111 protein-coding genes, 5 pseudogenes and 1 riboswitch (1 of these 117 cut by a window edge) are annotated in these 111,939 nt (G+C 62.0%); of the genes and pseudogenes, 58 read left to right on the top strand and 58 right to left on the bottom strand.

Features of this window, described 5'->3' with window-relative positions:
• The first annotated feature begins 11 nt into the window (after positions 1 to 11).
• Positions 12 to 431, top strand: coding sequence for an Rrf2 family transcriptional regulator (locus ASD52_RS02790; protein WP_057222800.1), 420 nt, complete (start codon positions 12 to 14; stop codon positions 429 to 431).
• Between the two features lie 161 nt (positions 432 to 592).
• Here ASD52_RS02790 and ASD52_RS02785 read toward each other — a convergent pair whose 3' ends face one another.
• Positions 593 to 2,992 carry a transketolase gene (locus tag ASD52_RS02785; RefSeq protein WP_057222799.1) on the bottom strand — a complete coding sequence of 800 codons (2,400 nt, stop codon included), beginning with the start codon at positions 2,990 to 2,992 and terminating at the stop codon, positions 593 to 595.
• A gap of 123 nt (positions 2,993 to 3,115) precedes the next feature.
• On the opposite strand from ASD52_RS02785, the gene ASD52_RS02780 reads away from it, so the two are divergent.
• Complete coding sequence (locus ASD52_RS02780; protein ID WP_025429380.1) at positions 3,116 to 3,607, top strand: Lrp/AsnC family transcriptional regulator; 492 nt, start codon at positions 3,116 to 3,118, stop codon at positions 3,605 to 3,607.
• A 15-nt stretch (positions 3,608 to 3,622) separates the two neighbouring features.
• Here ASD52_RS02780 and ASD52_RS02775 read toward each other — a convergent pair whose 3' ends face one another.
• Positions 3,623 to 4,267 carry a TetR/AcrR family transcriptional regulator gene (locus ASD52_RS02775; RefSeq protein ID WP_057222798.1) on the bottom strand — a complete coding sequence of 215 codons (645 nt, stop codon included), beginning with the start codon at positions 4,265 to 4,267 and terminating at the stop codon, positions 3,623 to 3,625.
• A gap of 278 nt (positions 4,268 to 4,545) precedes the next feature.
• Here ASD52_RS02775 and ASD52_RS02770 point away from each other — a divergent pair, with 278 nt between their 5' ends.
• The 9 genes from ASD52_RS02770 to chrA all read left to right on the top strand — a co-directional run bounded on the left by ASD52_RS02770 (position 4,546) and on the right by chrA (position 17,502).
• Complete coding sequence (locus tag ASD52_RS02770; RefSeq protein WP_025429382.1) at positions 4,546 to 5,109, top strand: TRAP transporter small permease; 564 nt, start codon at positions 4,546 to 4,548, stop codon at positions 5,107 to 5,109.
• A 10-nt stretch (positions 5,110 to 5,119) separates the two neighbouring features.
• A complete protein-coding gene (locus tag ASD52_RS02765) occupies positions 5,120 to 6,400 on the top strand; it encodes a TRAP transporter large permease subunit (protein ID WP_057222797.1) in 1,281 nt (426 codons plus the stop codon).
• 67 nt (positions 6,401 to 6,467) lie between these two features.
• The gene (locus ASD52_RS02760) at positions 6,468 to 7,484 is read left to right on the top strand and encodes a TRAP transporter substrate-binding protein (protein WP_057222796.1); all 1,017 of its coding nucleotides are present in this window, start codon (positions 6,468 to 6,470) and stop codon (positions 7,482 to 7,484) included.
• 61 nt (positions 7,485 to 7,545) lie between these two features.
• The gene (locus ASD52_RS02755) at positions 7,546 to 8,406 is read left to right on the top strand and encodes a shikimate dehydrogenase (RefSeq protein ID WP_057223367.1); all 861 of its coding nucleotides are present in this window, start codon (positions 7,546 to 7,548) and stop codon (positions 8,404 to 8,406) included.
• A 25-nt stretch (positions 8,407 to 8,431) separates the two neighbouring features.
• Positions 8,432 to 10,318, top strand: a complete 1,887-nt coding sequence (locus ASD52_RS02750; protein ID WP_057222795.1) for a sugar phosphate isomerase/epimerase and 4-hydroxyphenylpyruvate domain-containing protein — start codon at positions 8,432 to 8,434, stop codon at positions 10,316 to 10,318.
• 300 nt (positions 10,319 to 10,618) lie between these two features.
• On the top strand, positions 10,619 to 11,725 hold the full coding sequence (locus ASD52_RS02745) for an efflux RND transporter periplasmic adaptor subunit (RefSeq protein WP_025429388.1): 1,107 nt from the start codon (positions 10,619 to 10,621) through the stop codon (positions 11,723 to 11,725).
• A 2-nt stretch (positions 11,726 to 11,727) separates the two neighbouring features.
• Entirely contained in the window at positions 11,728 to 14,961 is a 3,234-nt protein-coding gene (locus tag ASD52_RS02740) for a multidrug efflux RND transporter permease subunit (protein WP_025429389.1), read from the top strand.
• A 311-nt stretch (positions 14,962 to 15,272) separates the two neighbouring features.
• Complete coding sequence (locus tag ASD52_RS02735) at positions 15,273 to 16,094, top strand: sulfurtransferase/chromate resistance protein (RefSeq protein ID WP_025429390.1); 822 nt, start codon at positions 15,273 to 15,275, stop codon at positions 16,092 to 16,094.
• Position 16,095: 1 nt separating this feature from the next.
• The gene (gene chrA / locus ASD52_RS02730) at positions 16,096 to 17,502 is read left to right on the top strand and encodes a chromate efflux transporter (protein WP_025429391.1); all 1,407 of its coding nucleotides are present in this window, start codon (positions 16,096 to 16,098) and stop codon (positions 17,500 to 17,502) included.
• A 56-nt stretch (positions 17,503 to 17,558) separates the two neighbouring features.
• On the opposite strand, the gene ASD52_RS02725 is transcribed toward chrA, so the two are convergent.
• Positions 17,559 to 17,912: a winged helix-turn-helix transcriptional regulator gene (locus ASD52_RS02725; protein WP_025429392.1), complete on the bottom strand. Its 354-nt coding sequence runs from the start codon at positions 17,910 to 17,912 to the stop codon at positions 17,559 to 17,561.
• Positions 17,913 to 18,012: 100 nt separating this feature from the next.
• On the opposite strand from ASD52_RS02725, the gene ASD52_RS02720 reads away from it, so the two are divergent.
• From ASD52_RS02720 to ASD52_RS02710, 3 genes are all read left to right on the top strand, one after another.
• A complete protein-coding gene (locus ASD52_RS02720; protein WP_025429393.1) occupies positions 18,013 to 19,026 on the top strand; it encodes a zinc-binding alcohol dehydrogenase family protein in 1,014 nt (337 codons plus the stop codon).
• Between the two features lie 228 nt (positions 19,027 to 19,254).
• Positions 19,255 to 19,563, top strand: coding sequence for a putative quinol monooxygenase (locus ASD52_RS02715; protein ID WP_025429394.1), 309 nt, complete (start codon positions 19,255 to 19,257; stop codon positions 19,561 to 19,563).
• 238 nt (positions 19,564 to 19,801) lie between these two features.
• Positions 19,802 to 20,098, top strand: coding sequence for a hypothetical protein (locus ASD52_RS02710; protein WP_156612860.1), 297 nt, complete (start codon positions 19,802 to 19,804; stop codon positions 20,096 to 20,098).
• Between the two features lie 205 nt (positions 20,099 to 20,303).
• On the opposite strand, the gene ASD52_RS02705 is transcribed toward ASD52_RS02710, so the two are convergent.
• From ASD52_RS02705 to ASD52_RS02685, 5 genes are all read right to left on the bottom strand, one after another.
• On the bottom strand, positions 20,304 to 22,547 hold the full coding sequence (locus ASD52_RS02705; RefSeq protein WP_081789011.1) for a TonB-dependent receptor: 2,244 nt from the start codon (positions 22,545 to 22,547) through the stop codon (positions 20,304 to 20,306).
• 184 nt (positions 22,548 to 22,731) lie between these two features.
• A complete protein-coding gene (locus ASD52_RS02700; protein ID WP_057209970.1) occupies positions 22,732 to 23,670 on the bottom strand; it encodes a FecR family protein in 939 nt (312 codons plus the stop codon).
• A gap of 150 nt (positions 23,671 to 23,820) precedes the next feature.
• Complete coding sequence (locus ASD52_RS02695; RefSeq protein WP_025429398.1) at positions 23,821 to 24,342, bottom strand: sigma-70 family RNA polymerase sigma factor; 522 nt, start codon at positions 24,340 to 24,342, stop codon at positions 23,821 to 23,823.
• A gap of 637 nt (positions 24,343 to 24,979) precedes the next feature.
• Positions 24,980 to 25,291, bottom strand: a complete 312-nt coding sequence (locus tag ASD52_RS02690) for a hypothetical protein (protein WP_025429399.1) — start codon at positions 25,289 to 25,291, stop codon at positions 24,980 to 24,982.
• A gap of 225 nt (positions 25,292 to 25,516) precedes the next feature.
• Positions 25,517 to 26,482 (bottom strand): GGDEF domain-containing protein, encoded by a 966-nt coding sequence (locus ASD52_RS02685; protein WP_244497406.1) that lies wholly within the window; start codon positions 26,480 to 26,482, stop codon positions 25,517 to 25,519.
• A 373-nt stretch (positions 26,483 to 26,855) separates the two neighbouring features.
• On the opposite strand from ASD52_RS02685, the gene ASD52_RS02680 reads away from it, so the two are divergent.
• The 4 genes from ASD52_RS02680 (at position 26,856) to ASD52_RS02665 (ending at position 30,571) form a co-directional block, all read left to right on the top strand.
• Positions 26,856 to 27,794 (top strand): LysR substrate-binding domain-containing protein, encoded by a 939-nt coding sequence (locus tag ASD52_RS02680; protein WP_244497405.1) that lies wholly within the window; start codon positions 26,856 to 26,858, stop codon positions 27,792 to 27,794.
• A 72-nt stretch (positions 27,795 to 27,866) separates the two neighbouring features.
• Positions 27,867 to 29,030, top strand: a complete 1,164-nt coding sequence (locus tag ASD52_RS02675; RefSeq protein ID WP_057222794.1) for an adenosylhomocysteinase — start codon at positions 27,867 to 27,869, stop codon at positions 29,028 to 29,030.
• Positions 29,031 to 29,042: 12 nt separating this feature from the next.
• Entirely contained in the window at positions 29,043 to 30,047 is a 1,005-nt protein-coding gene (locus tag ASD52_RS02670; protein ID WP_057222793.1) for a Gfo/Idh/MocA family oxidoreductase, read from the top strand.
• A gap of 161 nt (positions 30,048 to 30,208) precedes the next feature.
• Entirely contained in the window at positions 30,209 to 30,571 is a 363-nt protein-coding gene (locus ASD52_RS02665; protein ID WP_057222792.1) for a hypothetical protein, read from the top strand.
• A gap of 87 nt (positions 30,572 to 30,658) precedes the next feature.
• Here the strand turns inward: ASD52_RS02665 and ASD52_RS02660 are convergent, their stop codons facing one another.
• The 3 genes from ASD52_RS02660 to ASD52_RS02650 all read right to left on the bottom strand — a co-directional run bounded on the left by ASD52_RS02660 (position 30,659) and on the right by ASD52_RS02650 (position 32,239).
• Positions 30,659 to 31,144, bottom strand: coding sequence for a pyridoxamine 5'-phosphate oxidase family protein (locus ASD52_RS02660; RefSeq protein WP_057223359.1), 486 nt, complete (start codon positions 31,142 to 31,144; stop codon positions 30,659 to 30,661).
• A gap of 131 nt (positions 31,145 to 31,275) precedes the next feature.
• Positions 31,276 to 31,878, bottom strand: coding sequence for a hypothetical protein (locus ASD52_RS02655; RefSeq protein WP_057222791.1), 603 nt, complete (start codon positions 31,876 to 31,878; stop codon positions 31,276 to 31,278).
• Between the two features lie 46 nt (positions 31,879 to 31,924).
• Positions 31,925 to 32,239 carry a PepSY domain-containing protein gene (locus ASD52_RS02650; RefSeq protein WP_057222790.1) on the bottom strand — a complete coding sequence of 105 codons (315 nt, stop codon included), beginning with the start codon at positions 32,237 to 32,239 and terminating at the stop codon, positions 31,925 to 31,927.
• A 389-nt stretch (positions 32,240 to 32,628) separates the two neighbouring features.
• Here ASD52_RS02650 and ASD52_RS02645 point away from each other — a divergent pair, with 389 nt between their 5' ends.
• The 4 genes and pseudogenes from ASD52_RS02645 to ASD52_RS39670 all read left to right on the top strand — a co-directional run.
• Positions 32,629 to 33,810, top strand: coding sequence for a low temperature requirement protein A (locus ASD52_RS02645; RefSeq protein WP_057222789.1), 1,182 nt, complete (start codon positions 32,629 to 32,631; stop codon positions 33,808 to 33,810).
• 104 nt (positions 33,811 to 33,914) lie between these two features.
• Positions 33,915 to 35,135 (top strand): FAD-dependent oxidoreductase, encoded by a 1,221-nt coding sequence (locus ASD52_RS02640; protein ID WP_057209991.1) that lies wholly within the window; start codon positions 33,915 to 33,917, stop codon positions 35,133 to 35,135.
• 78 nt (positions 35,136 to 35,213) lie between these two features.
• Entirely contained in the window at positions 35,214 to 37,148 is a 1,935-nt protein-coding gene (locus tag ASD52_RS02635) for an AI-2E family transporter (protein ID WP_082571695.1), read from the top strand.
• Between the two features lie 108 nt (positions 37,149 to 37,256).
• Positions 37,257 to 37,461 (top strand): annotated as a pseudogene (locus tag ASD52_RS39670) (hypothetical protein); the annotation flags it as partial.
• Between the two features lie 100 nt (positions 37,462 to 37,561).
• On the opposite strand, the gene ASD52_RS36760 reads toward ASD52_RS39670, so the two are convergent.
• From ASD52_RS36760 to ASD52_RS02625, 3 genes and pseudogenes are all read right to left on the bottom strand, one after another.
• Complete coding sequence (locus tag ASD52_RS36760) at positions 37,562 to 37,708, bottom strand: DUF1127 domain-containing protein (protein WP_082571694.1); 147 nt, start codon at positions 37,706 to 37,708, stop codon at positions 37,562 to 37,564.
• Between the two features lie 16 nt (positions 37,709 to 37,724).
• A pseudogene (locus tag ASD52_RS36755) lies at positions 37,725 to 37,808 on the bottom strand (DUF1127 domain-containing protein); the annotation flags it as partial.
• Between the two features lie 370 nt (positions 37,809 to 38,178).
• Positions 38,179 to 39,114: a LysR family transcriptional regulator gene (locus ASD52_RS02625; RefSeq protein WP_057209994.1), complete on the bottom strand. Its 936-nt coding sequence runs from the start codon at positions 39,112 to 39,114 to the stop codon at positions 38,179 to 38,181.
• Positions 39,115 to 39,313: 199 nt separating this feature from the next.
• Here ASD52_RS02625 and ASD52_RS02615 point away from each other — a divergent pair, with 199 nt between their 5' ends.
• Complete coding sequence (locus ASD52_RS02615; protein WP_025429413.1) at positions 39,314 to 41,008, top strand: GMC family oxidoreductase N-terminal domain-containing protein; 1,695 nt, start codon at positions 39,314 to 39,316, stop codon at positions 41,006 to 41,008.
• A 94-nt stretch (positions 41,009 to 41,102) separates the two neighbouring features.
• Here the strand turns inward: ASD52_RS02615 and ASD52_RS02610 are convergent, their stop codons facing one another.
• From ASD52_RS02610 to ASD52_RS02600, 3 genes are all read right to left on the bottom strand, one after another.
• Positions 41,103 to 41,966, bottom strand: coding sequence for an alpha/beta hydrolase (locus ASD52_RS02610; protein WP_057223353.1), 864 nt, complete (start codon positions 41,964 to 41,966; stop codon positions 41,103 to 41,105).
• Positions 41,967 to 42,195: 229 nt separating this feature from the next.
• Positions 42,196 to 43,035, bottom strand: a complete 840-nt coding sequence (locus tag ASD52_RS02605; protein WP_057223350.1) for a type 1 glutamine amidotransferase domain-containing protein — start codon at positions 43,033 to 43,035, stop codon at positions 42,196 to 42,198.
• A gap of 41 nt (positions 43,036 to 43,076) precedes the next feature.
• The gene (locus ASD52_RS02600; protein WP_025429416.1) at positions 43,077 to 43,784 is read right to left on the bottom strand and encodes a type 1 glutamine amidotransferase domain-containing protein; all 708 of its coding nucleotides are present in this window, start codon (positions 43,782 to 43,784) and stop codon (positions 43,077 to 43,079) included.
• Between the two features lie 101 nt (positions 43,785 to 43,885).
• On the opposite strand from ASD52_RS02600, the gene ASD52_RS02595 reads away from it, so the two are divergent.
• Positions 43,886 to 44,791: a LysR family transcriptional regulator gene (locus ASD52_RS02595; RefSeq protein ID WP_025429417.1), complete on the top strand. Its 906-nt coding sequence runs from the start codon at positions 43,886 to 43,888 to the stop codon at positions 44,789 to 44,791.
• A gap of 153 nt (positions 44,792 to 44,944) precedes the next feature.
• Positions 44,945 to 45,625: a hypothetical protein gene (locus ASD52_RS02590; protein WP_025429418.1), complete on the top strand. Its 681-nt coding sequence runs from the start codon at positions 44,945 to 44,947 to the stop codon at positions 45,623 to 45,625.
• Between the two features lie 24 nt (positions 45,626 to 45,649).
• Here the strand turns inward: ASD52_RS02590 and ASD52_RS02585 are convergent, their stop codons facing one another.
• A complete protein-coding gene (locus ASD52_RS02585) occupies positions 45,650 to 47,719 on the bottom strand; it encodes a prolyl oligopeptidase family serine peptidase (RefSeq protein WP_057222786.1) in 2,070 nt (689 codons plus the stop codon).
• Positions 47,720 to 47,890: 171 nt separating this feature from the next.
• A complete protein-coding gene (locus tag ASD52_RS02580; RefSeq protein ID WP_057222785.1) occupies positions 47,891 to 48,796 on the bottom strand; it encodes a LysR family transcriptional regulator in 906 nt (301 codons plus the stop codon).
• A gap of 130 nt (positions 48,797 to 48,926) precedes the next feature.
• Between ASD52_RS02580 and ASD52_RS02575 the strand changes: the two genes are divergently transcribed.
• Positions 48,927 to 50,402, top strand: coding sequence for an MFS transporter (locus ASD52_RS02575; RefSeq protein WP_025429421.1), 1,476 nt, complete (start codon positions 48,927 to 48,929; stop codon positions 50,400 to 50,402).
• A 31-nt stretch (positions 50,403 to 50,433) separates the two neighbouring features.
• Here ASD52_RS02575 and ASD52_RS36750 read toward each other — a convergent pair whose 3' ends face one another.
• Together ASD52_RS36750 and ASD52_RS36740 are read right to left on the bottom strand one after the other, a co-directional pair.
• Entirely contained in the window at positions 50,434 to 51,219 is a 786-nt protein-coding gene (locus ASD52_RS36750; RefSeq protein ID WP_162254145.1) for a hypothetical protein, read from the bottom strand.
• 27 nt (positions 51,220 to 51,246) lie between these two features.
• The gene (locus ASD52_RS36740) at positions 51,247 to 52,041 is read right to left on the bottom strand and encodes a hypothetical protein (protein ID WP_156612859.1); all 795 of its coding nucleotides are present in this window, start codon (positions 52,039 to 52,041) and stop codon (positions 51,247 to 51,249) included.
• Positions 52,042 to 52,661: 620 nt separating this feature from the next.
• On the opposite strand from ASD52_RS36740, the gene ASD52_RS02555 reads away from it, so the two are divergent.
• Positions 52,662 to 53,105: a hypothetical protein gene (locus ASD52_RS02555; protein ID WP_057210010.1), complete on the top strand. Its 444-nt coding sequence runs from the start codon at positions 52,662 to 52,664 to the stop codon at positions 53,103 to 53,105.
• 28 nt (positions 53,106 to 53,133) lie between these two features.
• Here the strand turns inward: ASD52_RS02555 and ASD52_RS02550 are convergent, their stop codons facing one another.
• Positions 53,134 to 53,379 (bottom strand): hypothetical protein, encoded by a 246-nt coding sequence (locus ASD52_RS02550; RefSeq protein WP_025429423.1) that lies wholly within the window; start codon positions 53,377 to 53,379, stop codon positions 53,134 to 53,136.
• A 207-nt stretch (positions 53,380 to 53,586) separates the two neighbouring features.
• On the opposite strand from ASD52_RS02550, the gene ASD52_RS02545 reads away from it, so the two are divergent.
• The 5 genes and pseudogenes from ASD52_RS02545 to ASD52_RS02525 all read left to right on the top strand — a co-directional run bounded on the left by ASD52_RS02545 (position 53,587) and on the right by ASD52_RS02525 (position 60,183).
• Positions 53,587 to 53,835: a DUF1127 domain-containing protein gene (locus ASD52_RS02545; protein ID WP_025429424.1), complete on the top strand. Its 249-nt coding sequence runs from the start codon at positions 53,587 to 53,589 to the stop codon at positions 53,833 to 53,835.
• Positions 53,836 to 53,842: 7 nt separating this feature from the next.
• A complete protein-coding gene (locus tag ASD52_RS02540; RefSeq protein WP_025429425.1) occupies positions 53,843 to 54,673 on the top strand; it encodes a helix-turn-helix domain-containing protein in 831 nt (276 codons plus the stop codon).
• Positions 54,674 to 55,279: 606 nt separating this feature from the next.
• Positions 55,280 to 57,064 carry an IucA/IucC family protein gene (locus ASD52_RS02535; RefSeq protein ID WP_057222783.1) on the top strand — a complete coding sequence of 595 codons (1,785 nt, stop codon included), beginning with the start codon at positions 55,280 to 55,282 and terminating at the stop codon, positions 57,062 to 57,064.
• Complete coding sequence (locus ASD52_RS02530; protein WP_057222782.1) at positions 57,048 to 58,835, top strand: IucA/IucC family protein; 1,788 nt, start codon at positions 57,048 to 57,050, stop codon at positions 58,833 to 58,835. Before ASD52_RS02535 ends, ASD52_RS02530 begins: the two co-directional genes overlap by 17 nt.
• Before the next feature lie 180 nt (positions 58,836 to 59,015).
• Positions 59,016 to 60,183, top strand: a pseudogene (locus ASD52_RS02525) (IS110 family transposase).
• A gap of 123 nt (positions 60,184 to 60,306) precedes the next feature.
• Here ASD52_RS02525 and ASD52_RS02520 read toward each other — a convergent pair.
• On the bottom strand, positions 60,307 to 60,540 hold the full coding sequence (locus ASD52_RS02520) for a hypothetical protein (RefSeq protein WP_057222781.1): 234 nt from the start codon (positions 60,538 to 60,540) through the stop codon (positions 60,307 to 60,309).
• An 11-nt stretch (positions 60,541 to 60,551) separates the two neighbouring features.
• On the opposite strand from ASD52_RS02520, the gene ASD52_RS02515 reads away from it, so the two are divergent.
• Complete coding sequence (locus ASD52_RS02515) at positions 60,552 to 61,250, top strand: thioredoxin family protein (protein ID WP_025427433.1); 699 nt, start codon at positions 60,552 to 60,554, stop codon at positions 61,248 to 61,250.
• 148 nt (positions 61,251 to 61,398) lie between these two features.
• Here ASD52_RS02515 and ASD52_RS02510 read toward each other — a convergent pair whose 3' ends face one another.
• Both ASD52_RS02510 and ASD52_RS02505 read right to left on the bottom strand, forming a co-directional pair.
• Positions 61,399 to 62,802: a DUF1254 domain-containing protein gene (locus ASD52_RS02510; RefSeq protein WP_025427434.1), complete on the bottom strand. Its 1,404-nt coding sequence runs from the start codon at positions 62,800 to 62,802 to the stop codon at positions 61,399 to 61,401.
• A 180-nt stretch (positions 62,803 to 62,982) separates the two neighbouring features.
• Entirely contained in the window at positions 62,983 to 63,744 is a 762-nt protein-coding gene (locus ASD52_RS02505) for an MBL fold metallo-hydrolase (RefSeq protein ID WP_025427435.1), read from the bottom strand.
• Positions 63,745 to 64,029: 285 nt separating this feature from the next.
• Here ASD52_RS02505 and ASD52_RS02500 point away from each other — a divergent pair, with 285 nt between their 5' ends.
• Positions 64,030 to 64,782: a hypothetical protein gene (locus tag ASD52_RS02500; RefSeq protein WP_057206249.1), complete on the top strand. Its 753-nt coding sequence runs from the start codon at positions 64,030 to 64,032 to the stop codon at positions 64,780 to 64,782.
• A 48-nt stretch (positions 64,783 to 64,830) separates the two neighbouring features.
• On the opposite strand, the gene ASD52_RS02495 is transcribed toward ASD52_RS02500, so the two are convergent.
• The 9 genes from ASD52_RS02495 to ASD52_RS02455 form a co-directional block, all read right to left on the bottom strand.
• A complete protein-coding gene (locus tag ASD52_RS02495; RefSeq protein WP_025427437.1) occupies positions 64,831 to 65,535 on the bottom strand; it encodes a peroxiredoxin-like family protein in 705 nt (234 codons plus the stop codon).
• Between the two features lie 85 nt (positions 65,536 to 65,620).
• Positions 65,621 to 67,240: a caspase domain-containing protein gene (locus ASD52_RS02490; protein WP_057206247.1), complete on the bottom strand. Its 1,620-nt coding sequence runs from the start codon at positions 67,238 to 67,240 to the stop codon at positions 65,621 to 65,623.
• 467 nt (positions 67,241 to 67,707) lie between these two features.
• The gene (locus tag ASD52_RS02485) at positions 67,708 to 67,971 is read right to left on the bottom strand and encodes a hypothetical protein (protein WP_025427439.1); all 264 of its coding nucleotides are present in this window, start codon (positions 67,969 to 67,971) and stop codon (positions 67,708 to 67,710) included.
• Between the two features lie 168 nt (positions 67,972 to 68,139).
• The gene (locus ASD52_RS02480; RefSeq protein ID WP_063963245.1) at positions 68,140 to 70,896 is read right to left on the bottom strand and encodes a mechanosensitive ion channel domain-containing protein; all 2,757 of its coding nucleotides are present in this window, start codon (positions 70,894 to 70,896) and stop codon (positions 68,140 to 68,142) included.
• A gap of 131 nt (positions 70,897 to 71,027) precedes the next feature.
• Positions 71,028 to 71,588, bottom strand: a complete 561-nt coding sequence (locus ASD52_RS02475) for a DUF924 family protein (protein ID WP_025427441.1) — start codon at positions 71,586 to 71,588, stop codon at positions 71,028 to 71,030.
• Between the two features lie 76 nt (positions 71,589 to 71,664).
• Positions 71,665 to 72,669: an iron ABC transporter permease gene (locus ASD52_RS02470; protein WP_239637572.1), complete on the bottom strand. Its 1,005-nt coding sequence runs from the start codon at positions 72,667 to 72,669 to the stop codon at positions 71,665 to 71,667.
• 75 nt (positions 72,670 to 72,744) lie between these two features.
• Complete coding sequence (locus tag ASD52_RS02465) at positions 72,745 to 73,698, bottom strand: ABC transporter substrate-binding protein (RefSeq protein WP_025427443.1); 954 nt, start codon at positions 73,696 to 73,698, stop codon at positions 72,745 to 72,747.
• The gene (locus tag ASD52_RS02460; RefSeq protein WP_025427444.1) at positions 73,695 to 74,501 is read right to left on the bottom strand and encodes an ABC transporter ATP-binding protein; all 807 of its coding nucleotides are present in this window, start codon (positions 74,499 to 74,501) and stop codon (positions 73,695 to 73,697) included. Before ASD52_RS02460 ends, ASD52_RS02465 begins: the two co-directional genes overlap by 4 nt.
• Before the next feature lie 22 nt (positions 74,502 to 74,523).
• Entirely contained in the window at positions 74,524 to 74,937 is a 414-nt protein-coding gene (locus ASD52_RS02455; RefSeq protein WP_025427445.1) for a DUF1636 domain-containing protein, read from the bottom strand.
• A 107-nt stretch (positions 74,938 to 75,044) separates the two neighbouring features.
• Positions 75,045 to 75,261, bottom strand: a riboswitch (cobalamin riboswitch).
• Positions 75,262 to 75,448: 187 nt separating this feature from the next.
• On the opposite strand from ASD52_RS02455, the gene ASD52_RS02450 reads away from it, so the two are divergent.
• Positions 75,449 to 75,742 (top strand): DUF1330 domain-containing protein, encoded by a 294-nt coding sequence (locus ASD52_RS02450; RefSeq protein ID WP_025427446.1) that lies wholly within the window; start codon positions 75,449 to 75,451, stop codon positions 75,740 to 75,742.
• Positions 75,743 to 76,074: 332 nt separating this feature from the next.
• On the opposite strand, the gene ASD52_RS02445 is transcribed toward ASD52_RS02450, so the two are convergent.
• A complete protein-coding gene (locus ASD52_RS02445) occupies positions 76,075 to 76,506 on the bottom strand; it encodes a helix-turn-helix domain-containing protein (protein ID WP_025427447.1) in 432 nt (143 codons plus the stop codon).
• An 89-nt stretch (positions 76,507 to 76,595) separates the two neighbouring features.
• Here ASD52_RS02445 and ASD52_RS02440 point away from each other — a divergent pair, with 89 nt between their 5' ends.
• Together ASD52_RS02440 and ASD52_RS02435 are read left to right on the top strand one after the other, a co-directional pair.
• Entirely contained in the window at positions 76,596 to 77,411 is an 816-nt protein-coding gene (locus ASD52_RS02440) for an oxidoreductase (RefSeq protein ID WP_025427448.1), read from the top strand.
• Between the two features lie 58 nt (positions 77,412 to 77,469).
• Complete coding sequence (locus tag ASD52_RS02435) at positions 77,470 to 78,471, top strand: NADP-dependent oxidoreductase (protein ID WP_025427449.1); 1,002 nt, start codon at positions 77,470 to 77,472, stop codon at positions 78,469 to 78,471.
• Positions 78,472 to 78,527: 56 nt separating this feature from the next.
• Here the strand turns inward: ASD52_RS02435 and ASD52_RS02430 are convergent, their stop codons facing one another.
• Positions 78,528 to 80,303, bottom strand: a complete 1,776-nt coding sequence (locus ASD52_RS02430) for an SLC13 family permease (RefSeq protein WP_025427450.1) — start codon at positions 80,301 to 80,303, stop codon at positions 78,528 to 78,530.
• A gap of 104 nt (positions 80,304 to 80,407) precedes the next feature.
• Between ASD52_RS02430 and ASD52_RS02425 the strand changes: the two genes are divergently transcribed.
• Positions 80,408 to 80,680 (top strand): hypothetical protein, encoded by a 273-nt coding sequence (locus ASD52_RS02425; protein WP_025427451.1) that lies wholly within the window; start codon positions 80,408 to 80,410, stop codon positions 80,678 to 80,680.
• A gap of 379 nt (positions 80,681 to 81,059) precedes the next feature.
• On the opposite strand, the gene ASD52_RS02420 is transcribed toward ASD52_RS02425, so the two are convergent.
• Positions 81,060 to 81,824, bottom strand: coding sequence for an alpha/beta hydrolase (locus ASD52_RS02420; protein WP_025427452.1), 765 nt, complete (start codon positions 81,822 to 81,824; stop codon positions 81,060 to 81,062).
• 154 nt (positions 81,825 to 81,978) lie between these two features.
• On the opposite strand from ASD52_RS02420, the gene ASD52_RS02415 reads away from it, so the two are divergent.
• Together ASD52_RS02415 and ASD52_RS02410 are read left to right on the top strand one after the other, a co-directional pair.
• Positions 81,979 to 82,422 (top strand): MarR family transcriptional regulator, encoded by a 444-nt coding sequence (locus ASD52_RS02415; RefSeq protein ID WP_025427453.1) that lies wholly within the window; start codon positions 81,979 to 81,981, stop codon positions 82,420 to 82,422.
• A gap of 249 nt (positions 82,423 to 82,671) precedes the next feature.
• The gene (locus ASD52_RS02410; RefSeq protein ID WP_025427454.1) at positions 82,672 to 82,965 is read left to right on the top strand and encodes a hypothetical protein; all 294 of its coding nucleotides are present in this window, start codon (positions 82,672 to 82,674) and stop codon (positions 82,963 to 82,965) included.
• 57 nt (positions 82,966 to 83,022) lie between these two features.
• Here the strand turns inward: ASD52_RS02410 and ASD52_RS02405 are convergent, their stop codons facing one another.
• Positions 83,023 to 83,919 (bottom strand): LysR substrate-binding domain-containing protein, encoded by an 897-nt coding sequence (locus ASD52_RS02405; RefSeq protein ID WP_025427455.1) that lies wholly within the window; start codon positions 83,917 to 83,919, stop codon positions 83,023 to 83,025.
• Between the two features lie 139 nt (positions 83,920 to 84,058).
• Between ASD52_RS02405 and ASD52_RS02400 the strand changes: the two genes are divergently transcribed.
• Positions 84,059 to 84,451 (top strand): RidA family protein, encoded by a 393-nt coding sequence (locus tag ASD52_RS02400; RefSeq protein ID WP_025427456.1) that lies wholly within the window; start codon positions 84,059 to 84,061, stop codon positions 84,449 to 84,451.
• 1 nt (position 84,452) lies between these two features.
• Positions 84,453 to 85,565 carry an NADH:flavin oxidoreductase gene (locus ASD52_RS02395; RefSeq protein WP_057222780.1) on the top strand — a complete coding sequence of 371 codons (1,113 nt, stop codon included), beginning with the start codon at positions 84,453 to 84,455 and terminating at the stop codon, positions 85,563 to 85,565.
• Between the two features lie 300 nt (positions 85,566 to 85,865).
• On the opposite strand, the gene ASD52_RS02390 is transcribed toward ASD52_RS02395, so the two are convergent.
• Together ASD52_RS02390 and ASD52_RS02385 are read right to left on the bottom strand one after the other, a co-directional pair.
• Positions 85,866 to 86,810, bottom strand: coding sequence for an MBL fold metallo-hydrolase (locus ASD52_RS02390; RefSeq protein ID WP_025427458.1), 945 nt, complete (start codon positions 86,808 to 86,810; stop codon positions 85,866 to 85,868).
• A 76-nt stretch (positions 86,811 to 86,886) separates the two neighbouring features.
• Positions 86,887 to 87,894, bottom strand: a complete 1,008-nt coding sequence (locus ASD52_RS02385) for an alpha/beta hydrolase (protein WP_057206241.1) — start codon at positions 87,892 to 87,894, stop codon at positions 86,887 to 86,889.
• 118 nt (positions 87,895 to 88,012) lie between these two features.
• Between ASD52_RS02385 and ASD52_RS02380 the strand changes: the two genes are divergently transcribed.
• Positions 88,013 to 89,044, top strand: coding sequence for a helix-turn-helix domain-containing protein (locus ASD52_RS02380; protein ID WP_239637573.1), 1,032 nt, complete (start codon positions 88,013 to 88,015; stop codon positions 89,042 to 89,044).
• Between the two features lie 52 nt (positions 89,045 to 89,096).
• On the opposite strand, the gene ASD52_RS02375 is transcribed toward ASD52_RS02380, so the two are convergent.
• From ASD52_RS02375 to ASD52_RS02365, 3 genes are all read right to left on the bottom strand, one after another.
• Positions 89,097 to 90,026 (bottom strand): sterol desaturase family protein, encoded by a 930-nt coding sequence (locus ASD52_RS02375; protein ID WP_038576195.1) that lies wholly within the window; start codon positions 90,024 to 90,026, stop codon positions 89,097 to 89,099.
• Positions 90,027 to 90,094: 68 nt separating this feature from the next.
• Positions 90,095 to 90,394, bottom strand: a complete 300-nt coding sequence (locus ASD52_RS38115; RefSeq protein ID WP_156407972.1) for a hypothetical protein — start codon at positions 90,392 to 90,394, stop codon at positions 90,095 to 90,097.
• A 390-nt stretch (positions 90,395 to 90,784) separates the two neighbouring features.
• The gene (locus ASD52_RS02365; RefSeq protein WP_038576197.1) at positions 90,785 to 91,171 is read right to left on the bottom strand and encodes a cupin domain-containing protein; all 387 of its coding nucleotides are present in this window, start codon (positions 91,169 to 91,171) and stop codon (positions 90,785 to 90,787) included.
• Positions 91,172 to 91,422: 251 nt separating this feature from the next.
• On the opposite strand from ASD52_RS02365, the gene ASD52_RS02360 reads away from it, so the two are divergent.
• The 4 genes from ASD52_RS02360 (at position 91,423) to ASD52_RS02345 (ending at position 93,311) form a co-directional block, all read left to right on the top strand.
• Positions 91,423 to 91,719 carry a hypothetical protein gene (locus ASD52_RS02360; protein ID WP_025427464.1) on the top strand — a complete coding sequence of 99 codons (297 nt, stop codon included), beginning with the start codon at positions 91,423 to 91,425 and terminating at the stop codon, positions 91,717 to 91,719.
• A 302-nt stretch (positions 91,720 to 92,021) separates the two neighbouring features.
• A complete protein-coding gene (locus ASD52_RS02355) occupies positions 92,022 to 92,225 on the top strand; it encodes a hypothetical protein (RefSeq protein ID WP_057206239.1) in 204 nt (67 codons plus the stop codon).
• Positions 92,226 to 92,361: 136 nt separating this feature from the next.
• Positions 92,362 to 92,607 (top strand): hypothetical protein, encoded by a 246-nt coding sequence (locus ASD52_RS02350; protein ID WP_025427466.1) that lies wholly within the window; start codon positions 92,362 to 92,364, stop codon positions 92,605 to 92,607.
• 440 nt (positions 92,608 to 93,047) lie between these two features.
• Positions 93,048 to 93,311, top strand: a complete 264-nt coding sequence (locus ASD52_RS02345) for a hypothetical protein (protein ID WP_025427467.1) — start codon at positions 93,048 to 93,050, stop codon at positions 93,309 to 93,311.
• 159 nt (positions 93,312 to 93,470) lie between these two features.
• On the opposite strand, the gene ASD52_RS02340 is transcribed toward ASD52_RS02345, so the two are convergent.
• The 5 genes from ASD52_RS02340 to ASD52_RS02325 form a co-directional block, all read right to left on the bottom strand.
• Positions 93,471 to 93,845, bottom strand: coding sequence for a DUF1515 family protein (locus tag ASD52_RS02340; RefSeq protein ID WP_038576200.1), 375 nt, complete (start codon positions 93,843 to 93,845; stop codon positions 93,471 to 93,473).
• Positions 93,832 to 94,089, bottom strand: a complete 258-nt coding sequence (locus tag ASD52_RS02335) for a hypothetical protein (RefSeq protein WP_025427469.1) — start codon at positions 94,087 to 94,089, stop codon at positions 93,832 to 93,834. Before ASD52_RS02335 ends, ASD52_RS02340 begins: the two co-directional genes overlap by 14 nt.
• A gap of 117 nt (positions 94,090 to 94,206) precedes the next feature.
• Positions 94,207 to 94,311, bottom strand: coding sequence for an LPXTG cell wall anchor domain-containing protein (locus tag ASD52_RS39665; protein WP_225906311.1), 105 nt, complete (start codon positions 94,309 to 94,311; stop codon positions 94,207 to 94,209).
• Positions 94,308 to 94,865, bottom strand: a complete 558-nt coding sequence (locus ASD52_RS02330; RefSeq protein WP_225906312.1) for a lysozyme — start codon at positions 94,863 to 94,865, stop codon at positions 94,308 to 94,310. The genes ASD52_RS39665 and ASD52_RS02330 overlap by 4 nt, the downstream gene beginning before the upstream one ends.
• 448 nt (positions 94,866 to 95,313) lie before the next feature.
• Positions 95,314 to 95,886, bottom strand: coding sequence for a hypothetical protein (locus tag ASD52_RS02325; protein ID WP_025427471.1), 573 nt, complete (start codon positions 95,884 to 95,886; stop codon positions 95,314 to 95,316).
• A gap of 415 nt (positions 95,887 to 96,301) precedes the next feature.
• On the opposite strand from ASD52_RS02325, the pseudogene ASD52_RS39660 reads away from it, so the two are divergent.
• The 3 genes and pseudogenes from ASD52_RS39660 to ASD52_RS40535 form a co-directional block, all read left to right on the top strand.
• Positions 96,302 to 96,454 (top strand): annotated as a pseudogene (locus ASD52_RS39660) (IS5/IS1182 family transposase); the annotation flags it as partial.
• 657 nt (positions 96,455 to 97,111) lie between these two features.
• A complete protein-coding gene (locus ASD52_RS02315; RefSeq protein WP_162254144.1) occupies positions 97,112 to 97,603 on the top strand; it encodes a tetratricopeptide repeat protein in 492 nt (163 codons plus the stop codon).
• A 468-nt stretch (positions 97,604 to 98,071) separates the two neighbouring features.
• The gene (locus tag ASD52_RS40535; protein ID WP_255569852.1) at positions 98,072 to 98,206 is read left to right on the top strand and encodes a hypothetical protein; all 135 of its coding nucleotides are present in this window, start codon (positions 98,072 to 98,074) and stop codon (positions 98,204 to 98,206) included.
• A 120-nt stretch (positions 98,207 to 98,326) separates the two neighbouring features.
• Here ASD52_RS40535 and ASD52_RS02310 read toward each other — a convergent pair whose 3' ends face one another.
• Entirely contained in the window at positions 98,327 to 98,647 is a 321-nt protein-coding gene (locus tag ASD52_RS02310; protein ID WP_025427474.1) for a DUF4440 domain-containing protein, read from the bottom strand.
• 307 nt (positions 98,648 to 98,954) lie between these two features.
• Complete coding sequence (locus ASD52_RS02305) at positions 98,955 to 99,503, bottom strand: BA14K family protein (RefSeq protein ID WP_025427475.1); 549 nt, start codon at positions 99,501 to 99,503, stop codon at positions 98,955 to 98,957.
• A gap of 410 nt (positions 99,504 to 99,913) precedes the next feature.
• On the opposite strand from ASD52_RS02305, the gene ASD52_RS02300 reads away from it, so the two are divergent.
• Positions 99,914 to 100,336 (top strand): YciI family protein, encoded by a 423-nt coding sequence (locus ASD52_RS02300; RefSeq protein WP_025427476.1) that lies wholly within the window; start codon positions 99,914 to 99,916, stop codon positions 100,334 to 100,336.
• Between the two features lie 220 nt (positions 100,337 to 100,556).
• Here ASD52_RS02300 and ASD52_RS02295 read toward each other — a convergent pair whose 3' ends face one another.
• From ASD52_RS02295 to ASD52_RS02265, 7 genes and pseudogenes are all read right to left on the bottom strand, one after another.
• The gene (locus ASD52_RS02295; protein WP_057223348.1) at positions 100,557 to 101,888 is read right to left on the bottom strand and encodes an amidohydrolase family protein; all 1,332 of its coding nucleotides are present in this window, start codon (positions 101,886 to 101,888) and stop codon (positions 100,557 to 100,559) included.
• A 525-nt stretch (positions 101,889 to 102,413) separates the two neighbouring features.
• Entirely contained in the window at positions 102,414 to 103,019 is a 606-nt protein-coding gene (locus tag ASD52_RS02290; protein WP_057206235.1) for a hypothetical protein, read from the bottom strand.
• Positions 103,020 to 103,242: 223 nt separating this feature from the next.
• Entirely contained in the window at positions 103,243 to 103,827 is a 585-nt protein-coding gene (locus tag ASD52_RS02285; RefSeq protein ID WP_025427479.1) for a helix-turn-helix domain-containing protein, read from the bottom strand.
• A complete protein-coding gene (locus ASD52_RS02280; protein WP_225906313.1) occupies positions 103,817 to 104,485 on the bottom strand; it encodes a hypothetical protein in 669 nt (222 codons plus the stop codon). The genes ASD52_RS02285 and ASD52_RS02280 overlap by 11 nt, the downstream gene beginning before the upstream one ends.
• The gene (locus tag ASD52_RS02275; RefSeq protein ID WP_057222778.1) at positions 104,424 to 105,077 is read right to left on the bottom strand and encodes a hypothetical protein; all 654 of its coding nucleotides are present in this window, start codon (positions 105,075 to 105,077) and stop codon (positions 104,424 to 104,426) included. Before ASD52_RS02275 ends, ASD52_RS02280 begins: the two co-directional genes overlap by 62 nt.
• 1,193 nt (positions 105,078 to 106,270) lie before the next feature.
• The gene (locus ASD52_RS02270) at positions 106,271 to 106,648 is read right to left on the bottom strand and encodes a hypothetical protein (RefSeq protein WP_025427482.1); all 378 of its coding nucleotides are present in this window, start codon (positions 106,646 to 106,648) and stop codon (positions 106,271 to 106,273) included.
• Between the two features lie 4 nt (positions 106,649 to 106,652).
• Positions 106,653 to 106,919: pseudogene (locus tag ASD52_RS02265) on the bottom strand (repressor LexA); the annotation flags it as partial.
• Between the two features lie 243 nt (positions 106,920 to 107,162).
• Here ASD52_RS02265 and ASD52_RS02255 point away from each other — a divergent pair.
• The gene (locus tag ASD52_RS02255) at positions 107,163 to 107,852 is read left to right on the top strand and encodes a S24 family peptidase (RefSeq protein WP_025427485.1); all 690 of its coding nucleotides are present in this window, start codon (positions 107,163 to 107,165) and stop codon (positions 107,850 to 107,852) included.
• Between the two features lie 455 nt (positions 107,853 to 108,307).
• Here the strand turns inward: ASD52_RS02255 and ASD52_RS02250 are convergent, their stop codons facing one another.
• Positions 108,308 to 108,556: a hypothetical protein gene (locus ASD52_RS02250; RefSeq protein WP_025427486.1), complete on the bottom strand. Its 249-nt coding sequence runs from the start codon at positions 108,554 to 108,556 to the stop codon at positions 108,308 to 108,310.
• 248 nt (positions 108,557 to 108,804) lie between these two features.
• On the opposite strand from ASD52_RS02250, the gene ASD52_RS02245 reads away from it, so the two are divergent.
• From ASD52_RS02245 to ASD52_RS02220, 6 genes are all read left to right on the top strand, one after another.
• On the top strand, positions 108,805 to 109,242 hold the full coding sequence (locus ASD52_RS02245) for a hypothetical protein (protein WP_025427487.1): 438 nt from the start codon (positions 108,805 to 108,807) through the stop codon (positions 109,240 to 109,242).
• A complete protein-coding gene (locus ASD52_RS02240) occupies positions 109,242 to 109,448 on the top strand; it encodes a hypothetical protein (protein WP_025427488.1) in 207 nt (68 codons plus the stop codon). Before ASD52_RS02245 ends, ASD52_RS02240 begins: the two co-directional genes overlap by 1 nt.
• A gap of 256 nt (positions 109,449 to 109,704) precedes the next feature.
• Positions 109,705 to 110,124, top strand: a complete 420-nt coding sequence (locus ASD52_RS02235) for a GNAT family N-acetyltransferase (protein WP_025427489.1) — start codon at positions 109,705 to 109,707, stop codon at positions 110,122 to 110,124.
• A gap of 115 nt (positions 110,125 to 110,239) precedes the next feature.
• Entirely contained in the window at positions 110,240 to 110,878 is a 639-nt protein-coding gene (locus ASD52_RS02230) for a putative immunity protein (RefSeq protein WP_200951447.1), read from the top strand.
• Between the two features lie 34 nt (positions 110,879 to 110,912).
• Positions 110,913 to 111,533 (top strand): C39 family peptidase, encoded by a 621-nt coding sequence (locus tag ASD52_RS02225; RefSeq protein ID WP_057206230.1) that lies wholly within the window; start codon positions 110,913 to 110,915, stop codon positions 111,531 to 111,533.
• A gap of 100 nt (positions 111,534 to 111,633) precedes the next feature.
• Positions 111,634 to 111,939, top strand: the 5' portion of a protein-coding gene (locus ASD52_RS02220) for a hypothetical protein (protein ID WP_025427492.1). Its footprint extends 99 nt past the window's final position; only the first 306 of its 405 coding nucleotides appear in the window; its start codon is at positions 111,634 to 111,636; its stop codon lies off the right edge, out of view.

Genomic DNA, 111,939 nt, shown 5'->3' with positions numbered 1-111,939 from the left:
AGGAGTGGTCGATGCCACAGGACAACCGCCTTTCAAGAATGCTGCATGTGCTCGTTCACATGCATCTGCTCGGCGGCACCGAAACGTCGCAGACGATCGGCTTGATGCTCTCCACCAACCCGGTGGTGGTCCGTCGCACGATGGCGGCACTCAAACGGCATGGTATCGTCGGCTCGGAAGGCGGGCCTGGTGGCGGCTGGCTGCTGACCCGCGGCGCGGAAGAAATATCCGTTCTCGATGTCCACAAGGCGCTCAACTACAAATCCGTCTTTTCGCTGGGGCTGGCCGCCGATCATGCAGGATGCCCCGTTGAGCGGGCCGTCAACGCGCATCTGTCAAAAGCGTTCTTGGCGGCGGAAACGGTGCTCAACGACGAGTTTGGCAAGCTGACTTTGGCGCAGATTACCCGGGAATTTACGGCAGCGCACTAAGCGCGCCCGACGAACCTTGGGGCCTAGAGCGTTTCCGATTTAGACGGAACCGCACAAACGCCGCGCCCCCCCAACCCGGATATGAATATTAGGCCCAGTTAAACAACGCGACAACGTGGCAAAAAGGGGCATGTCGCACGTCCACTCAGCGCGTCACGAGCCTATCCCGCCTGCCTGAACTTGCGTCGATTGCGACCGAGAGCGATCGACTCCGCCGCCTCGATGATCGAGTCCGTATCGATGCCGAAATGCGCATAGAGGTCGGCGATCGTGCCCGTCTGCCCGAAATGCTCGACGCCGAGTGAGACGGACCGGTGGCCATGCACCGATCCAAACCAGCCGAGCGTGGCGGGATGACCATCCGTCACGGTAATGATTTCGCAGGTATCGGATAGCGGCGCCAGCAGCGCCTCGATGTGGCTTTCGGCGCTGTGGTGGCCATGACGACGGGCACGCTGTGCCGCAGTCCAGCCGGCGTTGAGCCGGTCGGCGGACGTCACCGCCAGCACCGCGACATCGCGGTGACGTTCCGCAAGTCGCCCCGCCGCCATCAGCACCTCGGGGGCGACGCAACCTTGATAGGCCAGCACCAGCTGGGTGTTCGGTCGCGGTTCGCGCAGCCAGTAGGCACCGTCGATCACGCCCTGGCGGAAGGCCGCATCCTCGCGGCGCTGCATCTGTTCGAGCGGACGGGTCGTCAACCGAAGATAGACGGAACCACCAGTCGTATCGCGCAGCCAGGTCCGTTCGTCGTGCACGGCATCGCCATCGCGCTGCATATAGTCGAAGGACCAATCCATGATCACAGAGAGTTCGTCGAGATAGGCAGGCTCAAAACTGGCAAGCCCATCCTGGCTCATGCCGATCAGCTGCGAGCCGATCGATTGGTGAGCGCCGCCTTCCGGCGCCAGTGTGACGCCTGACGGCGTGCCGACGATCATGAACCGTGCATCCTGGTAGCAGGCGTAGTTCAACGCATCGAGCCCGCGCGCCACGAACGGATCGTAGACGGTGCCGATCGGAAGCAGGCGTTCACCGAACACCGAATGGGAAAGGCCGGCCGCCCCCAGAAGCAGGAAGAGGTTCATCTCGGCAATCCCGAGCTCGATATGCTGACCGCCGGGACCGAAGGCCCATTTCTGCGCCGAGGGAACCTTCTCGTCGCGGAACGTGTCGGCCTGCATGTCGCGGGCGAAAAGGCCACGCCGGTTGACCCAGGGGCCGAGATTTGTCGAGACGGTCACGTCAGGCGCCATCGTCACGATGCGGGCGGCAAGCGCATCGTCACGCTGCGCCAAAGCATCGAGGATCTTGCCGAACCCCGCCTGGGTGGAAAGTTCGCGGTCATCGAGCAAAACCGGCCCGGCCGATGGCACGGGTTCAGACGTGAACCGCCTTGTGCCCTGGGCAAAGAACGGCACGCTCTTCAAAAAGGTCTTCGCGGCCCCGGCATCGGCGACTGCCGCAAACTCCTCCCATTCCTCGCCGACCCTGACGCCGATCTTCTGCTGGAAGTCCTGCATCTGTGCCTTGGTCATCAGGCCGGCATGGTTGTCCTTGTGCCCCGCCAGCGGCGTTCCCCAGCCCTTGATCGTATAGGCGAGAAAGACCGTCGGGCGATCATGGTCGATACTGGCAAAGGTCTCGGCAAGCGTCTGGATGCAATGGCCGCCGAGATTGCTCATCAACTCTGAAAGCTCGTCATCGCTGCGCGAAGCCAAAAGCTTGCTGACATTCCCCTGATCGCCGATCTCGTCCTGCAGCCGCTTGCGCCAGGCGCCGCCGCCCTGGAAGGTCAAGGCCGAATAGAGCTGGTTGGGGCAACGGTCGATCCAGGCGCGCAGCGTCTCGCCACCGGGTTCCTTGAACGCCGATTGCTGCAAGGCGCCATATTTGACGACCTTCACGTCCCAGCCGAAAGCGGTGAAGATGGCTTCTATTCGCTGCCACAGACCCTCGCGAACGACACCATCGAGGCTCTGACGGTTGTAATCGATCACCCACCAGGTGTTGCGCAGATCGTGCTTCCAGCCCTCCTGCAGGCACTCATAGATATTGCCTTCGTCAAGCTCGGCATCGCCGACGAGCGCGATCATGCGACCGTCGCTGCGCTTTTGCGCCCAGGGCTTCGAGGCGATGTAGTCCTGGATGATCGAGGCGAAGGCCGTGATGCCGACACCGAGGCCGACGGAGCCGGTCGAAAAATCGACATCGTCGACATCCTTGGTGCGGCTGGGGTAGGATTGCGCGCCGCCGAAGCCGCGGAAATTCTGCAGCTTCTCGCGCGTCTGGTTGCCCATCAGGTACTGAATGGCGTGGAAGACAGGCGCGGCATGCGGCTTGACGGCAACGCGATCCTCCGGCCGAAGGATGTGGAAGTACAGCGCCGTCAGGATCGAGGTGATCGAAGCGGAGGACGCCTGGTGCCCGCCGACTTTCACCTCGCCTTTTTCCCGAATGTGATTGGCGTTGTGGATCATCCAGCATGCGTGCCAGAGAACCTGCCGCTCCAGATCCTTCAGGCATTTCAGCGTGGCGGTCGAAAGAATCTGCTCTTCCATGTCGGCTCCTCCCAGAACCCGGAAACGCTACACCCAGCGACGCGAAATATCCGATCTATCTTTGTTGGAATTTTTGCCGATTCCGGCAATACTGACCGCCGAAACGCCATTTTTGGAAATTTCATGCCGAAGAAGACGCCAAGCTTTGACGCCGCGACCATCCGTATTCTCGATCTCTTGCAGCAGAACGCCGAGATCAGCACGGCCGAGCTCGCCGATGCAACCGGACTGTCCGCCTCTCCCTGTTGGCGGCGGGTCAACGAACTCAAGGAGAGTGGGGTCATCAAGGGTTCGGTCGCGCTCGTCGACGCCTTCGCCCTTGGCCTTGCGGTCAACGTGTTCGTGCACGTCTCGCTCAAGCAGCAGGACCGCGCCTCGCTCGATGTCTTCAGCACTGCCATCAAGACCAAGCCGGAGATCGTCGAATGTTACCTGATGACGGGCGAGTCGGATTACATGCTGCGCGTCGTCGTCGAGGATCTGATGAAATATCAGGCGCTCGTCGTCGATTTCCTGACGACAATCCCTGGCGTCTCCAGCATCCGTTCGAGCTTCGCGCTCAGCCAGATCAAATATACGACCGCGTTGCCGACAGAGCACCTGCGCAACGCCTGAACATGCTTTGTCGGGCTATTCCTGAGTTTTGAGGTAGCTCAACACGGCATCGGCGATCAGCCCCTTGTGCCGTTGCATCGTCTCCGGCTCGCAAAGGTCACGGCGGAAGATCGTGCCGAACGTGTAGCGGTTCGAGACACGGAAGAAGCAGAACGCGCTGATCAACATGTGCACGTCGATCGGATCTGCCTTGCGCTGGAACACACCTTCGGCAACACCGCGTTCCAGAATGCCGGCAATGGTTTCAATAACCGAGACGTTGAGATCGCGGATCGCTTCCGAGCGCATCATATGGGCGGCGCGATGGATGTTTTCGATGCTGACCAGCCGCACGAATTCCGGGTTGGCCTGATCGTGGTCGAAGGTGGTTGAAATCAGGGTGCGCAACGCAGCCTCGGGCGCGAGGCTCGACAGTTGCAGATCGGCCTCCAGCGTCCGGATCTTGCGGTAGGACCGCTCGAGTACGGAGAGATAGAGCCCCTCCTTGCTTTCGAAATAGTAGTAGATCATCCGCTTGGAGGTTCGGGTCTTTTCGGCGATCGCGTCGACTCGGGCGCCTGCGAGACCATGGGTCGCGAACTCGTCCGTCGCGACGATGAGGATGTCCTCCTTCGTGCGCTGTGGATCGTTCTTGCGTCCGTTCTCTGCTCGCGCCGCCATGCCCAGTTGCTTCCTCACCCTTGATTTTCAACGAGAAACGGCCGTGGCCGTCACGCATTGGCCGCAGCTCCACTCCGCGTCCTGCCCAAAGTCTTATTGGGCTTGCCGGTTTCTTTCAAGACATGCCGCTTGACATTCGAACTAGTTCGTACATTTTGAAACGGCATCCTGGTCGCTTGGAGGAGAGATCGGCATGCCAGCCTTGCGCACGTGGATGTCCTGATCGATGACGCATGTCACAGACCGCAAGTCGCGGTTGATCGCCTGGGAGGAGCGAAATGGTGAGGATAATCGAATTCTGCTTCCTGATGCTGAAGGTCGCCATCGCGCTTCTACTTGCGGGCATGGTCGTGCTGGTCTTCGGAAATGTCGTGCTGCGTTACGCCTTCAACACGGGCATCACCTATTCCGAAGAACTGTCGCGCATCTTCTTCATCTGGCTGACCTTTCTCGGCGCCGTCATTGCCATGCGGGAACATGCCCATCTCGGCGTCGACTCGCTGCTGCGCCGATTGCCGCCGCTCGGCGCGAAGGTCGCCATTCTCTGCGGTCAGGCACTGATGCTGGGCGCAACATGGCTGATGATCAGCGGAAGTTGGACGCAGACGCTGATCAATCTGCATGTCGCAGCACCGGCGACCGGCATTTCCATGGGCTTCTTCTACGGCGCCGGCCTCGCCTTCGGCATTCCCGCCTTTCTGATCATCCTCTGGGACGCGTTCTGCGTGCTCACGGGTCGCATCGATGTGGCGACGGCCGAGTTCGTGCGTGACAGCGAGGATCAGGCCGTCCTCGACGACCACCCGACTCCTTCGCTCGCCCAACCCATCGCAAAGCCCTGAGGAGACGACGATGACCGTTACGATTTTCCTCGGCGCTCTGCTTGGTCCGATGGCCCTTGGTGTGCCGATTGCCTTCGCGCTGATCGTCAGCGGCGTCGCGCTGATGATGTATCTCGGCCTCTACGACGCCCAGATCGTTGCCCAAAACGTACTGAACGGCGCCGACAGCTTCCCGCTGATGGCTGTGCCCTTCTTCATGCTCGCCGGCGAAGTAATGAACACCGGCGGCCTGTCGCGGCGCATCGTCGATCTTGCCATGGCCTTGGTCGGCCATATCCGCGGCGGGCTCGGCTTCGTCGCCATCTTCGCCGCCTGCATCATGGCGAGCCTCTCCGGCTCGGCCGTCGCCGATGCCGCAGCGCTCGGCGCGCTTCTTTTGCCGATGATGCTGAAATCCGGCCACGACCCGGCCCGTGCCGGGGGTCTGCTCGCCTCGGCCTCGATCATCGGCCCGATCATTCCGCCGTCGATCGGCTTCATCCTCTACGGCGTCGTCGGTGGCGTCTCGATCACAAAGCTGTTCCTTGCCGGCATTTTCCCCGGCCTGATGATTGCAGCTGCCCTCTGCGTGACCTGGCTGATCGTGTCGCGCAAGGAGCAGCATCAGCTGCCGCCACGCCAAAGCGGCGCCATCAGGATGAAGACCTTCATCGACAGTCTCTGGGCGCTCTTCCTACCTGTTATCATCATCGTCGGGTTGAAGTTCGGCGTGTTCACGCCGACGGAAGCCGGCGTCGTCGCCGCCGTCTACTCACTGTTCGTGTCGATGGTGATCTATCGCGAGCTGCCGCCGGCCAAGCTGTTCCACGTTTTCGTGGCAGCGGCGAAGATAACGTCCATCGTGATGTTTCTGGTTGCCTGCTCGGCCGTCTCTGCCTGGCTGATCACGGTTGCCGACGTCCCCGGCGACCTCGCCGCCCTGGTCGAGCCGCTGATGGACAACCAGACGCTCCTGCTTTTGGCGATCATGGTGCTCGTCGTCGTGGTCGGCACCGCCATGGACATGACCCCGACCATCCTGATCATGACGCCCGTGCTGATGCCGATCATCAAGCAGGCGGGCATCGATCCGGTCTATTTCGGCGTGCTGTTCATCATCAACAACTCGATCGGCCTGATCACGCCGCCGGTGGGCACGGTGCTCAACGTCATCTGCGGCGTTTCCAAGCTGAAGATGGAAGACCTCATGAGGGGGGTCATGCCGTTCCTGATCGCCGAGCTGATCGTCCTGTTCCTGCTCGTCTTGTTCCCGCAACTGGTGACCGCGCCGGTCTCCTGGTTTGCGCGATAGGCCCAAAAAAACACATGCAGAGTTCAACCGGCCGGTGGGAGAACCCGGCCAAATCTGGGAGGAAAACATGTTCAACCGACTGATGAAAATGGCGCTCGGGCTCGCCGTGCCGGTAGCGCTGATCGCAGCGAGCCCGGCGCTGGCCGAGATCCGCGAGCACCAGCTCAAGTTCGCCGCCGCCAACAACAAGGGCCATCCCCAGGTGATGGGCATGGAGAAGTTCGCCGAACTGGTGAAGGACAAGAGCGGCGGCAAGATCGAGGTCAAGCTGTTTCCGGGCGGCGTGCTCGGCGGCGACGTGCAGACCGTATCGGCGCTGCAGGGCGGCGTGATCGAAATGACAGTTCTGAACGCCGGCATCCTGGCAAGCAACGTCAAGCAGTTCGGCGCCGTCGATCTCCCCTTCCTGTTCAACAATGGCGAAGAGGCCGACAAGGTGATGGACGGACCCTTCGGCACCGGCCTAGCCGATCTCTTGCCGGATACCGGTCTCGTTGGGCTGGGCTATTGGGAGCTCGGTTTCCGCAATCTCACCAACAATCGCCATGCGGTCACCAAGCTCGAGGACATCAAGGGCCTGAAGATCCGCACGATCCAGTCGCCGATCCCGATCGAGCTCTTCAACAATCTCGGCGCCAATGCCGTGCCGCTGCCCTATACCGAGCTCTATACCGCGCTCGAGACCGGGACGGTCGACGGCCAGGAAAATCCGGCCGCAAACATTCTCAACGCCAAGTTCTATGAGGTGCAGAAGTACATGACGGTGACCCGTCACCAGTACAATCCGCAGATCGTGCTCATCAGCAAGAAATTCTGGGACGGTCTCAACGACGAGGAGAAGGCAGTGTTGCAGACCTCGGCCACCGAGGCCCGCGACTATCAGCGCCAGGTCTCGCGCGAGTTCGACGCCAAAGCGATCGCCGACATCAAGGCGACCGGCATGGAAGTCAGTGAGCTTTCGCCGGAGGAAACCCAGAAGCTGCGCGACGCCGTCAAGCCGATGATCGAGAAGTTCAGCGCCGAAATCGGTCCCGACACTGTCGCAGCCCTGTTCAAGGAGCTTCAGACGCTTCGCGGCCAGTAAGCCTGCCGCCGGCCCGCTTTTATGCGGGTCGGCAACCAACCGATTGATGAAAGCCGTCGAGATGACTGAGACCCTTCTGAAACCGTTGAAAGCCGGATTGATCGGCGCCGGCATTCAAGCCTCGCTCACACCGGCCATGCACATGCGCGAAGGTGCGGCACAGGGCCTTACCTATGAGTACGAGCTGATCGACCTGACGCAGCGCGGCGCGAGCCCGGGCGACCTGCCGCAGTTGCTGCGGGAGGCCGAACAGCGGGGCCTTTGCGGATTGAACATCACGCACCCGTGCAAGCAACTGGTCATTCCCTTTCTCGACGAGCTGTCCGACGAGGCCCGAGATCTCGGTGCTGTGAACACCGTCGTGCTCAAGGCGGGTCGCCGCATCGGCCACAACACCGACTGGTGGGGATTTGCCGAAGGCTTTCGCCGCGGTCTGCCCGGAGTAGCGCTGTCGCACGCGGTGCAACTCGGCGCCGGCGGCGCCGGCGTCGCGACAGCCTACGCGATCCTATCGATGGGGCTAACTTCACTGACGGTGTTCGACCGGGAGATCGAGCGCGCAGAAGCACTGGTATCCAGCATGTCGCCGCTGTTTCCACAAGCACACATTGTTGCCGGCACCGACCTTCCATCCGCTATGAGAGCAGCGGACGGCTTGCTCCATGCTACGCCAACCGGGATGGCGAAATATCCCGGCCTGCCACTTCCAGCCGAACTGCTCGAACCACATCATTGGGTGGCGGAAGTCGTCTATTTCCCGCTGGAAACCGAACTGCTGACTGAGGCCAGGCGGCGCGGCTGCAAGACGCTCGACGGCGGCGGCATGGCGGTGTTTCAGGCGGTCGGCGCCTTTCGTCTGTTTACCGGGCGCGAGCCGGATGCGGCCCGCATGCTTGCCCATTTCAAGGCCCTGACCGCCTGACGACAGGGCATCGAAGGAGACACGCATGAAAACCTCGATCGCGACCGTCTCTCTGAGCGGCGACCTGCGCAGCAAGCTGGAGGCGATAGCAAAGGCCGGCTTCGATGGCGTCGAGATCTTCGAGAACGATTTTCTGGTTTTCGATGAAAGTCCGCGCCAGGTCGGCCAGATGGTGCGCGACCATGGCCTGGAGATTTCTCTGTTCCAGCCGTTCCGCGATTTCGAGGGCATGCCGGAGCCGCTCAGAAGCAGGACGTTCGACCGTGCGGAACGCAAATTCGACCTGATGCAGGAGATGGGAACCGACCTGGTGCTCGTCTGCTCCAATGTCTCTCCCGCCGCACTCGGCGGTCTTGACCGGGCTGCCGCCGATTTTCGCGAACTGGGGGAAAGGGCGGCCAGGCGGGACTTGCGGGTCGGATACGAAGCGCTCGCCTGGGGACGCCACATCAACGACCACCGCGATGCCTGGGAGGTGGTGCGCCGGGCCGATCATGCCAATGTCGGCCTCATCCTCGATAGTTTTCACACGCTGGCGCGCAAGATCGACGTCAACTCGATCCGATCCATACCCAAGGAGAAGATCTTCATCATCCAGCTCGCGGACGCGCCGCTGATCGACATGGACCTGCTCTATTGGAGCCGGCACTTCCGCAACATGCCGGGCGAAGGCGACCTGCCCGTTCTCGAGTTCATGCGAGCTGTCGCGGCCACCGGCTATGACGGCTATCTGTCGCTCGAGATCTTCAACGATCAGTTTCGCGGCGGCTCGGCGACGGCGATCTCGGTCGATGGCCAGCGCTCGCTGCTCTATCTCGGCGACCAGGTCCGGCGGACTGAGCCCGACATTGCCCTCCCCGTTCCCGAAATGCCGGCTCGATCAGGCGTCGAAGGCATTGCCTTCATCGAATTCACCATCGACGAAAGCGAAGCACCGCAATTCGAGGCGCTGATCCGCACACTCGGCTTCCGCAAGGCCGCTCGTCACAAGACGAAAAGCGTCACCGTCTTCCAGCAGGGCGATATCAGGCTGGTGATCAACACGGAAAGCCGCGGCTTTGCCAACTCTTCTTACCTGGTTCACGGCACTTCGGCCTATGCGATGGGCCTGCTCGTCGACGATGCCCGGGCCACGCACCGGCGGGCGCTGGCGCTCGGCGCCGAGACCTTCGCCCAGCCGGTGGACGAGGGCGAGATCGAGATGCCAGCCGTTCACGGGGTCGGCGGCGGCATCGTCTACTTCCTCGATCGCCACAGTGACCTCGGCAGCATATGGGACGTCGAGTTCGATCCGGTCGACGACCTCAGCGCGACCTCGGCCGGGTTGTCATCGATCGACCACATCGCCCAGACGATGCACTACGACGAACTGCTGACGTGGCTGCTCTTCTATACCTCGCTGCTGGAAGCCCATAAGACCCCGCTTGTCGACATCATCGACCCCTCGGGCATCGTGCGCAGCCAGGTGGTAGAGAACGCCGCCGGATCCCTGCGCATCACAATGAATGGCGCCGAGAACCGCAACACGCTTGCCGGTCGTTTCATCGCCGACACGTTCGGCTCGGGTATTCAGCATCTGGCCTTCAAGACGGACGATATCTTCAGGACTGCAGACGTGCTTGCAGAGCGCGGCTTTGTCTCGCTGACGATCTCGCCCAACTATTACGACGACCTCGAAGCCCGTTTCGGGCTCGATCCGCATTTCACCGAGCGGCTGAAGGCGCACAACATCCTCTACGACAAGGACGAGCACGGCGAGTATTTCCAACTCTACAGCCCGACCTTCTCTGGTGGATTCTTCTTCGAGATCGTCGAGCGGCGCGGATACCGCGGCTATGGCGCGGCCAACGCGATCTTCAGGATCGCAGCACTTCGCAAGTTTCTGGAGCCGGCCGGCATGCCTCGCGCATAAGCGTCAGGTATGCGCCGGGCGTGCGCACCGAGAGATGCGTTCGCACTGCAGGGATGCGTCCGCGCCCAGGGGATTGACGTCCCGGTGGATCGCGGCGCCACCTCGTCGATCTTCGGCATCAAACGCCACATGCTGCCAGGCGGCGCTCACGGTTTGCGCATCGCGCTACCGTGCGTCGAAAGCCGACGTAACAGTTACAGAAAGGCGATTTACTCTTCAAAGGAAGAGCTTTCCTGACTAGTGTGCGGTTGAGCAGACCACGTGGGACTGAACCTGGCCTTGTTGCTGAAAGGACCTGGCATGACCGTGCCGAAAGTCGCCTTCTCTGTCTTTTCCTTCCTTCTGGCAATCACATTCAGTTTGTCGCCCGCTCACGCGCAGCAGGCGCCGGCCGTGGTCGTGGCGCCCGCCAGGATCGTCGACCTGCGTGAAAGCGTCGATCTGACGGGCCGCGTCGTTGCGACCCAGAAGGTCGACATCCGCGCACGCGTCGCCGGTTTCCTGGAGGCGGTCGATTTCAAGGAAGGGCAGACGGTAACGGCCGGGACCATGCTCTATCAGGTCGAGGACGGCGCCTATCGGGCGGCGGTACAGGAAATAGAGGGTTCGATCCAGGCGGCCGAGGCCCAGCGCGATCTTGCCGTGCTCGAACGAGACCGTGCCAAGCAGCTGATCACAAGCAATACGATCTCCCAGGCCAAGGTCGATACCGCTAACGCCGAAGTCAAGAAGGCGGAGGCGGAACTCGTACGGCTCAAGGGCAGCAAGCAGAGCGCCGACCTCAACCTCTCCTATACCAGGATTACCGCCCCCTTCGACGGCGTGCTGGGCCTGACGACCGCCGATGTCGGCGCACTGGTCGGCCCGGATACCGGGCCGCTTGTCACGTTGACGCGGCTCGATCCGATCTATGTCGTCTTTCCGGTGTCCACCTCGCTGCTCCTGACCTACCGGGAGCGGGTGCAGAAGGGCGAGATGCCCGGCGGCGCCAATGTCGCGCTGACCTTGCCCAACGGTACCGAATATCCGCTGAAAGGCACCATCGACTTCATCGCCAGCAACGTCGCGCAAGGAACCGACACCGTGACAGTGCGCGCGCAGTTCGACAACCCGAACTCCCTGCTGCTCGACGGCACCCTCGTGCGCGTTATCCTTGAGCAGTCCGACAAGCAGGACGTTCTGGCGGTGCCTGAGCAGGCGGTCCAGCGCGACCAGCAGGGCGCCTTCGTCATGGTGGTCGATGCTGCCTCCAAGGTCGAGCTGCGCCGCATCGACGTTTCCCGCTCCGCTCGCGGCCTCTCCGTGGTGAGCAAGGGGCTCAAAGAAGGCGAAAACGTCATCACCGAAGGTGTCGGCAAGGTCAGACCGGGCATCGTCGTTGACGCGGCAGCGGCGACGGGTGGCTGAGCATGATCTCCGAAATCTTCATCGATCGCCCGCGTTTTGCTGCCGTCATCTCGATCGTCCTCACGCTGGCGGGCCTGATCGCGCTCACCCGGCTGCCGATCGCGCAGTTTCCCGACATCGTGCCGCCACAGGTGAGCGTCACCGCAAGCTACCCCGGCGCCGGCGCCGAGGTGGTCGAAACCACCGTCGCCCAACCGATCGAGAGCAAGATCGTCGGCGTCGACGACATGCTCTACATGAAGTCGACGAGCGGCGCTGACGGTTCCTACACGCTCACCGTCACATTTGCCGTCGGCACGGACCCCGATATCGCCACCGTCAACGTGCAGAACCGCGTGTCGCTTGCCGAGGCCGGGCTACCGGCGGAGGTCAAGCAGACCGGCGTCAGCGTGCGCAAGAAATCATCTGCCCTGATGCAGGTGATCACCATCTACGGCAAGGACGACAGTTTCGATTCGCTGTTTCTGTCCAACTACGCCACGATCAACCTGATGGACACGGTCAAGCGGGTTCCGGGCGTCGGGGATGCCTCGCTGTTCGGCGCCAAAGACTATGCCATGCGCATCGTGCTGGACATCGACCGCCTGACCAATCTCAGTCTGACGCCGACCGATGTGATCAACGCGCTGAAGGCGCAGAACGTCCAGGCGGCAATCGGCCGGATCGGCGCGCAGCCGATGACCGACGATCCGCTGTTTCAGCTCAACCTGCAGACCCAGGGACGTCTGACCGACCCCGCCCAGTTCGAGAACGTGGTCCTGAGGGCCGAGCCGGACGGGTCCTTCGTGCGCATCCGCGATATTGCCAAAGTCGAACTGGGTGCCGCGAGCTCCGACTCGAGCGCCCGCTTCAACGGCAAGCCGGTTGCGATGATCGGCACCTACCAGGCACCGGGAGCCAATGCGCTTGCGGCCGCCGAAGGCGTCAAACAGGCGATGGAGCGCCTTTCCCAGTCGTTTCCTGAGGGACTGACCTATTCCGTCTCCTACGACACGACCCAGTTCGTCGAGGCGAGCGTCGAGAATGTTGTGCATACGCTGCTGGAAGCGTTCGTACTCGTCATCATTGTCGTCTTCCTGTTCCTCGGCAATGTCAGGGCGACATTGATCCCGCTCGTCGCCGTGCCCGTCGCGCTGATCGGCACCTTCGCGATCATCCTTGCCATGGGCTTTTCGCTCAACACGGTGTCGCTGTTGGCGATGGTTCTGGCGATCGGCATCGTCGTCGACGACGCGATCGTGGTGGTCGAGAACATCGAGCGCGTGATGGAGGAGAACCCAGGCATGCAGGCGCCCGAGGCGGCGCGTCTCGCCATGGGCGAGATCACCGGAGCGATCGTTGCCATTACGCTCGTCTTGCTGTCGGTATTCGTTCCCGTCGCATTCATTCCGGGATTGAGCGGGCAACTGTTCCAGCAGTTTGCCGTGGCCGTATCCGTGTCGATGGTGATCTCCGCCATCAATGCGCTGACCTTGAGCCCTGCACTCTGCTCCATCCTGCTCAAGCCGCATCACGGGCCGAAGCGCGGCGTCCTCGGCTGGCTCTCGCGGCGGATCGATAACGGCCGCGATGGCTATGTCCTTGTCGCCGGGCATATCGCCCGTCGGGCGATCCTCGGCATCCTGCTCCTGGCCGTCGCAATCGGCGCCAGCGGCTGGCTTTTCCGTGTCGTGCCGACCGGCTTTCTGCCAAGCGAAGACCAGGGCGCCTACTTCACCGAAATACGGCTGCCGGAGGGCGCGTCCTACAACCGCACGGATGCGGTTGTGCGCGACGTCGAAAAGATGCTCGGCGGCATCGATGGTGTCGCCGACGTCATTACGGTTACCGGCTACAGCTTCCTCGATGGCCTGGCCAAATCGAACAGCGCCTTTGCCATCGTCACGATGAAGCCGTTCGCCGAGCGGACCAGCGCGGCCAGTTCCGTCGATGCGGCGATCGCAACGACCATGGCCAAGGGCACGGCCGTCCGCGGCGCGCAGATCTTCGCGTTCAACCTGCCGCCGATCATGGGCCTCGGCACGGGGTCGGGCTTCGAATACCAGCTGCTCGACCTGCAGGGCCGCCCGCCCGCAGAGCTCGCTGCAACCGCCGGCGGCCTGATCGTCGCCGCCAATCAAAATCCGCTGCTTGGCCCCACCTTCACCACCTATTCCGCAAGCTCGCCGCAGCTCTATCTCGATCTCGATCGGGATCGCCTGCAGGCGCTCGGCGTATCCGTGAGCGACCTTTTCAACACCCTGCAGGGAACGCTCGGGTCCTATTACGTCAACGACTTCAACCTCTTCGGACGAAGCTGGAAGGTCAATCTGCAGGCGGCCGAAGCCGACCGCAGTTCGGTCGACGACATCTCGCGTCTGCACGTCCGCAACGCGTCCGGTGGCATGGTCCCGGTCGCCTCGGTCGCGCGCGTCGAATACGTCATCGGCCCGCAGTCGATCGTGCGGTACAACAACTATCGCTCGATCACGCTCAATGGGCAGCCCGCCCCTGGCGTATCGTCTGGCGAGGCGCTCGCCGCGATGGAAGCCCTGTCGGCAACGACCCTGCCAGCGGGCTACAGCTACGAGTGGACCGGCACAGCCTTGCAGGAGCTTGAAGCGGCGGGACAGACGACGGCTATCCTCGCGCTTGCGGTGCTGTTTGCCTATCTGTTCCTCGTCGCGCTCTACGAAAGCTGGACGATCCCGGTCCCTGTGTTGCTGTCGGTGGCCGTCGGCGTCGCGGGCGCCCTGGTCTCGGTTCTCGTGGCGGGCTTGTCGTTCGACATCTACGCCCAGATCGGCCTCGTCGTGCTGATCGCACTCGCCTCCAAGAACGCGATCCTGATCGTCGAATTCGCCAAATTCCATCGCGAGAAGGGTGCTGGCATCGTCGAGGCCGCGGTCGAAGGCGCACGCGCCCGCTTCCGCGCGGTGATGATGACGAGCTTCGCCTTCATCGTCGGCCTCGTCCCTCTGGTCACGGCGCAAGGGGCAGGCATGCTGAGCCGGCGGGCCGTCGGCACGGGGGTCGCGGGTGGCATGCTTGCGGCCTCGCTGATCGGGATCTTCATCATCCCTGCCCTCTATGTCGTGTTTCAATCGTTGCGCGAGCGCGGCCATCGGCTTGCCGGTCTTTCGACCACAGGCGGGGTGCACGCACCGGCAACGACGAGCGATACCGAGGCCAAGCATGTTTCCGCGGAGGACGACGAACAAGCGCGCCCGGCCACAATCGAGCAAGGCAGTCCCTAGAGCGTTTCCGGTTTAAGCGGAGTCGTAGAAACGCTATATCTCTTTGTTTTTACGCATTTCCTGACGGAAAACCGCTTCGCACTTTTCCTGGAAATGCTCTAGAGGGAGGGCCGGTTCAGCAACAGGCTGAGATAAAGGCGCCTGCACGCGGCCGGATGACACGGCGGTCGTCAATCCCCCCCGGTGCACCGTACAACTGCTTGACAGCCTGCGCGAAACAGTGGAAAAATATCACCATGGGGTCGCGATCACCCCACGAGGCGACAGCCGAAGTATCGCGTCCATTCAACCGCTCAGACGGAGGACGCGTTATGCCGTCACCTCTTGAAATTTCCCCGGACAAACTTGCCCGCCTCATTGGTACTCCCAAATGTCCCGCGCTGATCGATGTCAGGATCGGCGAGGATTTCGATGCCGATCCGCGCTTGATCCCCGGATCGCTCCGGCGCGACTACCGGCTCGTTGAGAACTGGGGCAACGACTTCGCGGGACGATCCGCCGTCATCATCTGCCAGCGCGGCAAGAAGCTGAGCCACGGGGTCGCCGCCTGGCTGCGGCACGCGGGAATTCCGGCCGATGTCCTGGAAGGCGGCTTTGAGGCCTGGGTCGAAACCGGCTATCCGTCCGTGCCCGTCTCTGCTGTGCCGAAACGTCAGACGAACCGACACACGCTCTGGGTCACGCGCGCGCGCCCGAAGATCGACCGCATCGCCTGCCCCTGGCTTATTCGGCGCTTCGTCGATCCAAACGCCGTCTTCCTGTTCGTGGCACCCGCCGAAGTCGAAGCTGTCGCGGACCGCTTCGACGCCACGCCCTTTGACATCGACGCCCCGATCCGTTGGAGTCATCGGGGCGACCTCTGCACCTTCGACGTGATGGTCGAAGAATTCGGATTGGCAACGGAGCCGATGTTGCAGCTGGCAACCATCGTGCGGGGCGCAGACACCTCGCGCCTCGATCTCGCTCCAGAGGCCGCCGGCCTGCTTGCGGTTTCGCTCGGGCTCTCCCGCATGTATGCAGACGATCATGAGCAGTTGCAGGCAGGCATGCTGCTCTACGATGCCTTCTACCGCTGGTGCCGCGATGCGACCGGTGAAACGCACAACTGGCCCACGCCGAAAAAGGGTGCATGAAATGACCGATGTCGTTCACACCGCCGACGCCAGCAAGGCGTCGGCGCCCCATGGCCACGGCATCTCGCTTGCGGAAGCGTTCTGGGTCTGGGTTCGGATCGCGGCCCTGAGCTTCGGCGGCCCGGCGGGCCAGATCGCGGTGATGCATCGCATCCTCGTCGACGAGAAACGCTGGATCGGCGAGCACCGTTTCCTGCATGCGCTCAATTACTGCATGCTGTTGCCCGGTCCGGAGGCGCAGCAGCTGGCAATCTACATCGGCTGGCTGATGCATCGCACCGTCGGGGGCCTCATCGCCGGCATATTGTTCGTGCTTCCGGGCTTCCTTGCCATCCTGGCCTTGAGCTACGTCTATGCCGCCTTTGGCAATGTCAGCGTGATCGAAGGACTGTTCTTCGGGTTGAAGGCGGCCGTGCTTGCCGTCGTCGTCCAGGCGGTTTTCCGCATCGGCAGCCGGGCGCTGAAAAACAGGCTGATGATCGGTATCGCGGCGATAGCCTTTGTCGCGATCTTCTTCTTCCGCGTCCCATTCCCGCTGATCATCCTGACGGCCGGCATTGCCGGCTACATCGGCGGACGCCTGGGCTCGCCGCTCTTTCGCATCGGCGGAGGCCACGGCAAAACAACCGGGCCGATCCTCAAGGACGAGGATTCGGCCCTGGGTGAACAAACACCGATCCACGCCCGCCCCAACCTCGCCTGGTCGATGAAGGTGTCCGCGGTGTTTCTCGCCCTATGGCTCGCGCCACTGGCGCTGCTGTTTGCGCTCGTCGGGCCGGACAGTGTCTTCACCGAAATCGGATGGTTCTTCAGCAAGATGGCGGTCGTCACCTTCGGGGGTGCCTATGCTGTGCTCGCCTATGTCGCGCAGGAGGCCGTGCAATATTACGGCTGGCTCAAACCAGGCGAGATGCTCGATGGTCTCGGCATGGCGGAAACAACGCCTGGCCCCCTGATCATGGTCGTCCAGTTCGTCGGCTTCATGGGCGCCTATCGCGACCCCGGCACGCTTTCTCCGATGACGGCAGCGACGCTGGGCGCGCTGCTGACGACGTGGGTGACCTTCGTGCCCTGCTTCCTCTGGATTTTCCTCGGGGCGCCCTTCATCGAGAAGCTGAGGGGCAATGTCGCGCTGACCGGCGCCATGTCGGCCATCACTGCTGCGGTCGTCGGCGTCATCCTCAACCTTGCGGTCTGGTTCGGCCTTCACACGTTGTTTTCGCAGGTCGTCCCGTGGAGCGTCGGCAGCCTTGCGCTCGATGTGCCTGTCCTGAGCTCGCTAGTGCTGCCGTCACTGTTGCTGACGCTTGCGGCGGCGCTGGCGATCTTCCGCTTCAACACCTCGGTGATCGCGACATTGCTGGCCTCGGCGCTCGCCGGCATGATGTGGGTGCTTGTCACTGCATAGGGTCGTGGCGTGGGACACCGTGGAAACCTGTGAGTATGGCCCTCCCGTTGCGGCAATCAGGCCGCAACACTCCCGGTCGACGGCATGTTGGCGTCCCCCCAGGTCTTGAGCGCAAGGATGACGGGCTCCAGCGTGCGGCCACGTTCCGAGAGATCATAGTCGACCCTGGGCGGAACCTGGGCGAACACCTTGCGCGTGATCAGGCCGTCGGCCTCCAGCTCGCGCAACTGGTTCGTCAGCATGCGCTGGGTAACGTTCGGCAGCTTCCGGCGGATTTCGTTGAAGCGCATGGTGCCCGACATCAGGTGGTAGAGAACGACCCCCTTCCACTTGCCGTCGATCAGGCTGAGCGTCGCTTCGACGGCACATCCCGGACTGCAGTCGAAACGATCGTGGCGTGTGCGTCCCATCCAATGGTATCCTTTTCGACACTATGGGCTTTTTATGTGCGTTCTTGCGATCTTGCAGCATAGTGCGCATCTTGGCCACGTTCAACCGATGGAGCATTCAATGCGAGCCGTAGCCTACCAAATCCCCCAACCGATCGAAGCCGAAACGTCGCTGGTCGATATCGAACTGCAGCGCCCGGAACCCGAGGGCCGGGACATCCTCGTCGAAGTCAAGGCGATCTCGGTCAATCCGGTCGACACGAAGATCCGCCGCGGAGTGAAGCCCGAACCCGGACAGTGGAAGGTGCTCGGCTGGGATGCCGCTGGTGTGGTCAGCGCCGTCGGGCCGAATGCGTCCTTCTTCAAGCCGGGCGACGAAGTCTTCTATGCAGGCGCCATCAACCGCTCCGGCACCAACGCCGAATTTCATCTGGTCGACGAGCGTATCGTTGGCAGAAAGCCGAGGTCGGTGGATTTTTCTGCCGCCGCCGCCCTGCCGCTGACTTCGATCACCGCATGGGAAATGCTGTTCGATCGTCTTGACGTCACCCGCCCGGTCGCAGGCGCTGCAAATGCGATCGTCATCATCGGCGGCGCCGGTGGCGTCGGCTCGATCGCGATACAGATCGCACGAGCGCTGACGGACCTCACTGTCATCGCCACTGCGTCTCGCCCCGAAACGGTAGAATGGGTAAAATCGCTCGGCGCCCATCACGTTGTCGATCACCGGCAGCCGCTTGCTGCACAAATCGAAGCCCTCGGGCTTGGCCAGCCGGGCTTCGTGTTCTCGACGACCAATACCGGCGATCACCTTGATCAGATCGTCGAGCTGATCGCGCCCCAGGGACGTTTCGGCCTGATCGACGACCCCAAGCAACTCGACGCGCTTCCACTCAAGCGCAAAAGCATCTCGCTGCATTGGGAGCTGATGTTCACACGCTCGCTGTTTGCGACCGCCGATATCGAGAAACAGAATGTCCTCTTGAACAGAGTGTCGGATCTGGTCGACGCAGGCAAGATCAAGTCCACGCTCAACGAGCATTTCGGGACGATCAATGCGGCCAACCTGAAGCGCGCGCACGCGGTAATCGAGTCCGGTAGGGCCAAGGGCAAGATCGTGCTCTCCGGTTTTTAGACGAGCGGGCGAAGCGCCGCCTTCCTCTTTCGCAAAAGCATGATGCCTGCTGCGAAACCGCCCCATCGGGGCGGCCACGGCCGGCGTGTGTGCGCAAAAAGATCAAAAGAGGTCATGGGGAGGAGGCTGCCTCGACGACCGTACTTGCCGCCTGCTCCAGACCCGACGCCATCCCGCCAACCGAGCCTCTCGCGCCGCCAGGCGTCCCTATCCACAAGGATTGCAATGATGACACATTCCGCCGAGAAGGTGATTTCCTTGGCAATACTGACCGCAGAACCCGGCAAACGCGACGCATTGCGTGACGGGCTGCTCGCCCTGATCGAGCCGACCCGCAACGAGCCCGGCTGCCTCGACTACGTCCTGTTCGAAATGCAGGAAGAGCCGGGCACGTTCTACATGCGAGAAGCGTTCACAGACGGAGCCGCCCTCGACGCGCACTTTCAGACGCCGCACTTCCTGGCATTCGCAGCGACGGCGGATGACCTGCTTGCCCGCCCTCTGCAGTTGGTGTTCCTCAACCAGGTTTCTACCTGAGAAAAATCGAAGTTTCGTCCTCGACGATGTGCCGTACCAAACCGTTCGCAGGGCGTTTCCGCATTCGACAGTAGCCCGCTTTCCCCTGGCGATCACCACTCTGCGATTGCCCGTCGGCCAGAGATCGAATTGCACGCAAAGGCGTGTCACGCGTCGGTCACGCGCAAACAGATAAGAGGCGTGTTACTACAACCATACCCGCAGCGGCGCGAGTGTTTGTCGTCAATCGCCGTATGGTTTGAGCAAGATCATGCAACGCTATCTTTTTCACATCCACCTGGCAGGCGTTACCAGCCGCGACAAAGTCGGCACCCTGCTTGCCAACGATAGCCAGGCCGTCGAACACGGCCGCCTGGTGGCGGACGAAATTGCTGAGGAGGATGACTATCATGGCGTCATCGTCGCGGTAGAGAATGCCGAGGGTCGGCTGTTGGCGCGGCTGACGGCTTCCAGAGCGATGCCTCCCTGGCTGATCGCGAGATCGAAGTTCGAGCATGCCTGGGCGGAAATGAGCATCGATTTCAGTAAATTGTAATGTAACAGCAAGATTTCAGCACGAAAACTATAGGCATCTGGCTACAGCGCCGCGCGTCTTATTAGACGCGCAAAGGTCGCTGTAGCACTTTGAATGGCTGCATGTTTTTATCCTTAAATCGAATACGATTTGAGGAAACATGCGGTGGGCAACTCGCCGGCAAGGTGGAAGAGGCATCGATGATGCCTCTTCCTTCGATGTCGTCTCAGAATGTCGCCTTGGCACTCAGGATGAAGGAGCGGCCGGGTTCATAGAGTGGCGTGACGGTGCCGAATTCCTGACCGTAGGTGGCGCGCTCTGAGTAGGTCTCGTCGAAGATGTTGTTGATCTCGGCGCGCAGGGTCAGATTGCTGTGGCTCGGCGGCTGATACTCGACGAAGGTGTTGAACACCTTGTAGCCCTCAAGAGGCGGGGTGCCGGCGGCAACATCGTCATTGTCGAGTGCGATCTCGACATCGCCGCCGATGGTGACACCCCAATCGATGAAGCTGTGCGCGGCCAGGAGCGTGATGAACTGACCGGCCGGGGCCGCCAGATAGATACCGGTGTCGGAGTCGGCCGGCTTGCCGTCGATCGAGACATCGATATTGGCGTATTTGACCTTGAAGTAACCGTCGCCCCAGTCGTATCCGGCACCGAGCTCGAAGCCCTTCGAGCGCACATCATGATTCTCGATGGCCCTTGCGACCGCGTATTTGGCTGTGCGTGCGTCGTCGATATCTGTGTGGAAGAGGCTGCCTTCCACGGTGAAACCGTCATGCTTGGCGACAAGGCCGAAGGCATAATTGTCGGCCGTTATTGGCTCCGGGCCGGTTCCATAGTTCCAGTTCGGGTTCATGATGAAGTTTTCGGCAAGCGGGACGCCGGCCCAGACGTGGGAGTAGCCGGCTTTGGCCGTCAGCAGGTCCTCGATCAGATCATATTCGCCGGAGACGTTGCCGCTGAAACCGGCATTGTCCCACTTCTCATTTGTGGTGCCGGTGAACCATTGCTGGTCGCCGCGCGCACCGAAGGAAAGCCGGGTGCGTTCCCAGGGTTCGAGCCGCGCCTGCGCATAGATGCCGACATTTCGCGCGCGCTCGGTCGAGGCATCGAAGCGATCTTCGAGTTCGGCCTTGTCGTTGTAGAAATCGACGCCGGCGGTGATGCTGCCGAGATCGAAGCTGAACTTGTTTTCGAACTTGCCGTTGAAGCTGCCGGTTTCGCCGGCGCCGGGATAGGGGACCGATATCGTGCTTGGCGGCACCGGGCGAGGAAAGATCGGGATCTCTAGCCGCGTCGAGCTGTAGGCCAACACCACGGTTGGATCCCACCAATCCTCAGGCGTGCTGTCGGTATAGGAGAAGACCGTGTTCTGCCGGTCGAGCGTATAGTCGCGCACGCGCGGTTCCCACGGCGGGCGGCCCGAGATGAAGCCGGTATTGGCGCGGAACGGGCGCGGGGCGTCGTCGTAGACGCGTTCATGGCTGATCTCGAAACGATCACCACTCTCGAACTCGTATGCCACCTTGCCGAGCCCGCTCAGGAGATCGGTGCGCGTTCCCTCGACGATGCTGCCGTTGCCGGATTTGAACTCGTCCCCCTTGGCAAAATTGAAGTAGCCGAGAAATTCGAGCCCTTCCTGCATGCCGTAGGCGGAGATTCCGGTCTGGAAGGTTTTGCTGTTGAAGTTGTAGTTGGAGCTGACGAAGCCGCCATAGCCGTCGCCGTCGAGCAGGTCGCGGGCATCCTTCGTTTCATAGGCAATGGCGCCGCCGAGCGCGCCTGGTCCTACATCCGCAGGCGCGATGCCGGCATCGACGCGCACGGCCTTCAGCAGGCTCGGATCGATGAGGTTGGTTGCGTTGTGATGGAAGACCTTGTTGTTCTGGCGGCCGCCATCCATGGTAACGGCGAGATTGTTTTCCTCGATGCCGTGAACATAGACCTTCTGCGACATCGGCAGCGAGCTACCAACCTCGATCCCTGGCTCGCCGCGGAAGACGTCGGCGATATTCGCCGGGTTGAGAAGTTCGAGCTCCTTCTGGCTGATGACGATTTCACCGACGCCGGTGGCGTCCCCGAATACCGAAATCGGATCAAGCGCCGTAGAGCCGTCGGCCGGCGCCACTGCCGCGCCGCCACCGGCCGTCCCTGTCCCGATCACGGCCGTTCGCCCGCCGGAGATGCGATACTCGATGCCCGTGCCGGAAAGCAGCCGTGCAAGCGCCTCCTCCGGCGCGTAGGAACCGACGACCGCCTTGGACATGACGCCACGGGACACCGAAGCGGCAAGCGTCACCTGCAGGCCCGATTGCCGGCCAAAGACGTTGAGCGCGTCGGCAAGCGGTTGTGCCGGCACGTTGAAGTTGCGATCGGCACTCACTTGTGCCAGTGCATCCTGCGCAAATGCCGGGCTCGGCCAGTTCAGCGACGAGGCCAGGCAAATCGCCATTGCCGTCGTTGCCATCAGCCGTCCCATCGGACGCCCGCCGTCGTCGCCCCAATTCAAACGACGGGATCCCTTGCGGCCTTGCGATATGCACATCGTAGTCTCATCTCCTTGAATTGCGCTCCGTTGCCGAGCGCTTTTCAACAAAGACGAGGACCTCAGTTTCTTTTCTCAGAAAAATTGAATTTTATTGTCAGGATTTTCAGTATTGCGTCAGGACGCGACCATAGGTCGAAAAGGTGCGGACGCGGCCGCCATAGGGTTCGACCAGCGCCTTCAGCGCACCGTCCGGATCATGAAGATCATACAGACCGGTGACCTTAAGACCCGCGAGCTTTCGGTCCGGCACCGCTATCCACGCCGAGTGGTAACGTTGAAGCTGCTCGGCGACCGCACTGATGGACGCATCCTTGACGAAGATCCGGCCGCTGCGCCAGGCGGCGACCTGATCGGGCTGGATGGTGTTGCGGGTAACCGCGCCGTCGCTCGCATTCACGACAGCCATCTCGCCCGGAAGCAGCCTGAAGTCCGACGTTTCCCTGGCGTCCTCGACCGAGACCTGAACGACGCCTCTTTCCAGCTCGACGGTCGTTTCCCCTCCCGCAAGCCGAACGTCGAAGGCGGTACCGACGACCAGAACCGTGACGCCTCCGGCCTCCACCGTAAAGGGCCGCGCCGGATTATGCGCGACATCGAAAAACGCCTCACCGGAAAGCAACGTGACGTGGCGCCCGGCGGCGGTCATCTCCGTCTTGATGGCACTGTCGCCGCCAAGCTCGATGAGCGTTCCATCCTCCAGCGTCACTCTGGCATTCTGGCCGGTGGCGGTGATGTGATCCGCCTGAAGTCGGATCAGCAGCGACGGGCCGGCAAGGACGAGGAATAGGGTCGCGGCAATGGCAGCGACTGCGCTCATGACCGGGCGGCGCCAACGACGCCTGGTGATCGAAATGACGTTGGCGCGCGCCGCGCCTGCCCACAGATGTTCATGGGCCGGAGCCGCTTCTCCCATCAACTGCCAGGTCCTCAACGCATATTGCCAGGCCCGCTGATGATCATCAGAGCGATGCAACCACCGCTGGAAGTCGGCGGTGAGCTCGGGACAATTCGGCTCACCCTTCAGCCGCAGAAACCAGTCCATGGCTTCTTCCAGTGTAGCGGCTGCGATTTCCTGATCCTGGGTCAATATATCCTACGCCGGTCTGGGCCTCTTCCGAGGCACTTCTACCCGAACATTCCCTCTTTTGACAAAGACGAATGACGCGCTTTTTTTTCTCAGGGAGCGACCACTTTAAGTCGCGTTGACCAGAAGTGCCGTGGCAATCTTCATCATCGCTGCCGTGACGTAACGATGGGCGCTGGCTGTCGATATGCCCAGATGCGATGCCACTTCTTCAAGCGTGTAGCCGCCGAAGCGGTGCATCTCGACGGCGACCCGCGCCTCGACAGGCAATTCCGAGAGCATCTGCGAAATCCGGCGAACGTCGTCGCACAGCAAGGTCGATTGTTCCGGCGTCGGCACGTCGGCAGGAACCGACCAGAACGGCACATCGTCCTGGTGGCCGATCGCGGCCACCTTCCGGCGCCTCAGCACATCGAGCGAGAGGTTCCTGACCGTGCGGTAGAGATAGGCGAGGAGCTGGCCTTTTGAAACCGTCCGGGTGCTGGAAGGCAGAAACCGGACAAACGCATCCTGGACGATATCTTCGGCAGCATCGCGCGAGCCTAGCAGGCGGACCGCATAGGCGATGAGCGCCGGACGATGGGCAATAAAGATATCGACGCGCGTTTCGGATTGGGTCTCGGTCGTCATAGGATCCTGGCCGGGAGCGGGTTCGTCCGCGGCGACTGCTTTGCGCGAACGGGCGTAAAATTGGAAACATGTCTATAATAGTCAAGTTTAAAATTCGGTCAGCGGCGAACTTTTCCCAGAGAAGAACGAGGGTGTGTCTCAATCGCCGCCATCGTGCACGCCACTACGGTTGGGCGCGGCAGGCGCCACGGACGGCCTGCAGACGGCCGGTTTTAGAGACGCGAGATGGCTATCGCAAAAACCAAGGGCATCGTCAAAGCCTTGCGCCATTGGCGTTTGTGGCAATCCTGTAGCATGAAAATTTAGCCGCCCCAGCAGCTTGGTCTTTGATGGCCGCAGCGCCGCCACGTGAAGCGAAACGCGCATCCAGCCAGACGCGCGCCGGTCACGTGCAGAGCACGACATGTGACGATTGATCTCGGCGGGAGGTCATTATTGGCCGCAGCGCGTGAAATCCGATGGTTGTTCGCTGGCGTCCGGCCAGTTCGAACAGGACGCTGCGGCTTCGCACGACGCATCAATCGACAATCAGTGCGAAGACCTCAAGGATCATCGCCGCGAAGCGTGGGCCAGTGCCGGGGTGTTTGGCAACGGGCTTGCTGCAGGCCCCGCCATATTGCCGTCTACGGATTGGCGGCTAGCCCCCCATTGTCTTTCGCATGGTATCGCCACTGACGACGAGCCCCTTCTTTGCCGCGTCTTCCGCAAGCATCTCCCAGCTGTTTCTGATCGTTGTCGCCATCTGGATCCAGGATCGGTCGATGCCGTTCGCCTCAAGCGTCTCGATCAGCACATCCATTCGCTCGACGCACTCGTCAATATTCAGGTGCAACCGGGATAGCTGGTCGAGCGTAATGCCGGGATGATCCAACAGCCTTGGTATGGTTGTCGCCGCCTTTTTGACGAGCTCGTCTTCTTCGATCAACGAACGCTGCCACGCCTCACACATCGCTGCCCCCAACTCTTACTCAGAACAACAGGATCGACGCAGGCACGACACGGGTCAACGCACCAAGACGGGCATCAAGGCGGCCATACATCCGTCATACGGTGGAACCTTAGTCCCTCTAGACAGGTTGCGCGCGTAAAAAGAGCGGGAACGGACACGGGCGATACCGACGACACATTTTCCCGGCGAGTTTACCGACATCGCGCGACACCGATCGCAATGGCGTCAAACGACCGTGATCTGATTTCGACCGTTGCGCTTGGACTGATAAAGGCCCTCGTCAGCCCGTCGCAAAATATCGCCGATCGTCGCATCCCTTCGGGACATTTCGGTGAGACCGCCGCTGATCGTAGAGAAAAGCTCCAGCCTGTTCTGCAGTTCAAGCGAGATTTGCTGGCGCAGCTTGTCCGCGATCGGCTCGCCCTCGTCGAGCGTCGTCGCCGGCATCAACACCACGAACTCGTCGCCGCCGAGACGTGCCAGCACGTCGTCAGACCGCAGTGCCCGCCGGCAGCCGGTGGCAATCGTCGCCAGCAGCTCGTCGCCGACGGAATGCCCCAGTTCGTCATTGACTGCCTTGAAATTGTCGACGTCGAACATCAGCAGGCATGTCGGACGGCGGGTGCGCGTGGCCAGATCGAACTCGATCGCAAGCACGTCGAGCAGTTTTCGGCGATTGAAGAGGCCGGTCAGCGGATCGGTTTCGCTTTGTTGGCGCAACTGATGCTCAATGGCGTTCTTCTCGGTGATATTGCTGGCAACCCAGACCACGGCGTCCTCGCCGTCGACAGGAAAATCGAGCGCCTGGACCCGGCCTTCAAACCAGATCGGATGATCGGGCCCAGCATCTTCAAGGCCCTTAACGTCGCTTCCGGCGAGGCTGTATTCGACGATGTGCAATGCCCGGGAGCCGAGCGCCTTTTCGATTTCCAGCGCAAACCACAGCGCCTTGTCATGGGCAAGGACGTCAAAAACGCTCTGACCGACAAGACTGCTGCCATCGTGATAGTAGCGGTGATCCGCCCCACCGAACAGGGCCGCATAACGGCCGCTGCGCGTCAGGATGAACGCCGGGTCGGGCAAGGCGGCAAGAATGAGAGTGAGCTGATCGCGGGAAAACCGCACCTCGTTCTTCACAGGTGCATCCGCGGCGGCACGACTAGGCGATACGCTCATGACGATGACATCCATGCATTATCTTCTTCCCTTGTCTCCTCGGCCCATAGACGAAAGAGCAGGCGGTACAGACTTGGCTCAAAGTGATGCTGTCGCAAAAAACCTTCGAAATATTCAATTTTTTAAGCTACATCCACCAGCGCCCCTAAGCGAGCATGGAGCGCATCCCTATGCGAGCTGGAACGCAAGCCATGCCCGGAAAATAGGCATATCAGTGTGACAACAACATAGGACAAGCACGCACGCCTTCTCGCTGCCGAGCGGATAGGCGCTCTTGTCTGCGCACCCGCTGAGCAGACGGCTCGTTCATCCCAAACGCAATGTTCGACAGCCGGTCTCCGGATAGGCTATGCACGAGGTCGAGAAGGGCCGTTGGCCGAGGCGTATGATGCAGACAGACGACCTGAACCTGAAATCCCAGCGTCCGTTGCCGCCGCTGAACGCCCTGCGCGCCTTCGATGCGCTGGCCCGGTGCGGCAGCCTGCGCGCAGCCGCAATCGAGCTCGGCGTCGTGCCCGGTGCCGTGCGCCAGCAGCTTGCAAGCCTCGAGGAGCATTTCGGCTTTGCCCTGCTCGATCGCGACGGTGGCCGCGTGACCCTCAATCCGGCCGGAGGGCGGCTCGCCGATGCCGTCGGTGTCGCCTTCGCCATCGTCTCGCGTGCGGCGGAAGAGATCTCGTCGAGCGGCAGCACCGTCCGGCTGCGGCTCGGCGTGCCGATGCCGATGGCCTCGGCATGGCTTATGCCGCGCCTGGCAACGCTGCAAAGCGCCGTCTCGGGCCTTGAGGTCGATATCATCCCGGTTGCCGTCAACCAGTCGCTGACTGACATGCCTGAAATCGATGCCCTGATCGTTGGCGGTGAATACCGACCGCTGCCCGATATAGCCGCGACCGCCTTCATGGACGACCGGTTTGGCCCGGTGCTCACCGTCGGGCAACCGTCCCCCGGCCTTACGCCGCCCGATCTCGCGGACATGACCGCACTGGTCGCCCGCACGGTGCCCTATCTCTGGGACGACTGGTTTCGCGAAAGCGGCAATGCTCCGGTCCGCTTCCGCAAACGGATCGAGGTGGACGATCTGACGCTGGCCCTCAGTGCCGCCCGCAGCGGGCTTGGCGTCACCATCGCGCCGGCGGCATCGATCGAAACGGACCTTGCCTCCGGCGCGCTCGAAGCGCCGTTTGGTTTTGTCAGCCGGCCGACCGGCTATCGGTTCTGCTGCCGCATTGCCGACAGGGACCGCAAGCCGATTGCTGCCCTGCGGAATTGGCTGCTCGCAGAGGGGCGGCGCCAGGAAGGAAAACTGCCCTCCGCCGCAGTTTAATGTCTCTGCCATAGGACAGGCTGCCCGGACTATCTTTGCCGGCACCATCGACAGACAGCCAGGACCCTCACCATGACCACCTCCAGCCATCCGTCCCGTATCGAGTGGGTCGGGCAAAGCTGCGCGCTTCTGCGCGCCATTGCTGCCGAGTTTGAAACAACCCTCCCGTTCAAGGGCCTGACGATCGGAACGGCAATCCATCTGGAGCCAAAGACCATAGCGCTGCTGATGACGCTCAGGGCCGGCGGCGCGCAGCTCGTGGCGACCGGCAACCTGAACAGCACCCAGCCGGCGACGGTCGATTATCTGAAACGTCAGGGCATCACCGTCATCGGTGGGCAGACGACCGATGCGACTGCCCATTCCGGCTTCATCGACGCCCTTATGGGTCATCAACCCGACCTGCTGCTCGACAACGGGGGCGACCTTTTCGCCCGCGTGGCCGAGCGGCCCTATCGCAAGCTGCTCGGCGGCACGGAGGAGACAACCTCCGGTCGGACCCGGTTGGAGCCGATGCGCGGTGCCATCGGCCTGCCGGTGCTGGTGATCAACGACAGCCCCATCAAGCAGTTTGCCGAGAACCGCCATGCGGTCGGCCAGAGCCTGTTCGAAAGCTACATGCGCTTCACCAACCGCTCGACCAATGGCAAGCGCGTGACGGTTTTCGGCTATGGCGCCTGCGGCCAAGGCACGGCCGCCTGCTTTCGCAGTGCCTACAGCGCGGTCAGCGTCGTAGATGTCGACCCGGTTGCAACACTCGAGGCCCATCTCGACGGTTTCTCGACGCCGAGACGCGATGACGCCATACGCTCGGCCGACGTCATCGTCACGGTCACAGGCTCTGCGAGCATCCTGACGGCTTCGGATCTCGCGGCCCTCAAGGACGGCGTGATCCTCCTCAACGGCGGGCACTTCCCGCACGAGATCGACGTTGCCGGCATGCGCGCCGATGACGCGGTGGTGGCGGTGGAAACCTACGCCGACGAGGGCATCGAGACGCTCGTCCTTGCCGATGGGCGGCGCATCCATATTCTCGGCGCAGGCCACATGGCCAATCTTGCCGGACCAAGGGCACTTGGCAATTCGGTCGAATCCATGGATCTCGGCTTTGCTCTCCAGGCCCGCTGTCTGGAGCGGGTGGCGGGCCACACGCTCGACGCTTCGATGTGCGTCGTGCCGGTGCCCGTAGACATCGACGCCATGGTGGCATCCGCCTATCTCGAACTGCACCGCTGAGGGAACTGACAGATGCTGCGCTGGGGAATTCTTGGAACGAGCTTCATCTCCGACACGATGGCCGGGGCCATCTCTGCGAGCGACGGGTCCCGCATCGGAGCGGTGGCCGGGCGCGATCCGCAGCGGCTCTCGGATTTTGCCGGGCGACACGGCATCGCAAAGCACTATTCCGGCTACGACACGCTGCTCGATGACCCTGATATCGATGTCGTCTATATCGGCCTGCCCAACAACATGCATCATGAGGCGGTGATCCGCGCCGCGGAAAGGGGCAAGGCGGTTCTGTCGGAGAAGTCGCTGACCACGACGATGGCCGAGGCAGAGGCGCTGGCGCAGGCCGTGCGTGACCGCGGTATCTTCTTTCTCGAAGGCTTGATGTATCTCTGCCATCCGTTGATGGCCAAGGCCGGCGAAATCCTGCAGTCCGGCCGGCTCGGTGTGATCCGCTCGGTTTCCGGTCTCTACGCCGCCGATATCCGGAAGTTCGTGAACCCGATGGGCAAGGGGACGATTTTCAATCTCGGCTGCTACCCGGCCTCGCTTTTACATTACGTGATCCAGACGGCCTGCGGGCAGCATGCCTTTTCCAGTCGGTCGACCAGCGCCTTCGGAAATCTCTCGTCGCATGACGGCAATATCTGCGACGCAAGCCTGTTGGTTCGTTTCGACAATGGCGTTCTCGCCACGCTTCAGTCCACCGACAGCTTCGGCATGTCCTTCGCCTTTTCCATCCATGGAGAGCGCGGCGCCTTGCGGTTCCTCACCAATCCCTGGCTGCCGGTGGCTGGCGAAAATCGCCTGGAGCTTTGCGAATATGGCCGCGCTCCGGAAGAAATCGTCGTGCTTTCCGACCATGACGCCTTCGGCCATCAGGTGCGACTGGTGGAGAACTGCCTGAAGGCAGGACTGAAGGAAGCGCCACGCCCGGCACCACGGCTCGCCGATTCACTCGAGATCATGTCGTTGCTCTCCGCCTGGGACGAGCAGGCAAGGCTGTCATCGGCAAGTGGCGCATAGCATCCCCGCCCGCCGCAGCCTGTTTTCAGGCACACGCCATAAGGACGCACGACCCCACCAAAAATGATTGCGAGCGGACCTGGCGCGCCGTTTCAAACGTCATGGTTTGTGCGTATCAATTGCGGACCGCGCGAGGGGCGCGCGGCTTCCTTGGGGGACTTATGAAGAGATTGTTGCTCACCGCAGCGCTGTTTCTCGCCGCGGCCGCGGCCGGAAACGCCCAGACCGTCAACGCCGGAAAATACATCGTCGAAGGCACGAACCTGGATGGTTCCAGCTATTCCGGCACGGCCGAAATCACGCTTGCAAGCGAAACCACCTGCGTCATCGAATGGGACACGGCCGGCGTAAAATCGACCGGCGTCTGCATGCTCAACGGCAATGCCTTCGCCGCAGCCTATGTGCTCGGCGATGCCCTTGGCCTCATCGTCTACAAGGTCAACGGCGATGGCTCGCTTGATGGCACCTGGACGATCACCGGCAAGGATGGCAGCGGCACCGAAACGCTGACCGAGGCCAAGTAACCTTCGCGGCGGAATGCGCTCGGCTATCATGAAAACACCTGCAGTGGGTATCTGCCCGTTGCAGGTGTTTTGTTTTGGACAGGCAGTCTAGGAGAGCTCCACTTTCGCGGTTTTCTCCCTGTACTCTTCCTTTGGATCGCTGCCCAGGAGCAGCTTGATACCGGCAAACAGGCTGGTCTCATTGAGCCAGATTTCCGCTTCGCTCGGCTCGAAACGCAGCAGGGCCAGTTCGGGGTCGTCCTTTCCACCCTCGTACCAGGCGGCGATGTACTGGTTCCACAGCCGGTCGATAACAGTGCGGTCATTGTCGAGGCGAAGGCACCCGTGAACGGTCGCGAACAGTTCATGATCCTTGGATGCAAAAGCAAACATGGCGGGTGTGTTCGCGGCGACATTCTGGGCCACGACGGCACTCCTGACGGTGAAGAACCAGATCGGACCCTGCTCGCCCTCGATCTGCGCCGTCATCGGGCGCGTGTGCCCATGCTCTTTTTCGGACAAGCCAAGCATGACCGTCATGTCCGATTTCAATGTCTTCCAGAGTTTCTTCTTGAGTTCCTCGGGAGTTGCCACTGTCGTATCTCCTTGACGGTTCGACGCGCCGACGCCAATCGTTTCGACAACGGCCTGATTGGCGGTTGGGCGAAACAAAATCAGGGGCCGACCACTCGGCCGGCCGCCTGCTTCGCGATTGCTCGCACGGTCTAGCGGTTGGCGTAGCGCGCCCGCTGCTCTTCGACCTGCGTCGGGCTATAGGGATCGAGGGTCTCGTCGAACCTGCTCCAGCCTTCTTCGCGGTAAGCCGAACGGCGGTCTTCCACATCGACCCAGTTGGAGCGCTGAAGGATCGCCTCTGCCTGAGCAACGTCGTGGTCGGCGACGCGTGCCGTCACCAATGTGCCGCCGCGGCGGACACCCTCGGCATAAACATGGGCATCCTCTTCCGGCACGCCGGAATCCGTGAGCGCGCCAACAATGCCGCCCACAGCACCACCGGCAACTGCACCGGCGGCAGCTCCAGCAGCGGTCGCGGCAAGCCAGCCGGCCGCAACCACCGGACCGACGCCTGGGATTGCCATCAGCCCGAGGCCGGTCAGAAGACCGCCCGCGCCGCCGACCGCGGCGCCGATGCCTGCACCGGTGCCAGCACCTTCGGCAGCGCCCTCCGTGTCATCGACTTTATATCGGCCTTCTGCATTGCTCGCGACCATGCTGACATCACCATCGGGGATACCAGCGGCTTTCAGCGCGCGCACGGCTTCAGAAGCCTGATCATAGGTGTCGAAAAGTCCTGAAACAGTTTTCATGTCGATTTTTCCTTGAATGGATTTACTGAGATTTCTCGGCCAACAATCAGTTGGCGACGATGTTGCCCTGGTAGTCGAGTGCGACGGTCACGGGCTTTCCGTCCTTGGTGGCAGACGCCTGCCAGATACCCTTGTCATCCAGTTTCAATTCGCTGACGGCGGTGTAACCGCCTTCCTGCAGCCGGGCGCGTGCCTGCTCTTCGGTGAAGCTGTTGGCACCTTCGACAGGCGCTGTCGGATTGGTAGTGTCGGGCGTGGCGACTGCTGGCGTTTCAGCCTCCGGCGAAGGGGTCGGCGTCTGGGCGTAAGCACTAAGCGCGCTTGCGGCCAGAAAAGCTGTCGCGACAATTACTCGTTTCATTGTTGTCTCCTCGATGCGTCATTGAACGATGCTGGGACAACGCGAGTACTTGGCGATGGTTCCTGCCTCACATCAGAACAAATTGAAAATTGTTCAATCACCTTAACAGGTTACCGGCGCTGCGCACGCTCTCGATCGGGCACGACAAGGCCCGCCGGGATTGATGACAGCGCCAAGCCAAACGCCTCTCGCACAGGAAGGTTCAGTCCGTTGTTTGCAATTGGTGCCGGCAATGCGCAATGGTAGCAACCGCCTATCAGCAGGAGGCACTCGCTGACGCGAGCCGCGTGACGCCTCCTGCTCGTCCCAACAGGAAGCAGCCGTTGTTGAAATTCGCCAGCGCCCTAGTTCCCGTTCGAGTTTCGATCGGAACAGCATCGGCGACCTGAATGGCAAGCAATCATAAAGGGGATTGGATCAGGAAGGCGGATGCCGACCAGACACGGGCGAGTTTTCCCGAACTGTTCTTCGACCTCGTTTTCGTCTTCGCGCTCATTCAGCTCGCCCACAAGCTCGCATCCGATTTCAGTGCCACTGCCGTGATCGAGGCCGTCCTGCTGATCCTGGCGATCTGGTGGGTCTGGATCCACACGACATGGGTGACGAACCTGCTCGATACCGAAAAGGAGCCGGTCCGCCTGCTGCTGTTCGGCCTGATGTTTGCCGGCGTACTTCTGGCGATCGCCCTGCCCGAAGCCTTTGGCGACCAAGGACTGGTTTTTGCGGCGATCTACAGCGGTATGCAGATCTGTCGGTCGGCTTTCACGCTTTATGCCTTTCGCCACGCCGACAGGCGATCGTTCCTGACCTTCCTGCGCATCACGATCTGGATGCTGCTCTCCAGCGCCTTCTGGCTGTCCGGCGGGCTAATGGAGATCGAAGGGCGCCTTCTCCTATGGACGCTCGCCCTCCTTGTCGAATACGCGTCGCCGGCGCTCAGGTACTACGTGCCCTTTCTCGGCAAATCGCCCGACGAGACCTTGGATATATCCGGCGCGCACATGGCGGAACGTTGCGCGCTCTTCGTCATCATCTGCCTCGGTGAGACCATCTTGACCACCGGCCGCAATGCGACGGAGCACATGACGGATGATATGACCTTTGCCGTGTTCTGCAGTGCATTCCTCAGCACCGGCTTCATGTGGTGGATCTATTTCCACCACGGCCAGGAAAGGGCGGCATCCAAAGCCGAAGCGACATCACGGCCGGAGACCCTGGCGCTCAATCTATTCACCTACGGCCACCTGCCTGTCGTCGCCGGCATCATCCTGACGGCAGTCGGGGAGGACTTCAGCTTGTCTCACGCCGAAGAATCGAGCTCGCTGAAGCATGCGCTCGCCATGCTCGGCGGCCCGGCGCTTTTCCTCGGCGGCAACATCTGGATCAAGGCCGTCGCGACCCGCCAGTTCCCGGTCTCGCACATCGCCGGGCTCGTGCTTCTCGCCGTCGCGATCCTCATCGTGCCAATTGCCCCCAACTACATCGTTCAGGCCGCATCGACCGCAGTGCTGTTGATCGTGGCGCTTTGGGAATATCTTGCCCTGCGTCGCCTCGCTGCATCGACCGCCTGAGCAGGCGACTGCCTGAGCCACCCGCCAACCGCAACGGTCGCAATCAACCAGAGGAACTTAATCGGCTCCTGCGCATTCACGAATGCGCAGACCTGGAGGGGCACTTGCATTCACTGACCCGAAAACGGGCACTTCGGAAGTCCGAGCCGCTCTGGGCCGATACCCCACGCCATGCGGTGAGGACACAAAGGCGGCTCACCACCCATGATGTCGATGTGCTGATCGTCGGCGCCGGAATCAGCGGTGCGCTGATGGCGAATGCTCTGATTGGCCACAATCTGTCAGTGCTGATGGTCGATCGCCGAAAGCCGATAGGCGGCAGCAGCATGGCCAGCACCGCCATGATCCAGCACGAAATCGACGTGCCGCTGCATCGGTTGAACCGCTTGCGCGGAACCGCTGACGCCGCGCGCGTCTGGCAGCGCTCGGCGAAGGCGGTCGAGCATCTCGCATCGCTCGTCGACGCCCTGCAGATCGATTGCCATTTCGAGCGGAAGAACACGCTTTATCTCTCGGGCGCAAGCTATGGTTCGCGCGCACTTCAAGCGGAAGTGAGTGCCCGCGAGGCTGCAAGCCTCGCCGCAACGCTTCTGCCGCAAGACAAACTGCGCGCCAGGTTCGGTATCGACCGTACCGCGGCGATCGAGACGCATGTCTCCGCATCGGCCAATCCGGCCCAGTTGACCGCCGGCTTCCTCCGCCACGCACAGGCAAACGGCGTCCCCATCGTCGAGACGATCGAGATCACCGATATCAGGGAGGTTGAGGGCCGGAATGCCGTTGCGACGTCCGACGGCCGGATCATCCTAGCGACCCATGTGGTCTTCTGCACGGGCTATGAGTTTCTGAAAGCCGTCGCGAACAAGAAACATGCCATAGTCTCGACCTGGGCGATGGCGACCAGACCTCGTCATCCACGGCCGGAATGGCTCGACGACTATCTCGTCTGGGAGGGCGCCGACCCGTATCTCTATTTTCGCTCGACGCCCGACGGCCGCATCCTCGTCGGCGGCGAGGACGAGGAAAGCGACGATGCCTTCGAGGATCCGGCAAAGTTGAAGGGAAAGTCCGACATCCTGCGCGAAAAGCTCTCCGATCTGATCGGGATCAGGATCGGCGAGCCCGACTACCGTTGGGCCGCCGCCTTCGGTGTTACCGCTGAGGGTCTGCCGATGATCGGCCGCGTTCCCGGTATGCGCAACGCCTTCGCAACCATGGGCTATGGCGGCAACGGCATCACCTTCAGCCAAATCGCCGCCGAGATCATTTCGTCGAGCATCCTGGGGCATGCGGACCCGGACGCTTCGCTGTTTCCGTTCGTCTAGCGGTCGGCGTGGAAACAGCGCCGCATTTGCCGGCCGATCATTCGTGATAGCTTCTGATAAATCCTTGGGGAAATAGGCATGGGCAAGGCAATCGATCAAATCCGGGATCTCGGTGCGCCGCCCTCGATGCAGGGCGTGCGCCCGGCCATGCCCACGTCGCTGACGCTTGTAGGCGCCGCGGCCGTGCTTTACCTCGCGCGCGACGTCTTCCTCCCGATCGCCGTCGCGCTGCTCCTGACCTTCGCACTTGCGCCTGTCGTCGCGGCACTGCGCCGGATCGGCCTGCCACGGGCGTTTGCGGTGATCTCTACCGCGTTGATCACCTTTACCTTGATCGGCATTTTCAGTCTCATCGTCACACTGCAGGTTGCGGAACTTGCGAAGAACCTGCCTGCCTATCAATCCAACATCGTCATGAAGGTGAAGGACCTGAAGGAAGCCGGCTCCGAAAACGGCATCATCGATCGCATTGGCAACGTAGTCGAACGCATCAACCGCGAAATAGACCGCCCGACCACGGAGACGCCGACTAGCGTCGAAAGCCCGAAAAAAGATCCGCTGCTGGTCGAGATCTATTCTCGCGACAATCCGATCCAGGTCCTCACCAATATCATCGCGCCGCTGGTCGGCCCGGTAGCGATGGCCGGCCTTGTGGTGGTGGTCGTTATCTTCATGCTCTTGGAGCGGGAGGATCTGAGGGACCGGTTCATCCGGCTCGCCGGTTTCGGCGATCTGCATCGAACCACCGAGGGCCTGCAGGATGCCGGTAAGCGCGTCGGCCATTACCTGCTGATGCAGTTGATCGTCAACACCACCTATGGCCTGCCTGTCGCCATTGGCCTTTGGTTTATCGGCATACCCAACGCGATGCTGTGGGGCTTGCTGGCGATCGTCCTGCGCTTCGTGCCCTATGTCGGGCCGGTCATCGCCATGGTGCTGCCGCTGTTCCTGTCGGTGGCGGTCGACAGCGGCTGGTCCATGCTGCTGTGGACGGCCGGCCTGTTCGTTGCGATGGAATTGGTGATCAACAATGTGGTCGAGCCGATGCTCTACGGTTCCAAGACCGGTCTGTCGCCGCTGGCGATCATCGTTTCCGCGATTTTCTGGGCGTGGATCTGGGGGCCTGTCGGACTGATCCTGTCGACGCCGCTGACGGCCTGTCTCGTCGTTCTCGGCAAACATGTACCGCAATTCGAATTTCTGCAGGTGCTTTTCGGCAGCGATCCGGTGCTCGCGCCGCACGCGCGTCTCTATCAGCGGCTTCTGGCCGGCGATCCGGACGAAGCGACCGATCAGGCCGAGGAGATCCTCGAAGAAGAATACCTCGTTGACTACTACGGCGCGGTCGCCATGCCCGCCCTGGCTTTGGCGGAACAGGATCGCGCCCGCGGTGTCATGAGCGATGAGCAGCGGCTGCGCGTGGCTGCAAGCGGCATGTCGCTGGTCTCTAACCTCGAAGACATTGCGATCGAGGAAAGTAAGGATGATGAGAATGAGACCGCAGACACGGAAGGCGAACCGGCAAGCCAGCCCATTCCGGATGGCGAAGGCATGACCATCCTGTGCGTCGGCGGCCGGGGCGAGATCGACGATGTCTCCGCCGCGATGCTCGCTCAGGTGCTGCGCGCCGAAGGGGCCGCCGCAACGGCGTTGAGTTTTCACCAGATCGAACCGGCCAATATCCGCAAGCTCCAGACCGAAGCCGTCGACGCGATCGTCGTCTGCTTTCTCAACCGGGATTCGATCAAGCACGCCCGATTTGTCGTCCGCCGCCTCAAGCGGGTCAACACCAGGGCGAGGGTCGGCATCGTCATTTGGGACACTTCTGCCGATCGTGCAGCGGGCCAGCGCAAGGCAGATACAAGTGCGGAGCAAGTGGTGGGCGCCGACTTCGTTGCATCAGACATGACGACGGCGGCGATTGAGGCGCTGACGAAGCGGCCCTCGGTTCCGCTTGCAGCCCCCAGCAAGACCAAGGTTCGGCGACGACTGGTGCCGCAACAGACACAATGACGTCTTCAGCGCTGCTGGAGCGGGCCGGGCCTATCTGCTCGGAGAGGGGGGCAACCCGGTTCAGAAGACACAGAAGTCCTACATCAGGACGTGGACATTCCCTGCCAAATGGTCTTCGGTCTGGTGACGCCTGCTTTTTCTCAGGCCGACGTCGTCTGCGACGAGGCGTCGTTGATGAAACACGATCTCGGATGGCGCCAAGAAGATCGAATCGGCGAAGGAACTCAGCATGGCCAAGGATGCCATGGCAGCCAATGACATGGAGAAATGCAAGTCGCATATGGACAATGCGGTCAAGGGCAAGGACGCGATGGAACGCGATCAACTCCGTCCAACGATCGGTCAAAACACAAAAAACGCCCGCTCGGATCCGAGCGGGCGCTTCATGAAATCTTTGATGGTCTCAGGCGCGATTAGCGGCCGAAGGTATTGCGGGCAATGCTCGGGATGTCGGCGCGGTCGATGCCGAGGTCACGCAGTTCGCGCGTGGACATGCGGCCCAGTTCGGAGACCGTCTGCCGGTACTTGAGCCAGTTGTTGAAAGAGCGTGCTACGTTCATGATGATCCCCTTTACGCAGTTCGCGCGTGGACATGCGGCCCAGTTCGGAGACCGTCTGCCGGTACTTGAGCCAGTTGTTGAAAGAGCGTGCTACGTTCATGATGATCCCCTTTCCGTGGGCTTTCGAAGCCTAGCTGCCAGTCCTTGGCGCTTCGTTCACTTCGATGAGGGATATATAGTCGATCACCCCCGCAGATAGCAGCGCTAAGACTTCACTCCACCCCTGCAAGCCGCGCATGGATCGTTGTGCCCCAGGGAACTGCCATGAGGGATATATAGTCGATCACCCCCGCAGATAGCAGCGCTAAGACTTCACTCCACCCCTGCAAGCCGCGCATGGATCGTTGTGCCCCAGGGAACTGCAGAAGCCGAGCAGTTGAGCCCCCACGAATGGTCAAAGCGAGCGGCTGGCAGCGCTGAGCCAAAAGGGAACTCGGCCGGATCGCAAACCAGGGCGCCATGCCCGCCCCTCAATGATCCGTCCGCCATATCCTGTCGATGACCTCGAAAGCGAGCGCGACGTTGGGATCGGTGCGTCGGGGCCGAAGACAGACGAAGCCGAGTGTGGTTTCGAGTTTGACCCTGTCGGCGATGACGAGGCCGCTTGCCTGCTGTTCGCTGAGCGCGATCGACTCCCGGCAGAGGCTGAGACCAAGCCCCGTGCGAACCATGGCCAGCATCGACGCTTCCTGGTCGACGAGGGCGACGACGTTCTGCTTGAGGTTAAGTTCGCCGAGTTTTCTCGCAAGCAGCCGATGATGAACGGAGGCCGGCGGCGTTCCGATCCAGGGCAGCGCCGCAAGCTCGCTCCAGTCCCTTCCTGCGACGATACCGGCAAAGGCCGGCGGTGCGACGACACGATAGGTCAGCCTCGACAGCGGCTTGACGAAGAACTGCGCCTCGGCCTCCGCACTACGGACATCCGTGCTCGTGCCGAAATCATCGAGGTCGCCGAGAAAGAACCCGACATCGAGTTCGTTGCGCTTCAAACCGATCGCGACTTCACCGCTCATACCCTGGCGAAGGGTGGTTTCAATACCCGGCCCGCTTTCGACCAGGGCTTGGAGAAAGGCACCCAGCCTCGTGAATTCGGGGTCGATGATCGTTCCGATCCGCAGCTTGCCGCGAAGCTGCGCCGTCAGGTGCATCGCCGTCTGCCGGAACTCGGTCACCGACGCCAGCACCTGCTCGCCCTTGGCCGCCAGCAGCGCGCCGTCGCGCGTCAATTCGAGCCCGTTGGCGGTGCGATGGAACAGGGTGAGGCCCAATTCCTGCGACAGGCGCTTCACCTGCAGGCTGACGGCAGGCTGGGTCAGATGCAGCAGTTCGGACGCCCGCGTGACGTTGCCTTCCCGCGCCACCGTGACAAAAGCCCGCAACAATCGCAGATCCAGATGATCAGCCATATAAATATTCCTTATAATACTCAGGCGTATTTATCATTGGATTTCGTCATGCGGTAGCTTTTTACTGTCTTCTGGCGGATCGCAATGCCGCGATCGCTGACAAAAATTATAAAGGGTGGGATGATCTTCGGCCGATACGCGACCCTGCTCGCCGCGACCAGCCCATCGCCCTTTCGGCTGTGTTTGGAAAGTGCCTGCAATGAAGACCGACACCTCAACTGCTGATACCACCGTTTTCGACTATGTGGTCGTCGGCGCCGGCTCGGCCGGCTGCCTGCTTGCCAACCGCCTCAGCCGCGATCCCGGCAAACGGGTCCTGCTGATAGAGGCGGGCCGGCGCGACAACTATCCCTGGATCCATATCCCCGTCGGCTATCTCTATTGCATCGGCAACCCGCGCACCGACTGGCTCTACAAGACCGAGCCGGAAGCAGGATTGAACGGACGGTCGCTGCGCTATCCGCGCGGCAAGACGCTTGGCGGCTGCTCGTCGATCAACGGCATGATCTACATGCGCGGACAATCGCGTGACTATGAGAGCTGGGCGGCCCAGACCAATGATCGCGAGTGGTCCTGGGAGAATTCGCTCCAGGATTTCAAGGCCCATGAGGATCACTACCGGCTCGACGACGGTGCCGATCCCGTCACCGGCGACAACAGCCGGTTTTCCGACATGCATGGCCGCGGCGGCGAATGGCGGATCGAAAAACAGCGGCTGAAATGGGATATCCTGGAATCCTTTGCCGAGGCCGCGGTCCAGGCGGGCATTCCGCGCTCGGCCGATTTCAACAGCGGCGACAACGAGGGCGTCGGCTATTTCGAGGTCAATCAGAAGTCGGGCTGGCGATTGAACACCTCCAAGGCCTTCCTGCGGCCGGTGCGCCATCGCCGCAACCTGGTCGTCTGGACGGAGGCCGAAGTCGAAAAGCTGCTGATCGAAACGACAGCGGATGGCACCAAGCGCTGTACCGGTGTCTCGCTTTATCGCGGCCGCGACAAGGTGACCGTGCGGGCGACGAGCGAAGTCATTCTGTCGGCGGGGGCGATAGGCTCGCCGCAAATCCTGCAACTCTCAGGCATCGGACCGGCCGCGCTGTCGCATGCCATGGGTCTCTCCGTCGAACATGACCTGCCCGGCGTCGGCGAGAACCTGCAGGACCATCTGCAGATCCGCGCCGTCTTCAAGGTCAGGAATGCCAAGACGCTGAACACGCTGGCGAGCAATCTCGCCGGCAAGGCCCGGATCGGGCTCGAATATGTGTTGAAGCGCAGTGGACCGATGAGCATGTCGCCATCGCAACTTGGCGCCTTTTCCCGCTCCGACCCCGACCGCGCCCATGCCAATCTGGAATATCACGTGCAGCCGCTCAGCCTCGACGCCTTCGGCGAGCCGCTGCACAGCTTCCCGGCCTTCACCGCCAGCGTCTGCAATCTCAACCCGACGAGCCGCGGCCATGTGCGGATCCAGTCGCGCGACCGGGGCCAAGCGCCGGCCATTGCTCCGAACTATCTGAGCACGGACGAAGACCGCAAGATCGCCGCCGACAGTATCCGGCAGATCCGATCGATCGTCAGCCAGCCGGCGCTGGCACGATACGAACCGATCGAGTGGAAGCCTGGTATCGAGTTCCAAAGCGATGGCGAACTGGCGAAACTCGCCGGCGATATCGCCAACACCATCTTTCACCCCGTCGGCACCGCCAGGATGGGCGCCAAGGACGACGGTCTAGCCGTCGTCGACAGCCGGCTTCGGGTTCGGGGGATTGGGGGACTGCGGGTGGTCGATGCCAGCGTGATGCCGACCATTACCAGCGGCAACACCAGCGCGCCGACAATGATGATCGCGGAGAAAGCCGCGCGCTGGATCATCGGCGACGCACAAAGGCGAGCCTAACCGGGAGCGTTCGGACGGCCCCCCCATGACGACAGCTGCACGCAACACATTACCAACCGGCCTCGCCTGAGAAGACGAGGCGGGTTGGTGATTTCTACTGGAACATGCCCTTCGGCGTCTCGCCCTTGAAGAACGGCACGATCAAGGCCTCCAGCAGCTCCGGCTGGCCGATGACGGCGGTGTGCGAGGTCGCCGGCAGGATGGCAAGGCGCGAAGCCGGCAGCGGTTTGCCCATGTCGCCCATGCCGCCACCACCGAGCAGCCGGAACATCGCCACCGTATGTTCCAGTGTCGCGACATCGGCATCGCCGGCGATGATCAGCACCGGGGTCTTCAATGCCTTCACGTCCTTTTCCCACGCCATCGGCTCTTTCTCGAGCGCGATCAGCTTGGCGACGAGCGCCGGGAAGCCGTCCGGATTGGCGGCGAGCTTGCGGTAGTCGTCCGCAAACGGCATGCCGACGAACATCTCCACCGTCATCTGCGGGATGAATGCCTTGAATTCCGGTTGCCAGCCCTCGGCATCATAGCCGACGGAAGCCGCCGCCAGCTTGTTGACCTTGTCCGGATGGCGGATGGCGAGCTGCAGCCCGGCGGCCGCGCCCATGGAGTAGCCGAACACATCCGCCTTCTTGACGCCGACGGCATCCATGAACGCCGCCACGTCGTCGGCCAGGTTCGGATAGGTGATCGGCCGGTCGAAGTCGGTGGTGCGCCCATGCCCCTGGAACTCGATCGCGTAGACCTTGTTGGTCTCGGCGAGCTTGGGAATGATCGCCCCCATGGACGGAATATTCATATAGGCGCCGTGCAGGACGATGAGCGGCTCGCCCTCGCCGGACACTTCGTAATACATCTTCATGCCGTTGACTTCGACCCGCTCGCCAACCGGCTGGCCATCGGCAAGTGCCGGCCCGGCAATGAGCAAGGCTGCTGCGATAAGGGCAGTACGAAACATCATCTCTTTCCTCGCGGTTTCACGCGTTTTCGCAACGCTGACAATAAGACGAGCGAAATCTTCGCGAGCCGACATCGCCTTGCATTTTTTTGTCGCAATCGCACGCGAGCGTCAAACGGTCCTTAATGGGGAGCGGCTTGGGTTGAGGACGCATGGTTCGACGGCACCGAAAAACCTCGCCGTCCCAGGGGATGGCGAGGTCGACTTTCCGTTCATGACGATGCCGGCGTTATTTCAGCCGTTCGACAAGCATTTCACCAACCTGCAAGGCAGAGCCCGGATTTTGCCCGGTGATCAGTTCGCGGTCGACCACCACATTTGCCTGCCAGGGCGCCGCGTTGCTCTCATATTTTCCACCCGCCGCTTCGAGCGCCGCCTGCGGATAGAACTTCATCGCACCGCCATCGAGCAGGCCCTTCGCAAGTTCCTCCTCCTGGTTGCTGATGACGGTCATGCGGTAGCCCGAATAGATCCATGTGGGTCGATCGGGCTGTTGCGAGGCTTCGAGCTGGTCCGTAAATGCCTTTGCCTCCGCCAGTGTCGAAAGCAGCGCGATCGGGCCGTGGCAAACCAAAGCCGTGATCTTGCCGTTCTCGTGGAAATAGGCGAGCAGCTGCCCAAGCTGCCTGTCGTGCAGTAGATCCTGCATCGGCGCGTGGCCGCCGGGGATGTAGACGGCATCGAAGGTCGCATAGCCGATCTGAGCGACGCGAGCGAGACCGATCACCGGCGATTTTTCCGGCGAGGTGATGGCCAGTTCGTCGAGCAGGCCCTGATAGACTTTCATCTGATCGGCACTGCCGCCGAAATAGGCCGGGTCCACGGATGTCCTGTCGACCGTCGGCACTTGCCCCCCAGGCGTGGCGAAGGTGATCTCGTGGCCGGCCTCCAGCAGTAGCTTCACCGGCTGCATCAATTCATTGAGATAAAAGCCAGTCGGGAATAACTTGCCGTCCTTGAGATCGAGATGGTCGGAGCCGGAAAGCACCACAAGAACCTTTGCGGCATTTGCGTCGGCAGTTGCAAAGGTGAGCGCGAGCGCGGCAGCAAGGCCACGCAGCCATTTCATCGGGTTGGTCATGATTGTCACTTTCTAAGTCGGAAGCTGCGTCAGTTTGTCTGGCCGGCAAGCAGCAGATCGCGCATGGCTTCGCCGACGCCATGGGCCGATTGCGGGTTTTGGCCGGTCACCAGCCGTCCATCCACCACGACATTGGACGTCCAGTCGGGAGCGGGTTGGTGGCGGGCGCCGCGCGCCGAAAGCGTGCTTGCCAACAGGAACGGCACGACGTCTTCGAGACCGACGGCGCGCTCCTCATCATCGGTAAAGGCACTGACATTCCGGCCCGCGACCAAATAACGGCCGTCACTGAGCTTTGCGTTCACGAGCGCCGAGGGACCGTGGCAGACGGCTCCGACCACGCCTCCCGCCTCATAGATCTCGCGGATCGCGGCTTGCGCCTCGAGGCTTTCGGGAAAGTCCCACATGGTTCCGTGGCCGCCGGCAAAGAAGATCGCCTGATAGCGGGACGGGACGATATCGGCGATGCGCGTTGTCGCCGCGACAGCAGCGCGAAAGCGCGGATCGGCCCAATAGCGTGCATTGATCTCGTCCTTGAGGTCGAGACCGTCGACCGGCGGCTCACCGCCTGCCACCGAGGCGAACTCTACCGAGATGCCCGCCGCCTCGAGCACGGCAAGCGGGTGCGTGACCTCGCCGAGAAAATACCCGGTCGGCTCACCCGTCTTTCCCTTGGTGGCGTGGCTCGTCAATACGAACAGTACGGGCTTTGTCAGCCCTTGGTCAGAAGCCGGCATCAGATCACCTCTTGGTTTCGCTGGTCTGGCAGGACTTTATTATCCCCACCGGAGGCGATAAATGATCTCAACTTCAATTCATTTGTTCTCCGGAGACAAAGATGCCCCGTCGTTTCGATTACCTCGCCGATGTCGAAGTGTTCGTGGCGGTGGCCGAGCACGGCTCGTTGACGGCCGGCGCCATCGCCCTTGGTACGACACCCTCCGTCGTCAGCCGCGCCATCTCGAGGCTTGAAGCGCGGCTCGGCAGCCAGCTCCTGCGCCGCACCACGAGGCGCATCGGTCTCACCCACGACGGACAGCATTTTCTCGACCAGGCGCGCTCCGCCTTCTCGACCATCGACGACGCCGAGCGCGCGATTCAGGGCGGCAGCGGCCAGATCGCCGGCCGCATCCGCCTCAGCGTGCCGACCACATACGGGCACTTCCGCCTGCCGCCGCAACTCTGCCGGTTCCGCGCGCTCCATCCCAAGGTCGAGGTCGAGCTCAACATTACCAACCGCAACGTCGACCTGGTTGCCGAAGGCTTCGATCTCGCCATCCGCATGGGTCAGTTGCCGGACAGTGGCCTTGTTGCCCGCAAGATCGAGGACGGGGCGATGTGCCTTGTCGCCGCGCCGGACTATGTCGCCCGTCGCGGTACCCCTCAGAGCATCGCCGATCTCGATCGTCACGACTGCGTGCCCTTCGTCATGCCGAGCACCGGTAGGTTCGCGCCCTGGATGTTCCATGACAACGGCCAGGATCTCGACTGGGCGCCCTCATCCGGCGGGCTTCAGGTGAGCGATGACGTGCTCGGCGTGGTGTCGATGGCCGAGCAAGGCGCCGGCATTTGCCAGACCTATGATTTTGTCGTCGAGCGCTCCATCCGGCAGGGGAGACTAATCGAGCTGCTGCCGCAGCTGAACGGGCGAACGCGATCGATCTCGATCGTCTACGCTCCCAATCGCCGGCTTTCCGCCGCGTCCCGCGCACTGATCGACGTCTTGGGCGAACGGCAAAGCTGACGGCGAAAGTGTTCGGGGCGTTGCGCGGTCCAATACAATTTATCCGACCACATCTTCCCAGACACACCCAAAGTCACAAAACTGTCACAAACAAAGGGCCGGATCGCCCGCGTTCAGTTCCGATTTGCCACAACAATGCGAGGACGAGACGCCATGAATGCCAAGGCACAGACGCATTCGCCGCCGGCCGAGGCCGGCAGATGGCATCGATCGGAAGCCGGCACGATCATCGCCGTCATCCTCGTTTCGGTCGCCATTCTCGCGTCCCTTGTGGTCGCCGACCGGGTCTTCGGCATCGACTATTACGACCTCGTGCGCGACCCGAACGCCATCGCCCGCAACCCCGGCTATTTCGGCATCGTCTCGAATATCGGGGTTATCTTCTGGATCGTCGGCGCGGCCGCAGCTCTTCAGGCTTTTGCGGCGACAAGGGCGGCCGAAGGGACCACGCCTCTCAGGCGAACGCTGCTTGCCGGTGGGCTCTTTGCAGCCCTGATGGGTATCGACGATTTCCTCATGCTGCATGAGGCGGTCGCGACCACGGGCATCCCGGAAGAAGTCGTCCTCGTGCCGCACATGCTCGTGCTTTGCGCCCTGTGCTACTGCGCCTACACGGTTCGGGCAGCAACGCCGCGACTGCTGCTCGTCGGCTCGGTCCTGTCGATGGGCCTGTCCTTCGCCGCCGATATGGCCCCGATCCATGTCGGCGGGGCCACCTTCTTCGAGGAGGCTTTCAAGCTGGTCGGCATCCTGTTCCTGAGCGCCTATCTCGTCACCATCAGCCACCAGGCGCTGCAGCATGGCGGGGCGTCGCGGCACCCAGCCATCGGATAGCAGCCTGTATGGGCTGAGCCACGGTCACGTCGTTCCACCGCTCAATGCCTGCTCAAGGAAGATGTACTTCATTGCCGTCTGGGCCGCCTGGATCCGGCGGTCGCCGCGCCCGCCGTGGCCGCCTTCCGTTTCCTCGAAGAACAGCGCGTTGGCATGGCCGGCGGCCTGCAGCCGTGCTGCCATCTTGCGTGCGTGGCCGGGATGCACCCGGTCGTCGGCGGTCGACGTCGTAAGCAGCACCGGTGGATAATCGGCGTCATCAGCGACGTGTTGGTAGGGAGAATAGGTCGCCAGCCAGGCCGCTTCCTCGGGCTTGGACGGATCGCCATATTCGGCCATCCAGGATGCTCCGGGCGGCAATTCCGTATAGCGCAGCATGTCGAGCAACGGCACTTCAATGAGCACCGCACCGAAAAGCTCGGGCCGCTGGGTCAGGGAAACGCCCGTCAGCAAGCCGCCGTTCGACCCACCTTGAATGCCGAGCATGGCAGGGGTCGAAATCCCGCGCCGCACCAGATCTTCGGCAACGGCGGCAAAATCGTCGAACGCGTTCTGCCGCTTGTCCTTAAGTGCTGCCTGATGCCATCGCGGACCGAACTCGCCGCCACCACGGATGTTGGCCTGGACATAGGCGTAGCCCTTTTCAAGCCAGAGCTTGCCGCGTACGCCGGCGTAGCCGGGCAGAAGCGGGACTTCGAAGCCGCCATAGCCGTAGAGCAATGCCGGCACCGGCTTTTGCTGGTCGCGACGCCGAACGACAAAATAGGGAACGAGGGTGCCATCCCTCGAGCGTGCCTCGAACTGCTCCGATATCAGCTCTGACGCATCGAAACGCGCCGGCTGCGCCTTGACTGTCGCCAGCGTCTCGCCGTCATCGTCAGACCAGATGATCGAGCTCGGCGTCAGAAAATCGGTGAAGGAGAACGAGACGCTTGAGCCGAACTGATTGATATGGCTGATGCCGACATTGCCGTTTTCGGGCAGAGCGAGCGGTGTGAGCGACCACCCCCCTTCGCCGCGTTCGGCAAACACCACGCGGCCGCGCACATTGTCCATCAGGCTGATGAACAGGCGGTCGCGCGTGCTGGCGACATGCGCAATCGAAACACGCTCTGCGGGCGGCAGCACCGTTTCGATGGCGCCGAGTTCACCCGTTTCCAGCCAGCGCTTGAAATCGAAGGCGTAGAGCCCGTCCGGCAGACATGCCACGCCACCGGGCGCGGACCAGACGCTGCGCACCGCGAAGACGATCTGGCCTTTCAGAATTGCGATGTCGGCGACGTCGTCCGGCAGCGGTAGCCGCCGTTTTTCTCCCGAAGCCAGCCTGACGAAATGATGGCCGGAATAGAAATCGATCGTCCTTGTCAGCAGCAGGTACTGCGCGTCGCCATCGAATTCGAGCGAGCCGCCGACAGCAAGATCCTCGACCTGCCCTTCGAAGATCGGCACCGCCTCGCTGAGATCCGTGCCCCGCTTCCACAGCTTCACGACGCGCGGATAGCCGGATTGCGTGCGTTCTTCCTCCTCGAAGGCGGCCGCAACGATGACCGTGTTGATGTCGAGCCAGCTGAAATTTGATTTCGAAACGGGTGCACGGAACCCGCCCTCGACAAAGCTGTCGGTTTCGATGTCGAACTCGCGCATCTCGCTGGCGTCGCCGCCATCGGGCGACAGGCTCAGGAGGCAACGGTCGAAATCCGGATAGAGGCGGCGCGCGCCGCTGAACACCCATTTGACGCCTTCCTTTTGCGAAAGCGCGTCGAAGTCGATGATCGTTTGCCAATCCGGCTTTTCGGTCTTGTAGGAAGCCACAGTGGTGCGGCGCCAGAGGCCAAGCACGTTGGCCTTGTCCTGCCAGAAATTGTAGACATGGCCGCGCAGTTCATAGCCGACGGCGATGTTGTCCTCTGCGGTCATCAGCTCCAGCGCCGTTTCGAACCGCGCCTGATAGGAAGGATCGCCTTGCAGCCTCTCTTTCGTCAGCCCGTTCTGGCGATGCACCCAGTCGAGCGCGGGCTTGGATGTCCTATCCTCCAGCCAAAGGAGCGGGTCTTCGGCAGGTGTCGAAAGCTGAGGGGCAACGGACTTGGTCATGAAATCTCCAGCGACAATATCAGCGAGGCAATCGGGACGTGTAGCAGCGGTATATGTTGTCTCATCACCTGGCTTTGCAATGCCAAAGGTCGATTAGCGGCGTGGCCATGTTGGGGAGGCGCGGCTTGCCGATAGGCCACTTTGAAAGTCCTGTGATCCCAACGCAGTTGTTTACCGATCGGCAAGCTGGGCCAGGCAGACCTCGCGAACGCAGGCACGGAGCCAACGGTGCGCCGGATCGGCATCAAGCCGCGGGTGCCAGAGCATTGAGACGGTAACCTCAGGCACCGGAACTGGCAGAGGGAAACTGTGCATGCCGGCGCGCAGGTTTCCCGTATGCCGTTCAGGGACGCTGGCGATAAGGTCCGATCCGCGCGCAAGTGCGAGCGCCGCCGAGAAGCCCCCGACCGTGGTGACGATCTGTCGCTTGAGCCCAAGCTTTTCCAGGGCGTCGTCGATCGGCCCCCTGTCGAGACCACGCCGGGAGACGAGCACATGCCGGCCGCCGGCATAGCCGGCTGCGGTCAGCGGGCCGAGGCTCAAGGGGTGCTCCCGGCGCACGACACCGATGAAGCGATCCCGGAACAGCGCCTGCGTTTGCACTTTGGGGCCGGTCGCAGGCCCGATCACACCGGTTTCCAGATCGACGCTGCCGTCGCGCAACGCGCCGCTTTCCTTGTTCGGCTTTGGCAGAAAGCGCAGGCGGACGCCGGGCGCTTCATCGCCGATGCGCCTGAGAAGGTCCGGACCGAAATTCTCCACGAACCCCTCACTCGTCCTAATCGTGAAGGTGCGCGTGAGCTGGCCGACCTCGAGCATTTCGGCCGGGCGCAGGACCGCTTCGGCTTCATCGACGAGTTGACCGACACGCTCGCGCAGTTCCAGTGCCCGCGGTGTCGGAACGAGGCCGCGCCCGGCGCGCACCAGAATCGGATCGCCCGTCACCGCCCTGAGCCGAGCAAGCGCCCGGCTCATCGCCGAAGGGCTGAGCCGCAGACGCTCGGCGGCGCGCGCGACGCTGCCTTCCGCAAGCAGAACATCGAGGGTGACCAGCAGATTGAGATCGGGTTTCGACATTCGCTTGGTATAGCGCAGTTTGATCGGGATGTGGCGCCTGATGCATGAATAAAGTGCAAATCATGCGCCTTCCGCCATGTCACGCAGACGCCTAGGCTTCTGGCAGCTCCATTTCGGAGATTGCCAACAGATGGAGCTTGTCTTGAAGCGCGATATTGCAGTACCCGCCGAGCCAAATGTCGGAGCCATTGGACGGACGCGTTCGGTCCGATGGGCGCTGGCCAGCCTGTCGCTCTCCATGTTGTTGTCGGCGCTTGGCACCAGCATCGCCAATGTCGGCCTGCCGACGCTGGCCAGCACCTTTGATGCGCCGTTCCAGGACGTGCAATGGGTGGTGCTTGCCTATCTGCTCGCCATCACCGCGTTGATCGTCGGCGTCGGCCGGCTCGGCGACATCGTCGGCCGACGCCGACTGCTGCTCGGTGGCGTCGCATTCTTTACGCTTGCCTCGGGCCTAAGCGGCTTCGCCCCGACGCTCTGGCTGCTGATAACCGCCCGCGCGGCGCAGGGGCTCGGCGCGGCAATCATGATGGCACTGACCATGGCTTTCGTCGCCGAGACGGTGCCGAAGGCACGCACCGGCAGCGCCATGGGGCTGCTCGGAATGATGTCCGCGATCGGCACTGCGCTCGGGCCATCGCTCGGCGGCGCGCTGATCACCGGCTTCGGCTGGCGCGCACTTTTCCTCGTCAATGTGCCGCTCGGTTTCCTCACATATGTGCTTGCGCATCGCCATCTGCCTGCCGACCGCCAAGGGACGACGCCCACCCCTGCCCGCTTCGATGTGCCAGGCACCGTCGTGCTGGCATTGACGCTGGCGGCCTACGCGCTTGCCATGACCATCGGCCGCGGCCAATTCGGCCCGCTCAATATCGTTCTGCTGCTGGCCGTGGCCCTGGGCGTCGCGGCTTTTGCAATGGTCGAAACGAAGGTCGCATCCCCGTTGATACACTTGGCGATGTTTGGCGATCCGGCCTTGAGCACGAGCCTGATCAGCAATGCGCTGGTCTCGACGGTGATGATGACGACTTTGGTTGTCGGTCCCTTCTATCTCACGCGCGCCCTTGGCCTCGATCCGGCAGCGATTGGGCTGGTGATGTCGGTCGGTCCGGTGGTGGCGGCATTGAGCGGCATACCGGCGGGCCGCTTCGTCGACCGGTTCGGCGCGCGACCGGTGATGATGGCCGGACTTGCGGCAATCGCGGCCGGCGCCGCAGCACTCTCCATCCTGCCGGCAACATTCGCCATCCCGGGCTACCTCGCGCCCATCGTCGTCGTCACCGCCGGCTATGCTCTCTTCCAGGCGGCCAACAACACCGCCGTCATGGCGGACGTGCCGCCGGATCGCCGCGGCGTCATCTCGGGCATGCTCAACCTGTCGCGCAACCTGGGGCTCGTCACCGGCGCATCCGTCATGGGCGCCGTCTTCGCCTTGGCATCGGCGGCATCCGACATCGCCACGGCACCAACCGAGGCCGTCGCGTCAGGCATGCGGGTCACCTTCGCTGTCGCGGCGGGCCTCATTCTCCTGGCGGTCGTCATCGCTCTTGCGGGTCGCGTGCTCGTGGCTCGCTTGGCGTTGCCGAACGACGCACGGGAGCGCTGACGGTGGTGAAAGTCCAGCGCCTTGCCGGCTTCTATTCCAGATCCATCGTGGTGAATACCCGGCAATTGTTGGGCGCAGGCGTGCCCCGGCAAATCTGCGCATCGACCAGTTGATCGACCGCGAGCGTGCTCGTCACCAGAAGCGCCTTGAACAGTTGCCAGCGACCGAGATTACCGTCCTCGTTGCGCGGGCCATCGACCAGGACCTGGTATCGCACGCCCATTTCGCCGTAATACGCCGCCAGCTTTTTGGTGCCGGCCTCGCTTGCAGCGACGATCGGAATAGCCTCGATCGCCGTTCCATCTCCGGCGAGCCGTCGCACGCCGGCCGCCAGAACCAGAGTGCATGCCTGCGCGCAGCGTCCACGCGAAACCGCCGCGCCGACATAGTCTGCCCCTCTGTTATCGTTTGCCGTACACCCCTCCTGATCCGGCTGGCATCCGGCAAAAACGGTCCTGCCGACAGCCACACTCAGCCCATTCCTGCGGACGAGGCGGCCGATCGCCATGGCAGCGGCCATGTCACCACCAGGCGATGCAAGGACCAATGGCAGCTTGCGGCCACCGAGCGTCCTTAACGTCGCCTTCAGCAAAGTCGGTGTTTTCGGGCCGATCATGCCCTCGGCGGATATCCATTCCGTGCATGTCGGCTCGCAATCGGCCTGGTTCGAGCGCACGACGACGAACCGCATCTGCTGCTCTGCCGTTTTTGCCGACTGTGGGATCAACATGCTTGAGGTGGCCGCGAGACAAATCAGCAGCGCCGCCCGCCTCAGGCGGGACAACCTCGTGTCGTCAGGCGGACTCCATACAGACATCCTGATCTCCAGCCACGATCCGCGGGTCTAACGCTCAAGGTCCGACATCACGAATACCCGGCAATTGGCGGCCGCCGGCACCGTCCTGCAAGCCTCGACCGACGTCAGCAGTTCGACCCCGCCCAACTTCGTCGTCAGCTTCATCTCCAGCATCGCAACGGGCTCGATCTTGCGAATGTCGGCGGCGGGCGTGATCTTCATCAGATCGATGACGGCACGACCGACACCCATTTCCGCGAGATAGGCCGCCAGCTTGCGCTCGGTCGCCTTGTTCATTTCATAGGTCTTGTAGCCGCCGACATTCCTGCGACTGACGACCGTCTTGCTGGTTATCTTCTTCTTGCCGTTCACGACGCGATACTTCGCCCGATACTGCGTCTCGATCTGGACGTAGGTTGTGGTGATCTGGTGCACGCCCAGGAACGCCCACTCGCCGACAACGCGTCCGGTGCCGCCAGCAAGCATCAGCGGGCAGGCCGAGTTGCAATAGGCTTCGCCAGAATAGGCGATGCCGATATGGCGCGCGCCCTTGCCGTCATTGTCACGGCAATCCTGTTGCTCCGGCTGACAACCGATGAAGCGGGTCTTACCGACCGCCGCTTCAAGTTTTCGCGTTCTGATCATCCGCCCGATCGCAAGCGCAGCATCGACATCTCCGCCGGGCGACGTTACGACGATCGGCAGGCGACGGGTGCCGATGGACGTGAGCAGTTTCTTGAAGAGCGCCGGGGTTTCGTCAACGATCGTGCCCTCGGCCGATATCCACTCCGGGCAGGTCGGCTCGCACCCGGTCTGGCCGCTGCGAACCACGAAAAATTGCATCTCCGCGCCTTCCGGCTGTGATGCGCGAGCCGCTACGGCCGGGGCCATCAGCCCAATCAACAGCCAGACGAAGACCATTGAACGCCAAAACACTTCGCGTGGAAATGCCGTGCCCAGCAATGAAAAGCACCTCCTTCCGACCGTTTGTGCGCCGGAGGTTAAGAGCGGAGGGATCTCACCCGATCCTGCCTTGCATCTCCGTGCTGCGCCGGACTGAACAAATTTCTATGCTGCAAATAGGAGTATCGAAACGAATGGCTCTGCGGGCACGATCGTTGAGATCGTGCGTCATAGAGCGAAATGAGAATGTTGGTTGCGCCAGTCAAGAATGAAATCGAGAATAGCACGCCCCATTAATATAAGGCAATACTCATATAAATGAAATCGCTCGACGTGCGCGATGCGATCAGCCGACACCGTTGCGGCTTGGTGATCACCCAACTCCCGGAATTCTCGACTTCTTCAAAGGATAGGCTGTCAGGAGGCGCGGCATCAATCGTGCTCAAGTCACTGCGGCGAAATGATAATCGTTGGCGCAGCACCGATCAGACGCGCGGGGGGACTAGATACGCCGCCGACGCTTTGACAACATAGGCGCTCAAGGCAGGGTTGGCGATTCGATGACGATATACTTCAAGGCAGCGGTTTCCGATGACGTGGCATTCGGGATGATCGAGCAATGTTTTTCCGATCCGGACGACTATGACGGCTATCTCGACATCTTTGGCGATCACACCGAGCAGACCGTTTCATGGAGCAAGGGCAGGTCGGCAGATGAGTTCAAGGATCAGATAACCGAAGCACTGCGTTCGGCCTGGGAGGCGGCACGTTTCTGGCAGGTTTACGAACGGCGTGAAGGCCGGGACGACGTCGGCACCAATGAAATTCGAAGAGCCGCCATCGACCTGACGCGGGCCTATGGTGGCGTGATTGTGATCACGCTCAGCCTGCTTGGACGACGCAGCAGCGCGAACGATCTCGAACTCGTGTTCCTTTGCTTCCAGGAAGATGCCCAACGCCGCAATTTCCGCGTGCGCTACGACGGAAAATTCGTGTCTGCCTGAAGCCATGGATGCTTAAAGACGACGGGTGTTAGTGACGTTTTCTCGAGAGCAGCTGCGAGGATGCCATCTCTTCGAGAATGTGGAGGTCCTCGTTAAGCGTCGTGCGATGCTTGTGCGACAGGTTGACGAGACAGTCCGCAATTTCGTCGGAAGTCCAACCCGCGGCCTCCGCACGGTCGACCAGTTCCAGGAAGGCACCTTCAACCGCGCTCTCGCAATCCGGCTCCCGATCCGGGTGTCCATGACTGACGAGCGGCACAGCGATTTTAGTCATGACCGATCCTCCGGGGCGAAGAATAGCGCCGCGGCAAGGGCCTGCAAAGCGACCAAGGTCCTATCCTTGCAGCGACCTTGGTATTTCGAGACGCCGGTCGCCAAATGCCAAGGCGAGCCCCCATCGATTGCTAAATAATCTGACAGCGGCGGCGGCCACGACGCGTCATCCTGCCATCATCGGAAACGAATGACAGGAGATGATCCGATGGCGGACACAGCTTCATCCCATGACAACCTGATCTATGTCTCCCCTCGCCTGATCGGCCCACGAGACCGATTTTCGACGGCACTCGAAACACATGGCTTTTCCCGGCGGCTGCTTGCGCGGGTATCCCGCTGGATGGAGACGCAGCGCGGGCGCCTGGATCTGCTTGCGCTTTCCGATCATCAGCTGAAGGATATTGGCCTGTCGCGCGGGGCCGCCTATAACGATTTCTACAAACGCGACGAATAGGACCGCAATGTCCCAGTTTTCGTGCCAGACGCTTCTCGACACCTCGACCGCCTCGCTGCGGGACGTGGTCTGCGATGGCGCGTGTCGCGGGAAAAGCGGCGAGGAATGCTCCCACCGCACAAGCCTCGTCTATCCCTATCGCGGCGTGTTCATGCGGCATGTGGGCAAGGCCGATACGGTGGCTGAATCCAATCAGGTGATCTTCTTCAACCGCAGCGAAGACTATCGCGTCAGTCATCCGATCGAAGGCGGCGATGCATGCCTCGACGTGCAAGTGGACGAAGCCATCCTCTGCGAACTCGCGCCGAAGGAGCAATTGCGGTCGGGGGCGCTTGCCGCGTTCAAAAGACCGCGCCGGCGGATCGATCCACGAGCGCAGGCGCTTGTCGCGCTGTTGCGTTACAGCCTTCGCCGCGGGATTGCCGAAACGCTCGAAGCCGAGACCCTGACGCTGACATTGATCCGGCGTTCGCTCGGCGAGAGGACGTCGCATAGCGCTGCTACGACCTATGGGCGCGAAAAGCTGGTCGATCGGGCCAAGCTGGTTCTTTCGACCGATCTCGCCCGCCGCTGGACATTGGCCGAGGTGGCAACGGAGGTCGGCGTGTCACCTGTTTATCTCACCCAGGTTTTCCAGCAGGTCGAAGCCATGCCGCTCTATCGCTATCAGTTGCGGCTGCGGCTTGCGCGAGCGCTGGACCTGCTCGGCTCCTGCCATGACCTGACGGCACTCGGCCTCGACCTCGGCTTTTCCAGCCACAGCCATTTCAGTGCGTCCTTCAAACAGGCCTATGGGCGCACGCCCGCCGAATTCCAGCGCGCCCTGCATCTGCGCTAATATCCAAAATTGCCTGCCGGAGGGCCGTGTCGCCACGCCCCGCCGGGCGATTGCGACGTGCGACCCGGCACCGATCCACCTTGGGGCCGGGCTCGGATTTAACTGGACAAAAATAATCATAAAAAAATTCCGGATCGGTGAAAAAAAATCGGGAGCCGGTCGTCTTTGTATGAAAGCGCCTGCTGAAGCACCGCGCCGAAGCCGAGACGGGTGGAAGATGAGCTCACCGGAATGCCGCAACGGACGTCCGCCGTTCGAGGAAAAACGTGACCGCACAGGTTCGTTTCTTCCTGGAGCGATGGCGACCGATGCATTGACGTTCACGACCTGGCACGCGGCGTCGCCGACACACATCGCTTCCGTCCGCACCAACCGTTCAAACGGACGTCGTCAATCGCGCCCGCCTGGGCCAACCTCATGTGGCGCCCGGCTGTCAGCCCGCCATATCCTGCGCCAATCCCATCCGCCTCCTCGGGCGGCTGGCAGACCGTGCGTGATGCATATCACGCCGACCTGAGCCCGTTCACTACGAAAACTCAATGCGTTGCGCCTCCCACGCGACGCGATTGCGCGACTTTGCATGTCGCGTGCCGAGGATCGACAGACATGAAATCGTCTAGGCAAATCGCAGAAACTGCGACATTTCAAAGCTTCGCCAACTGCTACCTCAGGGAGGTCAATCCCGGCGTGCCGGTCATGCACCGGACCGCCAGCGGATCCTGCGACAGCATCGAATGGTCGCTTCCCCGCCAGCAAATGATCCTGCGCGTCGAGGTCACCTCATCGTCGCTGTGCGGCCCGCTTCACTTCGGCAGGGCCTGGGGGCGCAACGTCTCCGATCCGTCGTGGCGTCCGATCGAGCTGATGTCTGCGCTCCATATGCTGGTCCAGGCCGCCTACCGTCAGGACGACGCCGGTCAGACAGATGCGTTGCGCGGCTTCGAGCTCGAGCTTCTGATCCGGGTGCTCGAAAGCTATCAGCAGACCGCCCTCTACGTCGACAGGGCGCAACCGCGTCAGGAAGACGCCAACGATTTTCTCGAGGCCGAGCAGTCACTTGTCTTCGGGCACTGGCTGCACCCCACGCCGAAGAGCCGGCAGGGCATGACCTATTGGCAGCAGGAAAGCTATGCGCCGGAACTGCGCGGCCAGTTCAAGCTGCATTATTTCGCTGCGAAGGCGGACCACGTCAGTCACGCATCCTCCCGCTCGATACAGGCACCGGATATCATCCGCTCGCTGTCAGGACTTGACGCGGAATGGCTGGGCCTTGCCGGTGACGAATGCCTGCTGCCGATGCACCCGTTGCAGGCGGAAGCCCTGCTTCTCGATCCCGGTATTCAGGCGATGCAGCGGGCCGGCATCCTGCGTCACCTCGGCCCAACCGGTTCTCTCTTCAGCGCAACGTCGTCCGTCCGCACGGTCTATGGTGCTGCTGAAGACTGGATGCTCAAGTTTTCGCTGCCGGTGCGCATCACCAATTCCGTGCGCCTGAACCGAAGGCAGGAGCTGGAGGCCGGTGTCGCCATGGCCAAGCTCGTCGACCGGATCGGCCTGGCTAAACGCGCGGCGAACTTCAGGATCATCCAGGACCCGGCCTATATCACGCTCGATTTGCCGGGTCACAGCGAGAGCGGCTTCGAGGTCATCCTGCGCGAAAACCCCTTCGCGCGCGGCAACGGACAGGGCGTCATAACCGTGGCCGCGCTGACGGCCGACCCGCTTGCGCAAACACCGTCGAGGCTCGAAAAACTCCTGCGCACGCTCGCCGCAAGGGACGGAGAGCCTCTCGCCGACACCTGCATAATCTGGTTCCAACGGTATCTCGAATGCGCCGTAGAACCGCTGATCCGGCTTTACGAAGACTATGGCGTCGCGCTTGAAGCGCATCAGCAAAATAGCCTGCTCGACATCGGCGCCGGTTACCCGTCGGTCAGCTACTACCGCGACAACCAGGGTTTTTATCTCTCCGAACGTTATCGTGGCCTGCTGGCAAGTCTCGTCCCGGAAACCGAGACGATCCCGTCGCTCTATTTTCCCGAAAGCGAGATCCGCGACCGCTTCGCCTATTACCTCATCGTCAATCAGGTGTTCTCGGTCATCAGCCGCATGGGCCACGACGGATTGTGCGACGAAGGCACGCTTCTCAGGATGCTCCGGAACCACCTGGAGCAATGCGCGCTCGGCATGACCGGCGCCGGACGGGATTTCGCCCGGCATGTGCTGGACCTGCCGACGATCGCGTCGAAGGCCAACCTGACCACCCGGCTGTTCAATGTCGACGAACTGCAATCCGACCACGCGCCGGTCCTTTATCGCCCCGTTCCAAACCCTTTGCGGGCACCCGCGGCGCTGACGACCCTGAGGACCAGCCATGCCATTGCCTCTTGATCTCCGGGGACGCCCCGACGACCGGGTGCTTCGCCAGCTTGCCGCCGCCCTTCTGTTCGAAGGCGTCATCCAAGCGCGCCAGAGCGAGGGCGGCGGCGATGGTGCAACGCATTTTCGTTGGACGCTCGGCGGCCGCGACTTTCGGTGCGATGCCATCCTCGGTGCATTCGGGCGAATCCGGCCATTGCCGGGATCGGTGCAGATGCGGGAAAGCGACGGCAGCTGGGGCGAGGCGTCGCTCTCGGTTATGGTTTCGGCCCTGCCCGGCAGCGGCATCACCCGCGGCAAGCTGCTGAACGAGATGAAGCAGACGGTCGCCTTTTCCGAGTGGAACGACCGCCATCTTATCGCCCGTCCCCGACGGGAGATGTCCTTCGCCGAGCTCGAAGGTGCAATCGACGAGGGGCATCCCTACCACCCCTGCTATAAGGCCCGCACCGGCTTCTCCCAGGCGGACCATGCCCTCTTCGGCCCGGAGGCCGGCCAGTCGTTTCAGCTCGTCTGGCTGCTCGTCGCGCGCAAGCATCTGCGCCAGGCGCTGCCCGACACAGAAGAGGCATTCTGGCGGACCGAACTTGGCGGGGAAACCTGGGCGCATCTTCAGGGCATGCAACAGCAGCTCGGTGACTGCACTGAGGATTTCGGGCTCGTGCCGCTGCATCCGTGGCAATGGCGCAACCTGAGCGAAACGCTGCTTGCCGGCTGGATCGCAGACGGCGATGCCCATTGCCTCGGCCCGGCGGGCGACCGCTACACGGCGACCCAGTCGGTACGCTCGTTGCTCAACCAGGACCGACCGCACGCGGCAAGCGTCAAGCTACCGCTCAACATCGTCAACACGTCCTCGCGGCGCATCCTGGAGCCGCATTCGGTCTGCACCGCGCCGGTTATCTCAAGCTGGATCGGCGAGATCGTCGCTTCGGATCCGCTGTTCAGCGAACAATACCCGCTCACCATACTGCAGGAATATGCCGGGATCATCGCCGATGCGGACGAGCCGCTGGCCGGACAAGTGGGCGCGATCTGGCGCCAGAGCGCGCAGGCAATGCTTGAAACCGGAGAAGCCGTCGTTCCCTTCACCGCGTTGATGATGATGGAGACAGACAGGCGGCCCTTTGCCGACGACTGGATCCGGCGCTTCGGCCTGATGCCATGGATCAACCGGTTGCTCGAAGTCGCCGTCCTGCCGGTCTGGCATCTGCTCGTCCATCACGGTATCGCCGTCGAGGCGCATGGCCAGAACATGCTGCTCGTGCACCGCGACGGATGGCCGGTACGGTTGATCCTGCGGGACTTCCACGAAAGCATCGAATTCTCGCAGGGCTTTCTGCGCGAACCGGAAAAGGCGCCCGATTTTCCATCCCTGCATCCGCTCTACCGGGACGCCGAGCTGGACCAGTTCTACTGGACGGACAATCTGGATTCGCTGCGCGAACTGGTGATGGACACTCTGTTCGTCTACAATCTGAGCGAGGTCAGCCATCTTCTCGACCATTGCTACGATCTTCGCGAACCGCTGTTCTGGCAGCGGGTCGAAAGCCTGCTGTCAGCCTATCCGCATAGGCATGCCACGGCGGGCCGGCAGGCGCAGCTCGGCCACGACGGCCCCGAAATTCTCACCGAATCCCTGATGACGAGGAAGCTCTTCGCCCGCAAGCCCGAGTACCACCACGTGGTGCCCAATGCCTTGGCCGCGGACAGGCTTCAACAAAGGAGGTGGCATGAAAGCAGCCGCGTCCCAGGAGAGAACGGACCATTGAGATGCAGGTGATGATCGAGGGACAGTCACGCTTCCGGCCTTTCGGCTGAAAAGGAGGTGGCATGAAAGCAGCCGCGTCCCAGGAGAGAACGGACCATTGAGATGCAGGTGATGATCGAGGGACAGTCACGCTTCCGGCCTTTCGGCTTACCTTATTGGGGTTTCGAAGATCTCAACAAGGGAGTTGGAAGCATGACTGCCTCTTATGATTACCATATCGGCGTCGACTACCACAAATCCTATAGTCATCTGGTGGTGCAGGACAGCAGCGGCAAGACGCTCAGATCGGGCCGGGTGAAGAACGATCGCCAGTCGCTCGGTGGGTTTCTGGAACGCTACCGCGAGAACTCGCATGCTGTGGTCGAGGCGACGCGCAACTGGATGGTGATGTACGACTGGCTCGACGACATTTGCGATGATGTCGTTCTCGCCCATCCCTTGAAGGTCAAGGCGATTGCCGACGCCAAGATCAAGACCGACAAGATCGATGCGACGGTGCTCGCGCATCTGCTCAGGGCCGACCTGGTGCCGGAGGCCTGGGCGCCCAGCGAACGAGCAAGAGACCTGCGCGTCGCCCTGCGCGAGCGGATGTTTTACGTGCGGCTGCGCACGATGACGAAGAACCGCATTGTCACGGTGTTTGATCGCTATCCGGAGCAGACGGCACAGCTGAAGAAGCTCGGGGATCTGTTTGGCAAGGCCGGCCGCGTCCAGCTGGCGCAAGTCAACGTCTCGGAGATCGACCGCATCCAGATCGACCGTGGCCTCGCCTTCATCGGCGACATTGACGKGCGGATCAAGCAGTCGGAAGCAACGATCCGGGCGATGACCAAGGCCAATGCCAACGTCAAGCTGTTGAAGACGATCCCCGGCATCGGCGAGTTCTTCGCCCGGCTGATCGACGCGGAGATTGACGATGTATCCCGCTTTCGCAATCCGAAGAAGCTCGCCGCCTATGCCGGACTGGTGCCCTCGACCTATTCCTCCGGCGGCAAGACCTTTCACGGCAAGATCATCAAGCAGGGCAACAAGTGGCTGCGCTGGGCTTTCGTCGAAGCCGTCACCCCCGCCATCGCCAGCGATGCGCAACTTCATGACCAGTACGAGCATCTGAAGATCAGAGGAACCAACAAGGCGCGTGTTGGCTTTCGTCGAAGCCGTCACCCCCGCCATCGCCAGCGATGCGCAACTTCATGACCAGTACGAGCATCTGAAGATCAGAGGAACCAACAAGGCGCGTGTGGCGATCGCGCGCAAGCTTTTGACGATCGCCTTCCAGATCCTGCGTGACCAGCGCGCTTACGAGCCGCGCGGCACCAGCACCACGGAAGGCGCGTCGACGATATCCCGGCTGTCCTGATTGTCGTCTAGCGAGCCCGGCAGGACTGGGCTGCGCTCCTCAAGGAGAATGGGAAGCCGGGAGCCGAACGCCACTCTGTGACCGAAGCCAGCACGGCATCAGGGTCACGCATTGGAGACTGGTTCAAGAACCGAACGGCAGATGCCTGTCGCGCGGAAGGAAGAGATTTAGCCGATCGGCGAAAATGCCGATCAATAACCAACCGAACCCAAGGAAAAGCCGCCAATCGAAGGCGTTTCGCCCCTTGTGTTCTTTCATTGGAGATGTTAGCCGATCGGCGAAAATGCCGATCAATAACCAACCGAACCCAAGGAAAAGCCGCCAATCGAAGGCGTTTCGCCCCTTGTGTTCTTTCATTGGAGACCACGATGCAGAACGAAATCGTTTCACCCGAGGCGTGGCTGAAGGCGCGCCTGGACCTGCTTGCCGCCGAAAAGGAATTCTCCCGTCAACGGGAGGCGCTGACGCGCCGCCGCATGGAAATGCCCTGGGAGCGCGTGGAAAAATCCTACCAGTTCGACGGGCCGAACGGCGCCCTGTCGCTCACCGATCTCTTCGACGGCCGCTCGCAGCTGATCGTCTACCACTTCATGCTTGGTCCCGACTGGCAGGAAGGCTGCAAGCACTGCTCGTTCTGGGCCGACAATTTCAACGGCATCCCGGTTCATCTCAACCATCGCGACGTGACCTTCACCGCCGTATCGCGCGCACCGCTCACCCAGATCGAGGCTTACAGGAAGCGGCTGGGCTGGAGCTTCCCATGGGTGTCATCCTTCGGCAGCGACTTCAACTTCGACTATCAGGCATCCCGGACGCCCGAACAGCTCGCCAAGGGCGAGGCCTACTACAACTACAAGATCCAGCCGAGCACCGTGTCGGAACAGGTGGGCATCAGCGTATTCTACAGGGACGACAGGAACGAGCTGTTCCACACCTATTCCTGCTACTCGCGCGGCGTCGAGATGCTGAACGGCGCCTACCATTTCCTCGACCTCGTACCCAAGGGCCGCGACGAGGACAGCTTGAATTACCCGATGGAATGGGTGCGCCGCTGCGACCAGTACTGAGGCCACGATCAATACCGAGGCAAGGTGACCGGCCGCAGTGCAGCCGGTCGCCACCTATCGCGGCGTGTGGTGCGACGCGCGAGTTCTCCACCGCAAGGGGCACACGACGCGCAGCCACATGACGGCTGCCCCGGTTACCGATCCCGGATCATTCGCGTACCGGCTCGACGTCCGGCAGCACCCACGTCTTTTCGAACAAGGCCTTTGTCGGCGCGTAGAGGCGGAACATAAGTTCGAAGTCGCGCTGCGAATCGGTCGGGATCCAATTCGACTCTTTTCCATCAGGAGCTTTCGGACCAAGGTAGATATCGACCGAGCCGTCGGCATTCTTCTGCAGTTCGGCGACCTGCGAGGAACGGCTGGCGTGCGGCATATTGCGGATCAGCGCGTGGGTCTGGCGATCGTAGGCGGTCAGCGACCAGTATTGCTCGACCGGGACATTGGCCGGTACCGTCAGCCGGTAGGTCTTCGACCCCTCGAAAGCCTGGCCGTCCTTGTCCTTGATGGCAATAAGGTAGAACTGCCCCGCCCCCAGGCGCTTGATGCCGACATAGGCATAGCTGTAGGTGACGCCGCGAATATCGACGGGATAGGCATCCGGCTCATCGTACGACGCCTGCGCCGCCTTGACGAGCTCCGGGTCGGCCGGGAAATTCCAGCGTCCTTTGTCATAGAAGGGTTTCAAGCCGGCATCGTATTTCAACTCGAGCCATTCGCGGGCCTCCTCTATTCCTACCGCGAGCGCCTCGGTGGTCGTGGCTTCCGGCCTGAACGGCTTTCCCTTCTCGATGCCGAGAGACCGCAGCTGATCGATCATCGCCCGGTCCCGCGCCAGCCATGGTTCGCTCTGGACAATGCGATCGAGCGACTGGAAGAAGCTGACATCGTAGCGGATGGTACTGTCGAACAGCACGTCCCTGGCATCGGTAAACACCGTCTCCGGCGGAGATGCCGCCTGGGACAGCGGATAGACCTTCAGCCTCTTGGCGTAGGCCACGGACTTTTCGATATCAGCGTCGGCGTGGCTGGCGAGGTTGGACCGCAACAGCGCATAACCGCCATAGGTATTCGACTTCAGTGGTATGTAGCCTTCGGGGATCGTCCCGACATAGCCCGGCGGCAGAACGAGGTACTTTCCGCCCTCGCCCTGGTCGGCGCCGGACGGACCGGCATCCTCCAGGGGCATCTGCCACACATCGACAATGTTGCCGTTGATCGATCCACCCTCGGCAGGGGGCACCTCGATGACCACCGGCCCGACATCACGGGTATCGGTGAAGGTCATCAGATAGATCGCATCCGGGTTGGGCGTCAGCGTCTGATTTTGCCAATCGAGCGGACGGGACCAGTAGACGATCTCGTTGACCTTGCCCTTGGTCTTGGTGAGCATTTCCTGGAGCATCAGATCATAATTGACCGCTGGCATGCCCCAGATCACTGCCTCCACCGCACGACGCTCGATCGTCCGCCGTGCGAGTTCATCGGGTGAAAGTGCTGCGGCGGCCGACGACATCGCCGCCAGAGCCATCGCCGCAAAAAACAACCGCCTCATGCTGCCCTCCTGCCAATTGGCCGTGGAGCTACAGCATTGTCCGAATCGATCGCAGACGTAAGTGCGTTACTGTAAATGCAGACGCGAGAGCGGAGTTAGACGGCGGCAGCCGTCTGCGAATGCGAGAGCCGCCTTTCCGCTGAGGGCCAGCATGACTCGCGATGGCGCCCGCGCTCGAAATTATGTCGCAGCCCCTTCAAGAACCAGGACATCACCATCGGCCGGGATTCGCAGCTTCATCGCCGAAATCCCGCTGTTATCAGCAGCTTCGCGCAGGTCATGCCGGGTGATCGTGGCGTGGTCGAGCGCCTCCATATGCGTGGCGACGACCACGGCATCGCCGGATGTTTCGCAGACGGCAACGGTTTCCTGCGCATCCATGACGATGAGGTCGCCGTCCCAGCGGGCACCGCAGGAATGGGTGACGATGATGTCGGGCTTCGTCTCGGCGATCACGCTTGCCACCGGCGGATAGAGCACGGTGTCGCCGGCCCAGTAGATCGACGGTTCGCCCGCAGCTTCAAGCGTGAAGCCCATGACCGAGCCCATCAGCTCGACGACGGCCCCAAGGCCGTGGCTGCCTTCGCGCCGCGTCAGCGTCAGCCCCTGCCAGCTGGCGCGGTCGACAAGCGGGATCACGTCGGTAAAGCCCGCGGCGCGGATCTCGCCTTCATCGCCAGGCTGACAGAAGATCGGCAGATGCTTCGGCAGCCGTTCCTTGGCCACATCGTCGAAATGGTCGGAATGCAGGTGCGAAACGATGACCAGTTCCACGCCATCAAGGATCGCCTCGATCGACACCGGCAGCTCGACCATCGGGTTCTCGGACCGGTTGGCAAAGGACGGCAGGCTGTGTTTCGGCGCCAGATAGGGATCGATCAGCACCGTGCGGCCCGCATAGTCGAGCTTCAAGGTGGCGTTGCGGATCAGCTGCAGTTTCATGGGGCGCATCCTCTGGCGACATCAGGTGTTTGACGGTCGCCGGATGGTTACGATTGCGGCGACAAAATCAAGCCCCGAAATGCGACCACGGCCGGGCGAGCCGGACACGCGGCGTGGTCCCGACGACGCGGATGGGGCTGGGAGCGCCGACCGCGGGAACTGCCCGCGTTCGCAATTACCACCGCCAAAGGAGACAATCCCTAAAGTTGCATTGTTCTACCGAGCAGAACTTTAACGACCTATCGCCAAACGTGGCGACAAGCACGAGCAATCGGGAGAGACATCGTGGAAAACGTCATTAGCGGCGGAGCCTACGCGCGGGCATGGGCATGGCGTTTTGGCCTTTTCGTCGTCGTCACCCTGGCATTTCCGTTTATCGTGTATGCCCTGGTCCATATGAGCGGCGCCGCCAGAACTGATGCTGCCGGCGCCTTCGCCGTGGTGCTTGGCGTCTATTTGAAGCCGATCATCTACCTGACCTTCGCAGCGTCGCTTGCACGCATCTCGATCGCCCGGAGCAAGGTAGTCGGCATGCCGGGCAAGATCGGCATCTACATCGTCCTGCTTGCCCTGTCCGATCTTCCCTTTGCGCTCATTTTCGGGGCGCACTGGGGCGTCGCTTTCTTTTTCGGCTTCGCCGGCCCGCAATTACCCACTTCGCTCCTGAGCGCGGTCATTGCCATCATCACGCTGAGTCTTGCACGCGCACCAAGCGGTCCGATGAACGAGGGCCACGCCGCCGCGTATCGCGTCTGGTCCACCCTGCTCGTTCTCATGATGGCGTACGGCCTGCTCGGGCTTGCGATAATGCTGTGGCCATTTTTCTTTGGCCTGCATGGCTTTGGTCTCTACGGTGCGCTGACCTGGGCCAAGGTCTACCTGCACCGTTTCACCCTTTATCCCGGCCTGCCGCTGTCGCTGTTCATCGCTGCCTCGGTCTATCTCATCTACGCCAGCCGAAAACACACGGGCGGACCGGCCGAGACAGGCCAGCCCCAGCGCGGCGCAACAACAAGCTTCGGTCTTCGGCGCGACTGAAACATCACGCATGCAGGAGCGCGGTTGATTTCGCCACGGCAGCATCCATCATCGCGGCCCCTGGTTGGCGGAGGAAACCGCCACATCTCCTGCGGCGGCAATGATCTGCTCGGCGGTCGGCAAGGTTCCAAGGCCCTCGGGGCCGTTGCGTGCCTCGACCTCGGCCCAGGCAATATGGCCTGACCCATCGACAAGGAAATGGCCGACAAGCTGGGTGCCATGGTTCTCGAAGATGGACCGGTCGACGTCATTCAGCTCGAAGCCATCCTTGGTGTTGAGCACGGTATTGGCCTCCATCGGGTGTGCCGGCTCGGCCATCTCGTCGTTCGGATTGATGCGCGCTGCGGCAAACTGTTCGAAGCTGGCGTGAAAGGGCCATTGCTTCTTTTCCTCACCGTCGGCCGGGGCGAAGACCACGCGCGGCACGCCGAAGTCACGATGCGTGCGGCACTCCGGATCGCACAACACCGTCACCGGCGTCGGCTGAAACTGGAGATAGAGCCTTGCCCGCTCGAGCGGCGTGTTGATCACGGCCAGTGTCTCGACGCCCGCCTCGCGCAAGGCGGGCTGGAGCGCGGAAAATTGCCGCAGCTGGCGCCGGCAGAACGGGCAATGCAGGCCGCGAAACAGCCCGATCAGAAACGGGCGTCCGCGCAGGTCCGCGAGCGAAACCACGCCCCCGACGTTGGCGGCGGGTAGCGAGAAGGCCGGAGCAGGCTCGCCCGGTTGCAGTGCGCGGATCGCTTGGCTCATGCTGACTATCCTCCATCTGGGTCCGAAGATCACGCTGTTGTGTGGCCGCGACGCCGTTCCGGTCGGTCGCCATGCCGCGGCCCTGTCACCGCCAGCTGCAGTCCCAGGGCTGCCCGCGGGCGGCGCGGTGGCACACGAAGGTGCGGCCGCAGGAATGCATGGCGGATCTCATCGTGCGTCCGCGCCCCGTGCCGCGCTCCAGGGTCTGGCGGGCTGCGAGCTGGGCACTGGCCGGGCAGTTGGCAAAACTCTTTTTCTTGGCGTCGTCAGGCGCCGTAATGGTGTTCGATGGCGCTTTCCTGGTCGGCGTCTCGTCGGTGCTGCGCGTCTTCGCCGGCTCCGGCAGCTTCGCCTCGCGCTTGATATCGACGCAGCGGCCGCTCTTCAGCTGCTGGTTCTGGGCGCAGACGAGCGGGCAGATCCGCGCCTTCTGCGTCCGCAATCGTTCCAGCACGCCATCAGACGGCTCAAGGGCCGCAAGCTCGACCTTGATCAGTTTGGCGAACTGCTCCAGCGCCCTGCGGCTTCCGAGACCCCAGAGCCCGTCTTCGCTGCCGGCGCGGCAGCCGACGCGGTTCAACTCCTTCTGGATCGAGCGCACCAGCTCCCGGTCGGGCGAGGCGGTTTCAAGCGTCGGGGTTTGGTTGGCCAGCGGCTGGGTCAATGCAGCCACCTGCTCCGTTGCGGTGGGCAGCCCCCCGACAGGCGGTGCTTGCTGTTTCGCCCCCTCGGCTTCCAGCTGCGCAGCCGCAACGTCGGCCGCCGCACGCTCGATGATCCTGATTTTCGCCTGAGCCAGCGAGACGAAGGCACCACCAGGATATTGCTGCAGATAGGCGTCGAACAGGTCTCGGTCGCTCGATCCCTTGATCGTGTCCCAATAGGCAAGCTCGGCGGCGTTGTCGCCCTTGTCGCCGCCGGCCGACGCCGCAGGCTCCGTCGATGTCGATGGCTTCAGCACCACCTCGCCGGTCAGCGAGGAATTGTCCCAGGGCACCTGCTTGCCATCGGTCGCCTCCAGCACGTCACGGCGCACGTCGATCAGCTCACGGGTGATGTCGCGTCCGGGCTTGCCGAGGTGGCGCAGCAGCGCCGCCGTGAACGGTGAGTTGCGCCCGGCGCCGTCGAGCGCAACGTTGCCGGGCTGGGTGGCAAAGGCGATCAGCGAGCCGATGCCGGTACCGACCTTCGCCAGCCCCCGGCCGATCGAGCTGGAGCGCGTGCCCATCGAGCGGGCAAGATTGACTGCCAGCGGATTGTCGCGGCAGGCATCGAGGAACACCAGATTGACCCGCGTCTCGCGCTCCATCGCCGAAAGGATCAGGTTCATCGGTACCGCCTCGAATTCAAGGTCGATATAGGAGAGAAGCTTGGCGTCGATGGGAGCGATATAGTTCTCGCCGTTCACCTGCAGGCCGTGGCCGGCATAGTAGAACAGCGCGAGGTCCGCACCGTCGAGCTTGCCGACGAAGTCGCGGATCGTGTTGCGCACGCCGGCAAGATCAAGATCGCGACCGACGACGACCTCGAATCCCAGCGCTTCAAGCTTGGCGGCCATGTCGCCTGCGTCGTTGTCGGGGTTGGGAAGCTCTGGCACATATTGGTAGGCCGAGTTACCGATGACCAGCGCCACCCGCCTTTCGGCAAGCGCCTGCGAACATATCAGCACCAGGAAGACCGCGATGACGATGCGAAGCCAATGCATGCCATACCCCCCGGGCATGCCCATGCATGCCCCCCGCTGCACGTGTCCTTAAATCGTTGTCGATTTAGGGATAAAACCTGCAGCAATTCAAAGCGCTACAGCGACCTTTGCGCGTCTGATAAGACGCGCGGCGCTGTCTTAACTCGCCTGCCCCGCCGCCGCACAGCGCCTGTTGTCGCAAGGGTGCGATCCATTGCCGGCCCTGTCAATGCCGCCGACCCGCCCTTGCGTCACCCGGTCTGCGCGAAACCTTGTGGACGCTTCGTCTCTGGAATAACGGGCGATCGCCGCATTTCATTCAATTGCCAAATGGGATTAGCGCGTCCTCACCCCTTCGGTTTAGGGCTGCGCGCAGGCCGCTTTTGCCGGCGAGGTCGCGCACCGATGCATCTGGCGCGATGTCGTGAAACGGAAAACGGCGCCGGGTGATCCCGACGCCGTTTCGAATTCCGTTTGAAGAGCTGCGCTTACTTGACGATCGCCGAACCGTTGACGATCTCGACATTCTCGTCGCCCTGCAGGCCGATACGGTCGCCGCTCGGCGTGGTGACGAAGCAGCCGCTGGGGCAGATCATCTCGGTGGCGCCGGCGCTGATCGCCACTTCCATGCGGCTTTCGCCCTCGACGACAACCAGAACAGCAGTCTCGCCATCCTTGTTCGTGACAGTCGCGGCCGAAACCGCCCCTGCCGCCAGCACGCCGGAAAGCAAAGCAATCACAAATGTCTTCATCGCCCATCGACGCCCGCGGCGCCGCCCTTTTGCACAGCCGTCCGCCCCGTCGGATAAGCGACGGTGGCTCCGGCCACCTCTTCAGCCCATGACAGCCTAGACCGTCAAAAGAAGAATTGCATGCTTTTTATCGCGGGCAGGCTGAATAGCGGCTGAACGCTCCGTTTATCAGCGGTTGGGGTTTGAGCGGCGGCTGGAAGCGCGGCGCTTGCCGCCTTCCTCTTCATTTTCCTCGTCAAGCGGCGCCGCGGAAGCGGTTTCCTTTTTCGAGGCTGTGGCCCTCGCCTCGGCCGACGTTGCGCCCTTTGGCTCGCCGACGGTTTCCGGCTCGTGGCTCTCGATGCCGGTCTGATCTTCGATCGGCACGTCCTCGATCTTCAAGGGGAACGGTGCACCGATGCCCTCGTCGCGGAAGCGCTCGTAGATGGCCACACGCAGATCGTTGCGCACGCCGCCGCCGGTCAACACATCGGCCACGTAGATCCGGAGTTCGAAGGTCATGCGGTCATCGCCAAAGGAGGTGAAGCCGACGCTTGGCGACGGGTTCTTCAGCACCATCGGATGGGCGGCGGCAATCTCGGCCAAGAGATCCATGATCCGCCGGGGCTCGCTGGCATAGGTGACGGTGACGGCGATTTCCGAACGGCCGAGCTTGTTGCGGTGCGTCCAGTTGCCGACCGACGCGTTGATCAGCAGCGAGTTCGGCATCATGATCGACTGGTGCTGGAAGGTCTCGATCTCGGTGGCGCGCACCGAGATGCGCTTGACGAAGCCTTCCGTCGTGCCGCTGACGATCCAGTCGCCGACCTTGAACGGACGCTCGACCAGGAGAATGAGGCCCGAGACGAAGTTCGAAACGATGTTCTGCAGACCGAAACCGACGCCGAGCGAGAGGGCACCGGCGACGAGCGCGAGATTGGAAAGGTCGATACCGGCAGCCGAAAGGCCGATCAGGCACGCGAGCCCAACGCCGATATAGCCGATGCCGGTGCGGATAGAGTTTCTGACGCCCGCATCCACCCGGCTGCGCGCCATGATGTTGCCGTCGATCCAGCGCTGCACCCAGCGGGTGACGATGTAACCAAGAATGAAGAACAGGATGCCCGCCATGATGCCCATGAGCGAGATGGTGATGGTGCCGATCTTGATCTCGGTGATGGCGCGATAGGTCCAGGATTCGATGTCGGCGACCTGGAAGCCCCATTGCAGCAGGATCAGCGGAATGAAGAACAGGGTCACCAGCGCGTAAATGCTGAGGCCTGCCACCAGGCCCACCTGATCGAGCCCGACCTGTTCAAGTTTGAAGCGGCGCTCGAGATAGCGCCCGGCTGCCGTTTCGGCGAACGCCCCCTGGCGCGAGACCGCCTTGCCGGTGAGGAAGCCGATATACATCATCACCAGGATCGCGCCTGTAATGATGATCTGCGTGGCGATGAAGCGGGACAGGCCGACATAGCCGGTAGCGGCGGCGATGATGAGCGACGCGCCAGTCAGGATCAGAACGATGGAGACCAGGCGCGGCCACGGGCGACCCGGCGCATCGAAAGGCTCATCGTGCTTGAGCGTCGGCTTGATCCAGGCCGAAGCAATGATGATCAGACCGATGATGACAGAGGCGGTGAAGCTCTTCACCACCGTCAGCACGACCGGCGAGCCGAGCGCTTCGCTGACGCCGCCGAACATGTAGTCAAGGCCGTTGACCAGCGCCATGGCGAAGATGGTGACCAAAAGCACCTTGGCGCCGCGATCCGACACGCGCACGAGGCGCCAGCGCGAGTCCGACGGCGACAGCACCGCATTGGCGAGCGTGGTCACGAAGAACCCGACCACCGTGACCGCAAGCGCAATCGCGATGATCGGCGTGATATCCGAACGCAGCACGTTGAAACTGTGCAGGAAGAAGAAGCTCGACAGCGCAAAGGCGCCTGTCGAAATGGTCGGAATGAATGTCGACCAGAAGGCAACCGACAGACGCCGGAAATAGCTCGGCTCCTCGTCCGACTTGTCGTGGTGGATATAGGGTGAAAACAGCTTGTTACTGCCGACGAGGAAGACGAGTGCGGCACAGATCGACAGGAAGATCGCGGTCAGCAAGGGAATCCGCTTGTATTTCCAGACGAAGGTCAGCCAGCTCATCGTGCTGCGCGACAGCACCTTGGTTTCATTGGCCGTTGCCGACAGCGCCTCGTCGAACATTTCGACCGAAACGTCGGTGTTCTTCAACAGCGTGTTGGAAAACAGCGCGCGTCGCGTCGCCGTGATGCCGTTCGACAGTTTCGTCGCCTGGACCGAAAGGCCCTCGGCCTCCCCCGTCAGCGCATTGATCTCGCCGCGTTCGGCAAGCAGCCGCTTGCGCTCGGCCGTGACGATATCGGCTTCCGGTGGCTGCCCCGCGCCCGGTGGATCGCCGAGTTCGGTCAGCCGCGCCTTGATCTCGTCCAGCCGCGGACGCGTGGCGATCGAGGTCGAGATGATCTGCTTGGCGACGGCATCGACCTGCACCTTGAGCTCGGCAAGCGCAATGTCGTCGTCACTGGCCTTGGCAATGAGGTCCCTCAGCCGCGCCAGTTCCTTGCCGGCGTGAGCCAGTTGCTCCGCCGTCTGGCTCTGGCCGGCTTCGGCAGCAACGGCTGCGTCGGTCGGCTGCGCTGGCGTCGCGGCGTTTTGCGCCGGTTGGGCAGCACCCGCTGCAGGCTGCTGCACGTTCGCTGCCGGCTGCGCCTTGCCGTCGGCGGCCGGTTGTGTGTTCTGGGCAGGCTGCGCGCCGCCCTCGGCAGGCACTGCCGGAGCTTGAGCGGGCTTCTCGCCGGGTTGCGTCGTCGTCTGCACCGGTTGGGCGTTTTGCGCCACGACAGTGCCGGCACCGGCCAGCGACAGCAGGCAGACAGAAACAGCGAACAACTTTGCCACGAAATGCAATTTCAAAACCCTCGGAAGCCCAGACCTCGCCCGGATGCGGAATCGCCCCGGCAGCCGTCACAATGCGGTTTGAATACGAAAGACGGCGGAAAGATGCAAAGACACGGTAAAACATGCCTTCACAGCCCGTAAAACTGTCAGAATCCTGCGCCCGGCTGCGCCAGATAGGTCAGTTCCGCCGCCGTCGACGTCCGACCGACGAAGGCGTTGCGGTGCGGGAAGCGACCATAGGTCTCGATCACCTCCCGGTGCCGGATTGCATAATCGATATACATGGGATCGCCGAGCTCGGTGAAAAGCTTCACCGCCATCGTCTGATCCGTCAGGTTCTCCGAGTGCTCGAACGGCATGTAGAAGAACGCCCGCCACTCCGGCCGGACCGCCATGTCGGCGCCGGCGCCGACGGCGAGCTTGGCTTCCCGGAGCGCCAGGCCGTCGGTCGCAAAGGCAAGCGGCGTCCCCCGATACATGTTGCGCGGCAACTGATCGAGAAGCACGATTGCCGCCAGCCGGTTTTCCGGCGTCGCCCGCCAGATGTCGCCGATCTCCCTGGCAAGGGCGAGGTGCGACGCCTGGAAGCGCAGGAAGCAATGTTCGTCCAGCTCGCGCGACGGCTTGAACCAGTGGTCGAGCGACAGTTCCTCGAACCAGAATTTCAGCACTTCATCCGGGGTGCAGGCCTCAGCTTGATGGGTCATTCGCTCCTCATGTCATGCCGTGGGGACGGTCGACCTATCAGATAGGCGGCAATCGCACCGTGTCCATGCCGCTGGCTTACGCGCGACGCTTCAAAATGGCAATAAAAGCCATGCCGCCGACAAGCCCGGTGATGACGCCGATCGGCATATCCTCGGGCGCCATGACGACGCGGGAAAAGAGGTCCGCCCAGATCAGCACCAGCGCCCCGACGAAGGCCGAAAGCGGGATGACCCGGACATTGTCGCTGCCGGCAAACAGCCGCACGAAATGCGGCACCATCAGGCCGACAAAGCCGATCGCGCCGGAAAAAGCGACCATGACCCCGGTCAGAAGTGCGGTGACGACGAAGAGGACGAGGCGGAACCGGCGAACGGGAATGCCGAGCGTCGTTGCCGTCTCGTCGCCCATGGCAAGCGCATTGATCTCGCGCGCCCTCAGCACGAGGTAGCCGAGGCAGGCTGTCAGCACCACCGCGGGATAGACAAGATGCGGCCATTGCGCGAGCCCGAGACCGCCGAGCATCCAGAAAATCACCGTATGCACCGCCCTTGGATCCCCGAGGAAAATCATCAGGTTGCCGACAGACGTCAAGGTGAAGGCAACGGCCACGCCTGATAGCACCAGCCGGTCGGCATTGGTGCCGAGCACCCTTGTCACGAGCGCAACAAGTGCGGTCGCAGCCAGCGCGCCGGCAAAGGCAAACAGCGGCACCGTGGCAAGGCCGAGAATGAGTCCGGTGTGCAGTAGCGCGATGATCGCGCCGAGCGCGCCGCCGGAGGACACACCGAGCAGATGCGGATCGGCAAGCGGATTGCGGGTAACCGCCTGCAGCACGGCGCCGGTCAAGGCCAGCCCGGCTCCAACCAGCCCGGCAAGCACGACACGCGGCAGGCGCACGTCCCAGACAATGCTTTCGCGCCCCGCCGACCAGACGACGTCGACGCTGCCGGGCGACAGCTTCGAGGCGATGATCGACCAGACGGTCGAGACCGGGATGGGCGCTGAACCCCATGAGACGGCGGCAGTGATCGTCAGGCACAGCAACAGCAGCGCCGCGAGAATGGCGGTCGTGGTTTTCACAGTCCGTCCCTGGTCAATTATTGGAATGGAAAGGCGGGAACATGCGAAACGGCATGCTCCCGCAGGCCGCCTCGGTTACATCGCCTGCCCGTGAAAGGCCCTGGCAAGGCGCGCAATGGCATCGATGTTGCGTGGACCCGGTGTCGCCTCGACATAATCGAGCACGACGAAGCGGTCATTCCTGACGGCATCGATGTTCTTGAAGGCGGGGTTGCTCTTCATGAAGGCGATCTTCTGCTCGGCGGTGACCTCGCCATAGTTGACGATCACCACCACCTCAGGGTTCTTGTCGATCACCGGCTCCCAGGAAATCTCGGTCCAGCTCTTCTCGATGTCGTCCATGACGTTGACGCCGCCCGCCGCCTCGATCATTGCCGTCGGGATACCGAACCGGCCTGACGTGAACGGCTTCTCCTCGCCGGAATCATAGACGAAGACGCGGGTCGGGCGTTCGATGCCGCCGGTGTCTGCAGTGATCTTGTCGAGATCGCGGCGATAACCGTCGACCAGCGCCTGCGCCCGATCCTCGACGCCGAAGATGCGGCCGAGATTGAGGATATCGACGAACATGTCGTCCATGACAGGCTTGCCCTTGGCCATGACGTGAATGCAGGATTCGGTCAGCTCATAGACGTTGATCTTGAAGGGTTCGAGCGTTTCCGGCGTCACCTCGCCCCCGACCTTCATGCCGTAGTTCCAGCCGGCGAAGTAGAAGTCGGCGTCGGCATTGAGCAGCACTTCCTTGGTCGGATATTTTTCCGAAAGCTCCGGCAGCGCCTTGACGCCTTCGCGCAGCTTTTCGTCCAGCGTCTTCCAGCCGGATACGCCGGTATAGCCGACCATGCGGTCCTGCAATTTCAGAGCCAGCATCATTTCAGTGAGGTTGACGTCGTTGGAAACGGCGCGCTTCGGTGCTGAATCGAAGGTCACCTCGCGGTTGCAGCTCTTGACGGTCACGGGATAGGCGAGCGCCGGCGTTGCCGCCAGAACCAGCAGGGCAAAGGCGGAATGGGCAATGAAGGTCTTCATGAAATCAGTTCCTGTCGAGCAAGTGAAAAGGAAAAGCGTGCGCCGCTCGAAACGGCATTGTTGTGGGCAGTGGCGGTGACGCCGAAGGCGGCGGAAAGCGCTTGTGGGTTGAGCACGTCTTCGGGCGGGCCGAAGGCCGTCATGCGTCCCTCCGTCAGGATCGCCACATCGGTCGCGAACTCGGCTGCCAGGTTGATGTCGTGCAGCGTGGTGACGATCGTCAGCTGCAGCGTCTGCAACAACTCGAGAATTTCGAGCTGGTGGCGGATATCGAGATGGTTTGTCGGCTCGTCGAGAATGATGATGCGCGGCTGCTGGGCAAGCGCCCGGGCGATCAGCACCCGCTGCTTCTCGCCGCCCGAAAGCGTCGCGAATTGCCGCCCGGCAAGGTGGGTGAGATCGAGATGCTCGAGCGCGTGCGCAACCGTCTCGCGGTCCCTCGCGGTCCAGCCGCTCATGCCCTCACGCCGGGGGATGCGGCCCATCATCACCACGTCGCGCACGCTGAAGGGAAAGTCGCTCGGCATTTCCTGCAGCACGACGGCAATGATCTTTGCCGCCTCGCGCGCCGTCATCGCCCAGATGTCGACGCCATCGACCTCGATTGCGCCCGCTATCGGCTGGGCCGAGCGATAGAGGCAGCGCAGCAGCGAGGTCTTGCCGGCACCGTTCGGCCCGAGAATGGCAAGCCGGCTGCCGGGCGCAATGGCAAAGTCGATCTCGCGGACCAGCCGCAGGTCCGGGCGCGGTCCCCAATCCAGGGCGTGGACCCGAAGCCCGGCCCCTGTCGCGGTGCAGCTCATCGGCTCGTCCCTCCCCGCGCCATCATTGGAAATGCCAGCCGATGTCTTCGGAGACCAGCATCGCTGCCGGGATGCGCGCCAGCGTCTTGCCGTTGAGCCCGCGCGGCCTCTCGGCCGCCCGCGTCATGCCATCGCCCCTTCCGGCATAGGTGGTCGCGAACGAGACGAGATCATCGATATCCTCCTCGGGCGAGATATCGCCAAAGAGGTAGGTCGCCTTGCCGGTTGCCTGGAAAGCGATGGTGCAAGGCCTGGTACACGCGGCCATGCAGACCGTCCCAGTAATGGAGAAATCCCGGTCGAGCGGCTCGCCGAGCGCGGCAATACTGCGGTTCAGCCGCTGGATCAGATCCGCTCCCGGACGGCATGGGCCGCCGGTGAAACGGCAATCGGTGCAGACCGTTATCGTGTGCTGTCGGGAAACCGGATTGGCCATGTCTCTTCTCCTCCGGATTGGTCCGGAGAGAATGTGGCAACGCGGCATGATGACGGATGACCGTCGCGCAAAAACCAGTTCTTTTCCATCGGAACACCCCGTCCGTTGTGGTTGATCGGTTCGATGGCAGGTCTCCTGGCTCGCGGGTCGCGGCGCATCCACGTCTTCCCGGCTGATCGCCAGTGACATGGTGTGAATGCGCTTTCCGCTCACAGTTGCGGGGGCAGCCACGGTTTCGGCCCCATTTGGGTCGTCCGCTCCGTGTTCCCTTTTCAGCCGCTTCCGCATTGTCGCGGTTGCAGCACCATCAAAGCCTTCGTCGCACACTTCGGCGGAGGTGACAACCGCCGCGACAGCACGGCCTTGGCCTATCAACATGTCGCATTTTTTCATGCGCATTTGTTATGTGATAACATAACATTATTCAACACAAAAATATGTTGACCAACTCGCCCGCACCGACCAACGGGCGTATCCTTCGATGGCGCCTGTGTGGAAAAGGAGATCTGCCATGGCCGCCTATCTGATTGCGGATGTCGAGGTCACCGATGCCGCGGCCTTTGAAGAATACATACGGGAAGTGCCGGCAACGGAGGCGCGCTATGGTGGCCGATATTTGGGGCGCGGTGGCGCTACCCGGGTGCTCGAGGGAGACTGGGAGCCGCACCGGCTCGTCATTGTCGAGTTCCCGGACATGCACTCCTTGCTCGAGTGGTACAACTCGCCGGCGTATCAACGCCTCAAGGCGATCCGAGAGCGCTGCGCCAAGACGCGGATCATGACGCTGGAAGGCGTTGCCACCTAAGCAGTCGGGCCGTCATTGTTCCAGCAGCTTCCGACGTTTACCGCAAAGGTGCGGCATTGGCATATCAACATGCGGCATATTTTCATATTCATCTGTTATGTAATATCATAATACAACACAAGCTAACGAATGATGCCTGCGACGCACATTGGCAGAGCACTTCTCACGCCATCAGGACGATCGATCGCGACTGTCAACCGGACCTATTAATCTGGCATCAGCGTTTGCCGGCGACGGTCATAAGACATTGCTCGACCAACGGACCGGCAACTCTGTGCTGGAAGCGATTTCAAGAGGCGTTGTCAGGCGATACTTCATCTGCCTGGGGTGCCTCATTCCGGTGCGGCGATACGAATGGGACGTGTCCCGACTGGAGCGCCGGTCGCCCGGTCGATGGTGACGGGATCGATCTCCGTTCCGGTCTCGGCGTCGAAGAACCGGGTTACCTCGCCCCCGCCGCGATGCTTGCGTCCCCACGCGCCGATGGCAAACAGAACCGGCAGGAAGTCTTGGCCAGCTTCGGTCAGGACATATTCGTCTCGTGGCGGACGATCGGAATAGCGGCGTTTCTCCAGCAGCCCCTCCTCCGTCAGCGCTGAAAGCCGCCCCGTCAGCATCGTCGGCGCGATACCAAGACTTTTGCGGAAATCATCGAAGCGGGTCAGGCCCGCATGGGCATCTCGCATGATCAGCATGCTCCAGGCATCCCCCACAAGCGCAAGGCTCCTGGCGATCAGGCATGGCTGGCTCGACAGATTTTTCATGTTAGTATCTTTTTGATAGTGACTAACTACTAATTTAATAGTAACTGAATGTTCAGCGATATTCCATGATAAAATGAAAGCACAAGCCGATGAGCAAGACAGAACGCGGCATTGCCCTGGTCACGGGCGCTTCCTCAGGCATTGGGTTGGTGACAGCACGAGCGCTGCGGCACGATGGCTACCGTGTCTTCGGTACCAGCCGAAAGCCGATGCCCGATACCCCGGACGGGATCACGATGCTGATCTGCGATGTAACCGATGACGCATCGGTGCAGACAACCGTCGACGAGGTTCTAAGTCGCGCAGGACGGATTGATCTTCTTGTCAACAATGCCGGGATCGGACTGCTCGGCGGCGCTGAGGAATCCACGACGAAACAGGCGAAAGCCGTCTTCGACGTAAACGTGTTCGGCATCATACGCATGACAAATGCGGTGCTGCCCACGATGAGACGGCAGCATCGAGGACGGATCGTCAACCTCAGCTCCATACTCGGGCTGATCCCCGCCCCCTACAATGCGCTCTACGCATCGACCAAACATGCCATCGAAGGCTATTCGGAGTCTCTTGACCACGAAGTGCGAACGCAAGGCATCCGCATCGTGCTTGTCGAGCCCGGCGTAACCCGCACATCCTTCGAAGAGAACATCACGCGACCGGACCGCCCGCTTGCCGTTTACGACACGGTTCGCGCCGACGCGGAGAGGCTGATGCGCGACATCGTCGCGAAGGGCGATGCACCCGAGGTGGTCGCCGAAGCCGTCGTAAGGGCCGCCAATGCGGCATCGCCCAAACGACGCTACACCGCCGGAAAAGCTGCAGGACAAGTCCGTTTCATGCGTCGCTTCCTGCCCGAGTCCATCGTCGACAAGAACCTTCGGAAGTTCAGCAGACTTCCCGATTGAGCTGTCGCCGCCGCACTGCTGGCGCTGCCGGCTCACCATAGAAACGAAAGTTAGTCTGATGAAATCATTCCTGATCGATCGCTATCTGAAAGGCGGCGCTCTCCGGCTCGGCGAAGGCCCACAGCCGGAGTTGCGTGAGAACGATGTCATGGTTGAGATTCATGCCGCCGGCGTGAACCCCTTGGACAATAAGATCAGGGACGGAGAGTTCAAGGTCATCCTTCCCTACCGCCTTCCACTGGTGCTGGGCAACGATGTAGCGGGCGTGGTGGTCAGGGTCGGGGCCAATGTCCGGCGATTTAAGCCTGGTGACGAGGTCTATGCACGCCCGGCCCAGGATCGCATCGGGACATTTGCAGAGTACATCGCCATGGACGAGGCCGATGTAGCGATGAAGCCGAACAATCTGAGTATGAACGAGGCCGCATCCATTCCGCTTGTTGCCCTGACAGCATGGCAGGTGCTTGTCGAGCGGGCCAACTTGCAAAAGGGACAGAAGGTCCTGATCCATGCCGGCTCCGGTGGTGTGGGCGCGATCGCGATCCAGCTTGCCAAGCATCTTGGGGCATATGTGGCGACGACCACGAGCACACCAAATATCGCTCTTGTGAAAAGTCTCGGCGCAGACGTCGTCGTCGACTACAAGAAGGATGACTTCGAGAAAGTGCTGCAGGGCTATGACGTCGTGCTGAACAGCCTAGGGAGGGAAACGCTGGAGAAATCCCTTGCTGTTCTGAAGCCGGGCGGGAAGCTGATTTCGATTTCCGGTCCGCCCGATCCGGACTTCGCGCGGCAGAACGGTTCTGGCTGGCTGCTTCAACAGGTCATGCGCCTGCTGAGTTTCGGCATCAGGAGAAAATCGAAGCGCCGAAGGATCAGCTACTCCTTCCACTTCATGACGGCCAACGGTGGGCAGCTTGGTCAGATCACCTCCCTGATCGACACAGGTGCCATACGACCGGTAGTGGATCGGGTCTTCCCGTTCGAGAGGACCAACGAGGCGCTGGACTATGTCGAAACGGGGCGTGCCAAGGGGAAAGTCGTCGTCGCTGTGAAGTGACGTCTGGGGTCCGGTCCGATTGCCGTTAGAGGAAGCAACTACCTTTAGGAAGGCGATTAGCGCAGCGGCCAGACGGCGATCAGCGCCGGCACACTGACGATGACAATCACCACCGAAAGCGGCAGGCCGAGGCGCGGATAGTCGCTGAACTTGTAGCCGCCCGGGCCCATGACCAGCGTGTTGCACTGGTGGCCGATCGGGGTCAGGAAATCGCAGCCTGCGCCAATGGCAACCGCCATCAGGAAGGCTTCGGGGCGGTAGCCAAGCGTGGTCGCGAAACTGGCGGCGATCGGCGCCATGACCAGGACGGTCGCGGCATTGTTGAGGAACGGCGTCACTGCCATGGCGGCGAGCAGGATCAGCGTCAGCGCCCCGGCCGGCGGCAGGCCCGCGGCAATCGTGCCGAGCCAGCTGGCGATCACGTCGGTGCCCCCTGTCGTGCGCAGCGAATCGCTGACCGGGATCAGCGCTGCCAGCATCACCAAAATCGGCCCGTCGACCGACCGGTAGACGTCGCGCAGCGGAATGATGCGGAAGATCACCATGGCAAGGGCCGCGGCGAAGAAGGCGATCGGGATCGGCACGAGGCCGACGGCCGTCGAGCCCATGGCGGCGGCAAGAACGAGGAGCGGCAGCGTCGCCTTGCGGATGGTGCCAAGCAGGATCTCGCGCTGCGCCAGCGGCAGGCAGCCGAAGTCCTGCAGGAACGACGGCAGTTCACGGCGCGCGCCCTGCAGCACGACGATATCGCCGGCCCTTAAGCGAATGTTGCCGAGCCGCTGCTTCAGCCGCTCGCCCTGCCGGCTGACGGCAAGCAGGTTGATGTTGTGGTTGCTGAACAGCGCCAGGCGCTGCGCGGTCATGCCTTCGAGCGGCGAGCCGCCGCCGATCACAGCCTCGACCGCCTCGATCTCCGCGCCGGTCTTTTCGCTGGATGACGGCGAACGGTCGCCGGAGATCTTCAGCTTGGCCTGCGAGACGATACGATCGAGCGCATCCGGCCCGCCTTCGAGCAGCAGGATATCGTCGGCCTCGAGCTTGACGTCAGGCAATGGCGCCACATGCAGGCCGCGCCGGAACATCGCGGTGACGACGGCACCGCCGTCGGCAATCTTGACGAGTTGGCTCAGCGACTTGCCGATCATGGGCGTACCGGCGGCAACCACCGCCTCCGAGGTATAGTCTGTGATCTCGATCGCCGCCTGCACCGAGACATGCTGGCTCGTGCGCTGCGGCACCAGCTTGTAGGCAAACAGCAGGAAGACGACACCGACGGCAGCAAGCGTGGCGCCGACGGGGGTGAAATCGAACATGGTGAAGCTCTCGCCCGTCAACTCCTGGCGCACGCGCGAAACGACGATATTGGGCGAGGTTCCGACCTGGGTCATCAGCCCGCCGATCAGCGAGCCGAAGGCCATCGGCATCAGGAACACCGAGGGCTGGACGCCGGAACGGCGGGCAAACTGGAACGCCACCGGGATCATGATCGCCAGCGCGCCGATATTCTTGATGAAGGCGGAAAGCACCGTGACCGTGATGACCAGCAGCGCAAGCTGCGCCCGGACCGAGGAAATGTTCGGCAGAAACCGCTGGATCGCCGCATCCACGACACCGGAGCGCGCCACCCCGGCGCTGACGATAAGGGCGCTACCGACGATGATGACGATATCGTCGCTGAAACCATCAAAGGCGTGATCGAAAGGCACGATGCCAACGGCGACCGAAAGCATCAGGGCGGAACAGGCAATCACGTCATATCGAAACCGCCCCCAGATGAAGAATGCCATCATGGCGCCGATGACTATAAACGCGAGGGACTGTTCGGCGGTCATGCAATACCTGGGTTCGGCAGAAGGACTGGGCGACAGCAGAGCGCGCGACAGGCGCTTGGGGCCTGACGCACAATCCGACGGGAAGTTCACCCAAGGACTACCGCATGTTTCGCCAAATCGGAATTCGCCGCAGCGACAAATCTGGGTATGAGCGCGAAACGCATCGGGTTGGCGCGGCGAACTCGCAACCTGCCCTCTTCCCACAGCTGACGGTGGAAGGCTTGTACCAATGGGCCAGCGTGGCCATCAACGGCGAAGCTGTGGGCAAGCTGCATGTTGCCGCCGGGCCGTTCGGAAGACGGAAGGTCCTGCCCAGCAAACACGGCCGGGAGATCCCTCTCCCGCCCCTCAGACTGATGACAAAGTCATCCATATGACCTGTTCGACATTCGGGCGCCTTCACGGCGCTCAAAGCACCCTCATTCCTGTGCCCGTCACAGGAATCCAGTCAGCCCAAGTCCTTGGGCTGAAAGGTCTTTCGACCTGACAGACGTCAGCTCGCTGGATTCCGGCACAGGGCCGGAATGAGGGAGAACTGGGTGAGCCTCCCGTTAGACAGGATTCTCTGGGGTATGTCGGCAATCTAGAGCATGTCGTGCAAAAGTGCGCAGCGGCTTTGTGATGACGACATGCGCAAAAACAAGAGCTTAAAGGGCAGCAAGCGAATCCTGGAGATCGCGACGCGCTTTAGAGCCGGGAGATCCCTCTCCCGGCCCTGTGTTGGTCGATTGTTGCTGTGTCGTTCGTCGCCGACGATCAGTTGGCGGTTTCCGCCGCCTTCTCGATGAGATCGGCGACCGCCTTCGGATTGGAGACATAGACGGCGTGGCTGCCGGGCACTTCGACGACGGTTGAGCCGGCGCGTTTGGCCATCATCTGCTGGGCAGCCGGCGGGATCATGCGATCTTCACCCGCAACCAGATAGTAGCTCGGCTTGGTCTTCCAAGCAGGCTCGGTGACGGCGCCGGCCAGCGCTTCGACGCCCCACGGAACCTGGGAGTCTGCCATGAAGGCGGCCGTCTCGGCATCGACGTCAGCAGCAAACGATGCGGCGAACTTTGCCTTGTCGAGGAACAGGAAGCCATCGACCGGCGGCAGGATTGGCGGCACCGGCGCGCCGGCCGGCGGGTTGGCAATCAAGGACGAGACCGACTCGCCCTTATCCGGGGCGAACGCGGCGATGTAGACGACCGACTGCACCTTCTCATGGGTGCCGGCTTCGCTGATGACGACGCCGCCATAGGAATGCCCGACCAGCACCACCGATCCATCAGCCTTGTCGATCGCCTGCCTTGTGGCAGCGACGTCGGCGGCAAGCGAGGTCGTCGGGTTCTGGACGATGCTGACGGTGTAGCCGTCCTTCTTCAGGATGTCGTAGACACCCTTCCAGCCGGCGCCATCGACGAAACCGCCATGGACGAGAACGACGTTCTTTGCGCCTGCATCAGCGGCAAACGCGGTGGTGCCGGTGGCGGCCAGGGTGAGCGAGGCGGCGGCGGCAAGCAGAGATGTCTTCAACATTTGCGCAACTCCTTAATTTGTTAGCGCGATAGTTGTTATCGCGGTAATCATTAGATATGCCTTACGCGATCACCTGTCCAGCATTTTATTATCGCAATAATGGTTTTCGTGCTAAGCTCATGAAAAGCCACGGACTTAAATATTGGAGACGACCATGACCGAACCCGCACCGCTTCCGCTCGACAGCCAGCTCTGCTTCTCGATCTACTCGGCAGCGATCGCCATCAATCGCGCCTACAAGCCGATGCTGGACGCGCTCGGCGTCACCTACACGCAGTATCTGGCCGTCAGTACACTGTGGGAACAGGACGGCTTGAGCATATCGGCGATTGCCGATCGGCTCGGCCTGGAACCGAGCACCATCACCCCGGCAGTCAAGCGGCTCGAGGCGGCCGGTTTCCTTTCAAGACGCAGAAGCACCGTCGACGAACGGCTGGTCGAGGTTTTCCTGACAGAGAAGGGCAAGGAGCTTCACCCCAAGACCGCATGCCTCACCGACACGCTGCTGCGTCGTTCCGGATTTACCGTGCCCGAGATGATCGATCTCAACGAAAAGGTCCAGATGCTGCGCGACGGCCTCACCCGCGAAGAAGCGTAGAAACATGCAGCAATTCAAAGTGCTACAGCGAGCTTTGCGCGTCTAATGAGACACGCGGCCACCGAGGGTCCTGTCGCCATCGGCAATCGCCGCACGGAAACTTGGAAATTTCCGTTGAAGCGCTACACTTTAGAGAAAGGTGCTGGATTATCGCCCGCAGGCGCCAAAGTAAGTCGTAACGCCCTGGAAGTTGCGCATGGCGTCGGGCAGAACTCCGATCCGCCTTCTGCATAGTCGAGGACCATCGATATGAAACATGCTCTTGCCGCCCTTTCCGTCGTCCTCCTTCTCAGTGGTTGCACCACTGGTGTTCAGACCTACGGCTACTCGCCGAACCTTCAGCCGATCCCCGGCAGCATCACCTATGGCGGCCAGCCTCGCACCAAGTTGAAGAAGGCGCCGGTCGGCAGTATCGTGCCGCACCAGTTCTTCGACCAATTCGGCCGTCAGGTCTTTGAGACCTACGTGATCGAACCGGATCGCTCGCTGCGCCTCGTCAGCCGCCGCTGGAGGAGCCTCGACGTCTTCGGTGACTTCGACTGATTGCGGGGCCTACCTTGCGGCAATTGAGCTTGCCGAGGCGATCGGCTGCCTCGCCTCTTACTGGCTTCCGCCGTTGAACTGCTGCAGTACCCAATCCCTCAGCACCTGCGTTGCCGGCCGCTCGGCAGCCCGCGGACTATAGACCAGATCGTAGCGGTAGCTTTCGAGCGACAGTGCAAACGGCTGGACGAGTATGCCGGAGGCAAGTTCCTCGGCAACCAGGGTCAGGCTCAAGAGACCGATGCCCTGCCCGGCCACGACCGATTGCACCGCATGGATCTCGTCGGTGAAGGAGAGGCCGCCAGCCGGGTCGATATCGGTGACGCCTGCGTGCCTCAGCCATTGCCGCCAGACCGGCGCCCGCTCGTCGTCGCGCCGCGCCGGCCCCCAATCGAAGTGAATGAGTGTCGCCTCTCGCAGCGCATCGAGGGACATCGGCGCCAACCGCGGCGCACAGACCGGCGCGAAACGATCGGCGAAAAGCGGCTCGGAAAGCAGGCCGGGATACTGCCCGTCGCCATAGCGGATGGCCGCGTCGGCATCGGCATCCAGATCCACCGTCCTGTTCGAGGCGTCGAGGCGCAGGTTCCAGTCCGGATGAGCGTCGCGAAAGCTGCCGGCGAGCGGTGCCAGCCGCTTGGCGACGAAGGCGACGGTTGAGGTGAGCCGCGCCACCTTGGTGTCACGGCTGCGGCGCAGTTCGCCGATCGCCTGCTCGAAGCGGTCGAGCCCATCGCGTAGCACCGGAAACAGCGTCTGCCCAGCCGGCGTCAGCCGCACCTGGCGCGTGCCGCGCTCGAACAGCTTCAGCTCCAGCAGATCTTCAAGCTGGCGGATCTGATGGCTGACGGCCGTCGCCGACACGTTCAGCTCGTCGGCCGCCTGCTTGAAGCTCAAGCGGCGGGCGGCCGCTTCGAAAACCCGCAATGCGCCGAGCGGCGGCAATTTTCTCATGACGGCAACAAATGACTTGAATTCATCTGTCGGCTGAAAAATGGTCTTTTGTCAGCCGGGCGAAGCCTCATCATATTGAGTTCAGCAGCCAAGGCAACGCCGCCAAGCTGAGTTGAACTCAAGCATAGAGGGATTCCCCGTGTTTCTCGAACAGGTCATCACCAAGCCCGATCCTTACGCGCCATTCCTGCTTTCGCAGGCGATCAAGGCCAACGGTTTCGTCTTCGTCTCCGGCCAGGCCGCAATCGGCGACGATGGCGAAATCGTCGGTGAGAACGATTTCGACCGTCAGGCCGAGCAGGCCTTCCGCAATCTCGACCGCGTCCTGACTGCTGCCGGCTCCAGCCTTTCCAAGGTCGTGAAGGTAACGATCTTCCTGCGCTCGATGGAAAACTTCGGGAAGATCGTCGAGCTGCGCCGCAAATGGTTCTCGGCACCCTATCCCGCCGACAGCATCATCGAGGTCTCCTCGCTCTATTCGCCGAAGGCGATGATCGAGATCGAGGCGATTGCGCTGACCGAGGATCGTTGAGATGAACGCGCACAGCACGGTCGCCTCGCCGATCCTGACCGGAACGACGCTCAAAGGGCTGGCCTTCGGCAACCGGCTTTCCGTCGCGCCGATGACCCGCATCAGCGCCACTGCCGAGGGCGTACCGACCGAAAGGATGGCGCACTACTACCGGCGCTTCGCAAAGGGCGGCTTCAGCCTCCTGACAACTGAAGGCATCTATCCCGACAAGGCCTATGCGCAAACCTATAGGGACCAACCGGGACTTGCCGACCGGAAACAGGCGGAAGGCTGGAAGGCGGTCGTCGATGCGGTGCACGCCGCGGGCGGCCGCATCTTTGCCCAGCTTATGCATGGCGGTGCGCTCGCCCAGGGCAATCGCTTCCGCAGCGACACAGTCGGACCCTCGGCACTGCAGCCGAGAGGCAAACAGATGGTCTCCTACCACGGTGAGGGTCTCTATGCCGAGCCGCGGGAGATGGATGGGATGGAGATTGCCGAAGCGATATCAGGCTTTGCGCAAGCCGCCAGGCTTTCCATCGATGTCGCCGGTTTCGACGGCATCGAGATCCATGGCGCCAACGGCTATCTGCTCGACCAGTTCTTCACCGATTACACCAACCGGCGGCAGGATCGCTGGGGCGGCGACATCGGCAAGCGGTTGGGCCTGAGCCTCGCAGTGCTGGACGCGGTTCGCAGCGCCGTCGGCGATAAGGTGCCCGTCGGCATCCGCCTGTCCCAGGGCAAGGTCAACGACCCCTTACATAAATGGGCGGAGGGCGAAGAAGGTGCTGCCATCGTTTTCAAGGCGCTGGCCACCAGTCCCGCCGACTTCGTACACGTGACTGAGTTCGAAGCCTGGCAACCGGCCTTTGCTTCCGGCGGCAGATCGCTGGTCTCCCTTGCCCGCCAGCATGCGCCCGATCTGTTCGTCATTGCCAATGGCGGTCTGCACGATATCGCCCGCGCCGAGCAGGTGCTGCAGGCCGGCGCCGATATGATCGCGCTCGGTCGCGGCGCGCTCGCCAATCCCGATTGGCCGCGCATCGCCACTGAGAAGCGCGAGGCCCGCCCGCTGAAGCTGGAAATGCTGTCGCCGATCAGCGACATCAAGGACAGCGAGCTTCAGCTTTGAGCCAAGAGAGGCGGCGCCACAACAAGGCGCCGCCCTGGCCTGGCAGCTGACAGGCCTGCTTTGAGCGTAGGAACATCCCCAGTCCCTCATTCCGGCCTTGTGCCGGAATCCAGCGACCCGACGTCTGTCGAGTCAAAAGACCCTTCAGCCCAAAGACTTGGGCTGGTCCCGCAGTTCCTACGGAACTGCGCGAGATCTCTGTGACAAGCACAGAGATGAGGACGGTTTAGGCATTGCCATGGCAAGAACCCCTGATCCAACGTTGGCCATTGCGCCTGGTGGCGACAGCGGCCTCGCCCCCTACGCGCCCGCGACGAAGCGATACGCGGCACCGTTCCGTTCGGCCCGCCCGATGCCGGGATAGCCCCAGTGGTAGCCGAGCAGCGTCAGCTTTTCCGTTGCTGCCCGGTCGATCAGCGTCTTGCGGGTTTTCAGCGCCTGCTCCGGATCGGTATCGAAACCGAAGTGCCAGTCCGGGTGCTCGAAGAAGACAATATTGCTGGTTGCCGCATCGCCTGAGATGACGAGCCCGTTGTCGCCGGCAAGTTCCAGCGAGATATGGCCCGGCGTGTGGCCGCGCGTGTCGAGCACCTGCATGCCGGTCACGATCTCGTCGCCCGGCTTGACCAGCGTCAGGCGCTCCTTGACCGCGAAAAGATCGCGCTGCGCACCGCGGGCAAAGCCGTGCAGCGCCTTCGGCATGACCTTCTCGTAGTCGGGGTTCGTCCAGAATGCCCATTCGCGCTCCGAGACGAAATATTGCGCATTCGGAAAGGTGAGCTTGCCGTCTGCCCCGACCGTGCCGCCGGCATGATCCGGGTGGGCATGGGTAAAGACCACCTTGGTCACATCCGCCGGATTAATACCTGCAGTCGCCAGATTGGCCGCAAGCTTGCCGGCACTCGCCTGGAAATTGCCGCCCGATCCGTTGTCGACGACGATCAGGTCCCTGCCGGTGCGGATGAACGGGATGTTGGTGTGGAAGGGTGCGCCCTCAGGCGTGCCGCCGAGCCGGCGCATGATTCCGTCGCGCTCCTCCGGCGCCGCATCCGGTAGCACGATGCTGACCGGCAGCGTCAGGAAGCCGTCGCTGACGACGGCGATATCGAAAGCCCCATGGGTGAAGCGGTGGGTGTCTGCGGCGTAAACGCCCTTCGGCAGCAGCGGCAATACAGCGCCCGCTACGGAGCCGGCGAGAAAGGAACGGCGGTTGAGGCCGGAGGTTTTGTCGTCTGTGCAGGTCATGGATCGGTTCCTTCTGTTTTGAGCGAGAGCAACCGGCCGGCAGCGCGTTTCCGCGGCACCGGCCGGGGGCCGAGGGTCAAGACCGTGCAAATTCGAGCAGGTCAGCGTTGAGCTGGTCCTTGTGGGTGTCGGTGATGCCGTGCGGCGCGCCGGGATAAACCTTCAGGGTGGCGCTCGGCACCAGCTGCTTCGAAGCGCGGGCGGCCGCATCGATCGGCACGATCTGGTCGTCGTCGCCATGGATGATCAGCGTCGGCACGTCGAACTTCTTCAGGTCCTCGGTAAAGTCGGTCTGCGAGAAGGCGACGATCGAGTCATAGGTGTTCTTGTGCCCGCCCATCATGCCCTGCAGCCAGAAGCTGTCGATCATGCCCTGCGAAGCCACGGCACCCGGCCGGTTGAAGCCGAAGAACGGACCCGAGGCGATATCGCGATAGAGCTTGGAGCGATCCTTCAGGCTTGCCGCCTGCAACCCGTCGAACACCTCCTTCGGCAGCCCTCCGGGATTGCTGTCGGTCTTGACCATCAGCGGCGGCACCGCCGAGATCAATCCGGCCTTGGCGATACGGCTTGTTCCGTGACGGCCGATATAGCGGGTGATTTCGCCACCGCCGGTGGAGAACCCGGCGAGGAATATGTCCTTCAGATCAAGCGCATTGATCAGGTCGGCAAGATCGTCGGCATAGTGATCCATGTCGTTGCCGTCCCAGGGCTGAGAGGAGCGGCCATGGCCGCGCCGGTCATGGGTGATGACGCGGAAGCCGTTACTGGCGAGGTGGAAGGCCTGCGCCTCCCAGCTGTCCGATGACAATGGCCAGCCGTGGCTGAGCACGACCACCGGGCTCTCCTTTGAGCCCCAGTCCTTGTAGTAGATCTCGACGCCATCGCGGGTGATGATGCGGCTGCCCATGGTCGTTACTCCCAATGTGTCGGATGTGGTGCTTGATGCGGTTTCGGCTTTCGCCGGGCGAATGACGGCTGGAACGGCGGCGGCTGTGGCCGCGGCGCCAAAGGCAGCCGAAAGAACTGTGCGGCGCGAAAGGCCAGTGGAGACTGCTGTGGAAACTGCTTCTGCTTCAATCATTGTCCTGCCCTCTTCCATCTCGGTTGACCGGCGATCTCCGTTCCGGAGCGCTGGTTGAATTGATAGAATGACCGGCCTACCCTCTCGACCGGCAAAGCTGACAACGATGGGGGCAGAAGTGACAAAACCACTCGAAAGCGAACCGGCGGAGATCGGCATCGTCGTTTATCCGCGCGCGCTGAAGTCGGCGGTCCATGGGCTGACCGACATGTTCCAGGTGGCCGGCATGCAGGCGACAGAACAGGGCGGCGCACGCGCACCTCGCATCCGCGTCAGCCACTGGCAGCTTCAGGAGGATGGCTCGGTCGAAAAGACGCTCGACACCCACCCCGGCCCCTCCTCGGGTCTCGTCGCGCTGATCCTGCCGCCGACGCTGGCGGAGCTGCCCGTAGGCGGGCGCATGGGCCAGCTGCCCGCCTTCGTGCGCGAGCAGCATGCCGGTGGCACCACTGTCTGCTCGGTCTGCGGCGGCGCCTATCTGCTGGCGGAATCCGGGCTCGCCGCAGGTCGCACGATCACCACCCATTGGTCGCACCAGGACCTGATCGCCGATCGCTACCGCGATGTCCGTGTCGATACCGACAAGCTATTGATCGACGAAGGCGATATCATCACTGCCGGTGGCATGATGGCCTGGATCGATCTGGGGCTGAAACTCGTCGACCGGTTCCTTGGAACCAATGTGATGCTGGCAACCGCCCGCTTCATGATCATCGATCCCGGTGCCCGCGAACAGAGCTACTACAGCGTCTTTGCGCCCAAGCTCGACCACGGCGACAGCACGATCCTGAAAATCCAGCACTGGCTGCACGGCGCCAACACCAAGGGCGTGACGCTGCAGATGATGGCTGAGCGCGCCGGGCTCGGCGACCGCACTTTTCTCCGGCGCTTCCAGAAGGCGACCGGCTTCAACCCGACGGAATATTGCCAGCGGTTGAGGATCGCCAAATCACGCGACCTGCTCGAGCGCTCGCACCTGTCGATCGAGCAGGTTGCCTGGCAGAGCGGCTACGACGACACCAACGCCTACCGCAAGATCTTCCGCAAGATCCTCGGCCTGTCGCCGCGGGAGTACCGGTTGCGCTTCTCGGTGTCGGACGGCACGCGACGGCCGGCCATGGCAGGACTTGCAGCCGCCGCGCCCGCCTGATCTGCACGGCGTCGACGCCGGCATGTTTCGCCAACACGTTTTCCGGGCGCCGTTAATCGCCGCTCGGCTTTCGCCCCAAGATCTGGCGCGCGCCGCTCTTTGAAAAAGGCTGCACCAGCTGGCCGACAAAGCTGCGCGACACCTTGCCGGTGATGCCGATGTCGGTGGAGGATGGCCGGTCGGGATTGAAGTAGGTGCCGAACAGCTGGTCCCAAAGCACGATGTTTTCGCCGTAGTTGCTGTTGCCCTCGGCCATGTCCTTCGAATGGTGCCAGCGGTGAAGCCGTGGCGTCGAGAAGACCCAGTCAAGCGGGCCGGTGCGCATCTGGACATTGCAATGGGTCAGAAGGCCGGTAAAGGCGGTGACGGCACCGATCCAGAGGAAGACCTGCAGCGGCGCCCCGAGCAGATAGAGCGGCAGCTGGCTGAGGCCCACCTTCAGCAGGGAATCGACGACGTGAAAGCGGCCGGTGTTCAGCACCCAAAGCCGCGTGACACTGTGATGCAGCGCGTGGAAGCGCCAGAGCCCAAGCCGCTCATGCGCCAGGCGGTGAGCGGCATAGAGCCCGAACTCGGCAACGACCAGCCCGAGCACGACCTGGGCGAACATCGACCAATGTGCCGGCCAGATATGCGGCTGCGACCCGAAGAACGGCTGCGCGAAAATGGCGACCAGTAATGGAAAGGATGCACCGAACGCCGCCGCGATCTGCACGATCCCCTTCGTCAACATCGTATGGCCGAGATTGTTGAGCGTCTCGCCATCCGGAGCAAGCCAGGTCGGCTCATAGGGCATGATGCGCTCGAACAGCGCGATGATCGCCACCACCGAGAGGTAGACGACGTTGAACCAGGGCACCGGCGAGGATGTGGCAAAAGCCAATCCGGCTGCGGCCAGTCCGCCGAAATAAAGCGCCGGCCACAACAGGATGGAGACCAAGTATCGTAGCGGCGATGAAGAGCTAGCTTGATGAAAGACCATTATTTTTCGACCACTTTTCAGAAAATCGGAGGGATGCAATACGGCAGGGGGTTATCTCAGGAAATGTTCTAATCCTCGTCCTGCGGATGGTATCGCTCCATCAGCTCGTCGCAGGTATGCGCATGGCCATCGCTGAAACGTCCGTCGGTGCAGATCCGCCGGCGACGCTCGGCCCAACTCAATCCCTCCCGGTGCTTTCGCCAGCCGGGGTCGCCGCCGTCGTCAAGCCAGCGGCGAAGCTCCGCGCAGCTGCGCGGCCGGCCGTCACTGAAACGCCCGTCGCGGCAGGGATCCGGGCGATACTGAACGAACTGTCGCTCGAGTGCAAAGCGATCGTCGCCGCTCGCTTCGAGGCGGCTGTGTTCCATCTGGGATGACGCCCCGAGCAGGTGACATGCCAGCAGACCGATCCTGAGAAAACACATGGGATGACGCCAATCCTCATCGTTGGAGCATTGGCGGCAAACTCTACTGATTTCATTACACCAGCATTGCACTGATCCGGGGGCCGATTTCGCCCGTGCCTGCCTGGCCGTCGGCCCGGCCTGCCCCTTCTAGCATCGGCATTGCCGATCAGGCGCGGGTGATCACTACTGCATGTTTCCTCAAATCCTATTTGATTTAAGGATAAAAACAGGCAGCCATTCAAAGTGCTACAGCGACCTTTGCGCGTCTGATAAGACGCGCGGCGCTGTAGGCGCCTGACAGGAATACGACGCGAGCGGGCATCAAGGAAACGCCAGCGCGACAGCCCTGCCCTAGATCCAGCGGTCGTTCTGCGCTGTGCGCTCGCCGCCGGCATGACCGGTGTTCAAAACGCCACGCGGTTCTATCAGCAGCATCCGCACCTCGCTCTCTGCAAACGGCTTGTGCTCGACGCCTCGAGGCACGACGAACATCTCGCCAGGGCCAATCTGTACAGATCCATCGCGGAAATCGATCCGCAGGATGCCATCGAGCACGATGAACGTCTCATCCGTCTCGGGGTGGTCGTGCCAGATGAAATCGCCCTCGATGCGCACGAGTTTGAACTGGTAGTCGTTCATCTCGGCGATCACGCGCGGTTGCCACAGTTCCGCGATCATCTCCAGCTTCTCGGAGAATTTGATGGGCTTGCGGTCGGACGTCTCGATGCTTTCCGTCATGTCTTTCCTCATTTCGATGAAGTGCCAACATGCATGGAGCGCGGGCATCGATCTTGAACGATCGTGCGCAGATGGCGCGGTCTACCGCGCCGCACGTCTTATTAGACGCGCTAAGGTCGCCGTAGGACTTGGAATTGCTGCCGACACCACGTCCGGGATGCAGGCGAATATTTCCGTATTGCCCGATAAGACGGCTGATGTATCTTGTCTCCCTTCGGCACTGGCTATGGACGTCCATGAAGGAGGTTCGAATGCATGATCTCCCGCAGACCTCGGGCAGACAATTAAGTCCGGATGACATCGAAATGCTGCAGCGGGTCTTCGACGCGACCTGCTTTGCCGCCCGCGTCCCACGCCGCGGCGAACGCGCCAACCGGCTGGCCAAATTCATCATGGATGAATTTTGCATCGGCAATGGCGACGAGCGCACGCTGCTGGAATGCGCGCTGTGGCGCGAACGGCGCCGGGTACCGCCAAGGACAGAAGAGACCGAAACCGTCGACATCTGGGTTGCCAGACCCGGCCGGCGCAGTCCGCATCAGCGCTGAGGCCGCCACAAAAAAATGCGGCCTCTCCGTGGATAACCGAGACCGCATTCAAGATTGATGTGCAATGGCTTACTCTACGCCTGTCTTGCCCGCAGGACCACAACTGCAACGGGTCGCGTGTGGCGATTTCTGACCTGCCACAGACGTTTCTCTATAACTGTCTGGTCGCGAGGCCGTCGCGGCGGCGCCCGAACGATGCAAGCTGAGAAAACAGGGCCGGCACATCCCAGAAGACGGAATTTTCAGCACCGTGGAACCACCGTTCGCGTCGCGAATTTAGCCTGCAGAACGGGAGGTTCATCATGTTTGCGTCAGATACGAAAAGACAGTTCGGCCGGATCGTCAAAAACTGGAATACACGATACGACCTGGAGGAATTCATCGCCGCCTCCGGCCTGCCGCCGCTGGAGGCACGCGAGATTTTCGCGAAGCACGGCCCCTATAAGGTGGAACTTGACCACCTGATACATGCGTGCACGACGATACAAGCCGACAGTGAGAAATGAAGGCTCCCGCAGTCGCACCTACAGCGCCGTGCGTCTTATCAGACGCGGAAAAGGTCGCTGTAGCACTTTGAATTGCTGCATGTTTTCATCCTTAAATCGAAAACGATTTATGGAAATATGCAGTAGGGAGGTCAAAATGCAGCATCATTCCAAACACTTCGATTGTGCATTCAATCCAGCTGAGATCGCCATGCTCCAGCGGGTTCTCAACACGGCCTGCCTTGCAGCAAGGATGCCGCGCAGTGACTACCGTGCCAATCGCCTGGCGAAATTCATCATCGGCGAATTCCGCTCCGGCACACGCGACGAGGCGGCCCTGTGCGAGCGGGCTCTGTGGTTCGAGCGCAGAAGCGAGCCGTGGTCGTTGGCTCCCGAGCAGTGACGTTGCAAGGCAACAAGGATGACCGGCGCCGGCATGACCTGCTATCGCTGTCGCGCTTTGAATTACTGCATGTTTCCTTAAATCGAATAGGATTTAAGGAAACATGCAGTAGCGATCCGGGATCGTTTCGCTATTGCCGCCATCTTGACGTGCAAAAGACGCCGGGGTTGCAAAGCAACCCCGGCCAAACCTATCCTATTGTATGGCAATCGCCTTTCGGCCTATCAAGGCGTCAAACGCCCTCACCTACAGCGCCGCGCGTCTCATCAGACGCGCAAAGGTTGCTGTAGCACTTTGAATTACGGCATGTTTCCTTAAATCGAATAGGATTTAAGGAAACATGCAGTAATCGGCTACGCAAACGTAGCCTTCGTACGCAGGCAAAGGCCAGGAACCGCCACAAGATTGGTTCGCTCACTCAGGACATGTTATAAACGCTCATGACCCAAACAGAAGAAGACCTGGAGCTTTCGGAATTGTCCGGCGAGTTTGCCGACGACGACGTCGTTGTTCATATCCGCATCTCGCGCCCGACGGGCTCCAATCTCGACTGGACGCTCGAGGTGATCGACGAGGAGGGCTACTCCACCGTCTGGGAAGATTCCTTCCCCACCGACCGCGACGCCTACGAAGAATTCCTCGCCACGATCGAACGCGATGGCATCCACACGTTCACCGAACATCCCGTCCAGACGCTTCATTAGGCTGGCCCGGTTGGACTGAGCCAATCGAACCATTTCCGCGGCCCCCTTCACGCCTCATGCTCTCACGCGCACATCAGTGACAGCGGCAGCTTGCCGCTGTCACGTTGCTTGGCTCACCCCTGTTCGGCCAAGGCAGAGCAGCAGCTGCGAACGACACCATCACCCCTTTCCGACAATGACGAATATGATCCGCCTTATCGCCTCGGCAAAGCTGACGCCAAGCGCCATCGCCGCTATGCCGGTAACACCAAGGGCGCCGATGCCCATCAGCTTCCAGCGTTTGACGTCGTCGGTCACCGGCTTCATCTCTGCAACGTCACCACCAAGCGTCGAGACCGAAGCCTCGAGATCACCGACGCGATCGACCAACTGGTCCATCCGCTGATGGACGCCCGCCCGACTGCTCGTCGCCTTATCCTCGGCACGTTGTGCGCCCTCCTCGATCCGCCGGATCGATTCCTGCAGACCGCGCATGCCCGCGACCAGCTCTCCGAGCTGGCGGTGCACGCTGACATCGATTTCAGCTGGAGACATCTTGACGCCCTCCGTGCCTTGCGCAGTCCGCCTTTGACCAGACTGCCGCGGCGCAGAGACCGACGACAGTGCGGTCGATCTTGCGCTGATCTGCCGGCGTCGCGCCGCGCGCGCCGACAAGGTCGACGCCGACGACGCTTTTAAGGCCGGTCACAGTCTTCGGCGCCGAAATCCCATAGCCCGCCAGCGCGAAGACAGGAATCGTAATCAAGGCGCATCTTTCGAGCGCGGTTCGCAGCGTCATCATTCTGCCTTTCAATCGCATGAAGAACGGACCGGGCGCCGTCCGCCCGGATCTCGAGTACGGCCCAGGTGACGGCAGCGAGCACAAGCCCGCCGAAAAGGATCTTTGGCCGGGCGATCATGCCGGATCGAGCCGCTTGCGAACGAAGAGGAAGGCGCCGATTGCGAAGGCAGCAACAATGATGCCGGCAAACACCCATTGCAGCGGGCCACTTCCGGTCAACGCAAAGCCGAGCGAGGACAGAATGCCCGCGAGCCAGGAGATATTCTCCTTTGTTCCGCTTCGGGCGGCTTCGGCGCGGCGATAACGGTGTTGGAGGCCACGAACTCGCCCTTGGCCCAAAGCCCGGCTTCGGCAGCTCGGCGATTGACCAACCCCTTCACGCGCTTGCCGCCGGCATTGACCCATTTCATAAGCTCGCCCGGCACAGCGTCATAGTCGCCGCCATTCAGTTTGTTCAGCAAAGTCGATTTGCCGAGGCGACCGGTGTTGAAATCGAACGAGACAAGCACGGCGAACTGGTTGTCGGAAAGCGGCACCTTAACGAGACGCAAGACCCGTTCCTCGAATGTCGCCAAATCCGCCCTCAGGATATCGTCTGCCTGCGCCTCGGAGATCACCATTCCCGGCGTCACCGCCGGAGCGCCCGCGGCGCTGGTATGGCCATAGCCGATGGTCCACACACCGGCGACGTCCCGATAGGCCTTCGTCTTCAGACCTTCCCACTGCTTGACGAGCGCAAGGCCCGCCGCGTTGATGCGTCGGTTCATGTTCATGTCGTTTGTCCTGTTTAGATTGGGAACCAGAAGCAACGGTAATGTGTTGCTACAGCGCCGCGCGTCTTATTAGAGGCGCAAAGATTGCTGCAGCACTTTGAATTGCTGCATGTTTCCTTAAATCGAATGGGATTTAAGGAAACGATCAAAGGGGAGATCTAGCCATGATGGATGCCGCATTCGTGAAGATGACCGCTTTGGTCATCGTGCTTGTCAGCTGTGTCATCATGGTGCAGCCCTACTGACAAGCGGCAATTCGCGGACAACATCTGTCGCGGCGCCTGCATCGCAGGGTCGCCGGTAACAGCCGCGTCCGACCGAATAGGACATGCGGACTCTCGCCGGTTTGGAGCCTTCCCAGGAAAAGTGCGAAGCGGTTTTCCGTCAGGAAATGCGTCGAGACAAAGAGATAGAGCGTTTCTACGACTCCGTTTAGACCGGAAACGCACTAGGAGACAGAGGGGGGCTTGGACGGCGACAACGAACCCAGCAACGTCTTGAGGCTTTCGCTGTCGGGTAGGCGTTTCTCGCCTCGGTCGTCACCGCATCTCGAGCGCAGGCCACGCAAGAACTGGGCGACATCGACGAGTTCACCGATCTCCACCCGCACCTGCGCCTCGATCGTCCTGTAGATCTCTTCGAGCTCTGCCGCTTCCCCCACATCGACAGAGCCGGAAAGGGTTGAAACCCTCGCCTTGAAATCATCCAGCAGCCCATCGAACTCGCTGGCGTCACGCGCAGCCTTGGCCTCCAGGCTCGCAATCAGCATGTCGAGAATATCCAAGTGCCGCCGCTCCACCGATTGCAGGTCGAAGGCCGCACGCAGGTCCTTGCGGGTGCGTTCGCCCTTGCGCAGATGGGCCTTGAGGCGGACGCCGTTCTCCGCGCAACGCCTCCTGATTTCATCAACGGAGAATTGGCCCTCCGCCAACTGGTCGAGAAAGGGCCGGATAAGCGCCGGTGGCGCAGTGATGTTCAGCGCTGCCGAATAGAGCGCCAAGTCGATCGAAGCATCCGGCATACGCTACCTCCGCCTCATAGGGGCCTCTGGACGCCAGACTAACAGCATCCCCAAAACGCAAGCGCAGTTTTGTCGACAATGCTTTCCTATTTGTTAAGCAGAATCACCGATCGTCCGCGTCGCGACATGAAAGTCGTCGGAGCAAGACCATGAGCTACGATTGGACCGGCGGACGCCGCCGCCGCATCACAGTGGCCAAGTACGGAGCCGCTCTCGCACTCGCGACACTTCTGGCAGTGCTTGCGGCCTCAATCGCCGTTTAGGCTCTGGACCCAATAATTTTGGCTGACATCTGATTTAGATTCTTCGCTGAAGGATCCGATGAGTGGTTTGTTCTTGTGGCTCTAGGGTCAAAACCCAATCAAGCCATTGAACATTCTTTGTTGCCATGATTCAATCACTCAACCAAAGGAGGACCATCTACAACCGGTTTCATCGCTGGTCGGCACGGGGAATATGGCGGCGGCTGGTTGAGGCTTTGGTCAAGTGTGGCGATGCGGATATTCATATGATCGATAGTACGACCGCCAAAGCGCATCGATCGGCAGCCGGAGGAAAAGGGGGGGCAGATGCGCATCCGTCATCTCGCCGATCTGGTTGACATTGACATTCACGTCCTTCGGCATCAGCGAGGCCACGGCCTTGAGAAAATCGTGCGGACTCTTTTCGATCAGCGCGTGGATCGCGGCCGCCCCCCGGCTCTCCCAGGCAACAAGCATGTCTTCGAGAAACAGCTCGCCGAGCTTGGTGCGCACCGCCTTGCGGGCGCGTGTCCGGACTGGTGTCGCCGCCCCCGGCACACGCGGCAGGAAGCGCCCGGTCTTCGGGTCCTTGGCTGGCTTACCGATGCTCATGATGATGGCTCCCATGCAGCGCCACGCGTCGATTTAAGGAAACATGCAGTAGCGCCGCAAAGCTCTCTAATGTCGCCCACGCACCCACGCGCCCGGCCATCGGCAATCAGGCAACAGCCACCCGATATCCACGGGGAATTGCATTCACCTACTTGACCTTAGGTTGTATTCTGTCACCAATACTAATTTACACGCAGCGCATTCGCGGCACGCTGGGCGGCCAAAGGCGCCTCGCAGCGGATATGACAGGCAGGTTGAAGACATAACACTTTCAAATCGCAGCATAATTTATCCGTTCGATCGATGCCGACTTTGAGGAATTATGCGATGAATAAGACGGGTGTCTGATGATCCAAAATGCAGTCAGAAGGTTGACGACCATTTTTAAGCCGCGGCTCTCCGCCGCAAATGTCTCGCCAAGGTTGCTCGAACTCGCCACGTCAGGAAATCTCGACGCCCAGGCGGCGCTCGGCGAAATCTATTTCAACGATGGCCGCAAGGAAAACTACGCTGCGTCCTACCACTGGAACGGCCAAGCCGCCCGCCAGGGCGACGCCGCATCGCAAGCCCGCCTGGCAGCGATCTACCACAAGGGCATCGGTGTCGAGCCCGACCAGCAGGAGGCACTTCGCTGGTTGCGGAGCGCCGCGCGCAAGGGTCATCACGGCGCCCGCCAGGTGATCGACAGGCGCAATCAGGACGACGGTGGCCCCGAACAGAACACGGCATCGGCCAGCCTGTGCGCAGCACTCGATCCCCGCGAAAGGCGCGAAGGACCCGTCGAAAGAAAGCCTGCGGAAAGCCTGTCAAATCAGGCGCTGGAGAGGGTCGAAGACGAACAGAGAGAAACTGGGCGCCGTTGAGTACAACGAGAGGTGTTGAGTACAACGAGAGGTGTCGCCCGGAAGGGCCGCCTGCCCCGCTAAAATGAAAAAGGCCGCTTCGATTACGAAACGACCATCCTGTAATATCCTTAGCCCGGTTCTAGGCGAATGGCAACCCTCTCGGACAAACTTTGTTCTATTTTCGTTCTTTTTTTGAGGCCGCACATTCCGGACCATGCCATCACGTGCGGCCAGGCGGTCTCAACGCGAAACTGACAAAGTCCCATCGACTTCGCCGACGGCTCCAAACGCAGATCGGACAACCAAAGCCCGCGTCCGGCCGATTAAACCGGATATCTTCAAACCGCTCGGAACAACCCACGCCCCGCCCTCGTTGTCCCTTCGGGCTCGACTTTTGCCTGCAGCCAATGCCGGTTCTCGAGGATGTGCAGGAATTTGGTTGTGCGCGTCCGATTGTGTTATCATCGCTGCCGGGAGGAGAATGTCATGGAGAATTTCTTCGCACTACTCGCCGTCGTCATCGGTTCTGCCGTGCTGGGGCTTGCCCTCGCCTACGGGATGCGCCGCCAGAGAGACAGCCACCCGCCACCCAAACACGACGACGCCACGCTGAAATTCTAGGCGCTTGCGCAAAAGTGTGAAGCGGTTTTGCGATAACGACATGCGCAAAAACAACGCTGAAACCGGAGTTGACCGCAACGTCGGTCCACATGACGCAAAAGCCGCGCCCGCCCGGATGAATTAGCCGCGGCCATCAACCAGGCAGCATTGTGCGCGAGCATCAGCACCTGCTTCGGTCGACATCGTGTCGTCGCCCCGGGCGGAAATGCGCGTCAGCGAAAAGTCCGTCGCTCGAAGCTCATCACCCGCTGGGTCGTCGTCTTCCTCTGAGAGAAGGTCGATCATTTCCGCGCGGTGATATTTCGTCCCGGACGCTCCGAACTCGACAAAGCCCTCGGCCAGCAGCACCTCGACGGCCGCTCTTGAGCGACGCAGCTCCGGACGATGAAGCGCCTCCTCGAGTGCCCGGATCTCGTCAATATGAACGGCAAAATCGGCCATGTCTCACGCGCTTCCATCAGGGGTCATCGGGGACACCATGCACTCTACAGCGCCGCGCGTATTATCAGACGCGCAAAGGTCGCTGTAACACTTTGAGTTACTGCATGTTTTTATCCTTAAATCGAATAGGATTTAAGGAAACATGCAGTAGGTCACCGGCAATCCAGCGAGGAGGCGCGTCCATCGTCTGTGGGGCTCGGTTCGGCCTGGCAGCTCAAGTAAAAGCGCGCGCCGCGACCGAACGAAGCGTCTGGCAGGTCCCGAGGAAACCCGCCGATCGCAGCCGATCGGCGGGTTCTCTTTCAGCTCAATAATACGGCGAGTAGCACTGCTGCCGCGGTCCGCCATAGGGCTGGAACGAGTTGTCCCAGGCGCGGTAGGAGCGGTAGCGGTCATAGCACCAGCTGGCATGACGCTGGTTCACACCGGACTCGACGCGGCGTGGCGGAGCAGCGATCGCACCGCCGATGATGGCGCCGGCGCCGAAGGCTGCCAGCGGATACCACCAGCCGTCATTGTGGCGACGATAGCCGTCGCGATAGCCGCGGTAGCCGCGGTGACCATTGTACCAGCCATAGCGGTATCCGCCGCCATGCCAGCCCGGCCGCGGGCGGTAGCCGCCATCCCAGTGCGGACGCGGACGGTAGCCGCCGTGCCAACCTGGGCGCGGCCGATATCCGCCATGGTTCCAACCCGGCCGCGGACGATGTCTGTCGCCGCCCCATTCGCGATTCTGTACCCTGTCCATGTCACTCTGCTGCGTCAGCTGAACGGCTGCAACCGGCATGGCATTCGCAGGCGTGTAGCTCGTCAGAGCCGTCACCGCCGCAAGGATCACAATGCCTATCTTCTTCATCTCGATACCTATCCGTTTCGAACAGGCGCAAGCTATGTCCCCCTGACGTGAACCCATGGTGAATGCGTCCTTCGTCATATTATCATTTAAAAACATAGAGATATGAACGACAGGTCATCACACTCGGAAACCAGCGCGACAGCGCAGCCGATCTCGTCGCCAGCGCATCTCGCCATCCGCGGCAATCGCCATATCTTTACGAAGATGTCTTCCCTGCGCTGGTCGACGACACCACCTGAGCACTCGGCCAGGCGTTGCGGAAACGCTGCGCTCCCTCTCTGCGTGGGGTTCACGCAGTGCCGCGACGGTGTGCGGAAAAAAGTTTCGGCGAAATGTCGGCCCCGTCGTCGGCCGATCGTCATTCAGGCAGAGAGGTCGTTGTGGCTTCGTCGATCAAAGGAGAAAAGACCATGCGCGTGATAGTTATGGTGAAGGCGACCGAGGATAGCGAAGCGGGCAAGATGCCTTCGACCGAGTTGCTCGATGCCATGGGCAAGTTCAACGAAGAACTGGTCAACGCCGGCATCATGCAGGCGGGCGAAGGCCTGCATCCCTCGTCCAGGGGCAAGCGCGTCGCCTTCGACGGCGCAAGCCGCCTCGTCATCGACGGCCCCTTCACCGAGACCAAGGAGCTGGTCGCCGGCTTCTGGATCTGGCAGGTCAAGGACATGGACGAGGCGATCGCCTGGGTGAAGCGCTGCCCCAACCCGATGCCGGGCCCGAGCGAAATCGAAATCCGCCCAGTCTTCGAGGCCGCCGATTTCGGCGACCTGATCACCCCGGAGATCGCCGAGCGCGACGACCGCCTGCGCGAACGCATCGGCGGCAATTGAGAGCGTCTTAGACCGGCAATGCATTGCGGAGAGCTGGGGTTCTAACGAATCCCGGCTGTCGACACCAGCATTGAGCACGCCATCTTCCCGGGTACGTCTTTGCCGCCTGTGCCTGGCTATCATCTGACGGCAAATCCGCCGCCGCTCGGGCCTGCGCCGTCAGCCTGCTGTACCGTTTCTCACAATCGTGTGCCAGGCAACAAGCCGTTTTAGTTGTTCCTTATTTCACCAACGTGTTCTTGTAGATGATGCCGTCCTTCATGATGATCTTGAAGTTGTTGGAGGGATCGGCCACCAGGTCGATGTTGCCCAACGGGTCGCCGTCGACGAGCAGGAGATCGGCAAGCGCGCCCTCCTCGATCACGCCGAGCTTTCCCGGATAGGGATTGCGCGGGCCGGATAGCGCCAGCAACTCCGCATTAGTCCCAGTCGCCATGGAGAGCGCTTCGGCAGGCGTGTACCAGCGAACGAGGGAGGCGAGGATCGCCCCCTGCTGCTGCGCCAATGCGCGGGAGAACAAGACATCGGTGCCCCACGCCGTCTTGATCTTGTACTTCTTCGCCAGCTCGTAGGTTCTGCCGATGCCGGGCCACACCTCATCTGCCTTGGCCCGCTCGACCGATCCCTCAGGAAAGCCTTGCCGCAACAACTCGGGAAGCGGTTGCAGGCTTAGCCAGATGCCCTTGTCGGCAATCAGCTTGGCGGTTTCCTCATCCATGAGGAAGCCGTGTTCGATGCACTTCACGCCGGCGGCAATCGCTGTCTTGATCGCATGCGACGTGAAGGCGTGTGCCGCAACGTAGGTGCCCCAATTGTCGGCTATTTCGACCGCGGCCCGCAGCTCAGCCTCGGTAAAGGTAGTTACATCCAGCGGGCTGTGGGGTGACGACACGCCGCCACCTGCCGTCATCTTGACCAGCGCCGCGCCCTGCATCAGTTGCTCACGGACCCGCATGCGCACCTCGTCGGGGCTGTCGACGACGATGCTCCCGCCGATCTGCTCCATGCGGGTGAGCGGGCCGCCGATCACCCGCGGCAGGTCGGTCATCTGGCGGAAGTCTCCATGCCCGCTGGTCACGGTGATCATGGCGCCGGAGGGGTAGATGCGCGGGCCCTCGACAATACCGGCGTCTATCGCGCGCTTCAGACCGAACACCGGCCCTCCAACATCGCGGACGGTGGTGAAGCCACGCATCAGTGTGTCCGTCGCCTCGTCGCCGGCCACAAGATTGTTGAAGCCGACGTCGCCGAACGATTCTGCAGGAGTGGACCGGGCCAGCATTGCGTGCCAATGCGCATCGATAAGACCCGGCATCAGCGTTCGGCCGTTCCCGGCAATGCGCTGGGCACCCTCCGCTTCGACAGGGCTTGTCGAGATCCGAGTGATCACATTGCCTTTGACCAGTACATTCGACGGAGCCGAAAGCGAGGTCGCTCCTTTTCCATCGAAAATGCGGACGTTCTCGAAAAGCACATCATCCGCCCACGCAGCCGGGCAGGCTCCGAGCACGAGAACTGCCGCAATCCACCGCCTGCGGGACAGCAGCACCATGAAAGCTGTGCGGACACAAGCGTACACGGCTACGGCGTGGGACAAGGCACGCGTCACAAACGTGGCTTTCATCAACTCCTGCGATTCGAAAGAATTGATACACACGGCGATTCTCCAACCTTGAGGAAGGGATGGGTCGTGGCACACGAGAGAAAGTTGCAGCATCCATTGCGATGGGCCGAGGCGCGAGCCACCGCTCGTCCATGCACTTGCAAGGCCATGTTCGCAGTCAGGCCGATCGCCATTCGGCACCAAACAATATCAACGTCTGCTTTTAGGTACAAGCAGACGTTGATGACGCAAGCCGAAGCGTCGCCATGGATCATGGTTGCACCAAGGCCATCGCGGCGCGATTCCGCCTCACCCTACAGCCCAGCGCGCCTTATCAGACGCGCAAAGGTCGCTGGATCCCGGCCACAGGGACGAGGATAAGGTCAACGGGGTCACTCCCAGGCATTATCAGCAATTGCCCGGAGCCTAGGGGGCCTGCCTGAGACCGCTCCCTCGGCAACAGGCGCGCGCCACTCAAACCGCCTCCCTCTCCCTGGAAAGCCCGAGATGCCAGTGCAGTTCGGTCAGGCCGCGCTTCAGCCAGGCCAGTTGCGGTTCCGGCATGGTGCGCAGCACCTCGTAGTCCATGACGCAGACGTTGAAGACCGTGGTCTTCACCCGCGGCCCTTCCGGCAGCTTCAGAAGCACGCCCTCGAGCTCCATCATCCGGTTGGTCGCAGCCATTGCGGCCCGGGTGCGCTCGGTCGTCTCGCCTTCGAAACCCTTGACGCTGAACAGCGACTGCGCCCGCACGCTTGGGAAGGGAATGCCGGTCAGGCTGTAATAGCGCGCCATCTGCCGGGCATACTCGTCGCCAGCCGCGCGTTCGTGTGCGGTCAGCTTGCCGTCGAGAAACATCCGGCCGAGTGTGTAGCCGGCAAAGGGACTGCCGACATCGACGCCCTTCGCTCCTGAAAAGTGGTGACTTTGCCGTGCGGCGATGGCGACCGAGCGCACCTCTCTTTCGGTTTCGCCATGCTTGATCTGCCCGCCGGGATAGCGCGCCACATCGGCCTTGCGCGGCCGGCCCGCCTTGCCTGCCCGCTTGGCCGCGGCAATGCGGGTGCTCGCCTCGAAAATACGTGTTCGTCAGTGCGTCCATCGTGCACCGGGCCTGGCACCGCCACACCCGCCCGATGGCGACGGCGAGCAGAGACTGCAGCCCGCCACCGGCGATAGCCGGCGACCCACCAGCCGAAGCTGGCGATAGTCCGCCGCCCAAGCCACCCCGTCCCGTCGCCGCCGATCGCGATCGCCCGTGGACCGGGCCACGATCCGTCAGGCCGACCGCTCAGAGAGCGGCTCATCGCTTCGCCCTGCCCTTGTTGACCGCGTGCAGCACCGAGGTGTGGTCGCGCCGGAAGATGCGGCCGAGCGCCGGAAGCGAAAGGTCCTCCCGCTCGTCATAAACCGCCGCCATGCAGCGGTGGCGCGGCTCCACCAGCCGGCGCTCCCGGCGAACCCCGATCACATCGGCCCAGCCGATGCCGGGATAGGCAATGAGCACCTCCTCGACGATCTCGCGCACCGGTCGGCGGCTGAAGAGGCCGCCCTCGCCGTCGGCATTCGTGCCGCAGAGCAGCTGCGCTTGCGACAGGATCCGCGCTTCAGCGTCGGCAAGCGCAAGCTCCAGCTCCAGCACCCGCAGCCGCTGCGCCTTCACATGGGCGCTGAGCGCGCCGAGCAACGCGTCGGGCGTTGGCGCCTGCGGCGGCTCGCTTTCGCCGGCATTTCCGCTGGTCGTGCAGTCCGCCGTCCGCGTTTCCAAAGAATGCGGCTCGGCATCCGGCCCGCCCCTCCTGCCGCGCGCGGTGCCGACGCTGCCGGACCCCTTCTGGGCGAGCTGCTCGCCCGTCGGCATCGTCGAATATCTCGTTTCAGGCTGCATCGCTCGCCACCTCCATGGTCAAATCCATCGCCGCCCCACGCCCTGCGGGATGGGCCATCTCGCGTTCCAGCCTCACTCGATAGGCGCGCTGTTCGGTCGTAATGGTGGCTGCATCGGGAAGCCCGATCATCTCAGCCAGCACCCCGGCCCGCGAGACCGCTGGCGCCTCGCTTGGCATGGCCTTGGCCGCCTTGACCGCCGCCTGCTCGGCACGAAACTGGCGAAGCCGCACCCTCACCCGCTCGCGGATCTCGGGCGAGCGCTCAGGCACTGGCCCTGTCGGGTTCAGCGCCACGGCGAGGTCGCGTCTGCGCGCCAGTTCGGCGCGCGTCGCTGCTGCCTCGCTCTTGGCCAGCGCCGCCAGCACTGGCGGCTTCGGAATCGTGCCCAGAAGCACGTTGGCGTTGGCGGCATAGTCGCCGCGGATCAGCTTCTGCGTCGCTACCGAAAGCCCGCAAGCGGGCACCCCCGCCAGCGCATATTGGTAGACAGGCAGAAGTTTTCGGGGATCGATGCCCTGCGGCATGGTCATGCCGGCCGTCTGCATCACGTTGAGGCTGCGCAGGATCGCATCGTCGCTTGCCGGCGCCAGCCGTTCAGTGAGCGCGGTAATCTCCCGGCTCAAGGTCGAATATCGGTTTGTTGATAAGGTCGTCATTTCCAAGGTTTCCATTGAGTTCTCGCTCTATCGCTTGTCGGCATTCCCGCTGGTGGCGGGCAAAGGCGCTTTCGCGCGGCGGCGCCTGTGGCCTGTGATCCTTGCGCGGCCTTGCGGCATTGCGCATCCGGTTGCGCCAGGTGGCGAGCCAGTCGAGCTTGGCCGCGTCCCGACCGGATTTCGCCGTCCAGTAATCCCGGAATTTTTCAAGCTCCAGCTCCACCTGGGCCGCGCCGAAGCCCAGCCGGGCGGCAAAATCCCGGTCCGGCTCGAATTGCTCGGGAAGGCGCGTGGCGCGCCTGCCACCTGGCACAGGACGCCGCGGCGCAAGGGTTTGGGTGTTGTCGGGAGAGTTAATTTCTTTAGGGGGTGCGGGGGATCTTTCTTTATCAGAGAGGGGGACGCCGTCCGTCGCCGTGACGACCTGTGACGTCACGTGAGCGCGGCGGCGCTGTTGCCGTTCGCGATCGCTGGCCCGGCGTTTGTCGATGCCCGATTGCTGGCCGGCCTCCGCCGCACGCACCGCACACAGGATCATCTCCGGCGTCGCGCCGCACTGGACCGGAGCCTCGACGATCGATGTGATGCGCATCGCCTAGTCCTCGCTCGCAAGGGCTAGAGAATTTCCAGGAAAAGTACGAAGCGGTTTTCCGTCAGGAAATGCGTAAAAACAAAGAGATAGAGCGTTTGTTCGGTTCCGTTTAAATCGGAAACGCTCTAGCGCCACGCGGACGAAAACACCGCGATGCCGCTGCGGCAAAAGCCGCTGCACAAACCTGTTGATCCGGCCGGCGATGGCGCGCGGTCGAACAGGCTGGGCAAGCGTCGCCAAGATCCCGCTCGCAGACGAAAGGACACGACCATCCACCGGCACGACAACGGCAGGCACGCCGCCTCGCCGCAACGACCGGTCCGCCATGGCGCTACGGTCGTGCACGCGCCGGCTCGACCAAACGCTCGCACCCGCCACCCATCTCCGCGGCCATTTCTCCGCCGACAGGACCGACGCACAAAGAAATCTCTGCAAACTCACTTCTCGCATCACGTCGCTCCTCATGATTGTCGGCACAGGTTCGCGTCGCCCAAACCGACGATCGCTCTTCGTGCCCTGCACCTGGTCTGACTTTCCTCCGCGCCCTCGCCGGCAAGCCGTCTGAAACCCCGCCTGCAGCCTGCTGGGCGGGACTGGGTTCGGCCACGTGACCGTGGCGCTGGAGCGCTGCGCGTCCGGTATGCCCCGGCATCCACGATGCCCTGGCACCCCCCATGACGCACAAACCGCTCCAGCCTTTCGAACCCGCGCATGATCACGCACCGAGATCGCATCCGATCGTCGGGGGCATGCGTCAGAAACGGTTTGCCGGCGCCGAAATGGAAGCGAGGGGCCACCGGGGAGGAGGTGGGCAGCAGCCCCTCGCTGTGATCGCCGCTGCGGCTGCGCCCGCGCGCCGGATCGGCACGCAAGGGACGCTGCAGCCGCGCCGCATGGCACCGAAAAGATCGGGGGCAGCAGCAGGACGACGATCAGTCTCTTCCACAGCGCCGCGCGTCTTGTTAGACGCGCAAATGTCGCTGTATCCCTTTGAATTGCTGCATGTTTTCGTCCCTAATCGAATACGATTTAAGGAACATGCAGTAGGGCCTCACCCGTCGTTGCCGACGAACCAATGGCCTACAATTCCCTGGCCTCTTCCCGTTCACCTGAGGGAGGGAGCCATTCCCCACCTCGCCTTCAGCCGGCGACAGAGCCACCGACAAAGGCGATGACGACTGTCGGACCGGACATCACGATTTCCTCCTGTCTCGCCAGACCGGCGCGAACGCCTCGTCGAGCTCGCGTTGCAATGCCTCGAAGTCGAGACCCGGCAGGTCCTCCTTGCCCGGCAGGTCCCTCTTGCCCGGTGCGTCCCCCTTGCCGATCAGCTCGAGCCCCGGCGCCAGCTTCATCCGGCCCGCGAGAAGCGCCATGCCCCACCGCCTAAGCCGGCCGGCCAGCCCGGCCTCACCGACCGCCCTCCTCCTGCCCGTGCGCTGCCTGCCGCAGCCAAGCGCCGGGCTGGCAGCCCAGCTGAAGGCGGCGAGCGTCACCGAGGTGGCGGAAAAGGCTGCAAGCCCGGCGAAAACAGGATTGCCGAGAAGCGTGTCCGTCACGTGCTCAAGCATGTGCCACCTCCACCACGACGATTGCCCTTGCCCGGTTTTTCAGCCGGCGGATAACGCCGCGCTCCTCCATCGCCGCCACCATCCGCGAGATGCCGGATTTCGATGACAGACCCAGATGGTCCTTCATCTCGTCGAACGTCGGCGAGACCCCGCCCTTGTCGGCGCTGTAGCAGCGAATGAATCTGAGCAGCTCGTTCTGCCGCAGCGTCAGGCCGAGCGGCTGGCGCGTGGCGCGCCTGGTTGTCCTTGATGCGATTCTGGTGGCAGTCATCGGCTCACTCCAGCAAGCAGGCAGTCATCGTCGATGCGGCCCGCCGCGTTACCCCGTCGGTCACACCCGCCCGCGAAGCACGAGGCGTCGCGCCTGGCATGCCCGGCAAAGTGCCAGCCGGCCCGCTCCAGGCTGGAGCCGCGACCGAAAATGTCGGCCTCGTAAAGTTCGATTGACTGTTCGTTTCCGTTCATATCCTATCAATAATAGGATCGTATCGTTTTATCAAGAGGAAAAATCCTATTGGACGTAGGAAGCGGAATCTGGGATGCCATTGCCATGGATCAATTGCGGCGCCTTATCCGGGAAGCAGTCGACGCGAAGAGGACGACCTACAAGGATCTGTCCATCGCGATCGGGAAGAACCACGCCTATATCCAGCAGTTCGTCGAGCGCGAGAGCCCGCGCGAACTGCGCGAACGTGACGTGCGCACCATCACCGACCTGATCAGCGCGACGCCGGACGCGGGCGAAACCGGCCAACCCCGCAACGCCACCGGTTTCAATCCGCAGATCGTGCCCGGCGAGCAGCTCGTCGGCCATCGCGACCTGCCGATTTTCGTTGCCGCCCAGGGCGGCGACGGCCATGTGATCGTCACCTTCGATGCGGTCGAATACGTCAAGCGCCCCTCGGTGCTCGAAGGCGTCAAGGGCGCCTATGGCATCTACCTCACCGGCACCTCGATGATTCCGGCCTATGAGCCCGGCGACATGGCGCTGGTGCATCCGCACCTGCCGCCGGCGCGCGACAAGGATGTCGTGCTCTACCACGTGCCACCCGCCAACGACGCCGAGGCGATCATCAAGCGCCTGGTGTCGTTCAACGACCGGGAATGGACGCTGAAGCAGTACAATCCCTATCTGGAATTCACCGAGAGCCGGGTGGAATGGTCCTTCTGCCACCGGGTCGTGGGCAAATACAGCGCCCGCTGACGCTGCGCAGGCATCGCCCGCCAGCCGCCGCCCGGAACACCGCTCCGCAACAGCTTCAAAAGTAATAGCTTTTCGAAAATGGCGCCTGCTTGACGCTACGTCATGCGCGAGAGCAGCCGGCGATAAGGATAAAAACATGCAGCAATTCAAAGCGCTACAGCGACCTTTGCGCGTCTAATAAGACGCGCGGCGCTGGAGTGCACTGTCAGCAGCGGAGCACGCAGCCGAAATGGCACGCCGCCGAGAGGAAGCCGGCACGCAGTAAAAATCCCGGGAACCGGCGCGTGCAACGTGGCCGCCGGCAGACACGGCGCCGGCTCGCATGACAGTTGGGAAGCCTTAAGCGGCCCACCGGCGCCCAAGCGCCCGCCCACACAACGCACCCCGCCGCCTGGGACACCGGAAAAGAACGCGAGACCGACGGACAGGCCCGTCTCACGCAATTGCCGATCCGTCTATGCGGCCATGATCTCCTGCATCTCGGACGGCAGGTCGCCGCCGATAAAAAGGATGGTCGCGTCTTCGAATTCGCCGGTCGACAGATCCCCTGCCCGGCTGAATGCGACAACGCCCACCTTGGTCGATGCCAGCCTTTCGGCCAGCCGGAGCGCGTGATCGGCCCCTGTCGCCTGCACCGGAGTGTCGGCGAGCAAGGCACCCCGATTTCCCCGCGTAAAGCTCTGAACGACGAAGTTTGTGACCATGTCATGCTCCTCTCTGCCACCTGCAATGGCAGCCCTAAGCTGACTCAATCTTCCGAACAAAACAAGAACAAACAGAAGGATATCGACAGGCCAGTCAGAAAAATCCTGCCGAATATATTTTTCCTATTGATGGATAAATAGGATTTTCCCTATTATGTGACCATCAATTGAAAACGAGGAAAGCCGGATCCGGCAGCGCGCCTCAAGGCTCGTGCCGGCCCTTCCTGCTGTTTCGCCAGGGAGAAGGCATGACAGTGACATCAGTACGAGAAGGTAAGCTTGTCAGCCCCTTCACCCAGAGCCGCGAGATCATCCTCGCGGTCACCATGCTCGGGCGCGGCCATTTCATCGAGGAAAGCGATTGCATCGGCACCATCTTTGCGACTGCCGCCGATTGGCTGAGGGCCCATGACGGCGAGCACGCCACCAAGCTCATCCGCTTCGATCTCGAAGCGCTCTCCGGCGAAGACATCTCCGAGACCGTCGCCGACGCCTGGCTCGACGATTTCGATCGCACCCCTGACGATGAACACCTCCTGCCCGCCTTCGTGCGCACGTCTGAGGCGTGGGAACGCTGGTGCGCGGATTTCGAGGCGCCGGGTGGTGGCCTCCGCCAGGCCGCTCCCTTCTGCCAGCCGGGCCACGGCACGCTCAATCACCGCCAGCAGTTCGGACCCCAGCCCTGATGGATATCGCACTCGACAAATCGGCCCTCTTCGCCGCCATGGAAGCCTTCTGGCAAACGGAAGACGGCAACGACAAGGGCGTCGAGGCAGCCGTAACAGCCTATATCGAGCGCATGGGCCTTGCCCCATTCAACGAGATGGCCACCCGCAAGCGCGCCACCCTTGCCGCCGCCACTGCTCGCCAGCCTGATGCGGCGCGGCGCTGATCACTCGTTCGCATCTGTTCCACCACTTGAGGGTCGAGCAACGACCCGCCCTCATCACCCAAAATGCCAGCTCAAATACCGATCTTGGCTGCCCGTGCGATCGCTCTTCATTCCCGTCTCAGACATTCGTCCCGCTGTACGCTTCTGAAAATCCGCCATGGAAAAAGATGCGCTGGCCGCCTAAAGCTAGGCGTCGTGCCCGCATCTCGCTCGGCGGATTCTTTACGCCCTGACTCGACCACATCCGGATTCGTTGATGAAAATCAGAAGCGCCACCATCGCCGACTACGACAGCCTGGTCGCTCTCGATACGATTGCGGCTGGCGACCCCGAGCGCCGTGATCATATCAGGGCGTGGATAGAGACAGGCTGCTGCTACGTGGCCGAGACGGACAAATCCGTCGGAGCCTATGGTGTCCTGGCCTACCATTTCTTCGGCAACGGCTTCATTGAAATGGTCATGGTCGGCGCGCAGTTTCGTCGCCAGGGCCTCGGAATGGCGCTCGTCGAACATTTCAAGAGCATATGCGCAACGCCGAAGATCTTCACATCGACGAACCAGTCCAACAGGCAAATGCAGCAGCTCCTGAGCGGCGCCGGTTTTCACACAAGCGGGTACATCGACAACCTCGATGAAAACGACCCCGAAATCGTGTTCTGTTTCCGCGCCGCATAGAGCATTTCCAGGAAATGTGCGAAGCGGTTTTCCGTCAGGAAATGCGTGAAAACAAAGCGCTGCAGCGGTTCTGAGACTAGAAACACCCTTGGCCGGCCGTAGAGAGGCGTTGAACGTGACAGCCTTTGGGGGACGCTCCACGCCACGCCCTGATATTGCCGAAATCCCCCGCTTCATCGAAACAGACATCGACACGCCCATCGCGCCGGGACCGCAGATGATGCCCATCGAAACGAATCCGCCACTGCTGAACGAAGAAGACCTGCGCAATATTGCGCTCTGGGCTGCCGTTTGCGCCGAACGCGCCCTCCCCATTTTCGAGACGGAGGCCCCTGATGATACCCGCCCGCGCGCAGCTCTCTCGGCCATCCGCGCCTTTGCGCAAGGCGGTGCGCGGACTGCAGCGCTGCGCAAGCTAGCCTGGGCGGCCAATTCCGCTGCACGCGAGGCCGGCGATCCCGCAGCCTCCGCCGCCGCCCGCGCCGCAATGGCTGCCGCCGGATCCGCCTACGCCCATCCGATCGCCACCCCTCACCAGGTCAACCACATCCTTGGCCCGGCAGCCTACGGCGCGCAAGCCGCAGCGCTCGCCGCCGTCGATCCGGCCGGCATCATCGAAGCGGAAGTCCGCTGGGCGATCGCGCAGGCACCACCCGAAGTCCGGCACATCGTGCAGCGAATGCCGGCGCGCGCACCAAGCAAGGGCCAGTTCCACGCGCTGCTCTACCGGCTTGATAGGGGCTTGCGCCAATGACAAAAGTTGCGTCGCGCCCGACGGAGTAAGCGGTATGGAAACAGTAGAACACAAGGTCCCCTATTTCAGCCAATGGGAAAGCCCGGAGATGACATTGGCGGTTCTGTCGGAGGGTGCGGCGGCCCTTCACCGCGATCCGCTCTGGCGCAACTCGGGCGCTGAGACGATTGAGGAATATGCGCGCTGGGCGGTGAATGTCTGCGGCATGGCCTGCCTGAAGATGATCCTGGCCGCACGCGGCGAGTTGCACCCGATCCTGTCGCTTGCGCGCGGCTGCACCGACTATGGCGGCTATGTCGTCAACGAGGCCGATGCCTCGATCAAGGGACTGATCTACGCTCCCTTCGTGTCTTTCGTCGGCGAGCGCTTCGGGCTTGCCGCCGAAACGCTGACCAACATCCCGACGACGGACATTCCGGAGGTGCTTTCCGAAGGCCGCTTCTTCATCGCTTCGGTCAGCAGCGCCATACGGTGGCCGCAGCGCGAGCCGCCTTCAAAAGGCGGACACCTCGTGCTGGTAACGGCCGCCTCGCGCGAGAGCGTCCGGTTTCACAATCCTTCCGGCCATGACCGGGCCAATCAAGCCGATGTCGTCGTGCCGCTTTCCACCTTCGACCGTTTCTTCGCCAATCGCGGTATCGCCGTCAGCTGCTGATCTCGCACCCAGCCCAAAGAACTACCCAATAAAGGCAGGCAGCAATCATATGCGAAAATGCTAATAATCAGGTGGGGCAGGAACAGAGGGGAATTACTTTATGCCACGCCTAGCACAATTGTATTTCAAGACAGCGATCATCTTTCTGATCATCGGCATATCGATGGGCCTGCACATGGCCATCGGCCAGGATCACAGCGCGATCGGCGCCCACGCCCATGCAAACCTTTTGGGATGGGTGACGATGGCGATCTTCGGTGGTTACCACGCGCTGAACCCGGCCAAGGCGCAGAAGCGTCTGGCGATGATCCAGTACTGCGTCTACACCGCCGGCGTCGCGCTGCTGGTGCCGTCGCTGTACCTGATGCTGACCGGCAGCCCGCAACTGGAGCCGGTGGTCGCCATC

This window comes from Ensifer sp. Root142, assembly GCF_001426785.1.
GTDB classification, from domain to species: domain Bacteria; phylum Pseudomonadota; class Alphaproteobacteria; order Rhizobiales; family Rhizobiaceae; genus Ensifer; species Ensifer canadensis.
This window is presented reverse-complemented; position numbering and strand designations above follow the sequence as displayed.

Bases quoted from the DNA above. Each gene is read 5' to 3' on its own strand.
- ASD52_RS02790 (WP_057222800.1), top strand. From the start codon at position 12: ATGCCACAGGACAACCGCCTTTCAAGAATGCTGCATGTGCTCGTTCAC.
- ASD52_RS02785 (WP_057222799.1), bottom strand. From the start codon at position 2,992: ATGGAAGAGCAGATTCTTTCGACCGCCACGCTGAAATGCCTGAAGGAT.
- ASD52_RS02780 (WP_025429380.1), top strand. From the start codon at position 3,116: ATGCCGAAGAAGACGCCAAGCTTTGACGCCGCGACCATCCGTATTCTC.
- ASD52_RS02775 (WP_057222798.1), bottom strand. From the start codon at position 4,267: ATGGCGGCGCGAGCAGAGAACGGACGCAAGAACGATCCACAGCGCACG.
- ASD52_RS02770 (WP_025429382.1), top strand. From the start codon at position 4,546: ATGGTGAGGATAATCGAATTCTGCTTCCTGATGCTGAAGGTCGCCATC.
- ASD52_RS02765 (WP_057222797.1), top strand. From the start codon at position 5,120: ATGACCGTTACGATTTTCCTCGGCGCTCTGCTTGGTCCGATGGCCCTT.
- ASD52_RS02760 (WP_057222796.1), top strand. From the start codon at position 6,468: ATGTTCAACCGACTGATGAAAATGGCGCTCGGGCTCGCCGTGCCGGTA.
- ASD52_RS02755 (WP_057223367.1), top strand. From the start codon at position 7,546: ATGACTGAGACCCTTCTGAAACCGTTGAAAGCCGGATTGATCGGCGCC.
- ASD52_RS02750 (WP_057222795.1), top strand. From the start codon at position 8,432: ATGAAAACCTCGATCGCGACCGTCTCTCTGAGCGGCGACCTGCGCAGC.
- ASD52_RS02745 (WP_025429388.1), top strand. From the start codon at position 10,619: ATGACCGTGCCGAAAGTCGCCTTCTCTGTCTTTTCCTTCCTTCTGGCA.
- ASD52_RS02740 (WP_025429389.1), top strand. From the start codon at position 11,728: ATGATCTCCGAAATCTTCATCGATCGCCCGCGTTTTGCTGCCGTCATC.
- ASD52_RS02735 (WP_025429390.1), top strand. From the start codon at position 15,273: ATGCCGTCACCTCTTGAAATTTCCCCGGACAAACTTGCCCGCCTCATT.
- chrA (WP_025429391.1), top strand. From the start codon at position 16,096: ATGACCGATGTCGTTCACACCGCCGACGCCAGCAAGGCGTCGGCGCCC.
- ASD52_RS02725 (WP_025429392.1), bottom strand. From the start codon at position 17,912: ATGGGACGCACACGCCACGATCGTTTCGACTGCAGTCCGGGATGTGCC.
- ASD52_RS02720 (WP_025429393.1), top strand. From the start codon at position 18,013: ATGCGAGCCGTAGCCTACCAAATCCCCCAACCGATCGAAGCCGAAACG.
- ASD52_RS02715 (WP_025429394.1), top strand. From the start codon at position 19,255: ATGACACATTCCGCCGAGAAGGTGATTTCCTTGGCAATACTGACCGCA.
- ASD52_RS02705 (WP_081789011.1), bottom strand. From the start codon at position 22,547: ATGGCAACGACGGCAATGGCGATTTGCCTGGCCTCGTCGCTGAACTGG.
- ASD52_RS02700 (WP_057209970.1), bottom strand. From the start codon at position 23,670: ATGGACTGGTTTCTGCGGCTGAAGGGTGAGCCGAATTGTCCCGAGCTC.
- ASD52_RS02695 (WP_025429398.1), bottom strand. From the start codon at position 24,342: ATGACGACCGAGACCCAATCCGAAACGCGCGTCGATATCTTTATTGCC.
- ASD52_RS02690 (WP_025429399.1), bottom strand. From the start codon at position 25,291: ATGTGTGAGGCGTGGCAGCGTTCGTTGATCGAAGAAGACGAGCTCGTC.
- ASD52_RS02685 (WP_244497406.1), bottom strand. From the start codon at position 26,482: ATGGATGTCATCGTCATGAGCGTATCGCCTAGTCGTGCCGCCGCGGAT.
- ASD52_RS02680 (WP_244497405.1), top strand. From the start codon at position 26,856: ATGCAGACAGACGACCTGAACCTGAAATCCCAGCGTCCGTTGCCGCCG.
- ASD52_RS02675 (WP_057222794.1), top strand. From the start codon at position 27,867: ATGACCACCTCCAGCCATCCGTCCCGTATCGAGTGGGTCGGGCAAAGC.
- ASD52_RS02670 (WP_057222793.1), top strand. From the start codon at position 29,043: ATGCTGCGCTGGGGAATTCTTGGAACGAGCTTCATCTCCGACACGATG.
- ASD52_RS02665 (WP_057222792.1), top strand. From the start codon at position 30,209: ATGAAGAGATTGTTGCTCACCGCAGCGCTGTTTCTCGCCGCGGCCGCG.
- ASD52_RS02655 (WP_057222791.1), bottom strand. From the start codon at position 31,878: ATGAAAACTGTTTCAGGACTTTTCGACACCTATGATCAGGCTTCTGAA.
- ASD52_RS02650 (WP_057222790.1), bottom strand. From the start codon at position 32,239: ATGAAACGAGTAATTGTCGCGACAGCTTTTCTGGCCGCAAGCGCGCTT.
- ASD52_RS02645 (WP_057222789.1), top strand. From the start codon at position 32,629: ATGGCAAGCAATCATAAAGGGGATTGGATCAGGAAGGCGGATGCCGAC.
- ASD52_RS02635 (WP_082571695.1), top strand. From the start codon at position 35,214: ATGGGCAAGGCAATCGATCAAATCCGGGATCTCGGTGCGCCGCCCTCG.
- ASD52_RS36760 (WP_082571694.1), bottom strand. From the start codon at position 37,708: ATGAACGTAGCACGCTCTTTCAACAACTGGCTCAAGTACCGGCAGACG.
- ASD52_RS02625 (WP_057209994.1), bottom strand. From the start codon at position 39,114: ATGGCTGATCATCTGGATCTGCGATTGTTGCGGGCTTTTGTCACGGTG.
- ASD52_RS02615 (WP_025429413.1), top strand. From the start codon at position 39,314: ATGAAGACCGACACCTCAACTGCTGATACCACCGTTTTCGACTATGTG.
- ASD52_RS02610 (WP_057223353.1), bottom strand. From the start codon at position 41,966: ATGTTTCGTACTGCCCTTATCGCAGCAGCCTTGCTCATTGCCGGGCCG.
- ASD52_RS02605 (WP_057223350.1), bottom strand. From the start codon at position 43,035: ATGAAATGGCTGCGTGGCCTTGCTGCCGCGCTCGCGCTCACCTTTGCA.
- ASD52_RS02600 (WP_025429416.1), bottom strand. From the start codon at position 43,784: ATGCCGGCTTCTGACCAAGGGCTGACAAAGCCCGTACTGTTCGTATTG.
- ASD52_RS02595 (WP_025429417.1), top strand. From the start codon at position 43,886: ATGCCCCGTCGTTTCGATTACCTCGCCGATGTCGAAGTGTTCGTGGCG.
- ASD52_RS02590 (WP_025429418.1), top strand. From the start codon at position 44,945: ATGAATGCCAAGGCACAGACGCATTCGCCGCCGGCCGAGGCCGGCAGA.
- ASD52_RS02585 (WP_057222786.1), bottom strand. From the start codon at position 47,719: ATGACCAAGTCCGTTGCCCCTCAGCTTTCGACACCTGCCGAAGACCCG.
- ASD52_RS02580 (WP_057222785.1), bottom strand. From the start codon at position 48,796: ATGTCGAAACCCGATCTCAATCTGCTGGTCACCCTCGATGTTCTGCTT.
- ASD52_RS02575 (WP_025429421.1), top strand. From the start codon at position 48,927: ATGGAGCTTGTCTTGAAGCGCGATATTGCAGTACCCGCCGAGCCAAAT.
- ASD52_RS36750 (WP_162254145.1), bottom strand. From the start codon at position 51,219: ATGTCTGTATGGAGTCCGCCTGACGACACGAGGTTGTCCCGCCTGAGG.
- ASD52_RS36740 (WP_156612859.1), bottom strand. From the start codon at position 52,041: ATGCAATTTTTCGTGGTTCGCAGCGGCCAGACCGGGTGCGAGCCGACC.
- ASD52_RS02555 (WP_057210010.1), top strand. From the start codon at position 52,662: ATGACGATATACTTCAAGGCAGCGGTTTCCGATGACGTGGCATTCGGG.
- ASD52_RS02550 (WP_025429423.1), bottom strand. From the start codon at position 53,379: ATGACTAAAATCGCTGTGCCGCTCGTCAGTCATGGACACCCGGATCGG.
- ASD52_RS02545 (WP_025429424.1), top strand. From the start codon at position 53,587: ATGGCGGACACAGCTTCATCCCATGACAACCTGATCTATGTCTCCCCT.
- ASD52_RS02540 (WP_025429425.1), top strand. From the start codon at position 53,843: ATGTCCCAGTTTTCGTGCCAGACGCTTCTCGACACCTCGACCGCCTCG.
- ASD52_RS02535 (WP_057222783.1), top strand. From the start codon at position 55,280: ATGAAATCGTCTAGGCAAATCGCAGAAACTGCGACATTTCAAAGCTTC.
- ASD52_RS02530 (WP_057222782.1), top strand. From the start codon at position 57,048: ATGCCATTGCCTCTTGATCTCCGGGGACGCCCCGACGACCGGGTGCTT.
- ASD52_RS02520 (WP_057222781.1), bottom strand. From the start codon at position 60,540: ATGAAAGAACACAAGGGGCGAAACGCCTTCGATTGGCGGCTTTTCCTT.
- ASD52_RS02515 (WP_025427433.1), top strand. From the start codon at position 60,552: ATGCAGAACGAAATCGTTTCACCCGAGGCGTGGCTGAAGGCGCGCCTG.
- ASD52_RS02510 (WP_025427434.1), bottom strand. From the start codon at position 62,802: ATGAGGCGGTTGTTTTTTGCGGCGATGGCTCTGGCGGCGATGTCGTCG.
- ASD52_RS02505 (WP_025427435.1), bottom strand. From the start codon at position 63,744: ATGAAACTGCAGCTGATCCGCAACGCCACCTTGAAGCTCGACTATGCG.
- ASD52_RS02495 (WP_025427437.1), bottom strand. From the start codon at position 65,535: ATGAGCCAAGCGATCCGCGCACTGCAACCGGGCGAGCCTGCTCCGGCC.
- ASD52_RS02490 (WP_057206247.1), bottom strand. From the start codon at position 67,240: ATGCATTGGCTTCGCATCGTCATCGCGGTCTTCCTGGTGCTGATATGT.
- ASD52_RS02485 (WP_025427439.1), bottom strand. From the start codon at position 67,971: ATGAAGACATTTGTGATTGCTTTGCTTTCCGGCGTGCTGGCGGCAGGG.
- ASD52_RS02475 (WP_025427441.1), bottom strand. From the start codon at position 71,588: ATGACCCATCAAGCTGAGGCCTGCACCCCGGATGAAGTGCTGAAATTC.
- ASD52_RS02465 (WP_025427443.1), bottom strand. From the start codon at position 73,698: ATGAAGACCTTCATTGCCCATTCCGCCTTTGCCCTGCTGGTTCTGGCG.
- ASD52_RS02460 (WP_025427444.1), bottom strand. From the start codon at position 74,501: ATGAGCTGCACCGCGACAGGGGCCGGGCTTCGGGTCCACGCCCTGGAT.
- ASD52_RS02455 (WP_025427445.1), bottom strand. From the start codon at position 74,937: ATGGCCAATCCGGTTTCCCGACAGCACACGATAACGGTCTGCACCGAT.
- ASD52_RS02450 (WP_025427446.1), top strand. From the start codon at position 75,449: ATGGCCGCCTATCTGATTGCGGATGTCGAGGTCACCGATGCCGCGGCC.
- ASD52_RS02445 (WP_025427447.1), bottom strand. From the start codon at position 76,506: ATGAAAAATCTGTCGAGCCAGCCATGCCTGATCGCCAGGAGCCTTGCG.
- ASD52_RS02440 (WP_025427448.1), top strand. From the start codon at position 76,596: ATGAGCAAGACAGAACGCGGCATTGCCCTGGTCACGGGCGCTTCCTCA.
- ASD52_RS02435 (WP_025427449.1), top strand. From the start codon at position 77,470: ATGAAATCATTCCTGATCGATCGCTATCTGAAAGGCGGCGCTCTCCGG.
- ASD52_RS02430 (WP_025427450.1), bottom strand. From the start codon at position 80,303: ATGACCGCCGAACAGTCCCTCGCGTTTATAGTCATCGGCGCCATGATG.
- ASD52_RS02425 (WP_025427451.1), top strand. From the start codon at position 80,408: ATGTTTCGCCAAATCGGAATTCGCCGCAGCGACAAATCTGGGTATGAG.
- ASD52_RS02420 (WP_025427452.1), bottom strand. From the start codon at position 81,824: ATGTTGAAGACATCTCTGCTTGCCGCCGCCGCCTCGCTCACCCTGGCC.
- ASD52_RS02415 (WP_025427453.1), top strand. From the start codon at position 81,979: ATGACCGAACCCGCACCGCTTCCGCTCGACAGCCAGCTCTGCTTCTCG.
- ASD52_RS02410 (WP_025427454.1), top strand. From the start codon at position 82,672: ATGAAACATGCTCTTGCCGCCCTTTCCGTCGTCCTCCTTCTCAGTGGT.
- ASD52_RS02405 (WP_025427455.1), bottom strand. From the start codon at position 83,919: ATGAGAAAATTGCCGCCGCTCGGCGCATTGCGGGTTTTCGAAGCGGCC.
- ASD52_RS02395 (WP_057222780.1), top strand. From the start codon at position 84,453: ATGAACGCGCACAGCACGGTCGCCTCGCCGATCCTGACCGGAACGACG.
- ASD52_RS02390 (WP_025427458.1), bottom strand. From the start codon at position 86,810: ATGACCTGCACAGACGACAAAACCTCCGGCCTCAACCGCCGTTCCTTT.
- ASD52_RS02385 (WP_057206241.1), bottom strand. From the start codon at position 87,894: ATGATTGAAGCAGAAGCAGTTTCCACAGCAGTCTCCACTGGCCTTTCG.
- ASD52_RS02375 (WP_038576195.1), bottom strand. From the start codon at position 90,026: ATGGTCTTTCATCAAGCTAGCTCTTCATCGCCGCTACGATACTTGGTC.
- ASD52_RS38115 (WP_156407972.1), bottom strand. From the start codon at position 90,394: ATGGAACACAGCCGCCTCGAAGCGAGCGGCGACGATCGCTTTGCACTC.
- ASD52_RS02365 (WP_038576197.1), bottom strand. From the start codon at position 91,171: ATGACGGAAAGCATCGAGACGTCCGACCGCAAGCCCATCAAATTCTCC.
- ASD52_RS02360 (WP_025427464.1), top strand. From the start codon at position 91,423: ATGCATGATCTCCCGCAGACCTCGGGCAGACAATTAAGTCCGGATGAC.
- ASD52_RS02355 (WP_057206239.1), top strand. From the start codon at position 92,022: ATGTTTGCGTCAGATACGAAAAGACAGTTCGGCCGGATCGTCAAAAAC.
- ASD52_RS02350 (WP_025427466.1), top strand. From the start codon at position 92,362: ATGCAGCATCATTCCAAACACTTCGATTGTGCATTCAATCCAGCTGAG.
- ASD52_RS02345 (WP_025427467.1), top strand. From the start codon at position 93,048: ATGACCCAAACAGAAGAAGACCTGGAGCTTTCGGAATTGTCCGGCGAG.
- ASD52_RS02340 (WP_038576200.1), bottom strand. From the start codon at position 93,845: ATGTCTCCAGCTGAAATCGATGTCAGCGTGCACCGCCAGCTCGGAGAG.
- ASD52_RS02335 (WP_025427469.1), bottom strand. From the start codon at position 94,089: ATGACGCTGCGAACCGCGCTCGAAAGATGCGCCTTGATTACGATTCCT.
- ASD52_RS02330 (WP_225906312.1), bottom strand. From the start codon at position 94,865: ATGAACATGAACCGACGCATCAACGCGGCGGGCCTTGCGCTCGTCAAG.
- ASD52_RS02325 (WP_025427471.1), bottom strand. From the start codon at position 95,886: ATGCCGGATGCTTCGATCGACTTGGCGCTCTATTCGGCAGCGCTGAAC.
- ASD52_RS40535 (WP_255569852.1), top strand. From the start codon at position 98,072: ATGGAGAATTTCTTCGCACTACTCGCCGTCGTCATCGGTTCTGCCGTG.
- ASD52_RS02310 (WP_025427474.1), bottom strand. From the start codon at position 98,647: ATGGCCGATTTTGCCGTTCATATTGACGAGATCCGGGCACTCGAGGAG.
- ASD52_RS02305 (WP_025427475.1), bottom strand. From the start codon at position 99,503: ATGAAGAAGATAGGCATTGTGATCCTTGCGGCGGTGACGGCTCTGACG.
- ASD52_RS02300 (WP_025427476.1), top strand. From the start codon at position 99,914: ATGCGCGTGATAGTTATGGTGAAGGCGACCGAGGATAGCGAAGCGGGC.
- ASD52_RS02295 (WP_057223348.1), bottom strand. From the start codon at position 101,888: ATGGTGCTGCTGTCCCGCAGGCGGTGGATTGCGGCAGTTCTCGTGCTC.
- ASD52_RS02285 (WP_025427479.1), bottom strand. From the start codon at position 103,827: ATGCAGCCTGAAACGAGATATTCGACGATGCCGACGGGCGAGCAGCTC.
- ASD52_RS02280 (WP_225906313.1), bottom strand. From the start codon at position 104,485: ATGACGACCTTATCAACAAACCGATATTCGACCTTGAGCCGGGAGATT.
- ASD52_RS02275 (WP_057222778.1), bottom strand. From the start codon at position 105,077: ATGCGCATCACATCGATCGTCGAGGCTCCGGTCCAGTGCGGCGCGACG.
- ASD52_RS02270 (WP_025427482.1), bottom strand. From the start codon at position 106,648: ATGCTTGAGCACGTGACGGACACGCTTCTCGGCAATCCTGTTTTCGCC.
- ASD52_RS02250 (WP_025427486.1), bottom strand. From the start codon at position 108,556: ATGGTCACAAACTTCGTCGTTCAGAGCTTTACGCGGGGAAATCGGGGT.
- ASD52_RS02245 (WP_025427487.1), top strand. From the start codon at position 108,805: ATGACAGTGACATCAGTACGAGAAGGTAAGCTTGTCAGCCCCTTCACC.
- ASD52_RS02240 (WP_025427488.1), top strand. From the start codon at position 109,242: ATGGATATCGCACTCGACAAATCGGCCCTCTTCGCCGCCATGGAAGCC.
- ASD52_RS02235 (WP_025427489.1), top strand. From the start codon at position 109,705: ATGAAAATCAGAAGCGCCACCATCGCCGACTACGACAGCCTGGTCGCT.
- ASD52_RS02225 (WP_057206230.1), top strand. From the start codon at position 110,913: ATGGAAACAGTAGAACACAAGGTCCCCTATTTCAGCCAATGGGAAAGC.